The sequence below is a fragment of the Saccharopolyspora hirsuta genome, assembly GCF_008630535.1.
In the GTDB taxonomy this organism is placed as follows: Bacteria; Actinomycetota; Actinomycetes; order Mycobacteriales; family Pseudonocardiaceae; genus Saccharopolyspora; species Saccharopolyspora hirsuta.
Window position 1 is genome coordinate 1 of the sequence record NZ_VWPH01000009.1, and the last position, 115,343, is coordinate 115,343.

At 71.6% G+C, this 115,343-nt stretch carries 108 protein-coding genes and 1 pseudogene (1 of these 109 running past the window's edge); 73 read left to right on the forward strand and 36 right to left on the reverse strand.

The genetic code is table 11. The features are described 5' to 3' along the window. Positions 1-163: 163 nt before the first annotated feature. Both F1721_RS19980 and F1721_RS19985 read right to left on the reverse strand, forming a co-directional pair. A complete protein-coding gene (locus tag F1721_RS19980) occupies positions 164-1,462 on the reverse strand; it encodes a cytochrome P450 (RefSeq protein WP_150068267.1) in 1,299 nt (432 codons plus the stop codon). Positions 1,463-1,543: 81 nt separating this feature from the next. Then, positions 1,544-1,894 carry a VOC family protein gene (locus F1721_RS19985; RefSeq protein ID WP_150068268.1) on the reverse strand — a complete coding sequence of 117 codons (351 nt, stop codon included), beginning with the start codon at positions 1,892-1,894 and terminating at the stop codon, positions 1,544-1,546. Positions 1,895-2,014: 120 nt separating this feature from the next. On the opposite strand from F1721_RS19985, the gene F1721_RS19990 reads away from it, so the two are divergent. After that, positions 2,015-3,760, forward strand: a complete 1,746-nt coding sequence (locus F1721_RS19990; RefSeq protein ID WP_150068269.1) for a proline--tRNA ligase — start codon at positions 2,015-2,017, stop codon at positions 3,758-3,760. 7 nt (positions 3,761-3,767) lie between these two features. Here F1721_RS19990 and F1721_RS19995 read toward each other — a convergent pair whose 3' ends face one another. From F1721_RS19995 to F1721_RS20010, 4 genes are all read right to left on the reverse strand, one after another. Continuing rightward, the gene (locus tag F1721_RS19995) at positions 3,768-3,932 is read right to left on the reverse strand and encodes a helix-turn-helix domain-containing protein (protein WP_211840541.1); all 165 of its coding nucleotides are present in this window, start codon (positions 3,930-3,932) and stop codon (positions 3,768-3,770) included. Positions 3,933-4,032: 100 nt separating this feature from the next. Further along, positions 4,033-4,728, reverse strand: coding sequence for a haloacid dehalogenase-like hydrolase (locus F1721_RS20000; protein WP_170301543.1), 696 nt, complete (start codon positions 4,726-4,728; stop codon positions 4,033-4,035). A 23-nt stretch (positions 4,729-4,751) separates the two neighbouring features. Continuing rightward, positions 4,752-6,035 carry an MFS transporter gene (locus tag F1721_RS20005; protein WP_170301544.1) on the reverse strand — a complete coding sequence of 428 codons (1,284 nt, stop codon included), beginning with the start codon at positions 6,033-6,035 and terminating at the stop codon, positions 4,752-4,754. 137 nt (positions 6,036-6,172) lie between these two features. Then, positions 6,173-6,583 carry a YjbQ family protein gene (locus F1721_RS20010; RefSeq protein WP_150068271.1) on the reverse strand — a complete coding sequence of 137 codons (411 nt, stop codon included), beginning with the start codon at positions 6,581-6,583 and terminating at the stop codon, positions 6,173-6,175. Positions 6,584-6,678: 95 nt separating this feature from the next. Between F1721_RS20010 and F1721_RS20015 the strand changes: the two genes are divergently transcribed. Together F1721_RS20015 and F1721_RS20020 are read left to right on the forward strand one after the other, a co-directional pair. Further along, positions 6,679-7,728, forward strand: a complete 1,050-nt coding sequence (locus F1721_RS20015; protein ID WP_150068272.1) for an aminotransferase class V-fold PLP-dependent enzyme — start codon at positions 6,679-6,681, stop codon at positions 7,726-7,728. Between the two features lie 208 nt (positions 7,729-7,936). Then, on the forward strand, positions 7,937-8,689 hold the full coding sequence (locus tag F1721_RS20020) for a hypothetical protein (protein ID WP_246155191.1): 753 nt from the start codon (positions 7,937-7,939) through the stop codon (positions 8,687-8,689). A 54-nt stretch (positions 8,690-8,743) separates the two neighbouring features. Here the strand turns inward: F1721_RS20020 and F1721_RS20025 are convergent, their stop codons facing one another. Then, positions 8,744-9,190 carry a ferritin-like domain-containing protein gene (locus F1721_RS20025; RefSeq protein ID WP_150068274.1) on the reverse strand — a complete coding sequence of 149 codons (447 nt, stop codon included), beginning with the start codon at positions 9,188-9,190 and terminating at the stop codon, positions 8,744-8,746. Further along, positions 9,187-9,681, reverse strand: coding sequence for a hypothetical protein (locus F1721_RS20030; protein ID WP_150068275.1), 495 nt, complete (start codon positions 9,679-9,681; stop codon positions 9,187-9,189). Before F1721_RS20030 ends, F1721_RS20025 begins: the two co-directional genes overlap by 4 nt. A 246-nt stretch (positions 9,682-9,927) precedes the next feature. Here F1721_RS20030 and rimP point away from each other — a divergent pair, with 246 nt between their 5' ends. From rimP to F1721_RS20065, 7 genes are all read left to right on the forward strand, one after another. Beyond that, positions 9,928-10,485: a ribosome maturation factor RimP gene (gene rimP, locus F1721_RS20035; RefSeq protein WP_150068276.1), complete on the forward strand. Its 558-nt coding sequence runs from the start codon at positions 9,928-9,930 to the stop codon at positions 10,483-10,485. Further along, complete coding sequence (gene nusA, locus F1721_RS20040) at positions 10,482-11,537, forward strand: transcription termination factor NusA (protein ID WP_150068277.1); 1,056 nt, start codon at positions 10,482-10,484, stop codon at positions 11,535-11,537. The genes rimP and nusA overlap by 4 nt, the downstream gene beginning before the upstream one ends. A 146-nt stretch (positions 11,538-11,683) precedes the next feature. Beyond that, positions 11,684-11,962: a DUF448 domain-containing protein gene (locus tag F1721_RS20045; RefSeq protein WP_246155192.1), complete on the forward strand. Its 279-nt coding sequence runs from the start codon at positions 11,684-11,686 to the stop codon at positions 11,960-11,962. Positions 11,963-12,054: 92 nt separating this feature from the next. Continuing rightward, the gene (gene infB, locus F1721_RS20050; RefSeq protein WP_150068279.1) at positions 12,055-14,946 is read left to right on the forward strand and encodes a translation initiation factor IF-2; all 2,892 of its coding nucleotides are present in this window, start codon (positions 12,055-12,057) and stop codon (positions 14,944-14,946) included. Between the two features lie 58 nt (positions 14,947-15,004). Continuing rightward, entirely contained in the window at positions 15,005-15,298 is a 294-nt protein-coding gene (locus F1721_RS20055; RefSeq protein WP_150068280.1) for a DUF503 domain-containing protein, read from the forward strand. Between the two features lie 80 nt (positions 15,299-15,378). After that, positions 15,379-15,879: a 30S ribosome-binding factor RbfA gene (gene rbfA, locus F1721_RS20060; RefSeq protein WP_150068281.1), complete on the forward strand. Its 501-nt coding sequence runs from the start codon at positions 15,379-15,381 to the stop codon at positions 15,877-15,879. Between the two features lie 143 nt (positions 15,880-16,022). After that, a complete protein-coding gene (locus F1721_RS20065) occupies positions 16,023-17,000 on the forward strand; it encodes a DHH family phosphoesterase (RefSeq protein WP_150068545.1) in 978 nt (325 codons plus the stop codon). Positions 17,001-17,140: 140 nt separating this feature from the next. Here the strand turns inward: F1721_RS20065 and F1721_RS20070 are convergent, their stop codons facing one another. Continuing rightward, positions 17,141-17,668, reverse strand: coding sequence for a CGNR zinc finger domain-containing protein (locus tag F1721_RS20070; RefSeq protein ID WP_150068282.1), 528 nt, complete (start codon positions 17,666-17,668; stop codon positions 17,141-17,143). A 115-nt stretch (positions 17,669-17,783) separates the two neighbouring features. Between F1721_RS20070 and F1721_RS20075 the strand changes: the two genes are divergently transcribed. Continuing rightward, the gene (locus tag F1721_RS20075; RefSeq protein WP_150068283.1) at positions 17,784-19,112 is read left to right on the forward strand and encodes an MATE family efflux transporter; all 1,329 of its coding nucleotides are present in this window, start codon (positions 17,784-17,786) and stop codon (positions 19,110-19,112) included. Here the strand turns inward: F1721_RS20075 and def are convergent, their stop codons facing one another. Then, entirely contained in the window at positions 19,113-19,613 is a 501-nt protein-coding gene (gene def, locus F1721_RS20080) for a peptide deformylase (RefSeq protein ID WP_150068284.1), read from the reverse strand. 76 nt (positions 19,614-19,689) lie between these two features. Between def and truB the strand changes: the two genes are divergently transcribed. From truB to F1721_RS20155, 14 genes are all read left to right on the forward strand, one after another. After that, positions 19,690-20,598 (forward strand): tRNA pseudouridine(55) synthase TruB, encoded by a 909-nt coding sequence (gene truB, locus F1721_RS20085; protein WP_150068285.1) that lies wholly within the window; start codon positions 19,690-19,692, stop codon positions 20,596-20,598. A 119-nt stretch (positions 20,599-20,717) separates the two neighbouring features. Beyond that, positions 20,718-21,368, forward strand: a complete 651-nt coding sequence (locus F1721_RS20090) for a DUF4232 domain-containing protein (protein WP_150068286.1) — start codon at positions 20,718-20,720, stop codon at positions 21,366-21,368. A gap of 127 nt (positions 21,369-21,495) precedes the next feature. Continuing rightward, positions 21,496-22,482, forward strand: a complete 987-nt coding sequence (locus F1721_RS20095; protein WP_150068287.1) for a bifunctional riboflavin kinase/FAD synthetase — start codon at positions 21,496-21,498, stop codon at positions 22,480-22,482. Positions 22,483-22,649: 167 nt separating this feature from the next. Beyond that, complete coding sequence (locus F1721_RS20100; protein WP_150068288.1) at positions 22,650-23,132, forward strand: helix-turn-helix domain-containing protein; 483 nt, start codon at positions 22,650-22,652, stop codon at positions 23,130-23,132. A gap of 61 nt (positions 23,133-23,193) precedes the next feature. After that, a complete protein-coding gene (locus tag F1721_RS20105) occupies positions 23,194-23,751 on the forward strand; it encodes a 2'-5' RNA ligase family protein (RefSeq protein WP_150068289.1) in 558 nt (185 codons plus the stop codon). A 152-nt stretch (positions 23,752-23,903) separates the two neighbouring features. Beyond that, entirely contained in the window at positions 23,904-24,173 is a 270-nt protein-coding gene (gene rpsO / locus F1721_RS20110) for a 30S ribosomal protein S15 (protein ID WP_150068290.1), read from the forward strand. A gap of 243 nt (positions 24,174-24,416) precedes the next feature. After that, positions 24,417-26,663 (forward strand): polyribonucleotide nucleotidyltransferase, encoded by a 2,247-nt coding sequence (locus F1721_RS20115; RefSeq protein ID WP_150068291.1) that lies wholly within the window; start codon positions 24,417-24,419, stop codon positions 26,661-26,663. Between the two features lie 104 nt (positions 26,664-26,767). Further along, positions 26,768-28,111 carry a M16 family metallopeptidase gene (locus F1721_RS20120; protein WP_150068292.1) on the forward strand — a complete coding sequence of 448 codons (1,344 nt, stop codon included), beginning with the start codon at positions 26,768-26,770 and terminating at the stop codon, positions 28,109-28,111. Between the two features lie 167 nt (positions 28,112-28,278). Next, on the forward strand, positions 28,279-29,025 hold the full coding sequence (gene dapB, locus F1721_RS20125) for a 4-hydroxy-tetrahydrodipicolinate reductase (protein ID WP_150068293.1): 747 nt from the start codon (positions 28,279-28,281) through the stop codon (positions 29,023-29,025). A 28-nt stretch (positions 29,026-29,053) separates the two neighbouring features. Beyond that, complete coding sequence (locus tag F1721_RS20130; protein ID WP_211840553.1) at positions 29,054-29,506, forward strand: hypothetical protein; 453 nt, start codon at positions 29,054-29,056, stop codon at positions 29,504-29,506. Positions 29,507-31,182: 1,676 nt separating this feature from the next. After that, entirely contained in the window at positions 31,183-33,006 is a 1,824-nt protein-coding gene (locus F1721_RS20140; protein ID WP_246155193.1) for a selenium-binding family protein, read from the forward strand. 119 nt (positions 33,007-33,125) lie between these two features. Then, positions 33,126-34,790 carry a hypothetical protein gene (locus F1721_RS20145; protein ID WP_150068295.1) on the forward strand — a complete coding sequence of 555 codons (1,665 nt, stop codon included), beginning with the start codon at positions 33,126-33,128 and terminating at the stop codon, positions 34,788-34,790. A 49-nt stretch (positions 34,791-34,839) separates the two neighbouring features. Then, complete coding sequence (locus tag F1721_RS20150) at positions 34,840-35,031, forward strand: hypothetical protein (protein ID WP_150068296.1); 192 nt, start codon at positions 34,840-34,842, stop codon at positions 35,029-35,031. Between the two features lie 77 nt (positions 35,032-35,108). Beyond that, entirely contained in the window at positions 35,109-35,348 is a 240-nt protein-coding gene (locus tag F1721_RS20155) for a hypothetical protein (RefSeq protein WP_150068297.1), read from the forward strand. Between the two features lie 667 nt (positions 35,349-36,015). Here the strand turns inward: F1721_RS20155 and F1721_RS20160 are convergent. Next, the gene (locus F1721_RS20160; RefSeq protein ID WP_150068298.1) at positions 36,016-36,504 is read right to left on the reverse strand and encodes a VTT domain-containing protein; all 489 of its coding nucleotides are present in this window, start codon (positions 36,502-36,504) and stop codon (positions 36,016-36,018) included. An 80-nt stretch (positions 36,505-36,584) separates the two neighbouring features. Then, the gene (locus tag F1721_RS20165; RefSeq protein ID WP_150068299.1) at positions 36,585-37,148 is read right to left on the reverse strand and encodes a GNAT family N-acetyltransferase; all 564 of its coding nucleotides are present in this window, start codon (positions 37,146-37,148) and stop codon (positions 36,585-36,587) included. 205 nt (positions 37,149-37,353) lie between these two features. Here F1721_RS20165 and F1721_RS20170 point away from each other — a divergent pair, with 205 nt between their 5' ends. Together F1721_RS20170 and F1721_RS35520 are read left to right on the forward strand one after the other, a co-directional pair. Then, the gene (locus tag F1721_RS20170; RefSeq protein ID WP_150068300.1) at positions 37,354-38,571 is read left to right on the forward strand and encodes a winged helix-turn-helix domain-containing protein; all 1,218 of its coding nucleotides are present in this window, start codon (positions 37,354-37,356) and stop codon (positions 38,569-38,571) included. Between the two features lie 290 nt (positions 38,572-38,861). Next, a pseudogene (locus tag F1721_RS35520) lies at positions 38,862-39,005 on the forward strand (NADP oxidoreductase); the annotation flags it as partial. A gap of 529 nt (positions 39,006-39,534) precedes the next feature. On the opposite strand, the gene F1721_RS20180 reads toward F1721_RS35520, so the two are convergent. Both F1721_RS20180 and F1721_RS20185 read right to left on the reverse strand, forming a co-directional pair. After that, positions 39,535-40,521, reverse strand: coding sequence for a DUF4097 family beta strand repeat-containing protein (locus F1721_RS20180; protein ID WP_150068301.1), 987 nt, complete (start codon positions 40,519-40,521; stop codon positions 39,535-39,537). 15 nt (positions 40,522-40,536) lie between these two features. Then, complete coding sequence (locus tag F1721_RS20185; RefSeq protein ID WP_150068302.1) at positions 40,537-41,106, reverse strand: toxin-antitoxin system HicB family antitoxin; 570 nt, start codon at positions 41,104-41,106, stop codon at positions 40,537-40,539. A 164-nt stretch (positions 41,107-41,270) separates the two neighbouring features. Between F1721_RS20185 and thyX the strand changes: the two genes are divergently transcribed. The 6 genes from thyX to F1721_RS20215 all read left to right on the forward strand — a co-directional run bounded on the left by thyX (position 41,271) and on the right by F1721_RS20215 (position 47,692). Next, positions 41,271-42,023 (forward strand): FAD-dependent thymidylate synthase, encoded by a 753-nt coding sequence (thyX, locus tag F1721_RS20190; RefSeq protein WP_150068303.1) that lies wholly within the window; start codon positions 41,271-41,273, stop codon positions 42,021-42,023. 271 nt (positions 42,024-42,294) lie between these two features. After that, on the forward strand, positions 42,295-43,746 hold the full coding sequence (locus tag F1721_RS20195) for a serine/threonine-protein kinase (RefSeq protein WP_150068547.1): 1,452 nt from the start codon (positions 42,295-42,297) through the stop codon (positions 43,744-43,746). A 35-nt stretch (positions 43,747-43,781) separates the two neighbouring features. After that, positions 43,782-44,408 (forward strand): TIGR03085 family metal-binding protein, encoded by a 627-nt coding sequence (locus F1721_RS20200; protein ID WP_150068304.1) that lies wholly within the window; start codon positions 43,782-43,784, stop codon positions 44,406-44,408. A gap of 149 nt (positions 44,409-44,557) precedes the next feature. Continuing rightward, on the forward strand, positions 44,558-45,490 hold the full coding sequence (gene dapA / locus F1721_RS20205; RefSeq protein ID WP_150068305.1) for a 4-hydroxy-tetrahydrodipicolinate synthase: 933 nt from the start codon (positions 44,558-44,560) through the stop codon (positions 45,488-45,490). A gap of 7 nt (positions 45,491-45,497) precedes the next feature. Next, complete coding sequence (locus F1721_RS20210) at positions 45,498-47,222, forward strand: ribonuclease J (protein WP_150068306.1); 1,725 nt, start codon at positions 45,498-45,500, stop codon at positions 47,220-47,222. A 230-nt stretch (positions 47,223-47,452) separates the two neighbouring features. After that, entirely contained in the window at positions 47,453-47,692 is a 240-nt protein-coding gene (locus tag F1721_RS20215) for a hypothetical protein (RefSeq protein WP_211840542.1), read from the forward strand. 65 nt (positions 47,693-47,757) lie between these two features. Here the strand turns inward: F1721_RS20215 and F1721_RS20220 are convergent, their stop codons facing one another. From F1721_RS20220 to F1721_RS20235, 4 genes are read right to left on the reverse strand one after another with little or no spacing between them, the layout of a single operon-like run. Beyond that, positions 47,758-48,582 carry an ESX secretion-associated protein EspG gene (locus F1721_RS20220; RefSeq protein WP_150068307.1) on the reverse strand — a complete coding sequence of 275 codons (825 nt, stop codon included), beginning with the start codon at positions 48,580-48,582 and terminating at the stop codon, positions 47,758-47,760. A 2-nt stretch (positions 48,583-48,584) separates the two neighbouring features. Further along, on the reverse strand, positions 48,585-49,862 hold the full coding sequence (locus F1721_RS20225; RefSeq protein ID WP_211840543.1) for a hypothetical protein: 1,278 nt from the start codon (positions 49,860-49,862) through the stop codon (positions 48,585-48,587). Between the two features lie 20 nt (positions 49,863-49,882). Beyond that, entirely contained in the window at positions 49,883-50,476 is a 594-nt protein-coding gene (locus F1721_RS20230) for a DUF3558 domain-containing protein (protein ID WP_150068308.1), read from the reverse strand. Between the two features lie 6 nt (positions 50,477-50,482). Next, complete coding sequence (locus F1721_RS20235) at positions 50,483-50,809, reverse strand: hypothetical protein (protein WP_150068309.1); 327 nt, start codon at positions 50,807-50,809, stop codon at positions 50,483-50,485. 313 nt (positions 50,810-51,122) lie between these two features. Here F1721_RS20235 and F1721_RS20240 point away from each other — a divergent pair, with 313 nt between their 5' ends. Then, positions 51,123-52,352, forward strand: coding sequence for a hypothetical protein (locus F1721_RS20240; protein WP_150068310.1), 1,230 nt, complete (start codon positions 51,123-51,125; stop codon positions 52,350-52,352). 105 nt (positions 52,353-52,457) lie between these two features. On the opposite strand, the gene F1721_RS20245 is transcribed toward F1721_RS20240, so the two are convergent. Continuing rightward, on the reverse strand, positions 52,458-53,318 hold the full coding sequence (locus F1721_RS20245; protein ID WP_150068311.1) for a helix-turn-helix transcriptional regulator: 861 nt from the start codon (positions 53,316-53,318) through the stop codon (positions 52,458-52,460). Positions 53,319-53,404: 86 nt separating this feature from the next. Between F1721_RS20245 and F1721_RS20250 the strand changes: the two genes are divergently transcribed. Both F1721_RS20250 and F1721_RS20255 read left to right on the forward strand, forming a co-directional pair. Further along, a complete protein-coding gene (locus F1721_RS20250) occupies positions 53,405-54,163 on the forward strand; it encodes an SDR family oxidoreductase (RefSeq protein ID WP_150068312.1) in 759 nt (252 codons plus the stop codon). Positions 54,164-54,216: 53 nt separating this feature from the next. Next, entirely contained in the window at positions 54,217-54,426 is a 210-nt protein-coding gene (locus F1721_RS20255) for a tautomerase family protein (protein ID WP_150068313.1), read from the forward strand. Positions 54,427-54,486: 60 nt separating this feature from the next. Here F1721_RS20255 and F1721_RS20260 read toward each other — a convergent pair whose 3' ends face one another. Beyond that, positions 54,487-56,055 (reverse strand): alpha/beta hydrolase, encoded by a 1,569-nt coding sequence (locus F1721_RS20260; protein ID WP_150068314.1) that lies wholly within the window; start codon positions 56,053-56,055, stop codon positions 54,487-54,489. Between the two features lie 200 nt (positions 56,056-56,255). Beyond that, complete coding sequence (locus tag F1721_RS20265) at positions 56,256-57,008, reverse strand: lysophospholipid acyltransferase family protein (protein ID WP_150068550.1); 753 nt, start codon at positions 57,006-57,008, stop codon at positions 56,256-56,258. A gap of 213 nt (positions 57,009-57,221) precedes the next feature. Between F1721_RS20265 and F1721_RS20270 the strand changes: the two genes are divergently transcribed. Further along, positions 57,222-59,723, forward strand: coding sequence for a DNA translocase FtsK (locus F1721_RS20270; protein WP_211840545.1), 2,502 nt, complete (start codon positions 57,222-57,224; stop codon positions 59,721-59,723). Between the two features lie 276 nt (positions 59,724-59,999). Continuing rightward, entirely contained in the window at positions 60,000-61,211 is a 1,212-nt protein-coding gene (locus tag F1721_RS20275) for a glycoside hydrolase (protein ID WP_246155225.1), read from the forward strand. 52 nt (positions 61,212-61,263) lie between these two features. Here F1721_RS20275 and F1721_RS20280 read toward each other — a convergent pair whose 3' ends face one another. The 4 genes from F1721_RS20280 to F1721_RS20295 all read right to left on the reverse strand — a co-directional run bounded on the left by F1721_RS20280 (position 61,264) and on the right by F1721_RS20295 (position 64,337). After that, positions 61,264-62,478 (reverse strand): alpha-hydroxy acid oxidase, encoded by a 1,215-nt coding sequence (locus F1721_RS20280; protein ID WP_150068317.1) that lies wholly within the window; start codon positions 62,476-62,478, stop codon positions 61,264-61,266. A 102-nt stretch (positions 62,479-62,580) separates the two neighbouring features. After that, positions 62,581-63,150: a phospholipase gene (locus F1721_RS20285; protein WP_150068318.1), complete on the reverse strand. Its 570-nt coding sequence runs from the start codon at positions 63,148-63,150 to the stop codon at positions 62,581-62,583. A 112-nt stretch (positions 63,151-63,262) separates the two neighbouring features. Further along, a complete protein-coding gene (locus tag F1721_RS20290) occupies positions 63,263-63,793 on the reverse strand; it encodes an amino-acid N-acetyltransferase (RefSeq protein WP_150068319.1) in 531 nt (176 codons plus the stop codon). Positions 63,794-63,830: 37 nt separating this feature from the next. Continuing rightward, entirely contained in the window at positions 63,831-64,337 is a 507-nt protein-coding gene (locus F1721_RS20295; protein ID WP_150068320.1) for an amino-acid N-acetyltransferase, read from the reverse strand. 240 nt (positions 64,338-64,577) lie between these two features. Here F1721_RS20295 and rimO point away from each other — a divergent pair, with 240 nt between their 5' ends. The 7 genes from rimO (at position 64,578) to F1721_RS20330 (ending at position 71,324) form a co-directional block, all read left to right on the forward strand. Continuing rightward, positions 64,578-66,017, forward strand: a complete 1,440-nt coding sequence (rimO, locus tag F1721_RS20300) for a 30S ribosomal protein S12 methylthiotransferase RimO (protein ID WP_150068321.1) — start codon at positions 64,578-64,580, stop codon at positions 66,015-66,017. Further along, complete coding sequence (pgsA, locus tag F1721_RS20305; protein ID WP_150068322.1) at positions 66,014-66,628, forward strand: CDP-diacylglycerol--glycerol-3-phosphate 3-phosphatidyltransferase; 615 nt, start codon at positions 66,014-66,016, stop codon at positions 66,626-66,628. The genes rimO and pgsA overlap by 4 nt, the downstream gene beginning before the upstream one ends. After that, complete coding sequence (locus tag F1721_RS20310; protein ID WP_150068323.1) at positions 66,625-67,116, forward strand: CinA family protein; 492 nt, start codon at positions 66,625-66,627, stop codon at positions 67,114-67,116. Before pgsA ends, F1721_RS20310 begins: the two co-directional genes overlap by 4 nt. 183 nt (positions 67,117-67,299) lie before the next feature. Then, positions 67,300-67,767: a helix-turn-helix domain-containing protein gene (locus tag F1721_RS20315; RefSeq protein ID WP_150068324.1), complete on the forward strand. Its 468-nt coding sequence runs from the start codon at positions 67,300-67,302 to the stop codon at positions 67,765-67,767. Between the two features lie 481 nt (positions 67,768-68,248). Next, positions 68,249-69,073 carry a PspA/IM30 family protein gene (locus F1721_RS20320; RefSeq protein WP_150068325.1) on the forward strand — a complete coding sequence of 275 codons (825 nt, stop codon included), beginning with the start codon at positions 68,249-68,251 and terminating at the stop codon, positions 69,071-69,073. An 11-nt stretch (positions 69,074-69,084) separates the two neighbouring features. Then, on the forward strand, positions 69,085-69,903 hold the full coding sequence (pspM, locus tag F1721_RS20325) for a phage shock envelope stress response protein PspM (RefSeq protein ID WP_150068326.1): 819 nt from the start codon (positions 69,085-69,087) through the stop codon (positions 69,901-69,903). A gap of 143 nt (positions 69,904-70,046) precedes the next feature. Beyond that, a complete protein-coding gene (locus F1721_RS20330; protein ID WP_150068327.1) occupies positions 70,047-71,324 on the forward strand; it encodes a uracil-xanthine permease family protein in 1,278 nt (425 codons plus the stop codon). A gap of 271 nt (positions 71,325-71,595) precedes the next feature. On the opposite strand, the gene F1721_RS20335 is transcribed toward F1721_RS20330, so the two are convergent. The 3 genes from F1721_RS20335 to F1721_RS20345 all read right to left on the reverse strand — a co-directional run bounded on the left by F1721_RS20335 (position 71,596) and on the right by F1721_RS20345 (position 74,120). Continuing rightward, a complete protein-coding gene (locus F1721_RS20335) occupies positions 71,596-72,375 on the reverse strand; it encodes a DNA-formamidopyrimidine glycosylase family protein (RefSeq protein ID WP_150068328.1) in 780 nt (259 codons plus the stop codon). A gap of 7 nt (positions 72,376-72,382) precedes the next feature. Next, positions 72,383-73,018 (reverse strand): LysE family translocator, encoded by a 636-nt coding sequence (locus F1721_RS20340; RefSeq protein WP_150068329.1) that lies wholly within the window; start codon positions 73,016-73,018, stop codon positions 72,383-72,385. 271 nt (positions 73,019-73,289) lie between these two features. After that, positions 73,290-74,120, reverse strand: coding sequence for a ParA family protein (locus tag F1721_RS20345; RefSeq protein WP_150068330.1), 831 nt, complete (start codon positions 74,118-74,120; stop codon positions 73,290-73,292). Between the two features lie 192 nt (positions 74,121-74,312). Between F1721_RS20345 and F1721_RS20350 the strand changes: the two genes are divergently transcribed. Together F1721_RS20350 and F1721_RS20355 are read left to right on the forward strand one after the other, a co-directional pair. Then, positions 74,313-75,038 (forward strand): class I SAM-dependent methyltransferase, encoded by a 726-nt coding sequence (locus tag F1721_RS20350; RefSeq protein ID WP_150068331.1) that lies wholly within the window; start codon positions 74,313-74,315, stop codon positions 75,036-75,038. Positions 75,039-75,333: 295 nt separating this feature from the next. Further along, a complete protein-coding gene (locus tag F1721_RS20355) occupies positions 75,334-75,753 on the forward strand; it encodes a DUF3040 domain-containing protein (RefSeq protein WP_150068332.1) in 420 nt (139 codons plus the stop codon). Positions 75,754-76,043: 290 nt separating this feature from the next. Here the strand turns inward: F1721_RS20355 and F1721_RS20360 are convergent, their stop codons facing one another. The 3 genes from F1721_RS20360 to F1721_RS20370 are packed head-to-tail and all read right to left on the reverse strand — an operon-like array spanning position 76,044 to position 80,553. Then, positions 76,044-78,296 (reverse strand): transglutaminase TgpA family protein, encoded by a 2,253-nt coding sequence (locus tag F1721_RS20360; RefSeq protein ID WP_211840546.1) that lies wholly within the window; start codon positions 78,294-78,296, stop codon positions 76,044-76,046. Next, positions 78,293-79,540, reverse strand: a complete 1,248-nt coding sequence (locus tag F1721_RS20365) for a DUF58 domain-containing protein (protein ID WP_150068333.1) — start codon at positions 79,538-79,540, stop codon at positions 78,293-78,295. Before F1721_RS20365 ends, F1721_RS20360 begins: the two co-directional genes overlap by 4 nt. A gap of 2 nt (positions 79,541-79,542) precedes the next feature. Then, positions 79,543-80,553: an AAA family ATPase gene (locus tag F1721_RS20370; protein WP_246155226.1), complete on the reverse strand. Its 1,011-nt coding sequence runs from the start codon at positions 80,551-80,553 to the stop codon at positions 79,543-79,545. Positions 80,554-81,138: 585 nt separating this feature from the next. Here F1721_RS20370 and mraZ point away from each other — a divergent pair. The 4 genes from mraZ (at position 81,139) to F1721_RS20390 (ending at position 85,611) form a co-directional block, all read left to right on the forward strand. Next, entirely contained in the window at positions 81,139-81,570 is a 432-nt protein-coding gene (gene mraZ, locus F1721_RS20375) for a division/cell wall cluster transcriptional repressor MraZ (RefSeq protein ID WP_093344926.1), read from the forward strand. 295 nt (positions 81,571-81,865) lie between these two features. Continuing rightward, a complete protein-coding gene (rsmH, locus tag F1721_RS20380; protein WP_150068335.1) occupies positions 81,866-82,855 on the forward strand; it encodes a 16S rRNA (cytosine(1402)-N(4))-methyltransferase RsmH in 990 nt (329 codons plus the stop codon). Between the two features lie 156 nt (positions 82,856-83,011). Continuing rightward, positions 83,012-83,755 (forward strand): cell division protein FtsL, encoded by a 744-nt coding sequence (ftsL, locus tag F1721_RS20385; protein ID WP_150068336.1) that lies wholly within the window; start codon positions 83,012-83,014, stop codon positions 83,753-83,755. Next, positions 83,755-85,611, forward strand: coding sequence for a peptidoglycan D,D-transpeptidase FtsI family protein (locus F1721_RS20390; RefSeq protein WP_150068337.1), 1,857 nt, complete (start codon positions 83,755-83,757; stop codon positions 85,609-85,611). The genes ftsL and F1721_RS20390 overlap by 1 nt, the downstream gene beginning before the upstream one ends. 15 nt (positions 85,612-85,626) lie before the next feature. On the opposite strand, the gene F1721_RS20395 is transcribed toward F1721_RS20390, so the two are convergent. Then, the gene (locus tag F1721_RS20395) at positions 85,627-86,943 is read right to left on the reverse strand and encodes an MFS transporter (protein ID WP_246155195.1); all 1,317 of its coding nucleotides are present in this window, start codon (positions 86,941-86,943) and stop codon (positions 85,627-85,629) included. A gap of 206 nt (positions 86,944-87,149) precedes the next feature. Here F1721_RS20395 and F1721_RS20400 point away from each other — a divergent pair, with 206 nt between their 5' ends. After that, positions 87,150-88,862, forward strand: coding sequence for an IlvD/Edd family dehydratase (locus F1721_RS20400; protein ID WP_150068338.1), 1,713 nt, complete (start codon positions 87,150-87,152; stop codon positions 88,860-88,862). A gap of 100 nt (positions 88,863-88,962) precedes the next feature. Here the strand turns inward: F1721_RS20400 and F1721_RS20405 are convergent, their stop codons facing one another. The 3 genes from F1721_RS20405 to F1721_RS20415 all read right to left on the reverse strand — a co-directional run bounded on the left by F1721_RS20405 (position 88,963) and on the right by F1721_RS20415 (position 90,848). Further along, positions 88,963-89,457 (reverse strand): CHAP domain-containing protein, encoded by a 495-nt coding sequence (locus F1721_RS20405; protein WP_387512360.1) that lies wholly within the window; start codon positions 89,455-89,457, stop codon positions 88,963-88,965. Positions 89,458-89,603: 146 nt separating this feature from the next. Continuing rightward, positions 89,604-90,002, reverse strand: a complete 399-nt coding sequence (locus F1721_RS20410; RefSeq protein ID WP_150068340.1) for a hypothetical protein — start codon at positions 90,000-90,002, stop codon at positions 89,604-89,606. Positions 90,003-90,572: 570 nt separating this feature from the next. Beyond that, positions 90,573-90,848 carry a hypothetical protein gene (locus F1721_RS20415; RefSeq protein WP_150068341.1) on the reverse strand — a complete coding sequence of 92 codons (276 nt, stop codon included), beginning with the start codon at positions 90,846-90,848 and terminating at the stop codon, positions 90,573-90,575. 84 nt (positions 90,849-90,932) lie between these two features. Between F1721_RS20415 and F1721_RS20420 the strand changes: the two genes are divergently transcribed. From F1721_RS20420 to F1721_RS20480, 13 genes are all read left to right on the forward strand, one after another. After that, positions 90,933-92,576: a UDP-N-acetylmuramoyl-L-alanyl-D-glutamate--2,6-diaminopimelate ligase gene (locus F1721_RS20420; protein WP_150068553.1), complete on the forward strand. Its 1,644-nt coding sequence runs from the start codon at positions 90,933-90,935 to the stop codon at positions 92,574-92,576. A gap of 179 nt (positions 92,577-92,755) precedes the next feature. Beyond that, complete coding sequence (locus F1721_RS20425; protein WP_150068342.1) at positions 92,756-94,216, forward strand: UDP-N-acetylmuramoyl-tripeptide--D-alanyl-D-alanine ligase; 1,461 nt, start codon at positions 92,756-92,758, stop codon at positions 94,214-94,216. After that, positions 94,213-95,289: a phospho-N-acetylmuramoyl-pentapeptide-transferase gene (mraY, locus tag F1721_RS20430; protein WP_150068343.1), complete on the forward strand. Its 1,077-nt coding sequence runs from the start codon at positions 94,213-94,215 to the stop codon at positions 95,287-95,289. Before F1721_RS20425 ends, mraY begins: the two co-directional genes overlap by 4 nt. Positions 95,290-95,335: 46 nt before the next feature. Then, positions 95,336-96,733: a UDP-N-acetylmuramoyl-L-alanine--D-glutamate ligase gene (gene murD, locus F1721_RS20435; protein ID WP_246155196.1), complete on the forward strand. Its 1,398-nt coding sequence runs from the start codon at positions 95,336-95,338 to the stop codon at positions 96,731-96,733. 7 nt (positions 96,734-96,740) lie between these two features. Continuing rightward, entirely contained in the window at positions 96,741-98,144 is a 1,404-nt protein-coding gene (gene ftsW, locus F1721_RS20440; RefSeq protein ID WP_150068345.1) for a putative lipid II flippase FtsW, read from the forward strand. 20 nt (positions 98,145-98,164) lie between these two features. Next, positions 98,165-99,295 (forward strand): undecaprenyldiphospho-muramoylpentapeptide beta-N-acetylglucosaminyltransferase, encoded by a 1,131-nt coding sequence (gene murG, locus F1721_RS20445; protein ID WP_150068554.1) that lies wholly within the window; start codon positions 98,165-98,167, stop codon positions 99,293-99,295. Beyond that, the gene (gene murC, locus F1721_RS20450; protein WP_150068346.1) at positions 99,292-100,725 is read left to right on the forward strand and encodes a UDP-N-acetylmuramate--L-alanine ligase; all 1,434 of its coding nucleotides are present in this window, start codon (positions 99,292-99,294) and stop codon (positions 100,723-100,725) included. The genes murG and murC overlap by 4 nt, the downstream gene beginning before the upstream one ends. A gap of 35 nt (positions 100,726-100,760) precedes the next feature. Further along, the gene (locus tag F1721_RS20455) at positions 100,761-101,468 is read left to right on the forward strand and encodes a cell division protein FtsQ/DivIB (RefSeq protein ID WP_246155197.1); all 708 of its coding nucleotides are present in this window, start codon (positions 100,761-100,763) and stop codon (positions 101,466-101,468) included. Between the two features lie 128 nt (positions 101,469-101,596). Next, the gene (locus tag F1721_RS20460; protein ID WP_246155228.1) at positions 101,597-102,760 is read left to right on the forward strand and encodes a nitric oxide synthase oxygenase; all 1,164 of its coding nucleotides are present in this window, start codon (positions 101,597-101,599) and stop codon (positions 102,758-102,760) included. A gap of 132 nt (positions 102,761-102,892) precedes the next feature. Further along, entirely contained in the window at positions 102,893-104,224 is a 1,332-nt protein-coding gene (locus F1721_RS20465; RefSeq protein WP_246155198.1) for an ABC transporter substrate-binding protein, read from the forward strand. Further along, the gene (locus F1721_RS20470; protein WP_150068348.1) at positions 104,221-105,099 is read left to right on the forward strand and encodes a carbohydrate ABC transporter permease; all 879 of its coding nucleotides are present in this window, start codon (positions 104,221-104,223) and stop codon (positions 105,097-105,099) included. The genes F1721_RS20465 and F1721_RS20470 overlap by 4 nt, the downstream gene beginning before the upstream one ends. Beyond that, on the forward strand, positions 105,092-105,892 hold the full coding sequence (locus F1721_RS20475; protein ID WP_150068349.1) for a carbohydrate ABC transporter permease: 801 nt from the start codon (positions 105,092-105,094) through the stop codon (positions 105,890-105,892). The genes F1721_RS20470 and F1721_RS20475 overlap by 8 nt, the downstream gene beginning before the upstream one ends. 59 nt (positions 105,893-105,951) lie before the next feature. Beyond that, complete coding sequence (locus tag F1721_RS20480; RefSeq protein ID WP_150068350.1) at positions 105,952-106,920, forward strand: helix-turn-helix transcriptional regulator; 969 nt, start codon at positions 105,952-105,954, stop codon at positions 106,918-106,920. A 46-nt stretch (positions 106,921-106,966) separates the two neighbouring features. Here the strand turns inward: F1721_RS20480 and F1721_RS20485 are convergent, their stop codons facing one another. Beyond that, a complete protein-coding gene (locus tag F1721_RS20485; RefSeq protein WP_150068351.1) occupies positions 106,967-107,884 on the reverse strand; it encodes an SDR family oxidoreductase in 918 nt (305 codons plus the stop codon). A 489-nt stretch (positions 107,885-108,373) separates the two neighbouring features. On the opposite strand from F1721_RS20485, the gene ftsZ reads away from it, so the two are divergent. The 8 genes from ftsZ to ileS all read left to right on the forward strand — a co-directional run. Continuing rightward, the gene (gene ftsZ, locus F1721_RS20490; protein WP_150068352.1) at positions 108,374-109,840 is read left to right on the forward strand and encodes a cell division protein FtsZ; all 1,467 of its coding nucleotides are present in this window, start codon (positions 108,374-108,376) and stop codon (positions 109,838-109,840) included. Positions 109,841-109,966: 126 nt separating this feature from the next. Beyond that, positions 109,967-110,671 (forward strand): peptidoglycan editing factor PgeF, encoded by a 705-nt coding sequence (gene pgeF / locus F1721_RS20495; protein WP_246155199.1) that lies wholly within the window; start codon positions 109,967-109,969, stop codon positions 110,669-110,671. Then, positions 110,668-111,402: a YggS family pyridoxal phosphate-dependent enzyme gene (locus F1721_RS20500; RefSeq protein WP_150068354.1), complete on the forward strand. Its 735-nt coding sequence runs from the start codon at positions 110,668-110,670 to the stop codon at positions 111,400-111,402. The genes pgeF and F1721_RS20500 overlap by 4 nt, the downstream gene beginning before the upstream one ends. A gap of 74 nt (positions 111,403-111,476) precedes the next feature. Further along, positions 111,477-112,106, forward strand: a complete 630-nt coding sequence (locus F1721_RS20505) for a cell division protein SepF (RefSeq protein ID WP_150068355.1) — start codon at positions 111,477-111,479, stop codon at positions 112,104-112,106. Positions 112,107-112,125: 19 nt separating this feature from the next. After that, positions 112,126-112,410, forward strand: a complete 285-nt coding sequence (locus F1721_RS20510; RefSeq protein WP_093160639.1) for a YggT family protein — start codon at positions 112,126-112,128, stop codon at positions 112,408-112,410. Between the two features lie 47 nt (positions 112,411-112,457). Continuing rightward, positions 112,458-113,291 carry a DivIVA-like cell division protein Wag31 gene (wag31, locus tag F1721_RS20515; protein ID WP_150068356.1) on the forward strand — a complete coding sequence of 278 codons (834 nt, stop codon included), beginning with the start codon at positions 112,458-112,460 and terminating at the stop codon, positions 113,289-113,291. Positions 113,292-113,435: 144 nt separating this feature from the next. After that, on the forward strand, positions 113,436-113,861 hold the full coding sequence (locus F1721_RS20520; protein ID WP_150068357.1) for a hypothetical protein: 426 nt from the start codon (positions 113,436-113,438) through the stop codon (positions 113,859-113,861). 335 nt (positions 113,862-114,196) lie between these two features. Then, positions 114,197-115,343, forward strand: partial view of an isoleucine--tRNA ligase gene (ileS, locus tag F1721_RS20525; RefSeq protein ID WP_150068358.1) — the 5' end (the start) only. It continues 2,009 nt past the right edge of the window; the window shows 1,147 of its 3,156 coding nt (coding positions 1-1,147); it begins with the start codon at positions 114,197-114,199; the stop codon falls past the right edge of the window.

Genomic DNA, 115,343 nt, shown 5'->3' on the forward strand with positions numbered 1-115,343 from the left:
ACTATAGGTGATCACGTGGGGTCCTGGTCCTACGAAGACGATCTTGTGGTGAGACTTCTTCTACCAGGACCCCACGCCCACACCTCTTCAGCCCCTCAGCCACCCCCACCCCACTGAGATCACCTCATTGAAATCGCGGAAGAACGGAAGGTGGCCCACCCCGTCAGGTGGGGGAGAGGGTGCGGTTGGTGGCGACCGGGAGGGCTGCCAGGCCGTGGATGATTGAGGTCGGGCGGCGGGTTGCCGCGCCCGCTCGGCGGAGGTGGGGGAGGCGGGTGGCCAGGGCTCGGAAGGCGACTTCGGCCTCCAGCCGGGCCAGCGGTGCTCCCAGGCAGTAGTGGACGCCCGAGGAGAAGGCCAGGTGGTCCGCGCGGTCCGGGCGGTCGAGGTCGAAGCGGTCCGGGTCCGGGTGGGCCGCCGGGTCGCGGCCCGCCGCGGCCAGCAGGGCCAGGACCGGCGTGTCCGCGGCCAGTCGGCGACCGGCCAGCTCCAGCGGTTCGTGCGCGATGCGCATGGTCATCTGGACCGGCGGGTCCCAGCGCAGCGTTTCCTCCACCACCGCTGGCGCCAGGTCGGGTTCGGCGCGCAGCCGCGCCCACTGGTCCGGGTTCCGCAGCAGCGCCAAGGTGCCGTTGCCGATCAGGTTCACCGTCGTCTCGAACCCGGCCACCAGCAGCAGGTCGCACAGCTGCACCAGCTCCGCGCCGGTGAGCTTGTCCTCGTCGAGCGCCGCGACCAGGTCGCTGACCACGTCCTCGCCGGGGTCGGCGCGGCGCTGCTCGATGAGCCGCTCGAACATCGCGTCGAGCTCGGCGAACGACTCGCGCATCTGCCGCAGGTGGCGGGTCGAGCGGACCCCGTCCAGCGCCCCCGCCAGCACCCGGCCGTGGTGCGCCAGCCGTTCGGCGTCCAGCGGCGGCAGCCCCAGCAGCTCGCAGATCACCCGGATCGGCAGCGGTCCGGCGAAGTCCCGGACCAGGTCGAACTCGCCGCGCTCGGCCACCCGGTCCAGCAGTTCGTCGGCGATCAGCTCGATGCGCTCCCGGTAGGTCTCCAGGCGGCGGGGCCGGAAGGCCGGGGCGGCGAGCTTGCGCAGCCGCGAGTGGTCGGGCGGGTCCAGCTCCAGCAGCGAGAGCTGCAGCTCGACGGCCGCCGCGGTCGGGTCGCCGTAGGAGCCGTCGCTGGTGCGCACGCCGAACCGCCGGTCGCGCAGCACCTCGTCGCAGAGCTGGTGCGTCGTCGCGACCAGCGCGCCCAGCTTGCTGCGCACCAGCGGCCCGCGGTCGCGCAGCTCCCGGTAGATCGGGTACGGGTCGTCCCGCCACGGCGCGTGCAGCAGGCGGGCGACCGGTTCACCGCGCTTGGCGAAGAACCAGGTCAGCGCCCCCTGTGCGATCAGCCGGGCGCCGAGGCCGAGCTCGGCGAACCGGCTCTGGCCGGTGCGGGCTTGCGAAGCGGACATCGGACCCCCTCGGCGACGTGGACCTGACTTCGAGGGAACCGCAGGACGGGCGCCGCGACAATGGGCCGATCAGCTCAGCGCTCACTCGTCGGTGCCCACGCAGAACTCGTTGCCCTCCGGGTCGGCCAGCACCGTCCAGGTCAGGCCGCAGGCGGAGTGCTCGCCCAGCACGGTCGCGCCCAGCCCGACGAGCCGCCGCACCTCCGCCTGCCGGTCGGCGGTGCTCAGGTCGACGTGGGCGCGGTTCTTCCCGGAACGGGGCTCGGGCACCCGCTGCAGCCCGACCCGCACACCGCCCGCCCGGTTCGGGGCGAGCATCACGAACTCGTCGGAGTCGAAGGAGACCGCGGTGTTCAGCGCGCGCGCCCAGAATTCGGCGAGGTCGCGCGGCGAAGCGCAGTCGATGGTCACCATGACGATGTCCGGGTTCATGGCCGCACGCTAGCGGCGTGCACCGACACCGGCCGCCGACCGGTAATCCGCTGGTGGTGGCCCCGGGGCCACTCGCTACCCTGCCCGTGACGAACCAGCCCGGATGAGGAGCCAGTAGCCGTGATCACGAGGATGTCGACGTTGTTCCTGCGTACCCTGCGCGAGGATCCGGCCGACGCCGAGGTGCCGAGCCACAAGCTGCTCGTCCGCGCCGGCTACGTCCGCCGGATCGCGCCGGGCATCTACTCCTGGCTGCCGCTGGGGCTGCGGGTGCTGCGCAAGATCGAAGAGGTCGTGCGCCAGGAGATGGACGCCATCGGGGGCCAGGAGATCCACCTGCCCGCGCTGCTGCCCAAGGAGCCCTACGACGCGACCAACCGCTGGACCGAGTACGGCCCGACGATGTTCCGGCTGAAGGACCGCAAGGGCGCCGAGTACGCGCTCGGCCCCACCCACGAGGAGCTGTTCGCGCTCACGGTCAAGGGCGAGTACAGCTCCTACAAGGACTACCCGGTCGTGCTGTACCAGATCCAGACCAAGTACCGGGACGAGGAGCGGCCGCGCGCGGGCATCCTGCGCGGGCGCGAGTTCGTGATGAAGGACTCCTACTCCTTCGACCTCGACGACGAGGGCCTGACCTCGGCCTACCAGCTGCACCGCGACGCCTACACCCGGATCTTCGACCGGCTCGGGCTGAACTACGTGATCGTGTCGGCCACCTCCGGCGCGATGGGCGGCTCGGCCTCCGAGGAGTTCCTGGCCGAGTGCGAGACCGGTGAGGACACCTTCGTGCGCAGCACGGAGTCCGGCTTCGCCGCCAACGTCGAGGCCGTGGTGACCCCGGCGCCGCCCGCCGAGCCGATCGAGGGCAAGCCCGCCGCGGCGGTGCACCACACGCCGAACACGCCGACCATCGAGACCCTGGTCGACTTCCTCAACGCCAACACCGACCGCAAGTTCACCGCGGCCGACACCCTGAAGAACGTGCTGGTCAAGACCCGCCAGCCGGGGGCGGAGGAGTGGGAGCTGCTGGCCGTCGGCGTGCCCGGCGACCGCGAGGTCGACATGAAGCGGCTGGAGGCCTCGCTGGAGCCCGCCGAGGTGGCGCTGCTGGAGGAGTCCGACTTCACCGCCAACCCGTTCCTGGTCAAGGGCTACATCGGCCCGAAGGCGCTGCAGGACAACGGGGTCCGCTACCTGGTCGACCCGCGGGTGGTCACCGGCACCGCGTGGGTGACCGGCGCGGACAAGACCGACCACCACGTGCTGGACCTGGTGTGCGGCCGGGACTTCACCCCGGACGGCACCATCGAGGCCGCCGAGGTCCGCGAGGGCGACCCGTCGCCGGACGGCAAGGGCACCCTGGTCGCCGCGCGCGGCATCGAGATCGGCCACATCTTCCAGCTCGGCCGCAAGTACGCCGACGCGTTCGGGCTGGACGCGCTGGGCCAGGACGGCAAGCCGAAGCGGATCACCATGGGCTCCTACGGCGTCGGCGTGTCCCGCCTGGTCGCCGTGATCGCCGAGCAGAGCCACGACGAGCAGGGCCTGGTCTGGCCGCGCGAGGTGGCCCCGGCCGACGTGCACGTGGTCATCGCGGGCAAGGACGAGAGCATCTGGGAGCGCGGCGAGGCGATCGCCGCCGAGCTCGACGCGGCCGGGGTGCAGGTGATCCTGGACGACCGGACGGTCTCGCCGGGCGTGAAGTTCGCCGACTCCGAGCTGCTCGGCGTGCCGACGATCCTGGTAGTGGGCAAGGGCCTGACCCGGGGCGTCGTCGAGGTCCGCGACCGCCGCTCCGGCGACCGCGCGGAGGTCGAGGTGGACAACGCCGTCGCGCACGTCGTCGACGTGGTGCGCGGCTGAGCGCAGCTCACGTCGCGGAGCCCCCCGGGGACCGGTTCCCCGGGGGGCTCCGCGCTGCCAGCGGCACCGCCAGCAGTCGGCTCGGGGCGAGCCCGAACATCGCGTGGAACACCGAGCTGAAGTGCGGCGGGCTCGCGAAACCGGCGGTGATGTGCGCGGCTGCGGCGAGCATCCGCGCCCACAGTCGGTGTCGCCTTGAACAGCCGCAGCAGCCTACGCGCTCAGCGTTGCTTCTGAAGCGATCTCGCCGGGGCCGGGCGCTCCTGCTGAGCTCACGACACGGCGGTGAGCACGGCTTCGGTGTCGGCCAGGTCCGGCAGGACGGCGTGGGCACCGGCGGCGCGGAGCTCGGCTTCGGTGCTGCTGCCGGTGGCCACGCCCACCGCGACCGCGCCGAAGCGCAGCGCGCCTGCGACGTCGTGGGGCGTGTCGCCGACGACCACGACGGAGTCGGGCGCGATCGCCGTGCCGTGCCGGTCGGCGGCCTTGGTGACGGAGTCGGCGATCAGGTCGTGGCGGTGCACCGAACCGGCGCCGAACCCGCCGATCTCGAAGTCCACGTGGTGGTGCAGGTCGAAGGACTCGAGCTTGTGGAACGCCACCTCGGCGAGGTTCCCGGTCACCAGGGTCTGCACGAACCCCGGCTCCAGCGACAGCGCCTTCAGCGCTTGAGCCGCCCCGGGCAGCGCGCTGCCGCGCTCCGCCAGCTCGTCCCGGGTCTCGGCGACCGCGCTGGTCAGCGCGGCGAACATGGCCGCGATCGTGGCCTCGTCGGCGGGCACGCCGTGGTTCTCCAGGACGTCGGTGGTGATCGCCAGCTCGGTGCGCCCGGCGGTGTCGGGCATCTGCTCCAACGTCCGCCCCGTCACCGCCGCCAGCGCCTGCCGGTACCAGCGGGACCCGAAGCCCCGAGCGTCGACGAGCGTCAGATCGATGTCCCACAGCACGAGTCGCGTCACGGCGCCCATCGTGCCAGCCCGCCGACCCCGCGTCAGGACGTCAGCTCGCCGCGGGCGGTCTCGGGCACCACCGCCATCCCCACCACGGTGAGCGCCAGGCAGCCGATCAGCAGGACCACCACCGGCGTCGGCGACGCCGTGGCCCGCAGCAGCGCGGTGCCCGCCAGCGGCGCCGCCGCACCGGCCAGCACGGTCGCCGCCTGGTAGCCCAGCGACACCCCGGAGTACCGCACCGAGGTTCCGAAGAGCTCGGCGTAGAAAGCGGATTGCGCCCCGGTCAACGTCCCGTGCAGCAGCAGGCCGACGGCCACCGCCAGGAACACCAGGGCCGACTCGCGGCTGGCCACCAGCGGGAAGAACACCACCGTCCACAGTGCACAGATCAGGGCCGCGCCGATCGCCACCGGGCGGCGGCCCAACCGGTCCGACAGCGCGCCACCGGCCAGCATCGCCAGCGCCTGCACCAGCGATCCGACGGTGACCGCAGCGGTCGTGACCGCCGCGGGCAACCCGATGCTGCCCGCGTACACCAGCAGGAAGATGGTGAACACGTAGAACGCCGCGTTCTCGCCGACGCGCGCGGCGAAGGCCGCGAACACCTCGCGCGGGTACCGCCGCAACGCCTCCAGCACCGGTGCCCGCGCCTCGCGGCGCTGCTCGGCGACGGCCCGGAACAGCGGCGACTCGGCGACCCGCAACCGGACCCACAAACCGACGACGACCAGCAGGATCGACGCCAGGAACGGGATCCGCCAGCCCCAGGACGCGTACTGCCCGGCCGTCGTGCTCCCGGCCACCGCCGCGAGCGCGGCCGTGGCCAGCAGGTTGCCCAGCGGCCCGCCGGTCTGCGGCCACGCGGTCCAGAAACCGCGCCGCGCCGGGGGCCCGTGCTCGGCGACCAGCAGCACAGCGCCGCCGAACTCACCGCCGAGGGCGAAGCCCTGCACGAGCCTGAGCGCCGTCAGCAAGAGCGGCGCGGCGACGCCGATCTGGTGGTAGCCCGGCAGCAGGCCGATCAGCACCGACGCCGAACCCATCAGCACCAGGCTGATCACCAGCAGCCGCTTGCGCCCCACCCGGTCGCCGAAGTGCCCGAACACCAGTCCGCCCAGCGGTCGGGCGGCGAACCCGACGGCGTAGGTCACCAGCGCCAGCAGCACGCCGAGCAGTCCCTCGTCGTGCGGGAAGAAGACCGGGCCGAACACGGTCGCCGCGGCCGCGCCGTAGAGGAAGAAGTCGTAGAACTCGACCGTCGTCCCGACCACGCCCGCGGACACCACCCGGCCGAGCCGCCGGTTCCGCACTGTCGTCGTCACGAGCGCAAAGCGTGCGCGCGCGAACACGCACCGCGCAAGATCTGCCCCGGATTCGTCCACTTCCGGCCACGCCACCCTGCGGAAAGGCCGCCGCCCGGAGCGGTGCCAATTTCGCGCGAGATCGGCGCGGCGGAGCGTCAGCCGGGGAGGAAGCTCAGGCGGACGCGGCGGACCGGGTTGTCCACATTGGTGTCCACCAGGCACACCGACTGCCAGGTGCCCAGCGCCATCCGCCCGCCCAGCACCGGGATCGACGCGTACGGCGGGACGACGGCGGGCAGCACGTGGTCCCGGCCGTGACCGCGCGAGCCGTGGCGGTGCTGCCAGCGGTCGTCCTTGGGCAGCAGGTCGCGCAGCGCCGCGAGCAGGTCGTCGTCGCTGCCCGCGCCGGTCTCGATGATCGCCAGCCCGGCGGTCGCGTGCGGCACCCAGACGTTGAGCAGACCGTCCTCGGCCCCGGCCGAGCGCAGGAACCGCTCGCACTCGGCGCCCAGGTCGTAGACGACCTCCACGGATCCGGTGCGGACCTCGATCTCCTCGCTGTGCATGGCCCCACCGTATTACGGCCCCGCCCCGGCGCACGGCGCGACTGATCTGCTCCCGGCCGTTCCGGAACCGGCCGGTCCGGTGCGAGGATGCGGGGATGCGAGAGGCATTCGGCGCGGAGTTCGAGGTCCCGGACGGCTACCTCAACACCGCCAGCATCGGCGTCCCGCCCGCCGCGGCGGCCCGCGCGGTCGCCGAGTCGGTGCGCAGGTGGGGCAGCGGGCTGGACCGGCCCGGGGACTTCGAACCCGCCGTGGCCACCGCCCGCGCGGCCTTCGCCCGGCTGATCGGGACCGCCGCGGACCGGGTGGCGATCGGCACCACCGCGTCCCAGCTCATCGGGCTCGTCGCGGCCGGGCTCCCGGACGGCGCGCGGGTGCTGGTCGCCGAGGGCGACTTCACCAGCGTGCTCTTCCCGTTCGCCGCGCAGCGGGACCGCGGGGTGCGGGTGACCGAGGTGGAGCTGGGGGAGATCGCCGCGCACGCCGCTGACCACGACGTCGTCGCGGTCAGCGTGGTGCAGTCCAGCGACGGCCGCACCGTCGACCTGGAGGCGCTGCGGAAGGTGGCCGAGACCACCTCGACGCGGGTGCTGCTCGACGCCACCCAGGCGGTCGGCTGGTTGCCGCTGCGGCTCGACTGGGCGGACTGGGTGGTCAGCGCGGCCTACAAGTGGCTCATGTCGCCGCGCGGCGCCGCCTGGCTCGCGATCCACCCCGACGCGCCGGAGATCCGCCCCAGCAGCGCCAACTGGTACGCCGGTGAGGACCCGTGGGAGACCACCTACGGGCTGCCCCTGCGGCTGGCCGGGGACGCCCGCGCGCTCGACCTCTCGCCGACCTGGTTCTCCCACGTCGGCGCGGCCGCCGCGCTGGACTGGCTGACCGGTCTGGACATGGCCGAGGTCGCGGCGCACTGCACCGGCCTGGCCGACGAGTTCCTGGCCCGCCTGGGCCTGCCGCCCGCCGGGTCCGCGATCGTCTCGGTGCAGGCCCCCGACGCCGTGGCCAAGCTCACCGCGGCCGGGGTCTCCTGCGCGGTGCGCGCGGGCCGCGCACGCCTGGCGTTCCACCTGTACAACACCCGCGCGGACGTCGAGATGGCGGTCCGCGCGCTGGGGGGAACGTCCGGGGTGTCCGTCTCGTAATCCGCAACCGCTACCGTTGGTTTCCGTGCCCGACCGAAGAGGTGCGCCCGAGGACATGACGGGTGAACAAGCTGACACGCAGCGTGAAACCGCTCCGCTCCGCCGCGACAATTCGTGGATACAGCCGGACCGGGCACCGGTGGACCCCGGGCCGGGGCAGACCACCAGACCCGTCTTTGCCCCGCCGGCCCAGCAGGCGCCGCGCCCGGTGCACTCGCAGACGAACCCGCCGGTGCACTCGCAGACCAACCCGCCCGCGTACCAGCAGCCCTACCAGCAGGCGGGCCCGCCGCAGCCGACCAACCCGCCGGTGCGCCCGTCGGCGAACCCGGCGACCAGTCGGCAGCCCGCGCCCGGGCCGCCGCCGTCCGGCAAGCGGATCACGCCGATGGGCTGGCTCGCGCGCGGTGCCGGGCTGTTCGCCATCTCCGTGGTGTCCGGGCTGGTCTGGCTGGCGGTCAAGCCGGAGCCGCCCGAGCCGGAGGGGCCGCCGCCGCTGGCGGTGAAGTACGACTTCAAGCCGATCCGCCGCGAGGAGGGCTTCCGCGGCTGCCAGAACGTCTCGGACTACAAGGTCCAGCAGTTCTTCCAGAACGAGGAGTGCGAGCACCTCACCCGCGCCCTGTACGACACCACGCTGCCGGACGGCAGCCGGGTGCTGACCTCGATCGTCACCGTGCTGATGCCCGACGCGGACAGCGCGCGGCGGCTCGACGAGCTGCTCACGCGGGACAACACCGGCAACATCCGGGACCTGGTCGACGACGGCAGCAACGACACCAAGGACCTGCCGGACCTCGTGGACAAGGCGTACGCCTCCGGCCGCCAGGACCGCCTGGTGGTGATCGGAGACTCGGCCTACTACGACAAGGAGACGCCGAAGAACGACCTGGCCCTGCTCGACGTCTCGGAGGAGGCGCTCAAGCTCGGCTGGCCGCAGGACCAGCAGAAGCCGGGCTGAGCCGCTCTCGTGCGCGGCGATGGTCGCAAGAACGACCGCCGCCGCGCACGAACGTCACGCCTGGCCGGGGAAGGCCTGCGCGGCCGGTTGCTGCCCGACGGTCAGGCGCCAGCGCGTGGCGCGGGTCGCCGAGGTGGTCAGGCCGTCCAGCGCGGTGCCGCGCAGCCCGGGGTCCTCGGTGTTCTCCAGCACCGAGCGCCAGCCGACCTGGCAGTCCGCCTCCGCCTTGATCAGCAGGTCGATCGCGGACTTCTGGTCGGTCACCCGCGCGCCCACGTCGTACGCGGGCTGCGGCGACGGCGGGGTCTGCCCCGCGCCGCGGATCACCTTCTCCGCGACGTCGCGCAGCCTGCGGTGCTGCTCCGCGGCGTCGTCGATCGCATGGCGCACCCGGGTCTCACCGACGTACGCGGTCGCCAGGCCGTACACCCACACCGCCGCGTGCTCCGCACCGAGGGCGCTGCGCAGCGCGTTGCCCGCCTCGTCCGAGAGATCGGTCACCCCAACACCTCCAGCAGGCTCGCGCAGCTCGCCGAGATCGACCCCACCAGTCCGGCCCGGTAGCGGTCCGGCACCGCGGGCACGAGCGCCGCAGCCCGGTCCCGGGCCCCGGCCAGCGCATCGGCGAGCGCCTTCGACGCCGCGCTGGCCGACCCCGGCGCCTGCTGCGGCGGTGCCTCCGGCACCGACGGCGGGTCCTCGGGGTCGCGCGGGTTGACGCGGTCGATCTCCTGCTGCAGGGCGTCCGCGTGGGTGCTGCGCGCGGTGGCGATCTCGTTGGCCGCGTCGGCCAGCTCCGCGTGCGCCTGCGCCACCGCCCTGGCCAGCTGCGCGTCCGACTTCGCCGCGTTCGCCAGCGCCAGCAGCTCGTCGGGCTCGTCGGGCGCGGTGCTGCACGCCGTGGTCAGCGCGGCGACGACCGGGGTTGCCGCGATCAACCGCAGCACGCTGCGCCGCCCCAGCACGGACCGGGCTCGCGAGGGGGATTCCACGCCGACCTATCCTGCCAGGCGACCAGGTGGCCCGGCGTCCGGGCACTGGCCCGGCCTGATCCGCTCGGTCCCGGCACGATCCGCCGATCGTAGTGATCCCACGGCGCGCTCGGGTGCGGACGGACGCGATACCCTGGGCGACCGCGACCAGCACGTGCAGCACTGGTCGCCGACCCGCGCGCGCCGACCGGTGCCGCGCCTCCGCCAGGTCTTCACGGACCGCGATCGAAACTTGGGAGTGCCAACGTGTCCAGCCCGCCGCGTGGTGAGATCACCGCGCAGCTGGAGCCCGTCGTAGCCGAGGCCGTGGCTCGGATGGGCTTCGACCTGGAGGAACTCGGCGTGCAGCAGGCCGGCCGCCGTCGCCTGGTCAAGGTCGTCATCGACTCCGACGACGGGGTCGGGCTCGACGACATCTCCGGCGTCAGCCGGGAGGTCTCGAAGGTGCTGGACGCGCACGAGCACGTCCTGGCCGGGTCCTACACGCTCGAGGTCACCTCGCCGGGCGTGGACCGGCCGCTGATCCGTCCGCGGCACTGGCGCCGGGCCCGCTACCGCCTGGTCAAGCTCCGGCTGGCCGACGGCGAGCAGCTGGTGGCCCGCGCCGGGGAAGCCGATGATGACGGTGTCACCGTGCTGGTGGGCGGTGAACTGCGCCGGTTGGCCTACCGCGACGTGGAGCGCGCGGTGGTCGAGGTGGAATTCCAGCAGCCACCGGCGGAGGATTTGGTCAAGCTGGAGCGGGCTGCGGGCGGCGTTTCCCAGCAGGGGGACGACCGGGAAGACACGGAGGAGTCGAGGTGAACGTCGACATCGCGGCGCTGCGTGCGATCGAACGCGACAAGGACATCCCGTTCGAGACGGTCCTGGAAGCGATCGAATCGGCACTGCTCACCGCATACCGCCACACCGAGGGGCACCAGCCGCACGCCCGGGTGGAGGTGGACCGCAAGACCGGCGTCGTGCGGGTCATCGCGCACACCTTGGCCGCCGACGGCAGTGTGCAGGAGGAATGGGACGACACCCCGGAGGGCTTCGGGCGGATCGCGGCGACCACCGCGCGGCAGGTCATCCTGCAGCGGTTGCGCGACGCCGAGCACGAGCGCACCTTCGGCGAGTTCTCCACCAAGGAGGGGGAGATCCTCGGCGGTGTCATCCAGCGCGACGCGCGGGCGAACTCGCGCGGCATGGTCATCGTGCAGGTCGGCGACAGCGAGGGCGTGATCCCGGCCGCCGAGCAGGTGCCGGGGGAGAACTACGAGCACGGCACCCGGATCAAGTGCTACGTCTACGGCGTCTCGCGCAGCGCGCGCGGCCCGCAGATCTCGCTGTCCCGGACGCACCCGAACCTGGTGCGGCGGCTGTTCGCGCTGGAGGTCCCGGAGATCGCCGACGGCACCGTGGAGATCCCCGCGGTGGCCCGCGAGGCCGGGCACCGCTCCAAGATCGCGGTGCGCTCGACCGTCCCCGGCGTCAACGCGAAGGGCGCCTGCATCGGCCCGATGGGCGCGCGGGTGCGCAACGTGATGAGCGAGCTGGGCGGCGAGAAGATCGACATCATCGACTACTCGGACGACCCGGCGACCTTCGTCGGCAACGCGCTGTCGCCGGCCAAGGTGGTCTCGGTGGAGGTCGTCGACGAGCGCACCAAGACCGCGCGGGTGGTCGTGCCGGACTTCCAGCTCTCGCTGGCGATCGGCAAGGAGGGGCAGAACGCCCGGCTGGCCGCGCGGCTGACCGGGTGGCGCATCGACATCCGGAGTGACGCGGACCCCACCACGAGCGCCGCCCCAGCGCACCCGGCAGATCTGGACCCCGCGGTGGACGGTGTGCAGACCGCGGGTTCGGCCGAGTGACGTCGTCGGGTTAGAATCGATGGCAGGCTGACGCGAGGGGAGCAACAATCCGCACACGTGTGTCCGGCGAGCACGGCGAGAGCCGTGGGCCGGTGCGTACCTGCGTGGGATGTCGCACCCGCACGTCGCCAGCTGAGCTGCTGCGCGTGGTCGCCGAGGGCGACGGGGTCCCCGTCGCCGTTCCCGATCCGCGACGTCGGCGGCCGGGCCGGGGAGCCTGGTTGCACCCCGATCCGGCATGCCTGCGTCTGGCCGAGCGGCGCCGGGCGTTTCCGCGCGCACTCCGCGTGCGGGGATCTCTCGACACCTCAGCCGTGCACGAGCACGTCGGTACCGGGCAACCGCAGCACGCAGCTCACGACAGGACCGACGCGGGATCCGTCCCGCGCCAGGCAGCTGAAGGAAAGCAGGTCGACCCGTCATGAATCAGCCGTGAAGCTGAAGCCATGAACGCGCATCGGCGATAGGACGAGGTCGAGCGGGACTGCCGCCCGGCCTCACCCAGATGAGGAGAGCAGTGGCAGGCAAGGCCCGCGTACATGAGCTCGCCAAAGAGCTCGGTGTTACCAGCAAGGAAGTTCTGAACAAGCTCGCCGAGCAGGGCGAGTACGTCAAGTCTGCGTCGTCCACCGTGGAGGCCCCGGTGGCCCGCAGGCTGCGCGATGCGCTCAACAAGTCGTCCAAGAAGGGCGACGGCGGCAAGCCCGCTCCGGCCGAGCCCAAGTCGGCGCGCCCGGACTCGGCCGTGCCGAAGCCGGGCCCGAAGCCCGGCCCGCGGCCCGAGGCTCCCGCCGCGGAGCGTCCCAAGCCGGGCCCCAAGCCCGGTCCGAAGCCCGGCCCCCGGCAGCCCGAACCGCAGGCCAAGCCCGCGGAACCGGCCCCGGCCGCGAAGGCCGAGCCGAAGCAGGCGCCCAAGCCGGGTCCGAAGCCGGGCCCGAAGCCCGGTGGCGACGCGGACGGCGGAGTCGTCCCGCCGCGCCCGAAGGCGCCCAAGCCCGGCCCGCGCCAGCCGCGCGTCGGCAACAACCCGTTCGGCGTGGGCAGCGGTGCGCCGCAGCAGCGCCCGCCGCGCCCGGGGCCCGGTCCCCGGCAGGGCGGTGGCCAGGGCGGCCCCGGCCGTCAGGGCGGCGAGCGCCGGCAGGGCGGCGGCCAGGGTGCCGGTACCGCTCCGGCCGGTGGCAACGCCCCGCGCGGTGAGGGCGGTCCGCGCCCGAACCCGGGCATGATGCCCCCGCGTCCGAACCCCGGCATGATGCCGCCCCGTCCGCCCCGCGCCGGTGGCGGTCCCGGCGGTGGCCGCGGCGGCGGTCGCGGTGGCCCCGGTGGTGGCGGTCGTCCGGGCGGCGGTGGCCGTCCCGGCGGTGGTGGCGGCGGCTTCCGCGGTGGTGGCGGCGGCGGTGCGCCCGGTGGCGCTCCGGCCGGTGGTGGCTTCCGCGGTCGTCCCGGCGGCGGTGGCCGTCCGGGCGGTCCCGGTGGCCGCGGCGGTGCGGCCGGTGCGTTCGGCCGTCCCGGTGGTCCCGCGAAGCGCGGCCGCAAGTCGAAGCGGCAGAAGCGCCAGGAGTACATGGAGAACATGCAGGCGCCGTCGGTCGGCGGCGTCCGCCTCCCGCGCGGCAACGGCGAGACCGTTCGCCTGCGCCGCGGTGCTTCGCTGACCGACTTCGCCGAGAAGATCAACGCCAACCCGGCCTCGCTGGTGCAGGCGATGTTCCACCTCGGCGAGATGGTCACCGCGACCCAGTCGGTCTCCGACGAGGTGCTGGAGCTCCTCGGCCAGGAGATGAACTACAAGGTCGAGATGGTCTCGCCGGAGGACGAGGACCGGGAGCTGCTGGAGTCCTTCGACATCAGCTACGGCGACCCGGGCAGCTCCGACGAGGAGCTGGCGGCCCGTCCGCCGGTGGTGACCGTGATGGGTCACGTCGACCACGGCAAGACCCGGCTGCTGGACACCATCCGGAAGTCGAACGTGCAGGCCGGCGAGGCGGGCGGCATCACCCAGCACATCGGCGCCTACCAGGTCGTCACCGAGCTGGAGGGCGTCGAGCGCCCGATCACCTTCATCGACACCCCGGGTCACGAGGCGTTCACCGCCATGCGTGCCCGCGGTGCCAAGTCGACGGACATCGCCGTGCTGGTGGTGGCCGCGGACGACGGCGTCATGCCGCAGACGGTGGAGGCGATCAACCACGCCCAGGCGGCCGGTGTGCCGATCGTGGTCGCGGTCAACAAGATCGACGTCGAGGGTGCGAACCCGGACAAGATCCGCCAGCAGCTGACCGAGTACAACCTGGTCGCCGAGGAGTACGGCGGCGAGACCATGTTCGTCGACATCTCGGCGAAGCAGGGCACCAACATCGACAGCCTGCTCGAGGCGATCCTGCTCACCGCGGACGCCACGCTGGACCTGCGGGCCAACCCGAAGATGTCCGCGCAGGGCGTGGCCATCGAGGCGCACCTGGACCGCGGTCGCGGCCCGGTGGCCACGGTGCTGGTGCAGCGCGGCACGCTCCGCGTCGGCGACTCGGTGGTCGCCGGGGACGCCTACGGTCGCGTCCGCCGGATGATCAACGAGAACGACGAGGACGTCCCCGAGGCGCTGCCGTCGCGGCCGGTGCAGGTCATCGGCTTCACGTCGGTGCCGGGCGCGGGTGACACCTTCCTGGTGGTCGACGAGGACCGGGTGGCGCGGCAGATCGCCGACCGCCGCGGGGCTCGCATCCGGGAGGCGCAGAACGCGGCCAAGCGCAAGCGGGTCAGCCTCGAGGACCTGGACAAGGTGCTCAAGGAGACCAACCAGCTGAACCTGATCATCAAGGGCGACAACTCGGGTACCGTCGAGGCGCTCGAGGAATCCCTGATGAAGATCGAGGTCGGCGACGAGGTCGAGCTGCGGGTCATCCACCGCGGCGTCGGTGGCATCAACGAGTCCGACATCAACCTGGCCACCGCGGAGAACACCATCGTCCTGGGCTTCAACGTCCGGGCCGAGGGCAAGGCGGCCGAGGTCGCCAACCGCGAGGGCGTGGAGATCCGGTACTACTCGGTGATCTACCGGGCCATCGAGGACATCGAGCAGGCGCTCAAGGGCATGCTCAAGCCCGAGTTCGAAGAGGTCGAGCTGGGCAAGGCCGAGGTCCGCGAGGTCTTCAAGTCCTCCAAGGTCGGCACCATCGCCGGTTGCATGGTCACCGAGGGCATCATCAAGCGCAACGCCAAGGCGCGCCTGCTGCGGGACAACGTGGTGGTCGCCGAGAACCTCAGCGTCAACTCGCTGCGCCGGTTCAAGGACGACGCCACCGAGGTCCGCGAGGGCTTCGAGTGCGGTCTGACCCTGGGGTCGTACAGCGACATCAAGGTCGGCGACGTGATCGAGCCCTACGAGATGCGCGAGAAGCCGCGCGACTGAGCCGCAGCGCGCAGGGGGTCGTCGACCGGCGGCCCCCTGCGTTCGCGGTGGGGAACCCATGTACGTCGGTGTGCTCGAACTGGACCTGCTGCTCGGTGACGTCCACTCGCTGAAGCAGAAGCGCGCCGTGGTGCGGCCCGTGGTGGCCGAGCTGCGGCGGCGCTTCGAGGTCGCCGTCTCCGAGGCGGGCAACCAGGACCTGTACCGCCGCGCGCTGGTCGGCGTCGCGGCGGTGTCCGGCGATGCCGCGCACGTGCGCGAAGTGCTGGACGCCTGCGAGCGGCTGGTCGCCGCGCGCCCCGAACTGGAACTGCTCTCGGCCCGGCAGCGCATGCTCGGCCCGGAGGACTGAAGTCCGGATCCACCCCGGGGAGAACCGCGCTCGGCACCGCTGCAAGAACTGAATCGAAACTTTCCCGAAGGAGGTGCGCCGTGGCTGATGCGCCGCGCGCCCGCCGGCTCGCCAAGCGGATCGCCCAGATCGTCGCGTCCGGGCTGGAATACGAGGTGAAGGACCCGCGCCTGGCGATGGTGACCATCACCGACGCCAGGGTCACGCCCGATCTGCGGGACGCCACCGTCTACTACACGGTCTTCGGCGACGACGCGGACTACGCCTCGACCGCCGCCGCGCTGGCCAGCGCGACCGGGGTGCTGCGCTCCCGCGTCGGCCAGCAGACCGGCGTGCGGTTCACCCCCACGCTGACGTTCGTCGCGGACACCGTGCCGGACAACGCCCGGCGGATGGAGGAGCTGCTCGCCAAGGCCAAGGAGGCCGACGCGGAGGTGGCCCGGCTGGCGTCCGGCGCGGAGCACGCCGGGGACGCCGACCCGTACCGGACCAGCACCGACGATGACGAGCCCGACACCGACGGTGCGGAACCGGAGGCGTTTTCCGAGGCCGATGTGCGGCGTGGGCCACAGAGTGGTTGAGTCGCAGCGCAGCATCAGGTGCGTTGTGCACGGGTGGCCGCAGTGGCCGCCCATGCCGTGGAGGTGAACCTGTGCGCGGGCAACCCGAAGCAGAGGGGCCGGGCGACCGGTCCGCAGCCGTTGCGGACCCGGTCGCGTCCGCTGTGGTGGAGGCCGCGCGCAAGCTGGCCGATGCCACGGACGTGACGCTGTTCGCGCACGTCAACCCGGATGCGGATGCGCTTGGCAGCGCGCTCGCCCTGGGGCGTGCGCTGCGTCGGCGGGGTTGCACCGCGCGCGTGTCGTTCGGCACGCCGGACCAGCCACCTGCTTCGCTGCGCGATCTCGACGGCGACGGTCTGGTGGTTCCCGTCGACGAGGTGCCCGCCGCGCCGCCGACGTTGGTGGTGTGCGACACCGGCAGCCTGCAGCGGCTCGGGCGGTTGGCCGATCGGGTCGCCGGGACCATCGAGGCCGGTGGCGACGTCATCGTGATCGACCACCACGTGTCGAACACGCGCTACGGCACGCTGCACGTGGTGGACGAGCACGCCGAGGCGACCGTGATGATCGTCCTGCAGCTGCTCGACGAGCTGGGCGCGGAGCTGGACCTGCCGACCGCGCGGTGCCTGTACGCGGGGCTGGTCACCGACACCCGATCCTTCCGGCACGCCAGCGCGCGGACGCACCAGGTGGCGGCCCGGCTGCTGGAAGCGGGCGTGGACCCCGAGGCCACCACGCGCCCGCTGCTCGACACCCATCCCTTCGGCTGGATGGGCATGCTGGCCGGAGTGCTCGGCGCGGCCGAGCTGGAGCCGTCCGCCGCGCGCGGGCTCGGGTTCGTGCACGCCACCGTCCGGCTGGCCGACTCCGACGGTCTGCGCAGCGAGGAGCTCGACAGCGTCATCGACGTGCTGCGCACGACCAGCGAGGCGGAGGTGACGGCGGTGCTGAAGGAGATGGCACCGCAGAACTGGTCGGTGTCGCTGCGCGCGGACAGCCGCCTGGACGTGGGCCACGCGGCGGCGGTCTGCGGGGGCGGCGGCCACCGCCTGGCCTCCGGTTTCACCGCGCAGGGCGAGCCGGAGGACATCATCGACTCGATCCGCAAGGCCCTCGACGAGGCCCCGCTGCTGGACTGACCGAGACCGCGACGAAGTCGTGGTTCAGCCCCCCGCGGGCGACGGGGAAGACGGTGCGGAAGTCGTCCACGGCCCCCGGTGCGTCGGGCGTCCGGCGCACGGATGGTTGCAGTTTCAATTGAAACTGCGGTTCCGCCGGATCAGGCGCGGCGGCGGGCTCGGAAGGCCGCGACGTGCATGCGGTTCGCGCAGCGGGGGGAGCAGAAGCGCTTGGCCTGGTTGGTCGAGGTGTCCAGGAAGTAGGTTTCGCAGCCGTCGGCTTCGCAGCGGCCCCAGCGCGTGGTCCCGTGCTGGACCACGCCCTGCGCCAGGCCCCACGCCGCGGCGGCCGCGACCTCGTCGACGGCCGGGGCGTCCGGGCCCGCGACGTGCACGTGCCAGTTCGGGTTGCCGTTGCGGCCGCCGTGACCGGACAGCCGCGGGCGGGGCGGGTGCTCGGCGAGCAGCTCGTTGATCTCCGCGAGCACGGTCTCGCCGTCGTCGGCGACCAGGGCGTCCAGCGCTCGGCGCAGGCCGTCGGCGACCGCGCGCAGCACCGGGAGGTCCGGTTCGGCGAGGCGGTCCGCCCACCACGGTTCGTCGTGGAGCGCGGCGCGAACCGCGTCGAGGTCGCTCAGATCGGCGTTGGCGATCCGGAGCGCCACGGCAGCGTAATCAGCGTTGTCCATCGGCGGTCCTTACCGTAGCCTGGGGTGTCAGGGGCGAAACCCGCATTCGCAGCTTAGCGCGCTGGCCGCGACCCACGTCCCCACCGATCCGAGTAGGCACTGACCTGGAGGAAGTGTGTCCGAACCGGGGGAGCGCATCGCACCGCGGAAGGTCTTCGCGCTCGCAGTCCCAGCCCTGGGCGTGCTCGCCGCCGAACCGCTGTACGTGCTCGTCGACACCGCGGTGGTCGGGCACCTCGGGGCGGTCCCGCTGGCCGGTCTCGCGCTGGGCGGCACGCTGTTCACGCTGATCTCCAGCCAGCTGACCTTCCTGACCTACGGCACCACGGCGCGCACCGCGCGGTTGCACGGGGCTGGCCGCCGCAAGGAGGCGGTGGCCGAAGGTGTCCAGGCCACCTGGCTGGGCGTCGCCGTCGGCATCGTGCTCCTGCTGCTGGCCCAGCTGGTCGCGGCACCGGTCGCCGAGCTGCTCGCCGGGCCGGGACCGGTCGCCGACGCAGCCGCGACCTGGCTGCGCATCGCGCTGTGCGGCGCTCCGCTCGTGCTGATCACGATGGCCGGGAACGGCTGGATGCGCGGCGTGCAGGACACCGCGCGCCCGCTGCGGTACGTGCTGGTCGGCAACGGCGTGTCGGCCGTGCTGTGCCCGCTGTTCGTCTACCCGTTCGGCTGGGGCCTGGAGGGGTCGGCGATCGCCAACCTGGTCGGCCAGACCATCGCGGCCTCGCTGTTCATCCGCGCGCTCGTCGTGGAGCAGGTGCCGCTGAAGCCGAAGCCCTCGGTGATGCGCGCCCAGCTCGGCCTCGGCCGCGACCTGGTGCTGCGCACGCTGGCGTTCCAGGTGTGCTTCCTGTCGGCGACGTCCGTGGCGGCCCGGACCGGTGCTGAAGCCGCAGCGGCGCACCAGGTGGTCTGGCAGCTCTGGACGTTCCTGGCGCTGGTGCTGGACTCGCTGGCGATCGCGGCGCAGTCGCTGGTCGGCGCCGCGCTGGGCGCGGGCTCGGCGCCGCGCGCCAAGGGGATCGCCCGGCAGGTCACCTGGTACGGCCTGGTGTTCGGGATCGTGCTCGGCGTTCTGTTCGCCGCGCTCGCCGTCCCGCTGCCCGCGGTGTTCACCTCCGACGGCGCGGTGCTCGCGGAGATCCCGCACGCCTGGTGGTTCTTCGTGCTCCTGCAGCCGGTGGCCGGTGTGGTGTTCGCGCTGGACGGCGTGTTCCTCGGCGCTGGGGACGCCGCCTACCTGCGCACCGCGACGCTGCTGAGCGCCTTCATCGGCTACCTGCCGATGATCTGGCTGTCGCTGGCGTTCGGCTGGGGGCTGGCGGGCATCTGGACGGGCCTGTCGATGTTCATGGTCCTGCGCCTCGTGACGCTCCTGCTGCGCGCCCGCTCCGGCCGCTGGGCGGTCACCGGGGCCACCCGGACCGAGGCCGCCACCGCGTAGCTACGGCTGCCAGAACCAGTCCTGGTCGCGGACCTGCCGGTAGGCCTCGCGGCGGGTCCTCGGGTCGAGGCGCTGGATGTAGACGATGCCGTCGAGGTGGTCGGTCTCGTGCTGGAGGCAGCGCGCCATCAGGCCGCTGCCCGACACGGTGACCGGCTCGTTGTCCACGTCGACACCGCGCACCACCGCGTGCTGCGCGCGGCGGGTGTCGAACCCGAGCCCGGGCAGGGACAGGCACGCCTCGACGCCGTCCTGCGTCTTCTGGGACAGCTCCACCAGCTCCGGGTTGATCACGTAGCCGATCTCGCCGTCCACGTTGTAGCTGAACGCCCGCACCCCGACCCCGATCTGCGGCGCGGCCACCCCGGCGCGGCCGGGGGCGTCGACGGTGTCCAGCAGGTCCGCGACGATGGTGCGCAGCCGCTGGTCGAACTCGGTGACCGGTTCGGCGGCCATCCGCAGGATCGGGTCGCCGAATCGCCGGATCGGTCGGAACGCCACTTCACCCTCCTAGCTCGGCCCAACCCTAGCGACCCGGGCGGTGATCGTCCGGCGAGGTCGGGGATGATGGTGCGTCGTGTCCGAGCACTCCCGAAAAGCACGTCCCACCGTTCCGCCCGGCCTCCTCGTGGTCGACAAACCGGCGGGGATGACCTCGCACGACGTCGTCTCGCGGGTCCGCCGCATCATGGGCACCCGCAAGGTCGGCCACGCCGGGACCCTCGACCCGATGGCCACCGGCGTGCTGGTGCTGGGGCTGGAACGGGCCACCAAGCTGCTCGGCCACCTGGCCCTGGACACCAAGGCCTACCTGGCCACCATCCGGCTGGGCGCCACGACCACCACCGACGACGCCGAGGGCGACGTGCTGTCCGAAGTGGACGCGTCCGCAGTGGACGAATCGGCGATCCGGGCCGGGATCGCCGAGCTCACCGGGGAGATCCAGCAGGTGCCCAGCGCGGTCAGCGCGGTGAAGGTCAACGGTCGGCGGGCCTACGAGCTGGCGCGCAGCGGCGAGGAGGTCGAGCTGGCCGCCCGGCCGGTCACGGTGTCCCGCTTCGACGTGCTGGGCCTGCGCCGCACCGAGCGCACCACCGAGCTGGACGTGCTCGTCGAGTGCTCGTCCGGCACCTACGTGCGGGCGCTGGCCCGCGACCTGGGCGCGGGCCTCGGGGTCGGCGGTCACCTGGGCGAGCTCCGCCGGACCCGGGTCGGCCCGTTCGGGCTGGCCACCGCGCGCACCCTGGAGCAGCTGGAGGCCGAGCCCGGGCTGTCGATGGGCCTCGACGAGGCGGTGGCGACGGCCTTCCCGCGCCGCAACGTGGACTCCGCCGTCGCCCGCGCCCTCTCGCACGGCCAGCTGGTGCCCGCCGCCGGTGTCGAGGGCACCTACGGGATGTTCGACCCGGAGGGGCGGGCGGTCGCGCTGGTCCGCGACCGCGGCCGGACCGCCAAGCCGGTGCTGGTGATCATCCCGGCGAATTGACCGGAACCTCCCGGCTTCGCACTCGTTTTCGGTGACCCGCGCCACAGCGCTGGAACCTGGTCCGGCGCGCGCCGTCCCACGACCGAGTCCGAACGAACGACTGAGGAAGTGGGAGCAGCATGCGCAAGCGAGTGGTCGGGGCGACCGTCGTGCTGGCGGCGGGTTTGGCGCTGAGCGGATGCGCGGCGGGCTCGGGGCAGTCGCCCGCGAGCCCGGCGGAACCGCAGGTCAACGGCCAGTCGGTCGCGGCGGGTGAGCAGACCGCGACCGGCGATCAGACCGAGACCGGCGAGCGGGCCGAGGGCTCGGGCGACAACGGGCGCTCGGACGAGGACCGGCCCTGCACCGGGCGGGACCTGACCGCGCAGTACCAGTCCGGGGAGGCGAGCCCGGCGGGCGGCGAGGGAACGCTGCTGGTGACCAAGAAGGACGCGAACGACCCCTGCGTGCTGGACCGGTACCCGGACCTCCGGGTGCTCGACGGGAACGGCCAGCCGCTGTCGACGACCGTCCAGCACACCCTCGAACCGGCGCCGTCCCGCGTGCCGATGCCGGGCCCGGCCTACGACCAGGCGGTGCTGTCGCTGAAGTGGACCACCGCGGAGGGCTGCGGGTCGAGCTCGAGCCAGCTCGCGCTGAACCTCGTCGGCTCCGACGACTGGGCCGACGCTCTGCAGGTCCCTGTGAACACCGGCGAGCAGGACGTCTTCGGTTCGCTCTGCGCCGGTTCCACCGTGGACGTCTCCGCCTTCGGCGCGGGCGTCAGCTGACCGCCCGGGGTCGTGAGTGCGCAACAGTGCTCCAACGCGCTTTCGCGCTCACGGCCCCGTGCCGTGCGTCGCAGCACGGGCCATGGCTTTCCGGCGCTCGGGTGGTGGAGCAGTAGGCTTCGTGGTCGTGCAGCGATGGCGTGGTTTGGAGCAGCTTCCCGGCGGCTGGGGGCGGTGCGTGGTCACCATCGGTGTCTTCGACGGCGTGCACCGCGGGCACCAGCAACTCATCTCGCACGCGGTGCGGCAGGCGCGGCGGCGCGGCGTGCCGTGCGTGCTGATGACCTTCGACCCGCACCCCTCGGAGGTCGTGCGCCCGGGCAGCCACCCGGCGCAGCTGACCACGCTGCGGCGGCGCGCGGAACTGGCCGAGCAGCTCGGCGTGGACGTGTTCTGCGTGCTGCCCTTCACCCGCGAGGTCTCCCGCGTGCCCGCCGAGGAGTTCGTGCACGAGGTGCTGGTCGAGAAGCTGCACGCGGCCGAGATCGTGGTGGGGGAGAACTTCACCTTCGGGCACAAGGCCGCGGGCAACATCGAGCTGCTGGCCAAGCTGGGCGAGCGGTTCGGCTTCGAGGTCGAGTCCGACGCCCTGGTGTCCGGCCCGGTCGAGCGGGCCGACGACCCGTCGGGCACCTCCGTGACCTTCTCCTCGACCTACATCCGGTCGTGCATCGACGCCGGTGACGTGGTCGCCGCGGCGTCCGCGCTGGGCCGCCACCACCGGCTGGAGGGCATCGTGGTGCGCGGGGCGGGGCGCGGCGGCAAGGAGCTCGGCTTCCCCACCGCGAACCTGTCCACCCCGCCGCACGCGGCGATCCCGGCCGACGGCGTCTACGCCTGCTGGTTCACCCACCGCCACCGCGGTTCGAGCGAGCCCGGTCGCACGCTGCCCGCGGCCGTCTCGGTGGGCAGCAACCCGACGTTCTCCGGCACCGAGCGCACCGTCGAGGCCTACGTGCTCGACGTCGACGCCGACTTCTACGGCGAGCACGTGGACCTGGACTTCGTGCGGCGGTTGCGGGCGATGGAGCGCTTCGACAGCGTCGACGCGCTGATCGAGCAGATGCACCAGGACGTCGCCGAGACCAGGCGAATCCTGGCCGCGGACGGGTGAAACCCGGCATGTCCACTCCCCGAACGGAGCAACCGCGGCCGCTGAGCGGTCCAGGGCGCTCCGGGCATATTTCCGATTCACGTTCGCGTCTGGCCAGTGACCTGGCAGTATTCAGAGCCGGAGCGGCCAGTCGTGATCAGGTCGGTGCCGAGATTGGGGGAGCGAAGGTGGCGGAGAGCAGCAACGTCCAGCGGAACCTTGCCCTGCAGCGGCAGTGGTACGGCGAACCGCTGGGCGACCGGGTCCGCCGCCTGGTCGTCGCGTTCCGCATCTCGCAGGCGCAGCTCGCCGACGTGCTCGGCATCAGCGCGCCGATGCTCAGCCAGGTGATGAGCGGCCGCCGCGCCAAGATCGGCAACCCGCAGGTGCTGGCCCGGCTGGTGATGCTGGAGCGCAAGGTGCTCATCCCCGGCGTCGCCTCCGGCGAACCCGACGCGATCAAGCAGGCGCTGGAGGACGTCCGGCAGTCCCAGCCGTCGGTGGGTCGGGACAACCTGCCGGTCAAGCACGCCGCCAACGGCGAGGAGGCGGCCTGGCCGGTGCTGCGCGAGGTGGCCAAGCCGAACGAGCTGGAGGCCGCGGCGTCCATCCTCGAAGGCCGCTACCCGGGCCTGGCCGGACTGCTCCGCCGAGCCGCCAACGGCGACTGACCCCCGTGCGCGGCGATGGTCGCAAGAGCCACCACCGCCGCGCACGACGTACCTTGGGCGGATGCGCCTGTTCACCGCGTTGTGGCCGTCTGGGGAGGCGGTGCGGCACCTGTCCGCCGCCGTCGACCGGCTGGACCGGGAGCGGTTGGCCGCGGCGACGGCCGGGCTGCGGAAGTTCCGGTTCAGCGCGCCCGACCGCTGGCACCTGACGCTGTGCTTCCACGGCGACGACGCCGACCAGGACGAGGTCACCGAGCGGCTGGACCGCCGCGTCGCCCGGCTGCTGACCACCGACCCCGCACCGCCGCGCCTGCGCCTGGCCGGGAGCGGGACGTTCCGCGGCGTGCTGTGGATCGGCGTCGAACCGGCCACCGATGACGACGACCGGGCGCTGCGCGCGGCCGGGGGCGACCCGCACGGCTACCGAGCGCACCTCACCATCGCGCGCTGGGCCTCCGGCCGCGGCGACCGGGAACTGCTGCCCGGCCTGTTCACCGGCTACGCGGGCCCCTGGTGGGAGTCGCGGGAACTCACCGTGGTGCGCAGTGACCTGCGGGAAGGCGGTCCGGCGTACCGCACCGTGCACCGGGTCGGAGTGACGCGCGAGGCATCGGGCTGACCCGGTGGGAGCAGTCCGCCCTGATATCCTGACCGGTGGAGCGGCTGCAGTCCGTGGTGGCCAGCTCCGGTCGGGCGGTCGAACCGCCGGACCCGTCCCCGGCCGGGCAGGCCGGGTGCAGCTGACACGGGACATCGAAGGAGAGTCAACTCGTGGCGTTGTCCACTGCAGAGAAGAAGCAGATCCTGGCCGAGTACGGCCTCAAGGAGGGCGACACCGGTTCGCCGGAGGCCCAGGTGGCCCTGCTGACCAAGCGGATCACCGGGCTGACCGAGCACCTCAAGCAGCACAAGCACGACCACCACTCGCGTCGTGGCCTGCTGCTGATGGTCGGTCGTCGCCGCCGCCTGCTCAACTACCTGACCAAGGTGGACATCGAGCGCTACCGTTCGCTGATCAAGCGACTCGGCCTGCGCCGTTGACCAACGCCGAGGGGAGTGGCCCGCCGGGCCGCTCCCCTCGGTGCATGAACCGGCGCTGAGGCGCCGTTGCAACAGAAGAGCGCTCACGGTGGTACGCACTGGGCAGGCGTCCGCCGGTCCTCGGTAGTGGCTGCCGGGCAAGTCGTCTCAAGGACGTTCCCGGGGGCTTCGATCGATGGCCGGCCTCGTCGGACCACGACCCGGACGCACCTGCCGTGGGCCTCGTGAGGATGAGGAGTCATCTTGACCGAACCCCAGATCGACGAGGGTGTGTACGAAGCGACCGCCGTGCTGGACAACGGCGCCTTCGGCACCCGCACCGTCCGATTCGAGACCGGACGGCTGGCCAAGCAGGCCGCGGGCAGCGTCGTCGCCTACCTCGACGACGAGACCATGCTGCTGTCGGCCACCACGGCGTCCAAGCAGCCGAAGGAGCACTTCGACTTCTTCCCGCTGACCGTCGACGTCGAGGAGCGGATGTACGCCGCGGGCCGCATCCCCGGCTCGTTCTTCCGCCGCGAGGGCCGCCCGTCCACCGACGCGATCCTGACCTGCCGGTTGATCGACCGGCCGCTGCGCCCGTCGTTCGTGGACGGCCTGCGCAACGAGGTCCAGGTCGTCGTCACCGTGATGAGCCTGGCGCCGGGCGACCTCTACGACGTGCTGGCGATCAACGCCGCGTCGGCCTCCACGCAGGCCTCCGGCCTGCCGTTCTCCGGCCCGATCGGCGGCACCCGGATGGCGCTGATCGACGGCCAGTGGGTCGCGTTCCCGACCCACGAGCAGCTGGAGCGGGCCGTGTTCGACATGGTCGTCGCGGGCCGCATCGTCGGCGACGACGTGGCGATCATGATGGTCGAGGCCGAGGCCACCGAGAAGACCGTCGCGCTGGTCGGCGAGGGCGCGCAGGCCCCGACCGAGGAGGTCGTGGCCCAGGGCCTGGAGGCCGCCAAGCCGTTCATCCGGTCGCTGTGCGTCGCCCAGCAGCAGCTCGCGCAGGCCGCCGGCAAGGCCGCCCAGGAGTTCCCGGTGTTCCCGGCCTACGCCGAGGACGCCTTCACCGCGGTCGAGCAGGCCGTGTCCGCCGAGCTGGCCGAGGCGCTGAAGATCGGCGGCAAGCAGGAGCGGGAGAACCGGCTCGACGAGATCAAGGCGTCGGTGCTGGAGAAGGTCGGCACCGGCGAGGGCGAGCAGTTCGAGGGCCGCGAGAAGGAGCTCGGCGCCGCGTTCCGCTCGCTGACCAAGAAGCTGGTGCGGCAGCGGATCATCCGCGACCAGGTCCGCATCGACGGCCGCGGGCTGACCGACATCCGCAGCCTGTCCGCCGAGGTCGGCGTGATCCCGCGGGCGCACGGCTCGGCCCTGTTCGAGCGCGGCGAGACCCAGATCCTGGGCGTGTCCACGCTGAACATGCTGCGGCTGGAGCAGACCATCGACTCGTTGTCCCCGGAGACGACGAAGCGGTACATGCACCACTACAACTTCCCGCCCTACTCGACCGGTGAGACCGGCCGGGTCGGCAGCCCGAAGCGGCGCGAGATCGGCCACGGTGCGCTGGCCGAGCGCGCGCTGGTGCCGGTGCTGCCGTCGCGCGAGGAGTTCCCGTACGCGATCCGGCAGGTCTCCGAGGCGCTGGGCTCCAACGGCTCCACCTCGATGGGCTCGGTCTGCGCCTCGACGCTGTCCCTGCTCAACGCGGGTGTGCCGCTGAAGGCGCCGGTCGCCGGCATCGCCATGGGCCTGGTCTCCGACGAGGTCGACGGCAAGACCCACTACGTGGCGCTGACCGACATCCTCGGTGCCGAGGACGCCTTCGGCGACATGGACTTCAAGGTCGCCGGCACGAAGGACTTCGTGACCGCCCTCCAGCTGGACACCAAGCTGGACGGCATCCCGTCCGAGGTGCTGGCCCAGGCGCTCGGCCAGGCCCGCGACGCCCGGTTCACCATCCTCGAGGTGATGGCCGAGGCGATCGGCAAGCCCGACGAGATGAGCCCGCACGCCCCGCGCGTGACCTCCATCAGCATCCCGGTGGACAAGATCGGCGAGGTCATCGGCCCGAAGGGCAAGATGATCAACTCGATCACCGAGGAGACCGGCGCGGAGATCACCATCGAGGACGACGGCACCATCTACGTCGGCGCCGCCGACGGCCCGTCCGCGGAGGCCGCGATCGACAAGATCAACGCCATCGCCAACCCGCAGCTGCCCAAGGTCGGCGAGCGCTTCCTGGGCACCGTGGTCAAGACCGCGGCGTTCGGCGCGTTCGTCTCGCTGCTGCCGGGCAAGGACGGCCTGGTGCACATCTCCAAGCTGGGCAACGGCAAGCGCATCGGCAAGGTCGAGGACGTGGTGAACGTCGGCGACAAGCTGCGCGTGGAGATCGCCGACATCGACAGCCGCGGCAAGATCAGCCTGGTGCTGGTCAACGACGAGGACGAGAAGTCCGAGGCCGCCGCCGAGCCGGAGGCCGAGAAGTCGGAGCAGTGATCTGCGACTGACCGTCGATGCGGCCCGTCCCGGTGCGTCCGGGGCGGGCCGTATCGTCGTGGGTGCACCACCCGACCGGATCATCCGAACACTCTCGTGGGGACATGAAGCAGCAGAAGCAGATCGCCGGTGGCCACCTGCAACGCCCCGGGACCACCCGGGTGCTCGGGCGCAGCGGGGACGCCGCGGTGCGGCGGACCGTGCTACCGGGCGGATTGCGGGTGGTGACCGAGCCGGTGCCCGGCGTCCGCTCGGCCTCGGTCGGGATCTGGGTCGGCGTGGGCTCGCGCGACGAGGCCAAACAGCAGGCCGGTGCCGCGCACTACCTCGAACACCTGCTGTTCAAGGGCACCGCCAAGCGCACCGCGGTGGACATCGCGCAGGAGATCGACGGCGTCGGCGGTGAGCTCAACGCGTTCACCGCCAAGGAGCACACCTGCTACTACGCGCACGTGCTGGACCGCGACCTGCCGCTGGCCGTGGACATGCTCTGCGACGTGGTCTTCGACGCGGTGAACGCGAAGTCCGATGTGGACGTCGAGCGCAGCGTGGTGCTCGAGGAGATCGCGATGCGCGACGACGACGCCGAGGACCTGCTGCACGAGCTGTTCAACTCGGCGGTGCTCGGCGACCACCCGCTGGGCCGGTCGGTGCTGGGCACCGAGGACTCGATCACCGCCATGACGCGGGCGCGGGTGCACGGCTTCTACCGCAGCCGCTACGCGATGCCGAAGATGGTGGTCGCCGCGGCGGGCAACGTCGAGCACGGCCGGGTGCTGCGCCTGGTCCGCAAGGCCCTCGGCGACCGCCTGACCGGCGACGAACCGCCCGCGCCGCCGCGCACCGGCCGCGCCCGGCTGCCGCAGCAGAAGCGCCTGGTGCTGCAACCGGACGACACCGAGCAGGCGCACCTGCTGCTGGGCTGCCGCAGCTTCGACCGCTACGACGAGCGCCGCTTCGCGCTCGGGGTGCTCAACGCCGCGCTCGGCGGCGGCATGAGCTCGCGGCTGTTCCAGGAGGTCCGCGAGCGGCGCGGGCTGGCCTACTCGGTCTACTCCTCGACCACCGCCTACTCCGACGCGGGCACCTTCTCGGTCTACGCGGGCTGCACCCCCGACCGGCTCGGCGAGGTCGCGACGGTGATCCGGGGCGTGCTCGCCGGGGTCGCCGCGGACGGCCTGACCGAGGAGGAGGTGGAGCGGGGCCGCGGCCAGCTGCGCGGTGGCCTGGTGCTCGGCCTGGAGGACAGCGCGGCGCGGATGAGCCGGATCGGCAAGACCGAGCTGAACTACGGCCGCCACTTCACGGTGGAGCAGACCCTGGAGCGCATCGACGCGGTCACCCCCGAGGACGTGGCGGAGCTCGCGGCGGAACTCCTCCGCCGCCCCCTCACCACGGCGGTCGTCGGCCCCTACGACACCCTCGAAGACCTCCCCGACGGCGTCTGACCCGACCCCGGAGGGGTGCAGTTTCAATTGAAACTGCGGTCCGGCGTGGGGGAGATTCACAGTTTCAACTGAAACTGCGGTGTGGCCGGGCGGGGTGTCCGGTCCGGGCCGGGTGGTGCATAGACTCGGGGTGTCTTCAGGTGCCGGGGTGGAAAGGTAGTCGTCACGTGAGCATCAAGGTCGGTGTGCTGGGCGCCCGCGGGCGGATGGGTTCCGAGGCCGTGCGAGCCGTCGGCGAGGCCTCCGACACCGAGCTGGTCGCCGCGATCAACCGCGAGGACGACCTCTCCGGTCTGGTGTCGGCGGGCGCGCAGGTCGCCGTCGACCTCACCCACCCGGACGCCGTGCTGGACAACGTCAAGTTCTGCGTCGAGCACGGCATCCACGTCGTGGTGGGCACCAGCGGGCTCGGCGCCGCGGAGCTGGAGCAGATCCGGTCCTGGCTGGCCGAGCGCCCCGAGGTCGGGGTGCTGGTCGCGCCGAACTTCGCCATCGGCGCGGTGCTGTCGATGCGGTTCGCCGAGCTGGCCGCGAAGTACTTCGAATCCGTCGAGATCGTCGAGCTGCACCACCCGAAGAAGGCCGACGCCCCGTCCGGGACGGCCGCGCGCACCGCGCAGGTGATCGCCGAGGCGCGCGCCGAAGCCGGTCTCGGCGAGATGCCCGACGCCACCACCAAGGAGCTCGACGGCGCCCGCGGCGCCGACGTCGACGGGGTGCGCGTGCACTCGGTGCGGATGACCGGTCTCGTGGCGCACCAGGAGGTGCTTTTCGGCACCGAGGGAGAGACGTTCACCATCCGCCACGACTCCTACGACCGCCGCTCGTTCATGCCGGGCGTGCTGCTGTCGGTCCGCGAGATCGGCAACCGGCCCGGCCTGACCGTCGGGCTCGAAGCGCTGCTGGGGATCTGAGTTGGCCGAGTCGAAGCAGCGCCGGTTGCTGAACCCGCGGACCTCGGCGTTCGTGGTCGCGGCCGCGCTGCTCGTCTATCTGGTGATCATGGGCGAGCGCGCCATCACGATGGTCGTCAGCGGGCAACCGGTGTTCATCGCGCTGGGCTTGGCGATCTTCGTGTTCCCGGTGCTCGGCGCGGTGCTGGTGGTGGACCAGCTGCGCTTCGGCGCGAGCACCGAGCGGCTGGCCCGGCGGCTGGACGCCGAGGGCGCGCTCCCGGACGTCTCGCACCTGCCGCTGCGCCCGTCCGGCCGCGTCGAGCGGGAGGCCGCGGACGCGTGGTTCGACGAGAAGCAGGCCGAGCTCGAAGCGGAGCCGGGGGACTGGCGCCGCTGGTTCGCCCTGGCGCAGGCCTACGACCTGGCCGGCGACCGCAACCGGGGGCGCAAGGCGATGCGCCGCGCGATCGAGATGGAACGCCAGGACCAGCCGAGCTGATCAGCCGGAGACACGCCGACGGCGGGCGCGCTGGCGGCGGGTCGGCCCGCAGTAGCGCGGTGGCCGCCCGGTGGTACGTACGCGCAGCTGTGCGCTTTCGAGAGAACTCTCTGACGTCACAACCAGAACCATGGCTTTGGCTTCGCCGACGCCCCTGATCACTGTCGGGTTTCGGCATCACCGCCTGCGGTGGGTGCCGAACCGGCGCGATTTCGGGGGTGTCTTGGGGACGGGGTGTCCCCGGGGGGGCCTGGCGCTTGGTGGTGGTAGCGGGGTGGGGTTGGGGAGGAGGGGTGTCGGTTGGGTTCGGGGCTGGGTTTGGGTTCAAAGCGGTGGGTGGCTGGCTTGGGGTGATGCAATTTCAATCGAAATTGCGTCGTTCTCGACGGAGCCTGCGGTGGCGAGGTGGGCAATTTCAATCGAAATTGCAGTCGTCACCACCCCTCGGACGGCCGTGACAGTGGTCGACCGACGGAGCCAGGACCCTGATCGCACGGTTGTCGTCCCGGTGGTGACGTCAAAGCACGAGCCCCGCCGCCGTCCGGCCTAAGGCCCATCCCCAAGCCTCCTTCACGCCACGCGCTCTCCAGCATGTCGACGTCCTTCTGCGCGCCAGGCGACCGCTTCTCACCGCCGAAGCACAAGCTCCGGTGCACCCACGAACACGACGCAAGAGCCCGATTTCGCTTGAAATCGGCCTGTCTCACCACCGCAGGTTCCGTCGAGAACGCCGATTTCAGGTGAAATCGCTGTCCCGCAAGGCGGCCACTCACCGCGTTGAACCTCACGCAACCATCCCCATCCGCACTTCTCCTACCGAACCCACCTCCGATCTCCGGTGACGACCACCGCTTGCCCGACGACACCCGGCCCCGGCACCCACAGGCACGACGAAGGGCCCGAAATCGCGCGAGCGTTCGCCGCTCTCCGCGCAGCTGCGGTGCCGGGCTCCGGGCGAGCACGGTCGATGAGGGGCCAGGAGCGCGATCGCACGACCAGAAGTCCTGGTGACGACGTCAGCGACTTCTCCCGAGATCGGCTGCGATGCCCACCGCAGGTCGCGGCGACAACGATGCCCATCTCGTGAGAGTTCCGCGCCCTACCCGCCAAACTGGCCGCCCCGCAACCTCTTCCGCAGGGAACCGATCTCTTCGAGCTGGGCGACGGCTGGCCGAATCCGGTGCCGCTGCGCTCCGCGAACACCTCGGAACTGGTGTTGCCGCCGGGTTTCGCGCGCGAGAAGTGTTAAATCCACGACCGCTTTCCAGGTGAATGCCGACGAGTGCGGCGCATTCATCGCCGACCAGCAGGGGTGATCTCACCCAGTGGTTGGTCGTTGACAGCCGGTGGTGGCGTGCCGATCATTTCTGCCATGTCGAGGTTCGGCACTCTCGTCGCTCGCCTGCACGTCGATCTCGTGCAGCAGGCCAGCGCGCTCTGTCGCGTGCGCTAGTCCCCGCCACCACTTTCGAACGAGCCCGCAACCGGCCCCCGGCCGGTGATTCCCGGTTGCGCAGCTGGGAAACGCGTTCCGGCGGGACCAGGAGAGCGCTCTGCCCCCGGCGTCGAGAGCTCGGCAGCAATTCGCCCGATTCCCCGTCGTGCGGCCACTCCCGGTCGCACGGCTGTTCCGGCACGCCCGAATCCGGGCACCCCCACCGATTCTCGGAGCACAGATGAAGAGCAGATATCGAAGACTGTCCACCGGGTTGGGCGCCGCGCTGCTGGCCGTCGGCGCGGTCACGCTCCCGGTGCAGGACGCCTACGCCGACGTCGAAGTGTCCACCCAGTCGATCAAGGGTGCCGACGGCAAGGACTACACCGTCACCAACCACCTGGTGAAGAGCGCGCTGCAGAAGTCCCAGTCCGACGGCAAGCGCAAGGAATGGCTGCTGGTCTGGGCCGGGGACGAGAACATCGCCGACACCGCCGTGCCGAAGGTCCGGGACCTGCCCGGCTCGCTCACCGGCGGCATCGACGACGTCGCGGACTCGTTGCCGGGCCCGGACTTCCTCGCGGTCATCGACGCCACCCCCGGATCCCCCGGGTACGGCGAGGTGGTCAACACCATCACCGTCGGACCGCTGGTGGAGAACGAGCCGCACCACATGCAGTACGTGTGGCACAAGGGCGACACGATCTACGCCGGTGCGCTCTTCGGCGCGGCGACCTACGCCTTCGACGTCACCGCACTGCCGTCGGTGAAGCTGAAGGGCATCAGCCTGCCGTCGCAGACGCTCGGCGGCTCCGTGCCCGACGCGTACTGGGTGCTCAAGGACGGCACCGCGTACGCGACGTACATGGGCGGGCCGGTCGCACCCGGGCCGTACCGCTACGACGACGGCTCGGTGCACATCGGCAACGGATTCGCGGGCAGCCCCGGTGAAGTGGTCCGGTTCGACGAGAACGCCAAGGTGCTCTCGCAGTCCCCGGCCGCGACACCCGGCGGGGACAACGCGAAGCTGTGCGACAACCTGCCGCGGCTCGGCCAGCCGACCTGCGCCAACCCGCACGGGATCCAGGCCCGCGAAGACCTGAACACGCTGGTCACCGCGGACTACGTGGAGCCGCGCAACATCATCCTGGACCCGGTGAAGGCTCCGTCGCCGTACCTGCGGCGGCCGACCGTGCGGACCTGGGACATCTCCGACCGCAACCACCCGAAGCTCAAGGCGGTGTCCTACCTGCCGGACGGCCCGCGCGCCGACCCGGCCGACCCGCTGCACCAGGAGAGCCGCGCGGTCATGGAGACCACGGTGACCAACCTGCCCGGCCACAAGGGCGCCTTCGCCCAGACCATGCAGGGCGGTGCGGTGTTCTACACGCCGGACATCACCGCTGCCGAACCGCGGTGGCGGCAGGTGTTCGACGACGGCACCGCGGCCCCCGGCTTCGACGCGGCCAACGACCGCAACGGCGGCAGCTCCAACGGCGGCTGGATCCAGACCAGCCCGGACGACCGCTTCCTCTACCGGGCGATCCAGGGGCGTCAGCCCGGCACGTTCGGCCCCGACGACCCCGGCACCACCGGCGGCGTCTACGTGCTGGACATCTCGAAGCTGGTCGAAGCAGGCACCGACTACCAGTGCTCCATCGACACCAAGCAGGAGGCCGAGCACGGCGGTGCCGAGGCCGACTGCCCGACCCTTGCGGGGGCGACGCCGATCAACCCCGGCAAGCCGGGCGCGGGGCCGCACTGGGGCGCCTACGACAACTTCGTGCTCGACGACGACGGCTACTACCGCGAAACCCAGCAGCCGCAGCGGCTCGCGGTGTCGAACTACTTCGTGGCGCGGTCCGGTCTGGACGGCGACCACAAGGTCAACATCGTGAAGCTGGGCCGGGACGGGAAGGTCGCGGTCGACGACACCTTCCGCGACGAGGTCACCGGCGAGGTGGGCGTCAACTTCAACCGGAAGACCTGGCCGCACGGCCAGTTCGGCAACGCCAAACCGCACTCCGAGCTGTTCGTGGTCGCCGACGAGGACCTCAAGGGCTGATCGCGAACCCGCCGCGCGGCGATGCCGGTCGCGCGGCGGACCGCGTCGGTGGCGCCGTCCCGCACGCCCGGTGCCACCGGCGCACCCCCTCCCTGGAACACGAGAAAGCGGTGGAGCACATGCATTCCCACGTCGCAGCGTCCGATGTGGACATCTTGGCGCTCGTGCTGCGGGTGGTGCTGCTGACCAGCACCGCGCTGGTGGCGGGCATCGGCCTGCTGCGACCGGCGGTGACCGCCGCGCCGCGGCTGGCCTGGGGCGCCGCTGCGCTCGCCGCCGCGGCCAGCGCGGGCTCCGCCGTGGTGCTCGACATCAACATCGGCTTCGCCGTGGTGCACGCCGTGCTCGCACTGGCGGTGCCGATCGCGCTGCGCTGGCGGGCGGTGGCCACCTACCTGGGCTTCGGGTTGGCCCTGCTGCTCATTGCCGAGGCGGCCTTGGAGCACGCTTCCTTCGAGTTCTTCCTCGACACGGTTTTCGCCGCCGTCGCGGTGGTCTGGTTCGGCATCGCTGCGGGGGAGTGGCGATCCGACAGCGGCTTGCGCCCGGGACCGGTGGCGCTGACCGCTGCACTCGCGCTGGCCGGGGCGGGGACGGCGCAACTGCTGGCCTCGGGGCTCCTCGACCGGCGACTGGTGGAAACCGCGCACGGCCTGGCGCTGCTCGTCCTCGCCGTCGCAGCACTGGGAGTTCTGGTGCTGACTCTCGCGCTCCGCGACGTGCGTCGGCGCTACCGGTTCGGCGCGGTGGGGGTGCTGGTGGCCGTCGTCGCGTGGACGGCGCTGCCGGGACTCCCGCCGCCCGCCGACCTGCCCGTGCCCGGGGTGCCCCGGGCGGTGTCCGCGGCGGGCACGTCGGTGCTGGTCAGCCCGCACCGGCCGGGGCGGAACCTGGTGCACTTCCCGGAGAGCGCCGGGCTGGACGTGGTCGTGGAGACCGCTGCCGGGATCGCCCGCGCAGTACCGCGACCGGGAAGTTCTGGGACCTGGGCGGAGATCGACCTGCCCGCCGGGCGCAGCGACCTGGTCGTGCGCCGCGGTGCCGAGGAGGACTCGGTGGAGGTCGACGCCGGGCAGCTGCCGCCGCTGCCCGACGCCGCGGGCCCGGACGGAACCGAGTGCGCCAGCGCCGCACTGGGCGACTTCGCCGCCGGAGCGCCGGAAGTGCTGGACCGCTGCCCGTCCGCCGAACTGTCCGATGAGGACAGCGATGCGCTGCGGCAGCTGATCGGGTACCTCGCCGAGTTCCCGGTCCCGGCGATCGACGTGGTCGGCGACGACTCGCCCCGCGGCCGTGCCGCCGCCGAGCTGGTGACCGCGGAAGCCCGGCAGCGAGGCATCCCCGTTCGGGACGACCGGGACGGCGCGCTGGTGGTGGTGTCCGGTTGGACGCGCGCGGCCGAGGCCCTCGACGAGGCCAACCGCGGCCAGAGCTACCTCTACGGCGTGCAACTCGCCCCGTGGCTGCTGCACGGCCCGGTGGTGAACAAGGTCGCCGGGGCCTCGATCCCGCTCCGGTTCGACCCGCGCGACCAGCGCTCCCTGACCTACGGCATGACCCTCGCCGCCCGCTTCGGCGGCGAACCACCGTCGCTCGCGGGCTTCCGCCGCTGGCTCGCGGCCCGCGGCGACCACGCCACCGGCGCGGTCTCCGTCTATGCGTCCGCCCAGGTCGACGTGATGCAGATGACCAACCACCAGCACGGGAGCGCCGCAGCGGGCCAGTGGATCCCGAAGGGCACCATCGTCGCCATCTCCGGCCCGCTCGGGCTGGACGACGGCTGACCGGACACGGCCGGACCAGCGAGGACCGGCCCGACAGAAGGAGGAAACCATGTCCGCGACCATCCGCCGCCTCGCCGCGGCCTCGGCCACCGCGCTCGCCGCCTGCCTGCTCACCGGCGGCGTCGCGACCGCCGAGCCGATCTGGGTGCTCCCCGGCGTCGACCTGGGGCCGCTGCTCGAACCGACGGTGCAGTTGCCCACCCAGCTGCTGGCCCCGATCTACGACGTCCTGAACCCCTGACCAGCGCGTGCGCGTTCACCGCAGGTCGGTGGCGCGGATGCGGTAGCCGACGAGGAAACCCAGCGAGAGGAACTGCCATGACCCAGCGGAACACCTGCCGCGTGCTCACCGCCGCAGTGCTCACCGGTGCCGCGCTGCTCAGCGCCGGACCGGTCGCGCTCGCCGAAGCGCCCCGCCAGGACGGCGTGGCCGTCGTCGACGAGCCGGACACCAGCGAGCTGAACAACAAGTGGACCTTCGCGCCGCTGGGCGTGCCGGTCTTCGGGCTGATCGACTCGCTCAGCGGGGTGCCGAAGCGGCTGGGCCTGCCGCTCTGACCCGATCTCCGGACCCGGCGCACACCCGTCGCGGGCACGACCCGTCGGCTCGACCTCGGGTGTCGCCGGGCCCGGTCTTCGTAGCGTCCTCGTGCCAAAGGCCTGGGGGTCGGTGGTGGTAGCGGGATCCGTGGGCGAGGAGGGGAGTGGGATGGCTTTGGGGTGGTGCGATTTCTGAAGTTGGGCTCTTGCGTCGGATCTGTGGGCGTGCGGCCGGGTGGGTGGCCTGGCGAGCGGTGGTGATACTTCGTGGGCTTGGGGAGGAGAGGTGCCGTGGCGCGCGGGGTTCAAAGCGGTAGGTGGTCGGCTTGGGTGCGCTGCAATTTCAATGAGCCTTTTTCATCCTGCCCGTGGACCGCAGCTGCGAAGGGCGAACTGCACCGATCGGCGAGGGTCGCATGCGCCGCCAGGCGCATAACCCACCCTCGCAGCTTGCACCGCCGCGGGTTCTCAGCGTTCGCCTGGCGAGGACGGCCCAACTGCCGTGTATTGGCATACATAAAGTTGGGCACCCGCAGTCCAGGCGGGCGCTGAGGTTCCGCCACCCGCACCGCCACTCAGAACGAGGTTGGAAAAACCTCAATTGAAATTGCGTCGTTCTCGGGGCAACTTCAATCGAAATCGCAGTCGTCGCCGCATCTCGGATGGTCGTGATCGCGGTGGGTTGTCAGAGCCAGGCGATGATGGCGCCCGGGGCGATCGCCAATGCGCCGAAGCGGACGAAGCGGCCGACGAAACCCGTGATCAGGAACGTGGACAGCGGGACCTTCGCCCAGCCCGCGACCACCGCCACCGCTGCGAACGGTGGGAGGCTGGCCGTGGCGCTGACCAGCAGGACCGCTCCGGTCCACACCGGGCGTTGCTGGCAGTTCGAGCGGAACCGCTCCAGCCACTGGCGCCACCGGCCGCGGCGTTCGTTCTCGCTCTTGCGCCGGAAGAACTTCGGCAGCCGGATCGCGCCGCGCGCCGCGTAGTAGTGCAGCAGCTTCCCGCCGATCTGGCCGGTCGCGATCACCACCGCCAGCAGCCACCACGGGATCTCCGGGCCCTTGAGCACCAGGCCGATCGCGAACAGCTCGATGCTGATCAGCGGGAGCAGCGCGGATGCCACCGACACCCCGAAGGTGGTGGACAGCAATCCGATGACGGTCAGCACGTTCGCCCCCAGCGCGTTCGGACCAGCTGACGGAAGGCTAGCAACGGGAGCGCGGCCTGCTCAGGCGAACCGGCACGCGCTCATGAATTCTTGAACTGCAGTTCCAGCGGGCCGGACAGGCGCAGCTCCCGCAGCGGGCGGCCACCGGCGTCCAGCGTTCGTACCGTACCGTCCGGAGCCCACCCCGCGCTGCGGAAGAAGGCCATCGAGGCCGTGTCCGCTTCCGGCACCCACGCGATGCCCCGGGCGGCACCGGTCCCGGCGAACCGCTGCGCCATCTCGCCCAGCAGCCGACCGCCGTGCCCCCGCCGCCCCCAGCGCGGCTCCACCAGCAGCGCGCTCACCAGCACCACGGCGTCCGCGTCGGGCGGCAGCGACCCGTTCGCCGCCGCGACCTCCGGCTCCGGTGCCGGTCCGGCGGCGCAGAACCCCACGACCCAGGAACCCTCGGTGGCCACCAGAACGGTGGCCGGACCCCCGGTCAACGCCTGCTGCCACTCCTGCTCGGCCGCGGCGCTGTCCAACCCGTCCAGCACCTCGGCGGGCAACAGCTCGGTGTACGCGGTCCGCCAGGTCGTCAACTGGATGCGCGCGATCTCCGCGGCATCGGACGGCACCGCGTCCCGCACCTCGGCATCAGCCATGCGGCCAATCTAGAGGTTGCCGCGGTCGCGTTGCGTGGCGGCTCGGCTACCGGATCGCGGTGGGCGTCTGGTCTGCGGTGTCGGCTCCGGCGGGAACTCGTCGACAAGTCGGCGCGGGTCCCGCCGCGCTGCGGCGCGCACGCGCGGGCACCGAGCGAGACGACCCTGCGTTCGGTTGTCAGTGCCCGCTGGCACCATCTGGCGGGTGCAGACCATGAGCCGCGAGACCGCTCGCCGAGTTGCCCTGGCCGCCCAGGGGTTCGCCGACCCGCCACCGCGTGGTGAGGTGACCCGACGGCACCTCCAGCGCGCGTTGTCCCGGACCAAGCTGCTGCAGCTCGACTCGGTCAACGTGGCGGTCCGCGCCCACTACATGCCGCTGTTCAGCCGCCTGGGCGCCTACGCCCCCGAGCTGGTCGACACCGCGGCCTGGTCGCACCGAGCGCGACAGCCCCGACTGCTGGTCGAGTACTGGGCGCACGAGGCGTCCCTCATCCCGATCGAGGACTGGCCGCTGCTGCGCTGGCGCATGCGCGAGTACGGCGGCGCGTGGCGGCGGCGCAGCCGAGAGCTCCTCGAACGCTCGCCCGAGCTCGTCAACGACGTGCTGGCCGCGGTCAAGGACCTCGGTCCGATCGGTGCGGGCGCGTTGGAGCGCGAACTCGGCGGTGGTGAGCGCCAAGGCCGCGGTCCCTGGTGGAACCGCACCGACACCAAGCGGGTGTGCGAGCTGCTGTTCGCGATGGGGGAGCTGACCACCGGCACCCGACGCGGTTTCGAACGCCTCTACGACCTGCCCGAACGCGTGCTACCTGCGCACATCCTGGGGCACGAGCCCGAGGACGACGAGGCGATCCGGGCGCTCGTCGAGCGGTCCGCGCACGCGCTCGGCGTGGCGACCGAGCCCGATCTGCGGGACTACTACCGGCTGCCCCCTGCCCGGTCCCAGCAAGCGGTGGCCGAGCTGGTCGAGGACGGCGTGCTCGACCCCGTCACGGTGCACGGCTGGCGGCAGCCCGCGTACCGGTATTCCGGCGCGCGCATTCCGCGCAAGGTCACCGGCCGGGCGCTGTTGTGCCCGTTCGACCCGCTGATCTGGGAGCGCTCCCGCGCCGAGCGGTTGTTCGACTTCCACTACCGCATCGAGATCTACGTTCCCGAACCCAAGCGCAAGTACGGCTACTACGTCTTCCCCTTCCTGCTCAACGGTGAACTGGTGGCCCGGGTCGACCTGAAGGCGGACCGCGCGGCCGGTGCGCTGCGGGTGCCCGGCGCGTTCGCCGAACCGGGTTCCGACCTGGGCGAGGTCGTCCCGGAGCTGGCGGCCGCGCTGCGCGACATGGCGTCCTGGCTGGGCCTCGACGACGTCGTCATCGGCGACCGGGGAGACCTCGCCAAGCCGCTCCGCGCAGTCACCGGCTGAGCCGCTGCGCGCTGTCAGCCGACCTGGACTTCTTCGGCTCGGATCTGCGCCGCCACGACCTCGTCGCCATATCGGGCTGCCAACGGGCCGAGGATGTCGATCGGTTCGAGCAAGCTCTCCCCGAGCTCGGTCAGGCGGTCTTCGACCCGGTGGCCGCGCTTCCCGGTAGGTGCTCCGGGCGACCAGGCCGATGTGCTGGAGACGGCGCAGCGTCTCGGCGAGCACCTTCGTGCGGATGCCGCCGAACCGCCGCCGGTACACAGTGGACCCGCGCAGGGCACGAGCTGGTGGTGAGCGGTCGTGACCCCGCGAAGGCTCAGGCAATCGCCGAGCGGATCGGGCGCCCGTCGCGCGCAGGAACGTTCGCCGAAGCCGTCGAGTTCGGCTCGGTCGTCCCTGTCGCCGTCCCCGCCAGCGCGATCCCGGAGGTGTTGTCCGCAGCGGGCGCCGAGGCCGGATGGTCCCTGGGCAAGGTGCTGGTGGACTGCAGCAACGCCTTCGTGCCCGGCTGTTCCGTCCCCGACCTCCCGGCTGGTTCGTCCATGGCCGAGCAGATCGCCGAACGGGCGGTCGGTTCGAAGGTCGTCAAGGCCTTCAACCTCTGTCACGAGTCGGTCTGGCGTTTGTCCCCGCCGGTGTTCGACGGCCGACCGCTTCTGGTCCCGTTGTGTGGTGACGACCCGGCCGCGATCGAAACCGTGCGTTCCCTGGTCGCCGACATCGGGTGCGAACCCGCTGACGGCGGCCCGCTGGAACGTGCGGCGCTCGTGGAAGCCACCGCCGTGTTCGCGGTCGGGCTGTGGGTCGGCGGTGCCGACCTCAGGCGATGCTGCCGCCCTCCAGGCCGTCGGGATGTGACCGTTCCTGGCTCAGGTGCTGATGGGTCGGTCAGTACGAGCTGGCCCATCAGCACCCGAGCGGTGATCATCGGGTATCCGCCGCAGTCGAGCGTTCGCCATTTCGTCAGGTCGCGGACGTCAGCACGGCATCACCTGTCCCGGTCCGGCCGAAGACCTGCAACTTCGGTTGTTCGGCCGGGGCTTCTTCGGACACCACCAGGTCGCTGCTCGCGCTGCCGGTGGACGAGGTGAGGTCCACCTCCGCGGCGGTGCCGCGGTGGATCGAGACCTGCAGCTCGCCGGAGCCGGTGATCAGCTCGACCTGGCCCTCGGTGGCGTCCGCGACGGTCAGGTCGCCGCTGCCCGAGCGGGCCAGCACGTCAGCCGACACCGTGCCGAGCCAGACGTTCCCGCTGCCGGTGGCCACCGACGACGGCGCCCCCAGCGAACTGATCTCGACATCGCCGCTGCCGCTTCGGGCGTGCACGCCGCCGGTCATCGTGCCGAGGCGCAGCTGACCCGAGCCGGACCGGACGGTGGCCCGGTCCGAGGCCTGCTCGACCGACGTGGTGCCGGAACCGGACTGGATGTTGACCCGACCGGCCGGTCCGGAAACGCGGACCTCGCCGGAGCTGGTGTGCACGCCGACCTCCGATTCCAGCGGGGCGCGCACCTTGACCGCCAGCGGCACGTTCCGCAGCGGCGCGGCCGCCGGGGTCCGGATGGCGAGCCGGTTGCCGGTCAGGTCGATCCGGGTCCGGCGGACCGCTTCGGCGATCGGTTCCTGCGGTCCGCGGAACTCGCCGCCGGTGCGGATCCCGGCCTCGCCGAACTGCTCGGTGACCCAGCTCAGCAAGCCGGACAGCCCGCTGCGCCAGTCCGGTCCGGACGCCGTCGGGTCGTGCCGGACCTCGACGTGGGTGACCGCCGTGTCGGCCAGCTCGACGGTGATCGGGCCGAGACTGTTGCCGATGTCGATGCGGATCGGCCCGGAGGTGTCGAAGTCCTGGCTGCGCACCAGTTCCGCGATCTTCTCCTCGGCCGCCGACCAGCCCTCGTCGTCGACGGGGCCGCGCGGTTCGTCTGGATCGGGTATGTCGTGGTTCGTCATCAGGTGCACCGCCTCTCAGCCTTCTACCCAGCCGCGGATGCGCGATCCGGGCTCGCCGCGCCAGCGGCCGCGTGGGCCGCCACCGGGCGGACCCCACTGCCGACCGCCGCGCCCGTGCCGCGGGTGGTCCCACGGCCCGCGCGGCCGTCCGGTGTGCAGGGCGCCCTGCACCGCCTGGGCGACCCAGGTGTTCAGGGACACGCCCTGGCTCGCCGCGGCCTGCTCGGCCTGCGACTTGATCTCCTCGAGCAGCCGGAGCGTGATGCGGCTGATGTCACCGCTCTCACCGCTCGGTGGTGGGGGTGGTGGTTCTTCCTCCTGTTCGTCCACGGCCGGTGGTGGGGCCGATCCGCTGACCACCACCCGGACGTCGCGTCCGTCCAGCCGGATGTCGACGACCGGGCCGTCCAGCTGGGTCGTCACCTCCGCTGCCAGGTCGGACAGGGCGTTCATGATGGCCAGCCGGGCGGCTGGCTCGATCGCGCCGGACAGCACCGCCGCGGTCTGCCGGGTCTGGTCGTCCCCGGCGGAGGCGGCCGAGCTGAGGTCTTCGCGAAGCTGGTCGATGTAAGGGCTCAGATCCATGACGCCATGATGACATCGCCTATGACGCCATGCAATGACTCGATGGTGTCATCCGGCGTCACGGGATCTCGTCGGCTGCGCCGGATAGGCTCGGGCGGCACAGGGGAGTCGTCGCGCGGCGGGGCGTCAACCGCCGAGCGGAGCAAGGAAGGGGTCCGCCCGCAGTGACCGAGATCGTGCGGCCGAAGGTGCAGCTGATCGGCAAGACCGAGTTCTTCCCGCCGGAGGACGTGGACTGGTCGACCGACGCCGACGGCGGGCAGGCGCTGGCCGAGTTCGCCGGTCGGGCGTGCTACCAGTCCTGGCGCAAGCCGAACCCGGCCACCGCCACCAACGTCGGCTACCTGCGGCACATCCTGGAGGTCGGCCACCTGTCGGTGCTGGAGCACGGCACGGTGTCGTTCTACCTGTCCGGCCTGTCCCGCTCGCTGACCCACGAGCTGATCCGCCACCGCCACTTCTCCTACTCGCAGCTGTCGCAGCGCTACGTGCCGGAGCGCGACGCCGCGATGGTCGAGCCCGACGTCATCGCGAACGACCCGGAGCTGCACGAGAAGTTCGTCCGGGCGACCGAGGCCAGCGTGGCGGCCTACACCGAGCTGCTGGCCGCGCTGGAGGAGAAGTTCGCCGACGAGCCGAAGGCGACGCTGCGCCGCAAGCAGGCCCGGCAGGCCGCCCGCGCGGTGCTGCCGAACGCCACCGAGACCCGCATCGTGGTCACCGGCAACTACCGGGCCTGGCGGCACTTCATCGCGATGCGCGCTTCCGAGCACGCCGACGTCGAGATCCGGGCCCTGGCCGTCGAGTGCCTGCGGCAGCTGCAGAAGGCGGCGCCGAACGTGTTCAGCGACTTCGAGATCACCGCGCTGAAGGACGGCACCGAGGTCGCCTCCAGCCCCCTCGTCTCCGAGGGCTGACGTCCTCGGCTCGCGCGGCCGCACGCGCTGGCCCGGTCGAGGTGCGCACGGTTCCCCCGCGCCATTCCGCGCCGCCCGTCGTGCGGATCTCGGTTCGGCGGATCGTGGCTGCTCGGAGCGTGCGACGTCACCCGCCGAAACTCGGGCGGAGGGGAACCTGCGGCGATCCCGCGCAGTCCAAGCGGGCACTTCGGTCATCTGATTGGATGAACGACGATGTCGGGTCGTTGCGCTTCGTGATCGCGCGTGAGAACGGGTGGAGGACGTCACCGTGGTGGAGCAGGTCGGGTCGGGCGCGCCGACCAGGCTGATCGGCGGTCGGTACCAGGTGGTCCAGGAGCTCGGCCGCGGCGGCATGGGCATCGTCTGGCGGGCGTGGGACCAGGTGATCGGCCGCGAGGTCGCGATCAAGGAACTGCACCTGCCCGACGGGGTGCCACCGGCGGAGCGGCAGGTCTACGAGGAGCGTGTGCTCCGCGAGGCGCGCACCGCGGGACGGCTCAACGACCCGGCCGTGGTCACGGTGCACGACGTGCTCGCCGAGTCCGGCACCACCTACATCGTGATGGAGCTGGTGCAGGCGGTCACGCTCACCCAGCACGTCGCCCAGCGCGGCCCGCTGAGCCCGGAGCAGGCCGCCGACCTTGCCCGCCAGGTGCTGTCCGCGCTGGAGAGCGCGCACGCGGCGGGCATCGTGCACCGCGACGTCAAGCCGAGCAACATCATGGTCGCTGACGGCCGCGTGAAACTGGCCGACTTCGGCATCGCCCAGACCCTCGACGACCCGCGGCTGACCACCAGCGGCGCGATCGTCGGCTCGCCGTCGTTCATGGCGCCGGAGCGGCTGCAGGGCGCCGACGCCACCCCGGCCAGCGACCTGTGGTCGTTGGGCGCGACGCTGTTCTTCGCCGTCGAGGGCTGGATGCCCTTCGAGCGCCAGACCACGGCCGCCACGCTGAACGCGGTGCTCAACGAATCCCCGCAGCTCTCCCGCCCGCACGGCGTCATCGGATCGGTGATCACGGGTTTGCTGATCAGCGACCCGCGAGCGCGGTTCACCGCCCCGCAGATCCGGGCGCTGCTGGACAGCGCGCAGGCCACCGGCGCACCCGAGAGCACTAGGCCGGTGGGTGCGCCCACGCGCGTCGGACCGGTGGGCCAGTCGAAGCGCTCGTTGCGCCCGTGGTTGATCGCCGCCGCCGTCGCGTCGGTGGTCCTGTTCGCCGCCGGTCTGCTGGTCGGGCGGTTCGCGCTGGTCGGCAGCGGTGCCCCGGCCGCGATGCAGCCGACGCTGAGCTACGGCCGCGGTGGCGATGTCGCGGCGTTCGACCTCGGCAGCGACAACTGCGGCGACGGCCAGGTCGCGACCGGGGCGAACCTGACCACCGGAACGTCGTGCTCGGACCCGCACGACTTCGAGGTCTACGCGACCTCCTCGCCGTTCGGTTCGAGTGACTACGACCTGCCCTACCCGGGCGAGGAGGCGCTGGCCCGCTACGGCGAGGGCTACTGCGCGATCTACTTCTACTCGGACAAGGTCATCACGCCGGGCAAGCAGTCCGCGCTGCGCTTCGCCGCGCTGATCCCGTCCGCGCAGTCGTGGGACGAGCTGGCCTCGACCAAGGAGGACAGCAACAGCGACAACGACGCGGGTGACCAGGACGTGCACTGCGTCGCCTACAGCACGAACGGCGACAAGCTGCAAACACCGATCACCAAGTGATCACCCTCCGGCCCGGACGCGGCTAAGGTGGGCACATGGGTGTCGCCAGCGATGAACGCCAGCAGTTGTGCGATCTGTTCGAGCAGCTCGGTCCGGACGCGCCGACGCTGTGCGAGGGGTGGACGACCCGCGACCTCGCGGTGCACCTGGTGGTGCGCGAGCGCCGCCCGGACGCGCTGGCGGGCAAGCTGCTGAAGTCGCTGGCCGAGCGCAGCGGGCGGATCGAGGGCGAGCTGCGCGCCCTGCCGTGGCCCGAGCTCGTCGACCAGGTGCGCCAGGGGCCGCCGAAGTGGAACCCGATGGGCCTGGCGGGTGTGGACGAAGCAGTGAACGCCGCCGAGTTCTACGTGCACCACGAGGACGTCCGGCGCGCCCAGCCGGACTGGCAGCCGCGGCCGTCGGACCCGGTTCGCGAGGAAGCGCTGTGGAAGTCCCTGGGGCGGTTGGCCCGCGTGTTCTACGGGCGAAGCCCGGTGGGCGTGGTGCTGCGGCGGCCGGACGGCACCGAGATCGCGGCCAAGAGCGGCCCGCGCACGGTCCGCATCAGCGGCGAGCCCAGCGAGCTGATCCTGCACGCGTTCAGCCGACGTGCTGCGAAGGTCACGTTCGACGGCAACGAGGCCGACGTGCTCGCGGTCGAGGACCTGCGCCGCTCCTTCTGACCCCGGGAGCTGAAAACTCCGTGGCAACAGGCCTGCTCAACCGGAAGATGCACGGCCGGGAACCGGTGCCGGGCGCGGGGTTTCCGGAATGTGCGGTGACCCCGGTCCGGGCGCTCTGAGCAGGGAAGTCACCAGGTAGCGTCAGGGCCATGACCGCCTGCCCCACTGCGATTCCGGGCCGCCCGTTCGGCCGCGTCCTGACCGCGATGGTCACGCCCTTCGACGAGGACGGCAAGCTCGATCTGAAGCTCGCCCAGGAACTGGCCACCTACCTGGTGGACAGCGTCGGGAACGACGGGTTGGTCGTCAACGGCACCACCGGTGAGAGCCCCACGACCAGCGACCACGAGAAGGAGCAGCTGCTGCGCGCCGTGGTCGAGGCGGTGGGCGACCGCGCGACCGTCGTGGCCGGTGCGGGCACCAACAACACCGAGCACTCCGTCGAGCTCGCCCGCGCCGCGGAGAGGGCCGGTGCGCACGGCCTGCTGGTGGTCACGCCGTACTACTCGCGCCCGCCGCAGGAAGGCCTGTTCCAGCACTTCTGGACGGTCGCCGACGCCACCGAGCTGCCGGTGATGCTCTACGACATCCCGCCGCGCTCGGTCGTGCCGATCCAGGTCGACACGCTCAAGCGGCTCGCCGAGCACCCGCAGATCAAGGCGGTCAAGGACTCCAAGCACGACCTGCTGGCCGGCAGCGAGGTCATGGCCGCCACCGACCTCGCGTACTACTCGGGCGAGGACCCGCTGAACCTGCCGTGGCTGTCGGTCGGCGCGGTCGGCTTCGTCAGCGTGATCGGCCACGTGGTGGGTGACCGGCTGCGCTCGATGCTGGACGCCTTCGAGGCCGGTGACATCAACGGCGCTCGGGAGATCCACAACGGTCTGCTGCCGGTGTACCGGTCGATGAACTTCGTCGGCGGGGTCATCTTCTCCAAGACCGCGCTGCGGCTGTGCGGCTACGAGACGGGGCAGCCGCGGCTGCCGCTCCCGGCCGCCACCGAGGAGCAGGTGCGGTTGATCACCAGCGACCTGTGGGATGCTGGCCTGGTATTGGTCAATCCGGACGCCGCACAGAGGTGAACCAGCGTTGAGCGCAAAGGCGACAGCCACCGAGTACCACCCGGTGACGCCGATTTCTTCGGCCCCACCGCCCCCGTTGGCCGAGGGTGGGCTGCGCGTCGTTGCGCTCGGCGGCATCGGCGAGGTCGGCCGCAACATGACCGTCTTCGAGTTCGGCGGGCGGCTGCTGATCGTCGACTGCGGTGTGCTGTTCCCCGAGGACGACGCGCCGGGCGTCGACCTGATCCTGCCGGACTTCGCGGCGATCGAGAACCGGCTCGACGACATCGACGCCCTGGTGCTCACGCACGGCCACGAGGACCACATCGGCGCGGTGCCGTTCCTGCTGCGGTTGCGCCCGGACCTGCCGGTGGTGGGGTCGAAGTTCACCCTCGCGCTGCTGGCGGCGAAGTGCCGCGAGCACCGGCTGGACCCGGTGCTGGTCGAGGTCTCCGAGGGGCAGCGCAGCCAGCACGGCGCGTTCGACCTGGAGTTCTTCGCGGTCAACCACTCCATCCCGGACGCGCTGGCGGTGGCCGTCCGCACCCCGGCCGGGGTGGCGCTGCACACCGGTGACATCAAGCTGGACCAGCTGCCGCTGGACGGTCGGCTGACCGACCTGGCCGGGTTCTCCCGGCTCGGCGACGAGGGCGTGGACCTGTTCCTGGTCGACTCCACCAATGCCGAGGTGCCGGGGTTCGTCACCCCGGAGCGCGAGATCGGGCCGGTGCTGGACCGGGTGATCGGCAAGGCGACGCAGCGGGTGATCGTGGCCTGCTTCGCCAGCCACGTGCACCGCGTGCAGCAGGTCCTGGACGTCGCCGAGGCGCACGGCCGCAAGGTGTGCTTCGTCGGGCGCTCGATGGTGCGCAACATGGGCATCGCGGCGGACCTGGGCATGCTGCAGGTGCCGGACGGGCTGCTGGTCGACCTCGACGAGGCGCTGGAGATGCCCGAGCACGAGGTGGCCTTCGTCTCGACCGGTTCGCAGGGCGAGCCGCTGTCCGCGCTGTCGCGGATGGCGCGCGGCGAGCACAAGCAGATCCGCATCCGCGCCGGTGACACGGTGGTGCTGGCCAGCTCGCTGATCCCCGGCAACGAGACCGCGGTGTTCGGCGTGGTAAACGGCCTGGTGCGGCTGGGTGCGCAGGTGGTGCACCAGGGGCACGCGAAGGTGCACGTGTCCGGGCACGCCTCGGCCGGTGAGCTGCTGTACCTCTACAACGCGGTGCGGCCCAGCAACGTGATGCCGGTGCACGGCGAGTGGCGGCACCTGCGGGCGAACGCCGAGCTCGCGCGGCTGACCGGGGTGCCCGCGGATCGCGTGGTGATCGCCGAGGACGGCGTCGTGGTCGACCTGCTCGACGGGATCGCCAGCATCGCCGGGCGCGTGGAGGTCGGTCACGTCTACGTCGACGGCCTGTCCGTGGGCGACGTGGGGGAGTCGACGCTGTCCGACCGCCTGGTGCTGGGCGAGGGCGGGTTCATCGCGATCACGGTCGCCGTGGAGGCGGCGACGGGGCGGGCCGTGTCGTCGCCGACGATCTCCGGCCGCGGCTTCTCCGACGACCCGAAGGCGCTGGACGACGTGGTGCCGCTGGTGGAGATGGAGCTGGCGCGCACCGAGGCGGAGGGCATCACCGACACCCACCGGATCGCGCAGGCGGTGCGCCGGGTGGTCGGCCGGTGGGTGGCCGAGACCTACCGCCGCCGACCGATGATCGTGCCCAACGTGCTCCCGGTCGGCTCCTGAACCAATCACCCGTCCGAGGGGTGATTTCGGTTCGTTGATCCGGTTTTTCCGATTACTCCGCGTTGCGCGGATCGCCACCGGGTGGTCTGCGGATCTCGTTGGAGGGACACGGCAGGCCGTGGTGAACATCCGCTGCCAGGGTGGGTGACGCCGGTTCGGGAGGTACCCACCCCGACGTGGGACCGAAGTGGACCGGCGGAACCGCCAAATCGGAGGATTGGGGTCTTCAGGTGCGTACTTCCACTCGACTTCTCGGTGCTGCGGCTGCGACTGCTGCCCTGCTGGCGATCGGTTCCCCGGCCTTCGCCGACAGCTACGACAACGACGGCATCAACGTGCTGAACGACAACAACGTCAGCCTGGTGCCGATCCAGCTGTGCGGCAACAACGTGGGCGTCCTGGCCCTGGTGGCCCCGATCGGCTCCCCGCAGGCCAACTTCTGCGTCAACGCCCCGATCTGGGAAGGCTGACCGGAAACACCTCACGCAGCAGAAGGGCTGACCTCCCGCGGGAGGTCAGCCCTTCTGCTGCGCGCTCAGACCCTCGCGGCGGGCCTGGTCAGGATCTTGACCATCTCGTCGATGGTGCCGACCAGCTTGCGGCCGTCGGCCGGGGCGAGCGTGTACCACTCGCGGCCGTCGCGACCGGGCTTGCGCTGCGCCAGGTAGCAGCCCGACTCGGTGGCGAAGAACTGGAGGTTGAACGGCAGCGTGTGCATCCGGCGCACCTTCTGGTCGTACGCGCGGACGGTGAACAGCCCCTCCAGGGTCCGCTTCGCGGAGAACGCCTGCGCGAGCGTCTTGGCGTCGTTGCCGCGAATCCCGTTGGCGGACAACGCAGATCCGAAGCTCGACTCGCCACCGCTCATGCGCTTGGCAGCCCGGTCCAGCTGCTCGTACGGCACCGACACCGAAGCGCCCTCGCCAGCGGCGATCCGGCCGAGCAGGTTGACGGCATTCCCCGCCGGACCACCGTGCTCGTGGCGCTTGATGCGGATCTCCCGGAGCTGGCTCTGCGGTTCACCATCGGGCTGGTACGCCTGGATCGTGCTGCGGCCGTGCTCCACGAGGACGGCGTTGAAGCTCTCGCTGTCGCGGGAGTTGACCGCGAGCCCGACCGCCAGCGGCGGCCGGGCCAGCAGGTGGATGGCGTCCTCCAGGAACGGGTGCAGGCCATCGGCGTCGAGCAGGCCCTGCTGGGCCAGCTCCTGCTGCCCGCGCTCCGCCGCTGCACGGCGGTCCTCGTCAGTGGCTTCCACCGGCAACCAGCCGACCCGCAGCAGCGGGTGCAGCTGCAGGTCGAACTTGGTGCAGAGGTAGCTCGCCGCGGTGGGGGAAAGGCTGAGTTCGCGCCCCGCCACGATCACCGGCCCCCGTTGGACCAGTCACCGAAGACCGGGGGCGCGACCTTCTCCATGTCGTTGGTGAAGACGTCGTCGTCCTCGGTCAACCAGCTGGGACGCTCGTGCTCTTGGTCCTCCTCGTCCTGCTTGCCGCGGCCAGCGCCACCGGCGCCGCCCATGCCGCCAGCAGCACCGCGACCACCGGCACCGGCAGCGGTCGAACCGCTGGCGCCGGAGCCCGAGCCCATGCCGCCGCCGAGGCCACCAGCGCCCGCACGACCGCCAGCACCGAGCTGCCCGGCACCACCGGCGCCGACACCACCGCGACCCATGCCGCCAGCGCCGCCCATGCCACCGCGGGCACCGCCGGGACCGCCGTTCGGCGACGGAGCCCATCGACCGTTGTAGGGGTTCTGCCGCTCCCAAGCACCGGTCTGCGGGTTCTGCCGGTAGAGCGTCCCGTCCGGACCGCGCACAACGCCCGGCGGAAGCCCCTGCCCCGGCCCAGGCATCGGGTTGGCCCACACCGGATTGGTAGCGGCCGGAGGCGTGGACGGGGTGGGAGTCGGCGTGTACGACGGAGTCGGACTCGGCGCCGAGGCCCACGAGGACGAAGTACCCGCCGGAGCGGAGGAAATCCCACCGCCGCTCGTGTAACCGGAGGGGGTGTTGGAGTAGCCGCTGGGAGTGCTCGGGTAGGGCGTCGAACCCTGCGGCTGAGGGGGCGGCGGCTGGTCAGCAGGCTTGAACTCCGGCATCTGCGCGATGTTGGCCTCAGTCTGCGCGCTGTACCGCTCCATGGCCGAGGTGGCCTGCTGGCTGGTTTCGGTGAAAGCCTGCTGCCGCTCTTCGTAGTCGCTCATCCACCCCGTGATCGGGTTGGAGTCGAGTCCCCAGTCCTCGACCCAGCCCTTCTGCGGCGGGTCGAGAATCGCTTCTTTGCCGCTCGGCAGGGGGTCGCCCTGCGCAGGAAGGGACGAAAACGCTTCGCGCTGGTAAGTAGCTTGCTGCTCGAGTGCGGATCGAACGCCGACCGAGGTCTCGGCAGCGGCCTCGGCGTAGGGCTTGATCTCCGCGATCGAAGTGCTCGCGGCCTGCGAGGCGTCACCTTCGTGACCGGCCTCCGCAAGTCGGATGGCAGCTTCGATGTTGCTGACCATGTGCTTGAAGGATGCTGCGACCGTTTGCCACGTTTCGATTCCGTGGTCTTTCGGAGCAGGAAGGCTCGCAGCGTCCGGAGCACCGCCCATTTGGTTGCGGTACTCCTTTGCTGGGCTCACGTAGCACATGTCGACCATGATGTTTCCCCCAAAACTGGTTACTTGGCAGCAGGCAGCGTCGGGATCGATGCCTCCAGTGCCTTCTCAGAGATGGCGCATGGATCCGTGACGTCGGTCTGTGTGGTGAAGGAGTGGATCATCTCGGTGTTCGACACGGCGAGGAAGATCGAACAGGCGCCGTCCTGCGCTGGATTTCCCTGGTTCGCGCGGACGGCCGGATAGCCTGCGATGGTCAATTCCTCGTAGTCGGTGAAGGTCGACTTGTTGTCGTAGTACTCCTGGATCGAACGATCCTTGTTCACGGCGAGCTGGAGCGCGTCGTGGCCGTTCGGAGTCCTCCACATGCACGCATCCACTGCGTCAGGGGAGATCTTCGGGCCATCGTTGATCTTCCCCTCGGGCTCGAATCCAAGAGAAGTCGCGGCCTGCGCCGGAAGCAGGTCGCAGAGAGCAACGGCCGAGGCATCCTTGGGGTTGCTGATCTGAGGCCCGGCGGCCTGGGTCTGCTGCGGACTCTCGGTCGGCTGGCCATTGCTGCCAGTGCCACCAGAGCACGCAGCCAACGTGCCAGCAACCACGACGCTGGCGGCGATCCCGCAGCTACGCTTGAGAACGCCCATCTTCGCCTTCACGCTTGATCATGCCTCTCGTTGGATCCGGTTCGCGTCAGTGGCCGCAGCGTCATCGTTCCGCCGGTACTCCTCCAGCGTCGCCTTGTAGGCATCGATCTTCTCGTTGAGCTTCCCACGAAGCTCCTTCACGGCCATGGTCAAGGACCCAGCGTTGCCTGTCGCGCGCTCCTGGATCGCCTGACGTGCTTTGGTGGTGTAGCTGTCCTGTGCTGTCAGTTCGCCAGGCTTCACGTTAACTGCCTGCTGGAGCAACGAGTCAGCGTCGTCCCGGACCTCTTCCAACTTCGTGATGGCGAGCTCCAGCGCCTTCGGATCTACCCGGAACCCGGTCATGTCAACGTCCCCCTTTGCTTGACACCTCTCGTTGCTGATCCATTCTCTGTGATCACCGCGCGTGACTACAGCAGATCGGACCGGCTAACACTATGGCGCTGGTCACCCTACCGAGGTGCCCGGGGTGTCCTGGTGTTCACCCGGATGTCGCAATGCGTGATTTCGGTGGTTCGGGACCGTTTGCCCCAGTCGGTCGGTAAGGTGCTCTCGTCGGTTTCGCTCGTGACTGGGGGAAGTGTTGTCGAATCCGTATGGCACAGGGGGATTTGGTCAGTACCCGGCGGGGATGCCGGGCGTTCCGCAGCAGCCAGGGATGCCTCCGCAGCCGCCGATGGGTCCGCCGCCTAGGAAGAAGAAGCTCGGCCCGCGCATCGCGATCGCCGTGGTCGCCGGACTCGTCATCGGACTCGGCGGTGGGTTCGGGCTGCTGCAGCTCCGCAACTCGCAGCCTGCTGCCAGTGATGAGGAGGGCAAGCCCGCCACGCCGCGCTCGAATGTGCTTGTCGGGGCGTACGAGCGCAGGCCTGCGCCGACCGTCGATGGGCGTGTGATCGTGGACGCCTGTGCGCTGTTGCCGCCTGGCGAGTTGGACAAGATCGGCATTCCGGTCAGGCACCCCGCGAACGTCTTGCACGGCTATCTCGACACCGATGTCGAAGGTGGTCCCTCGGTTTCCGAAGGCTGGTCGATGTCACCGGTTTCGGGGTGCAGCTACGCGGTTCACAGCGACAAGGGCCTTCCTGGGGTTTCGGTTGAGTTCAACGCTGCGCCGTTCACCAGCGAGGACAACTTCGAGTCGGAAGTCTTCGAGCCTCGGTCCAGGGTCCGGAACGGCTTGACCGTCTTCACCGGAAAGACGCGGACTGACGGCTGGGCGGCGGAGATTCCGGTCGGTGATCGCGAGTTCATCCGCGTGGTGCTGGATGAACCGGAATCGTTGCCCGACTCGTTCGGCGGAGTGCCGACCCGGCAGCTCTTCGACCGGGTTGTGGACACCGTCGTGGACAACTACCGGTCCGGCGCGGTCGGGGTCCAGGGGTTCCGGTACGAACAGCCGTGGGGGGAGGTCAAGAGCGCGTGCGATGTCTTCACCGCCGCTGCATTCCGCGTCGCGACCGGTGAGCCGGACTCCGGCTGGGTCGAGGAAATCATCCCCGTCAGCGAGTACCAGATGCTGAACAGCCGGGTCGGCAGCTACATGTATCTGGAGCAGACCTGCCACCGGATCAGCAAGCAGCGCCTGAACTCCACCACCGAGGGTGCCGGGGAACAGGTGCGGGTCACCTACTACCGGGATGCGGCTCAGGCGGCCGCGCACGACGACCACTGCCAGATGACTGTGGACATCGGTGTGCAGGACACCGGGGCCAAGCTGGGCGACGGCCAGAGCTGCGTCACGACCTTCCAGGATCTGACGACCTTCGAATTCCGGTCGGGGAAGCTCGGGATCTCGTTGACGGCGAACAAGGGTGAGGACCCGCGCGCCTTCCGGGACCGGGCAGTCCCGGTCGCGCAGCAGATCCTCCGCGACCTCAACGGGTAGTCGGTCGCGACACGGTTCGCCGGGTTCTGTTGCGCGACTGCGGCGTGCGCACCTCGTTGCTGCCGACCGGAAAGCATGGCCTGCGGGCAGCCGTTCGCGGTGGGGTCAGTCTTCCTGGCCGGTGAGCTGTTGGGTGGTGATGACGGCGAGGAGGTCCAGTTTGCCCGCGCTGTCCGTGCCCACTGCTGGGGTGAACCAGAGCAGGCGCTGGCGGCCGTCTTCGCTGAACAGGTTGAGGCAGTTGACGTCGAGCACGCCCAGGGCGGGGTGGATGATGCGCTTTCGGTCGTTGCGGCGGAATGCCACGTCGTGCTCGGCCCAGAGCTCGGCGAACTCGGTGGAGCGGTCGAGCAGGTCCGCGATCATCGAACTCGCTTCGGTGTCCCGGGCGTCCCGTCGCGCTGCTGCGGCTCGCAGGTCAGCGGCGAACGCCCGGGACTGCGCCGGGTGGTCCTCCTCGGGGTAGATCCGTCGTGCTTCGGGGTCGGTGAACCACCGGTGGACGAAGCTCGCCTGCTGGCCGTGGAAACCCGACTGGTCGCCTAGCAGGGCGATGGCGAGCGGGTTCTGCACGAGGGTGACGTGCATGTCGGTGATGACCTGGGCGGGGGTCGAGGTCAGCCGGGTGAGCAGGTCGAGCATGCCGGGGTGGACGTGCGAGGAGAGGCCGCCCTGCACCGGGACGGGGCGATCGGCGAGGTGGTAGAGGTGATCGCGCTCGTCAGCGGTCAGCCGCAGGGCCCGTGCCAGGGCCGCGAGCATCTGCTCGGACGGTTGGGATCCGGCGCCGCGTTCCAGTTCGTTGTAGTAGTCCACCGACGCGCCCGCGAGCTGGGCCACCTCGTCCCTGCGCAGCCCGGGTACGCGGCGTCGCGGCCCGCGGACGAGCCCGACCTCCTCGGGGCGGATGCGCTCGCGCCGGGAGCGGAGGAACGCACCCAGCTCGGTGTGCTTCGAGGACTTCACGGCCACCAGTCTGCGGCAGCCGGGGCAGCTGGCACAGGGGATGCCATCCCCTGGCAAGGCCCGCGGGTGGCCCGCACCGTGGAGGCATGACTTCCACCGACACCACCAGTGCGGCGGTCGGCCGGGTCGCGGTCGTCACCGGGGGCTCGCGCGGCATCGGCCGGGCCGTGTCCCACCGGCTCGGCTCCGACGGTTGGGCCGTCGTCGTCAACTACGTCACCGACGCGGCTGCTGCGGAGGAGACAGTCGCCGCGCTCACCTCCGCTGGCGGCACGGCGATCGCGGTCCGGGCCGACGTCGCCGAGGAGAAGGCCGTCACGGCGCTCTTCGACCAGGCCGAGGCGGAATTCGGGGGCGTGGACGTCGTGGTGAACGCTGCGGGACGTCTGGCGCTCTCGCCCATCGCCGATCTCGACCTGAACGTCCTCGACCAGCTGCACCGGACCAATGTCCGCGGAGCTTTCGCGGTCGCCAAGCTGGCCGCCCGGCGCCTGCGCACAGGCGGTTCTTTCGTGGGCTTCTCCACCTCCGTGGTCGGCACCCAGTTCCCCAACTACGGGGCGTACGCCGCCAGCAAGGGAGCCGTCGAGGCGATGACCCTGATCCTGGCGCGCGAGCTGCGCGGGCGCGACATCACCGTGAACACCGTCGCCCCGGGCCCGACCGCCACCGAGCTCTTCCTCGAGGGCAAGACGGAGGAGCAGGTCGAGTCGCTGGCCAAGGCGCCGCCGCTGGAGCGCCTGGGCACCCCGGAGGACATCGCTGCTGTCGTCGCTTTCCTGACCAGCGCCGAGGGGCGCTGGGTCAACGGTCAAGTCCTGCGCGCGAACGGCGGCATGGTGTGACGCCCCGTTCCGCAGCCGCCCGCGCTCACCACCACGACAACTGGAGGACAACCGTGCCATTCGCGCACTTCAAGGTTCCTGCCGACACCATCACCGCGGCGGACAAGAAGAAGATCATCGAACGCACCACCGACCTGTACGCCGAGATCTACGGGGAGCGGGCGCGGCCGACCACGGTCGTTCTCGTCGACGAGGTCGTTGACGGTGGTTGGGGCGTTGCAGGCAACGTCCTGACCGCCGCCGTGCTCAACGGCGACAGCTGATCGTCACGCGTGACGGCCCGGCACCGCGGTGCCGGGCCGTCACGCAGCGGGAGATCCGTGTCAGTGCCAGTTGGACTGGAGGGCTTTCTGGAGGAACTCCGGTTGTTGTGGGTGCTTGGACAGGGTGTTCACGCCCTCCGGGGTTGGTTGGGGGAGGGGTTCGCACGTCGTGTCCGGGCCTTCTCCCGGTTTGCGGGGTGGGAGCTTGCCCGTGAGCAGGTAGTCCGCGATCTGGTCGTCCAGGCACGTGTTTCCGCTCAGGGAGCCCGAGTGGGTCGTGCCTCCGGGGAGGCTGATCAGGCTCGCGTTGGGGAAGCGGTCCCGGGCTTCCAGGGCTCCTGGGAACGGGGTTGCCGCGTCGAGCTCTTCGCTGATCAGGAGGGCGCTCTCGACCTCGCCGCCGTCCACCTCGACCGGCTTGCCCGGTTTCGCCGGCCAGAACCGGCAGGGGGCGTTGTACCAGGCGTTGGCCCAGGTCTCGAAGGGGGCCTTCGCGTGGGTCTCCCAGTTGTCGCGGCGCCACTGCTGCCAGCTCTGGGGCCACTTCACGTCCGTGCACTGGACCGACAGGTAGACCGCGAAGCCGTTGTCGTCACCCGGCGGGTTCGCGCTGTCGTAGACCTTCTTCAGCGTCTCCCAGTCGCCGTTGTGGACCCACCCGGCGAACGCCTTGGCGCGGCTGTCCCACGCCGCCTGGGAGTAGCCCGCGGTCAGGAACAGGTCGGTCCACTCGTCGGGGCCGATCACCCCGCCCGCCGGTTGCCGGTCCAGCTCGGCCTGCTGCTCGTAGTACAGCTTCTCCACGTCCGCGCCGGTCTTGCCCAGGTGGAACGTGTCGTCGTGGCGGGCGATCCAGTCGAAGAAGATCTTGATGTTGCGGTCGAAGGCCACGTCCTGGTTCAGGTTCGCCCGGTACCAGACGTCCTCGACGTCCACCACGCCGTCCATCACCACGCGGCGCATCCGCTCCGGGTGCAGGGTGCCGTAGACCTGGCCGAGGTAGGTGCCGTAGGAGAACCCGTAGTAGTTGATCTGCTCGGCGCCCAGCGCCTCGCGGATGCTGTCCATGTCCTCGACGACATCGGTGGTCTTGATGTGGTCGAGCAGCTTGCCGGTGTTGCCGCAGGCGCGGGCGTAGCCCTCGGACCGGTCGAGCCAGGTCTGCTCCAGCTCCGGCGTGGTGGGCACGTAGTGCGGGCGGTCGTAGGAGAAGTAGTTCGGGTCGCAGGAGATCGCGGGCTCGCTGGCGCCGACGCCGCGCGGGTCGAAGCCGATCCAGTCGTAGGCGGCCCCGGCGTTCTTGGGCACGTACGCGCCGAGGGCGGACAGCGTCAGGCCGGATCCGCCCGGTCCGCCCGGGTTGACCAGCATGACGCCCTGGTACTGGTCCTCCGGCACGGTGTGCTTGATCCGGGAGACCGCGAGCGAGATCTGCTCGCCCGCCGGATCGGCGTGGTCCAGCGGGACCCGCAGCATCCCGCACTCCGCCCCGGCCTTCTGCAGCGTCTCGTCGGTGCACGGTCCCCACTGGATCGGTGCCGGGTCGAAGTCCGGAGCCGCGTTCGCGACCGCCGGTGACAAGCCCGTCAGGAGTCCGACCGCGAGCGCCGCGGTGACGACTTTTCGCACGATTGCCCCCCGTTCGTCCGGTTGGCGCCCACCTGGCGGTGAGCAATGTGGACAGTAAACGGGATGGTCCGCGCCGGAGCTGCGCAATTGGCGAGAAATGGTCTCCCCGGGCGATGGTCGCTCGACGTCATCCGGGCGATTTCGCGCGAAATCGGCGGTCCGCGCACGTCAGCGGCGTCGGTTTCGCGCGAAATCGGCGTTCAGCGCGCGTTCGGCCGCCAGGGGCTGGGCTTGTCCGTGGCCGGTCGGGTCGGGTCGAGGTGGTGGGGCGCGCCGAGTTCTCCCGCGCGCAGCGGGGTCAGACCTTCGGTGATGGCTCGCATGATGCGGTCGCGGGCCCGGGCCGCGTCGCCGACGCGGTCGGCGGACAGGTCGCTGAGGTCCACCGGGGCTCCGAAGTGGACGCGCAGCTTCGGGCGGCGGCGCACCGCGCGCAGCCACGAGGCGAACAGGATCCACAGGTCGCGGGCGCTCTCCACGCGGACCATGCCGTAGCACATCGCCTCGTGGGCGCCCCACTGGCTGATCGGCACCACGGCCGCGCCGGAGGCCAGCGCCATGCGGGCCACGCCGGTCTTCCCGCGCTCCGGCCACATGTCCGGTTCGAGCGTGATGCGGCCCTCCGGGTACACCAGCACCGGGTGGTGATCGCTGGTGAGCGCCTCGACCACCCGGCCCATCGCCTCGCCCGCCGTGCTCTTGCCGCGGTCCGCGCGGACGTGGCGGCAGCGGCGCAGCACACCGCCCAGCACCGGGGTGTCGAACAGGCCGCCCGTGGCCAGGAAGCGCGGGGCCAACCGGCGGGTGCGGCAGGCCGCGATCAGGACCAGGGCGTCCAGGTTGCCGATGTGGTTGGCGGCCAGCAGCAGCGGCTTGCCGCGCAGGTCGTCCGGCACGTCGCCGGTGACCTCCAGCCGACCGGTGACGGCGATGACGGCGCGGTCCACCCGCATCAGCGCGCGCCACAGCAGCGGCGCGTCGCGGAACAGCGTCTCGCGGTCGGTTCGGCGTGTCGGCTCGTGCGGACCGGTCGGGAGGGCAACCATGATGGTCGAGGATCTCACGCCCGGTGCCCCGATCGGGGCAGAACGCCCGAGAAAACGTCCGAGCCGCCGACCGCCGTGGCTGTTGTGACGGGAGAGGCGGGTGCGGATACCGTGTGGGGTATGGCGAGCCGGACATCGAACGGGGGGCGTGGCTCGGCGCGCAGCAAGAGCGCCACGAAGAGTAGCGGCTCCGCGTCCCGCAGTGGCGGATCGGCCCGGGGTTCGTCCCGGGCGAAGTCGGGCACCAGCCGGAAGAGCCCGGCCAAGCCGCGCGGCTCGACGCACGCACCGCGCAGGCAGCCGGCGAAGCGGTCCGCGAAGTCCCGCGGGGGCGGGGTCGCCCGCGGCGTCGGCAGCGTGGTGCGGGCGATGGGCAAGACCCGGGAGCTCGACCCGGCGCACCGGCGCGACGGGCTCGCGCTGGTCTTCCTGGCCACCGCCGTGATCGCGGCCGCCGGTGTCTGGTGGCAGGCCGGCGGGCCGGTCGGGCACGGGTTCGACCTGGCGCTGCGCTCGGTCATCGGCTCGGCCGCGGTGGTGCTGCCGATCGTGCTGCTGGTCACCGCGGTCCTGCTGATGCGCACCGAGAGCACCGCCGAGGCCCGGCCGCGGGTGGTGATCGGGTCGATGCTGCTGATCCTCACCACGCTCGGTGTCATCCACATCGTCAAGGGTTCCCCGCTGGAGCCGGAGAAGTGGCCGGAGGCCGGTGGCGCGCTGGGATTCGTCTCGGGCGGGCCGCTGGAGTACGGTCTCACCGCCTGGGTCGCCGTTCCGGTGCTGGTGCTGGTCGGGCTGTTCGGGCTGCTGGTGCTCACCGGTACGTCGGTGCGCGACATCGGTGACTGGTTGCGCGGCGGCGACCACGAGGACGACGAGGAGACCGACGAACCGAAGAGGTCCAGGTCGAGGGCCAACCCGAAGGACGAGGACGCGGAGCCGACCGAGGTCAAGCTGCGCCGCCCGTCGCGGCGGCGCCAGGCGGCGATGGCCGACGAGGACGCGCAGCTGTCCCTCGACGACGTGCCCGAGGAGCCGAAGCCGGTCAAGCCGAAGGCCGCCGCGGTCCCGGCGAACCAGCCCGCGCCGGAGAAGCCGAAGAAGACCGAGAAGCCGCAGATCAGCCGCAGCGTCGAGGGCGACTACCAGCTGCCGCCGCTGGACGTGCTCACCGACGGCGAACCGCCGAAGAACCGCAGCCGGGCCAACGACGCGATGATCGAGGCGATCACCGCGGTGCTGGAGCAGTTCAACATCGACGCGCAGGTCACCGGCTTCACCCGCGGCCCGACCGTCACCCGCTACGAGGTCGAGCTCGGGCCGGGCGTGAAGGTCGAGAAGATCACCGCGCTGACCAAGAACATCGCCTACGCGGCGGCCACCGACAACGTGCGGCTGCTGGCGCCGATCCCCGGCAAGTCCGCGGTGGGCATCGAGGTGCCCAACAGCGACCGGGAGATGGTGCGCCTCGGCGACGTGCTGCGCTCCGCCGAGGCGGCCAAGGACAGCCACCCGCTGGTGATGGGCCTGGGCAAGGACATCGAGGGCCACATGGTCACCGCGAACCTGGCCAAGATGCCGCACCTGCTGGTGGCCGGTTCCACCGGCTCCGGCAAGTCCAGCTTCGTCAACTCCATGCTGGTGTCGCTGCTGGCGCGGGCGACGCCGCAGGAGGTCAGGATGATCCTGATCGACCCGAAGATGGTGGAGCTGACGCCGTACGAGGGCATCCCGCACCTGATCACGCCCATCATCACCCAGCCGAAGAAGGCCGCCGCCGCGCTGGCCTGGCTGGTGGAGGAGATGGAGCAGCGCTACCAGGACATGCAGGCCAACCGGGTCCGGCACATCGACGACTTCAACCGGAAGGTGAAGTCCGGCGAGATCACCGCCCCGCTGGGCAGCGAGCGGGAGTACCGGCCCTACCCGTACATCCTGGCCATCGTCGACGAGCTCGCCGACCTGATGATGACCGCGCCGCGCGACGTCGAGGACGCCATCGTGCGCATCACGCAGAAGGCGCGGGCCGCGGGCATCCACCTGGTGCTGGCCACCCAGCGGCCGTCGGTGGACGTGGTGACCGGTCTGATCAAGACCAACGTGCCGTCCCGGCTGGCCTTCGCCACCTCGTCGCTGACCGACTCGCGGGTCATCCTGGACCAGCCCGGCGCGGAGAAGCTGATCGGCATGGGCGACGCGCTGTACCTGCCGATGGGCGCGTCGCGCCCGGCGCGGGTGCAGGGCTCGTTCGTCGCCGACGACGAGATCCACCGCATCGTCTCGTTCACCAAGGACCAGGCCGAACCGGAGTACACCGACGGGGTCACCGCGGCGAAGGCGGGCGACAAGAAGGAGATCGACTCCGACATCGGCGACGACCTGGACGTGCTGCTGCAGGCCGCCGAGCTCGTGGTGACCAGCCAGTTCGGCTCCACCTCGATGCTGCAGCGCAAGCTGCGGGTCGGGTTCGCCAAGGCCGGTCGGTTGATGGACCTGCTGGAGTCGCGCGGCGTGGTCGGCCCGTCCGAGGGCTCGAAGGCGCGCGAGGTCCTGGTCAAGCCCGACGAGCTCGAGAACGCCCTGTACTCGATCCGCGGTGGGCCGTCCCCGGACGACGAGTGATCCGCGCCCGTGCGCACTTTCTGGTGCCATAGCCCCGGAAAGTGCTCACGGGCGTTCTTCGCGTTTTCACCAGCATTTCTCACTCGCGTTCCCGGTCGGTTCGCACTGCTCCGAATGCACCTGCGAATTGCGCTGAATGGAATTCCCGACCGGGTCGAATTTCAGGATCTTTGAGATATTCTCCGGCGCGCTGACGGTATTTGTCCGCCCGCGATGTCGTGAGGTTCCCGCATGCTCGTCCGGAAATTACGCGCTGTCCTGTCGGTTTCGTTGTCCGTGCTGCTGCTGGTCGGGTTCCAGGCGGTGGCCGCCGGGGACGCCGGGCCGTCCGATGTGGACCGCGGGGAGCTGTTGCGCACCGGCGGCAGCAGCTACCCCCGGCTGGTGCGGTTGCAGAACTCCGGCGAGGCCAACGGCCGGGTGCTGGTCAGCATGACCACCTACGCGGACCGGACCGGTTTCGCGGTCGTCTACGAGAGCCGGGACGACGGCGCCACGTTCCAGCCGGTCGGCGAGATCCGCGACCCGGAGGGCGCGGACGAGAAGGGGATGTGCTGCTCGACGCTGTACGAGCTGCCGGAGCAGGTCGGGGACATGCCCGCCGGGACGCTGCTGTGGGCGGGCACCGCGGGCGTCGGCGCCGACCCCGAGGAGCGGCGCAGCAGCATCCGCCTGTGGCGCAGCGACGACCACGGCCGCACCTGGAGCTTCCTGTCCACCATCGTGCAAGCGCCGCAGGGGCCGGGGGTCTGGGAGCCGGAGTTCACCGTTTCCGAGCAGGGCGACCTGGTGGTGTTCTACTCCGACGACGGCGACCCGAAGCACGACCAGAAGATGGTCCAGATGCGCTCCGCCGACGGCCGGAACTGGACGGACCTGCGGGAGACCATCAAGAACGACAAGTTCACCGTGCGGCCCGGGATGGCGGGCGTGCGGCAGCTGCCGGACGGCACCTACGTGATGGTCTACGAGGTCTGCAACTACGACCCGGTGCACATCTGCACGGTCTGGATGCGCACCTCCCAGGACGGCTGGGACTTCGGCGACCCGTACGACCTGGGCACCGAGATCGTGTCGGAGACCGGTGGCCAGCCGCTGGGCACGCCGACCATCGCCTGGGCGCCGGGGCCGAACCCGAACGGCCGGTTGCTGCTGGCCTACCAGATGCTGGCCAACGACAACGGCGGCTGGGCGCCGGGCAACGGGCGCACGCTGATGGTCAACGACAACCCCTCCGACCTGGCGCGCGGCTGGCGGGAGATCCCGTCGCCGGTGCAGATCAGCTACAACAAGGGCAGCGTGTGCCGGAACTTCAGCCCGACGCTGCTGCCGACCCGCGACGGCAGGTCGGTCATCCACGTCACCACGGACTTCGAGAAGTACATCGGCGGTCCCTGCGAGGCCTTCCACGCCACGGGCCCGATCGACGGCGCGACGACGGCCGCGCCGCCGGAGGTCCACCCGGTGGACCCGCGCCCCGGCCGCTGACCCGGGTCGTGAGCGGCGACGGCGGTAAGAACGACCACCGCCGCTCACGACTTCAGCGGCGCAGCGTCGCGTGGGTGCTGTTCAGGTCGGAGATCGCGTGGACGCCGAGCAGCTGGAGGGTGCGGACGATCTCGGAGCGCAGGATGTCCACCGCCTTCTGGACACCGCGCTGCCCACCGGCCATCAGGCCGTACAGGTAGGCGCGGCCGATCAGGCACGAGTCGGCGCCCAGGGCGATCGCCGCGACGATGTCCGCGCCGCTGGTGATGCCGGTGTCCAGCAGGATCTCCGCCCGGTCGCCGACCGCTTCGCGCACCGGCGGCAGCAGCTCCAGCATGGTCGGGGCCCGGTCCAGCTGGCGCCCGCCGTGGTTGGACAGGATCACGCCGTCCGCGCCCAGCTCCACCACGCGGCGGGCGTCGTCGGGGTTCTGGATGCCCTTGACCAGCAGCGGGCCCTGCCAGAGCTCCCGCAGCCACTCCAGGTCCGCGTAGTTCAGCGACGGGTCGAACATCGCGTTGATCAGGTCGTGCGCGGTGCCCGACCAGTGGTGGAACGAGGCGAAGGTCAGCGGCTCGGTGGTGAGCAGGTTGAACCACCACGCCGGGTGCATCGCACCGTCCACGATGGTCTTGAGCGTCAGCTCCGGCGGGATGGTCAGGCCGTTGCGGGCGTCGCGCAGCCGAGCACCGCCGACGGGCGTGTCCACCGTGAGGATCAGCGCCTCGTAGCCCGCTTCCTGCGCGCGCTGGACCAGCGAGCGGCTGGCCTCGCGGTCCTTCCACAGGTACAGCTGGAACCACTTGCGGGCGTCCGGGGCCGCGGCGGCCAGGTCCTCGACCGAGGTGGTGCCCATCGTGGACAGCGCGTAGGGGATGCCCGCGCGCTCGGCGACGCGGGCCACCGCCGGTTCGCCCTCGTGGTTCATCATCCGCGTGAAACCGGTGGGGGCGAAGGAGAACGGCAGCTCCGAGCGCTTGCCGAGGATCGAGGCCGAGGTGTCCACAGCGGACACGTCGCGCAGCACCGAGGGGCGGAACTCGACGTCGCGGAACGCCCGGCGGGCGCGGCGCAGGCTGATCTCCGCCTCGGCGGCGCCGTCGGTGTAGTCGAACACGGCGCGCGGCGTGCGCAGGCGGGCGATGGTTCGCAGGTCGGCGATGGAGTGCGCGGCGGACAGCCGGCGCTCGGTGGGGTTGAACTGCGGCGGCTTGAGCCGCAGGAGGGGACGCAGTTCGGACCAGCGCGGAAGTTGCCGCTTGACCATTCGAGCTCCCTTCGTCGGAAGGGACATTACCTCTGCGAACGAGCCCGCAGATCGGGAGCGCGAACGGGGGGGCGTGCCCGGGGCCGGGCACGCCCCCCGGCGTCAGCTGGTCGCGGACAGCTGCACGAGCTGACCGGCGGCGTTGACCGCCTGGAACCGCAGCGGCTCGCCGCTGGTGGACGGCAGCAGCTGGATCTGGGCGTGCTCGACGGCTTCGGCGGTGGAACCGCTCACGCCGCCGAACTCGCGCACCGCGAAGTAGTAGATGTTCGCGGTGCCCCGGCACGCCAGGTTGTCGCCGCAGGCGGTGTACATGTCGTCGCGGAAGTTGTCGTCGATCGCCCTGCGGTTCGGCTCGGTGAACCGCTCCTGCTTCTTGTAGTTGCGGTAGCCGAAGTCGTGCCGCTCGCAGCTGGTGCGGAACTTGAAGCCCAGCGGCTCGTCGGGGGACATGGAGCAGCCGTCGGAGGACCAGTCGAGCTGGTCGGCGTGCGGCTGCTCGGCCTTGGTCCGGGTGAAGTCGTCGAGGGAGAGCTCGAACAGGTACTCGTCGGTGGTGGCCCGCAGTTCGCCCGGGCTGAGGTCGGCGTGCGCGGTGCCGGTGGTGAGCAGCAGCGCGCCGGCGGCGACGGCGGTGGTGAACGCGCCGCGGCGAGCGGGGGATCGGTGCACGGCAGGTCTCCTCGGATCCGGTGTGATCACTCCTCGTGTTATAGCGGTTGCGAGTGGTGTTCGCGGGAAACATGAGCAACCTGCACGAGAAAGGTGGAACCGGAGCCGGTGCTCACGTCAGGTCGAGGAGCATCCGGGTGTTGCCGAGGGTGTTGGGCTTGATGTTGGCCAGGTCGAGGAACTCGGCCACGCCCGCGTCGACCGAGCGGCGCATCTCCTCGTAGACCTCGGGGCTGACCGGGGCGCCGTCCACGGTGCGGAAGCCGTGCTTGCCGAAGAACTCCGTCTCGAAGGTCAGCACGAACAGCCGGGCCAGCCCCAGCTCGCGGGCCAGCGCCACCAGCTGCTGCACCAGGCGGTGGCCGATGCCGCCGCCCTTGACCGAGGGGTCGACCGCGACGGTGCGGATCTCGGCGAGGTCCTCCCAGAGCACGTGCAGCGCGCCGCAGCCCACCACGCGGGCCGCCCGGTCGGGTTCGGTCAGCTCGGCGACCCAGAACTCCTGGACGTCCTCGTAGAGGGTGACCAGGTTCTTGGCCAGCAGCACCTCGCCTGCGTAGGTGTCGACCAGCGCTTTGATCGCCGGGACGTCGGCGATCCGCGCCCTCCGAATCGCTATCGCCGATGATGCATAGTCATTCATGCAGGTATCGTAGCGCCGCGGGCCGGGGGAGTGCGCATCACGCGCCGAGGTGCAGCAGCATCCGGGTGTTGCCGAGGGTGTTCGGCTTGACGTGGGCCAGGTCGAGGAACTGGGCCACGCCCTCGTCCGGCGAGCGCCGGATCTCCTCGTAGACCTCCGGCGGGACCGGGGTGTCGGCGATCGGCAGGAAGCCGTGCCTGCCGAAGAAGTCGGTCTCGAAGGTCAGCACGAAGATCCGGGCCAGGCCGAGCTCGGCGGCCGCCTCGATCAGCCGGGCGACGATCGCGTGCCCGACGCCGCGCCCCTTGGACATCGGGTCGACCGCGACGGTGCGGATCTCGGCGAGGTCCTCCCACAGCACGTGCAGGGCGCCGCAGCCGACGAGCTCGCCGTCCGACTCGGCGACCCAGAACTCCTGGACGTCCTCGTAGAGGGTGACGAGGTCCTTGCCCAGCACCACCTTTCCGGCGTAGTGGTCGATCAGCGCCTTGATGCCGCGGACGTCGCGCACTCGGGCCGGGCGGATCTCTACCGGAGCATTCACGTTAGGTAAGCCTAACCAAAAGCGGAGCGGATCGGGCGTCCCGCGGTCGTAATCTTGACCACCACCCGCGCGGCGCGGCCGCCCCGCCCCAGGTCAGGCGCGTGCGAGGGGGTCAACTTCGCGGGAAATCGACCGCCACCCGGGTGAACGTCGGATTCTCGCGAAATCGACACCGCCCCGGGTGGCGGCGGAGGGCCGGGTTCAGGCAGGCGCGCGAGGCCCGGACGTTAGGCTCGACGCATGTCAGCCGAGCAGAATCACCGCCGAGTCGCCATGGTCACGCTCGGTTGCGCCCGCAATGAAGTCGACTCCGAAGAGCTCGCCGGGAACCTGCACAGCCGCGGTTGGGACCTGGTCGACGCCGAGGACGCCGCCGACGTGGTGGTGGTGAACACCTGCGGCTTCGTCGAGTCGGCCAAGAAGGACTCCGTCGACACGCTGCTCGCCGCCTCCGACACCGGCGCGAAGGTCGTCGCGGTGGGGTGCATGGCCGAGCGCTACGGCGCCGAGCTGGCCGAGCACCTGCCGGAGGCCGACGCGGTGCTCGGCTTCGACCACTACGGCCAGCTCGCCGACCGCCTCGACGACGTCCTCGCGGGCAAGACCATCCAGGCGCACCAGCCGCAGGACCGGCGCAAGATGCTGCCGATCTCGCCGGTCTCCCGGCCCGCCGCGGCCGCCGACGTCGCGGTGCCCGGCCACGGCTGGGTGCCCGCCGCGCGCTCGGTGGCGCGCCGCCGCCTCGACGACTCGCCCGTCGCCGCGCTGAAGCTGGCCTCCGGCTGCGACCGGCGCTGCTCGTTCTGCGCCATCCCGTCCTTCCGCGGCTCCTTCCTGTCCCGCCAGCCCGAGGAGGTGCTGGGCGAGGCCGTGTGGCTGGCCGAGCACGGCGCCAAGGAGCTGTTCCTGGTCAGCGAGAACTCCACCTCCTACGGCAAGGACCTCGCCGACCCGCGCGCCCTGGAGCTGCTGCTGCCGCGGCTGGCCGAGGTCGAGGGCGTCGAGCGGGTCCGCGTCTCCTACCTGCAGCCCGCCGAGACCCGGCCCGGCCTGGTGCGGACCATCGCCACCACGCCCGGCGTCGCGCCCTACTTCGACCTGTCCTTCCAGCACTCCAGCGAGTCGGTGCTGCGGCGGATGCGCCGGTTCGGCTCCACCGAGTCCTTCCTGGAGCTGATCGCGCAGATCCGCGAGCTGGCGCCGGAGGCGGGCATCCGCAGCAACTTCATCGTCGGGTTCCCCGGCGAGACCGAGGAGGACTTCGCCGAGCTGCAGGACTTCCTGACCCGCGCCCGGCTGGACGCGGTCGGCGTGTTCGGCTACTCCGACGAGGACGGCACCGAGGCGGCCGGGTTCGCCGACAAGCTCGACCCGGACGCCGTCGACGAGCGCGTCGAGAAGCTGTCCGACCTGGTGGACGAGCTGAGCGCGCAGCGCGCGGAGGACCGCGTCGGCACCGAGGTGCGGGTCCTGGTCGAGCGGATCGACGACGGCGAGGTGGTCGGTCGTGCCGACCATCAGGGGCCGGAGGTGGACGGGGAGTGCATCGTCGCTGATCCTGGAGAGGTCGGCGTGGGCGAAGTGCTGCGCTGCCGGGTCGAGGCGAGCGAGGGCGTGGACCTCGTCGTGCGCCCGGTGGGCGGCGCGCCCGCGGAGGACCGGTCCGGGGAGCAACCATGACGGCCGATGGCGCGGCATCCAACCCGCAGGCGGTGCGGCCCGAGCCGGTACCCCTGGTCAACATCGCCAACGTGCTGACCGTGTCCCGGTTGGCGCTGGTGCCGGTGTTCCTGGTCGCGCTGTTCTGGGACGGCGGGCACGACGGCCTGTGGCGCTGGATCGCCACCGGGGTGTTCGTGGTCGCCTCGATCACCGACCGCATCGACGGCGACCTGGCCCGCCGCCGCGGCCTGGTCACCGACTTCGGCAAGGTCGCCGACCCGATCGCGGACAAGGCGCTCACCGGTGCCGCGCTGGTCGGCCTCAGCCTCCTCGGCGATCTCGGCTGGTGGGTCACCTGGGTGATCATCGGCCGCGAGCTGGCCATCACGCTGCTGCGCTTCTGGGTGATCCGGCACGGGGTGATCGCGGCCAGCTACGGCGGGAAGGTCAAGACGCTGCTGCAGGCCGTCGCGATCGGCCTCTACCTGATGCCCTTCGGCGACTGGGCCGAGCTGCCGCGCTGGATCGTGATGGGCGCGGCGCTGGCGGCCACCGTCGGCACCGGGCTCGACTACGTGGTCCGGGCGATCCGGCTGCGCGCGGCGGGGCGGACGAAGGCCGACGCATGATCCTGGAGCCGATCGGCCTGCCGTTCTCGCAGGTGGCGGGACTGCTCGACACGTTGCGCGCGCGGGGTGAGACGGTCGCCACCGCGGAGTCGCTGACCGCTGGCCTGGTCGCCGCCGCGCTGACCGACGTGCCCGGCGCCAGCGACGTGGTCCGCGGCGGGCTGGTCGTCTACGCGACCGATCTGAAGGCGGAGCTGGCGGGCGTGGACCGCGAGCTGCTCGCCGAGTGCGGCGCGGTGCACCCGCGGGTCGCGGAGATGCTCGCCGAGGGCGCGCGCACCAGGTGCCGGGCGGACTGGGGCATCGGGCTGACCGGGGTCGCCGGGCCGGACCCGCAGGACGGCGTGGCCCCCGGCACCGTGCACCTCGGGTTCGCCGGGCCGGGCGGCGCGGGGGTGCGCTCGGTGCGCTTGTCGGGTGATCGGCACGGCGTGCGGGCTGCGGCCGTTCGGGTGGCGCTGGAACACTTCGCGGACCTGCTGCGTTGATCCCAGGGGGATGCCGTGCGCTGGCGGAACGCGGTGTCGCCCCGGACGGGGCCGGTCGAGCGCCGGGCGTTCGCCCTCGGCGGACTTGTCCACGATCGTTCTCGTTCGGGCCGTGGGATGAGTAACGTAGGGAGCGTTCACGCGTGGTGCACGCGGTAGGCGACGAAGGAAGGGAGGCGCGCGATGACCGTATTGTTGCGGGAGGCGGTCGGTGAACGGCTGCGCCGCGCCCGGACCGCACAGTCTCGGACCTTGCGGGACGTTTCGCGCGCTGCCCGGGTGAGCCTCGGATATCTCTCCGAGGTCGAACGGGGCCGCAAGGAGGCGTCCAGCGAGCTGCTCGCCTCGATCTGCGACGCCCTCGACCTGCCGTTGCCGGAGCTGCTGGTGACCGTGGCCGGTGACCTGGACGAGACGATGGTGGTGCCCTCGGGCGTCGACCGCGCCGCGGAGATGGACGGGGACCGCCTGGTGCCCAGCCTGATCGGCACCGAGCTCACCGAGACCGAGCTGGCCCAGCAGCAGCTGGCCGGGGCCGAAGCGGGCTCGGACGCGGAGCCGCGCGCCTGCGCGGACCGCCTGCAGCCGATGCTCAGCCAGCGGATCAGCGCCCCGGTGCGCAAGCCGGGCGGCGTGGTGGTCGCCGCGTAAGGCTTGTCTGACGAACTCGTCTTGCGTGGCGGTGCCAGCAGCGGAACTTCAGCGCCCGCCTGGCTGAGGGATCCCGTTCTTGTGCATGCCCAATACACGGCGAACGGGCTGTCCTCGCCAGACGAACGCTGAGAACCCGCGGGCCAAGCGGCTGGCGCCGCTACAGGGCAAAGACCAACAACCAGGATCGAGGACAGGCTCCGGCAGCGCCCCTGGCGCACGGAGGAGCAGGAGTCAGGTCGTGGGTGCCGGAGCGGGTTGAGCCCGATTCGGCACTCACGACCGTTTTCGGCACCCGGTGCGCGGTGCCCGGTGGACGGCTGGTTCGATCTTAGGCGTGACTCCGGGCGATCCCGGAGATCTACCGTGTTTGGTGGAAGCGGACACAACTACCTGACACGATGGAACCAGCCGACACGCCCGGTGCGTTGTGTCGGCAGTGGGGCAGCCGAGCAGCAGCAGAAGAAGGCAGGCGGAGGAGATGGCCAATCCGTTCGTGAAGGCGTGGAAGTACCTGATGGCGGCGTTCTCGTCGAAGGTGGACGAGCACGCCGACCCCAAGGTGCAGATCCAGCAGGCCATCGAGGAAGCCCAGCGGCAGCATCAGGCGCTTTCCCAGCAGGCCGCCTCGGTGATCGGCAACCAGCGGCAGCTGGAGATGAAGCTCAACCGGCAGCTCGGCGAGGTCGAGAAGCTGCAGGCGTCGGCGAAGCAGGCGCTGGTGATGGCGGACCAGGCGCGGGCCAACGGTGACGAGGCCAGCGCGCAGAAGTACGAGGAGACCGCCACCCAGCTGGCCAGCCAGCTGGTCACCGCGGAGCAGGGCGTCGAGGACCTCAAGACGCTGCACGACCAGTCGCTGGGTGCCGCCGAGCAGGCCAAGCAGGCCGTCGAGCGCAACGCCCAGATCCTGCAGCAGAAGATCGCCGAGCGCACCAAGCTGCTCAGCCAGCTGGAGCAGGCGAAGATGCAGGAGCAGGTCTCGGCCTCGATGCGCCAGATGACCGAGGTCGCCGCGCCGGGCAACACGCCGTCCCTGGACGAGGTGCGGGACAAGATCGAGCGCCGCTACACCACCGCGCTGGGGCAGGCCGAGCTGGCGCAGAACAGCGTGCAGGGCCGCATGATGGAGGTCGAGCAGGCGTCCATCGACGCCGCCGGTGCCAGCCGGCTCGCGCAGCTGCGCGCCTCGATGGGCACCGGCCAGCAGCAGGTGTCCGGCGGTGGCCAGCAGCAGATCTCCGGTGGTGCGCAGACGCCCGCCGAGCCCCAGCAGCAGCAGAACCCGCAGGCCGGGCAGGCCTGAGCGAGTGCAGGGTGAGTTCGTCCCGTAAGCAGGAGCTGGCGCAGCTGGGTGAGGCCGCTCTCGAGCAGCTGCGCGGTCCTGGCATGGCCGCGGTGCGCCGGACGATCGCCAAGTGGCGGGATCCGCGGGCGCGGGCGATCCGGCAGCGCAAGCGGGCCAAGCGGGCGGCGACCGGCAGCGCGGCGACCGCTGGCGTGTTCGGAGCCGGGGCGGTGACCTCGGCGTCCGTCCCGGCGCTGTGGGAGTGGGGCGGTTCGGCTGCGTTCTTCCTGCAGGACGTGACGACGTTCGGACTCGGTGGCCTCGCCGTGCTCGGCGGGGCCACCGCGGTCGGAGCCGGGATGAAGTACCGGCGGCTCAAGCGGACACCGCTGCCCGAAGCGCCGCCGGAACCGGTCTCGCTGCCGCCGCACGGCTCGGCGGCGCGGGAACCGATGCAGCGGTTGCGCGACGCGGAGCAGAGCTTGCACGGAGCGCTGGGGCAGCTGACCTCCGCGGGCGCGGGCAGCGCCGCAGCGGAGGCGCGCGGAACGGCGGACAACGCCGCTGCGGAGCTGCGGCGGGGCGCGGAGCGGCTGATGGCCGTGGAGGCGGCGATCCCGCACGCGCCAGCGGCGGAGAAGGCCGCGCTGCGCTCGGACGTCGAGCGGCTGCGCGCGGAGCTGGACGAGGGCGTCGACGGGTACGGCTCGCTGGTGGCCGCTGCGGGGCGCGCGGTCGCGGCCAGCGGGGCGTCGGAGCAGAAGCACCTGTTGCAGGACGCGACCGACCGGTTGGCCGGGTTGGCCGACGGGTTGCGGGAGCTGTTCGGGCCAGAGGGACGCCGGTAGGCCGCTGCGACACGCCATCACCGCTGGTAGCCGTGGTTCTGCCGGTGCACGTCTTGATTGTGCGATGCGAAATAGTAATCTTCCCTCATCATCACAGGCCGTGACATGAGACCCGCCTGATCGGGTGGCTCGGGGGAGGCGACGTGGCGTTGTGGACCGTGCACGGCAACGGTCGACGCCCGGTGCGCGACGCCGTCGTGGCCTCGGAGGAGCGGTTGAGCTGGCCGCTGACCATCGGTTTCGGCGTGCAGCACCTGCTGGCCATGTTCGGCACCACCACGCTGGTCCCGCTGCTGACCGGCTTCCCGGTCGGCACCACCCTGCTGATGTCCGGGCTGGGGACCCTGCTGTTCCTGCTGCTCACCCGCAACCGGGTGCCCAGCTACCTCGGTGCTTCGGTGGCCTTCGTGGTCCCGCTGAACGCCGCGGCGAAGGAGGCCGGTGCGACCCCGGCCGCGCTGCTCGGCGGCATCGTGGTGGTCGGCATCGTGGTGTTCAGCGTCGGGGTCGCGGTCAAGGCGCTGGGCGTGCGGCTGCTGGAGTCGGCGATGCCGCCGGTGGTGACCGGCGCGATCGTCCTGATGATCGGGTTGAGCCTGGCCCCGCAGTCGGTGTCGTCCTTCGACCAGCAGCGGGTGCCCGCCGCGCTGACCCTGGGCACGGTCGTGCTGCTCATCGTGATCAGCCGCGGGATGGCGGCCCGGATCGCGGTGCTGATCGGCGTGCTGGTCGGGTGGTGCTACGCGGCGCTGGCCGGTCACCTCGTGCCGGAGCGGGTGGCGGAGCTGGCCGACGCGCCCTGGATCGGCCTGCCGCAGCTCGTCGCGCCGCAGGTGCACGTCTCGGTGATGCCGTTCGTGCTGCCGCTGGTGATCGTGCTGGTCGCCGAGCACGTGGCGCACCTCAAGGCGGTGGCTGCGGTGAGCGGCCGGGACCTCGACCCGCACGTGGGCGATGCGCTGATCAGCGGTGGGCTGGCGACCACGCTGTCGGGCTCGGCGGGCGGTTCGTCGTTGAGCAGCTACGCGGCGAACGTCGGGGTGATGGCGGCGACGCGGGTGTACTCGACGGCGGCGTGCATGGTCGCGGCGATCGCCGCGGTCGTGCTCTCGTTCTCGCCCAAGCTGGCGGCCCTGATCAACACCATCCCGATGGGCGTGCTCGGCGGTGCGACGCTGGTGCTGTTCGGGATGCTGGCCCTGGTGGGCGTGCGGATCTGGCTGGACGCGCGGACCGACTTCTCCGACCCGGTGAACCTGGTGGTGCTGGGCACCGCGGTGATCGCCGGGGTGGGCGACCTGACCCTGCACCTCGGCGATCTCCGGGTGACCGGCATCGTGTGGGGCTCGGTGGGCATCGTCCTGATCTACCCGCTGCTGCGCAGCATCGCCGACCTCCGCGACAAACCCCGCGAGACCTGACCCGGCGCAGGGCTCCGGCACACTCCGGCCGTGCGGGGGTGGTGTCAGTTTTAGGCAAAACTGACACCCCGCCCCCGCCCGGAACGTGGTCAGTTCTAGGCAAAACTGGCGCACAATCTCATCCTGGACGGCCTTGCCGGACACGGTCCCGATGCCCACTCAACCGCGCCTAAGGGGACCGTGACGCAACCCAGCCACGAGGAACCCCGAAAACGCAAGCTCACCCCCCCACTCGCCACCACCGCTGAAAATCGCGGAGAGGCGGTACAGCTCAGGGCTGGCAGCGGGGGCAGTGGTAGGTGACGCGGGCTTCGACGTCGTCGCCCCGGGTGCTGCGGTGGACCGGGCCGCCGCAGCGCAGGCACGTCCGGCGCCCGTACACCCAGTGCTCGGAACCCCGGCGCATGCTGCTGGTCGTGGACTGCTCCGGGTGCCAGGCGTTGCGCAGCAGCAGTTCCCGGCACAGGTGGATCGCGCGGGCCGCGTCGACCTCGGCCACCGGCGTCCGCGGGGATCGGCCCAGCAGGAAGCACACCTCGGTGCGGTACAGGTTGCCGACCCCGGCCATCACCCGCTGGTCCAGCAGCGCGAGACCGATCTCCCGCCCCGGATCGGCGCAGAGCCGCCGCAGCGCCTCCGCCTCGTGCTCCTCGCCCCAGCCCGGGTCGAGCAGGTCCGGGCCGAGGTGACCGATCAGCCGGGACTCCGCCGAGGTCGGCAGCCAGCGCAGGTCGTGCAGGTTGAACCCGACCGCGACGCGCTCCGCCGCGGCGAGCACCGCCCGCACCTGGTGCGCCGGGCGCCGCCATCGCGCACCGGGGGAGTAGAGGTGCCAGGAACCGTCCATCCGCAGGTGGTTGTGCAGGGTGTGGCCGTCGTCGAAGCGGATCAGCAGGTGCTTGCCGGCCGGCCGCACCTCCCGCACCCGGCGGCCGGACAGGTCCACCGTGGACAGTCGCGGGTGGCGCAGCTCGCCGCGGGTCAGGACCTGCCCGGCCAGCGCCTCGTGCAGCCGGTGGCAGGTGAGGAAGACGGTGTCGCCCTCGGGCAAGGGCAGCTCACCCCTCGACCGCCAGCTTGAGGCCCAGGCCGACCAGCACCGTCGCGGTGATCCGGTCCAGCCACGCCCGCACCCGACGCCGCTGGAACAGCGCCCGCGCGCGACCGGCGACCCACACCAGCGCGGTCGACCAGAGCAGGCCGATGGAGATGTGCGTGGCCACCAGCAGCGGCCCCCAGGCGAACGCGGCCGGACCGGCGGGCAGGAACTGCGGCAGCAGGCTGATGTAGAACACGCCGACCTTGGGGTTGAGCAGGTTCGTGGTCAGCCCGGACCGCAGCGCCGTCCAACCGGTCAGGCCGGTCGGCGCGACCGGCAGGTCCTCGGTCTGCGGAACCTGGTTGCGCGGCAACGACTTCCACAGCGCCGATCCGCCCAGCCACAGCAGGTACACCGCACCGGCCACCCGCACCACGTCGTAGGCCAGCTGGGACGCGGTGAGCAGCGCGGTCAGCCCGGCGATGCTGGCGGTGCCCCAGACCAAGCAGCCGAGGTTGATCCCGAGGAACGTCGCGACCCCGGCGCGGCGCCCGCCCAGCAGCGAGTGCCGGAGGATCAGCATGGTGTCCAACCCGGGCGTCAGCACCCCGATCAGCGCGACCAGCGCGAAAGCCGTGAACGTCGCAGTGGTCATGCTGTACTCACCCGCCTCTCCGCGATTTTCAGTGGTGGTGGCGTTTCGGGGGGATCTTGCGTTTTCGGGGTTTCTTGGGGCTGGGTTGCGTCACGGTCCCCTGAGGTGCGGTTGGGCGGGACTCGATCCTGGTCGTTCCGGTCGCAGCTGTGGTTGGCAGGGTTAGCTCCTGGTCGTTCCGTCACCCCTGTGGTTGGCGGGGCCAGGTCTTGGTGTTCCGGCTCCGCTGTGGTCCTCGTGGTTCACCGTGGTGGTTGCCGTTCGGGGCTGCTCATGCGTCTTCTTCCAGCAGTTCGTCGTCCTCGTCCGGGCGGCGTTGGCGGCCTGCGCGGAGCGTTCGGGCGAGCACCAGGTTGAAGGCGAGCGCCACTTCTCGCGCGCCCGGGGTGCCCCACTGGTGGATCGGCATGCAGGCGCCCTGGGCCTGCTGGACGGCCAGGCGGTCCGGGAGCGCCACGGGCAGCACCAGGGGGCCGAAGATGTCCCGCAGCTCGTCGATGCGGAACTGGTGCTCGTGCGAGCGGGGGCGCACCCGGTTGACGATCACCCCGAGCGGCTGCAGCTTGGGGTTGGTGGACTTGCGCTCGGCCTGCACGGCCTCGAAGGCGCGCTGCACGCCGGAGACCGCGAAGATCGTCGGCTCGGTGACCAGCAGCGCGCGGTCGGCGGCGACCAGCGCGGATCGGGTCAACCGGCCGAGCGAGGGCGGGCAGTCCAGCAGGACCAGCTGGTAGGGCAGCTCCCCGTCCGCGATCAGACCGTCCAGTTCGGACAGCGCGGTGGTCAGCCGGGACAGGTGCTCGTCGCCGCGGTGGCCGTTGTGGCTCTCGGCGTCCTCGGAACCGACCAGGACGTCGACCTCTTCACCCCAGGAACTCCCGGTCACGGCCTCCCGGAGCACCGCGGGGCTCGGATCGGCGAGCACGTCGCTGAGCCCCTTGGTGGTCTGCTCCGGCTCCAAGCACGAGGTCGCGTTGCACTGCGGATCGAGGTCGACGACCAGCGTCCGAACGCCGCGACGCATGGCGGCCGAGGCGAGACCGAGCACCACGGTCGTCTTCCCCACGCCGCCCTTGAGACTCAGCACTGCCACGGTCTGCACGCACGTAGCCTACGGAACCAGAGACCATCTCAGAACTCGTCCCTGAACTTTCAGCGTCCTCGGCCCGTTCCGCGCAGCGGTGCCACGCCGGTCCGGTCGCTCCCGGGTTCGCGGGGCTTCTCGCGGGTGGGGTGCCGAGACGATCGCCACGTGGCTGAGAGGTGCCCGCGACCGGCCATTACGCTGCTCGTCATGAGATCCGACGCCGTCCACCAGGTGCTGGAAGCCGAACTCGCCGACGTCCGGCGGCGACGCGGTGGGGAACCTCCGCGCGTGCTCGACGTCGGTGGCGGTAGCGGGGTGTGGGCGGTACCGCTGGCCTCCGCGGGCTGCGCGGTCACGGTGGTCGACCCCAGCCCGAACGCGCTGGCCACGCTCCAGCGGCGGGCGGTCGACGCCGGGGTCTCCGACCGGATCACGCCGCTGCAGGGCGACACCGACGCGCTGGCGGCGCTGAGCCCGGAGGGCGGCGCGGACCTGGTGCTCGCGCACGGCGTGCTGGAGGTCGTCGACGACGTCGACGCCGCCGTCTCCGCGCTGGCCGCGGCGACCGCCCCGGGCGGTGCGCTGTCGGTGCTGGTCGCCAACCGCTACGCGGCGGTCATCGGGCGGGCGCTGGCCGGGCGGGTCACCGACGCGCTGCAGCTGATCCAGGACGCCGACGGTCGGCTCGACGCCGCCTCGGACACCCTCCTGCGGCGCTTCGACACCGAAGGCCTCGAACGGGTGCTGACCGCCGGTGGTCTCCAGGTCGAGCTGATCCAGGGGCAGGCCGTGCTCAGCGACCTGGTGCCCGGCTCGGTGCTGGACAACAACCCGAGGGCGGCCGACGCGATGGCGGAACTGGAGCGGGTCGCGGCCGTGCGGTCCCCGCTGCGCGACATCGCCACCCGCCTGCACGCGATCGCCCGCGCCTGATCGCCGACCACCCGGTGTGACCGGAGATTCGCCCGGATCGGCGGTGCGACCGGCTCCCGACCGGGTGAGCTGGGGCAACGCGTCCCGGGCGGGGATCGGGCGCGGGACGATCACTGCCCCGAGGGGATGATGTCGGCAACCTCGCACAGCTACCTGGCAGGACCGGGTAGTACTCGCGTCGCGGGAACCGTATCCTCAGTGGTGACGCCCCCAAGCGTTCGCCGGTCCCCAACCAGGGTGAGACGATCATCCCGGTCTCCGGCGCCACTGAGACCCCTGTGCCGGAGGAGGAGTCATGCCACTCTCCGAGCACGAGCAGCGACAGCTCGAACAAATCGAGCGCGCGCTCTACGCCGAGGACCCCAAGTTCGCCTCCACCGTGCGCGGAGGACGGCTGCATCGCCCATCCCGACGTCGGCGGCTGCAGGGCATCGCCGTCTTCGTGCTGGGGTTGGCCCTGCTGGTAATCGGTGCGGTGATCCCGGCTCTGCGGCCGGCCGACATCCCCGTGTTGAGCGTGGTCGGCTTCCTCGTGATGTTCGGCGGAGCAGTGATCGTCCTGTCCGCGATGCGCGGTGGTGGGGACGACATCGAGTCGGGACCGGAGGACGGCGGTGGTGGGCGCCCCAAGCGGGGCTCGACGAACCGCAACACCGGACGGAGCTCCTTCGCCCAGCGCATGGAGGAGCGCTTCCGAAAGCGTTTCGAGCAGTAAGCAGCAGTCCCGCCTCTCCGCGATTCGCAGCGGTGATCGCGATCGAGGTTGATCTCGCGTTGAGCGGTTTCCTGCGGCTGGTTTGCGTCACGGTCCCCTGAGGTGCGGATGAGCACGTCTCGGGACCGTGACTCTTGTTCTGCGGGCGGTCTCGCCGATGACCGCGTTCCGCACCGGCTGACCGCGAAACTTCCTCCTGCAGCTCCGTTTCTGCTGGCAGGGTGACGTGAGCACTTTCCGGGGCTATAGCACCGGAAAGTGCTCACGGGACCTGAACAGCAGAAGCGGAGTCAGGCGTTGGTCGGGCCGAGTTGGAGGACCGAGCGGGGGAAGAGGCGGGAGCGGAGGTCCAGCGGGGCCGCTCGGCGGAGGCTGTCCAGGACGGTGTGCAGCGTTTCCGGCAGCGAGGACTCCGGTTCGCCGCCCGGCGGGGCGTACCACTCGCGCTCCACGGCGGTCACCAGCGCTCGCATCGCCTTCGCCCCGGACTCGTCCAGGCCGTGGTGCTCGAGGAGCCTGGTCGCGACCTGGCGGGCCGTGTCCGTCGCCGCTGGTCGGTCGCCGCGGTCCCGGAACTCGTCGAGCACCTCCTGCCAGGCCAGACCGGCCGAGCCCGCCGCTCCACCGGCCACCGCGCGCAGGCGCTGCCGCCGTCGGACCTCCCGCACCGCGCCGGGAGCGGCGAGCAGGGCGAGCGCGAGGACCAGCACGCCGATGGTGATCGGCCACGGGTTGCTCTGCTCGGTTTCGCGCGGGTCCGCGGGCGCGACACCGGCGGCGTCGTCCTCCGGGCGCTCGCCACCGGGCGTGGGCTCGGCGGTCGGGGGCGTGCTCGGCACCTCCTGGCCGGGTGGCGGCGCTGGCTGCTGGGCCGGGTGCAGCTCGCTGTCCAGGTACTGGGGCAGCGCGGTCCGGCCGTCGCTCAGCGGCGTCGGGTCGAAGGTCTGCCAGCCCCAGCCCGGGAAGTAGGCCTCCACCCAGGCGTGCGCGTCCTCCGTGGTGATCACCCGCTCGTCGCCGTCCCGGTAGCCCGCGGTGAACCCGATGGCCACCCGCGACGGGATGCCGACCGAGCGCAGCAGGGCGGCCATCGACGAGGCGTACTGCTCGCAGAACCCGCGCTTGCCGCGGAACAGGAACTCGGAGAGGGCGTCGCCGCCACCGGCCGGAGCGGTCCGCAGGTCGTAGCGGAACCCGTTGCGCGGATCGGTGAAGTACCGGTTCAGCGCCACCGCCTTGTCGAAATCGGTGGGGGCGTCCGCGGTCAGCCGCTGGGCCAGCTCGGCGACCTGCGGCGGGATCCCGGTGGTGTCCAGGTACTCCGGCGCCACCCGCAGCGGCCCCCGCGCGCCGCGCAGCTGGTCCGGCGTCGGCTTGGGCACCACCAGCTGCTGGACGTAGGCGCGGCTCTCCTGGTTGGTCTGGGTGAACACGATCCCGGAGGCCGGGTCGTAGCGCCAGTTCACCCCCATCCCGGACAGGAAGCGCGGCATGCCGAACACCGGCAGCCACGGGTCCCGGTAGCCGACGGGCTGGACCTCCACCCGCTCGGTGGCGCCGTCGCCGATGTCGGTGCCCTCCGGCAGCGGGAGCTCGCCGTTCGCCTCGACGCCCTGGGTCAGGCCCTCCAGCTCCCAGCCCCGCTCCGGGTTGAACTTGCGCAGCGTCAGCGCGCGCAGGTAGGTCGGTTCCCGCAGGCCGCGGACGCGGAACAGCTCCACCTCCCGGTCCCGGTTGAGCTGGCCGCGCAGCGAGGTGAACGGCTGCAGGCCGATCCCGTCGGTGCCGCCGAACTGCTCGGGCACCGCGCCGGGCAACCGGCCCTCGGTGCCGACCCCGGTGAACACCACGCCGGTGAGCAGCGCGATCACCCCGGCCGCCCCGGCCACCGATGCGGTCGTGGGGCCGAACAGCGCGTTCGTCACCTGCTCGCGGTCCTCGCGGCTGCGCCACCGGCGGTGCTGGCCGCCCGAGGCGAGCAGCACGGCGAAGCCCGCCCCGCCCGCGACGAAGGTCCACCAGGGCAGCATGGTGTCGGACAGCGAGGCGGGGATGGCGAACACGCACAGCAGCAGCAGTCCGCTGACCGCCGGGCTGCGCAACCCCACCACGATGAGGTCCACGACCACCGCGACCACGCCCAGCCCCAGGCAGACCAGGGCCTGCAGGGCGGGTTCGGCCGGAACCGGCGGAACCCCGGTGCGCACGATGTCGGCGGCACCGGACAGCAGCCCGCCCAGCTCGCCGATCGCGGCCGGACCGGGCAGCACCCCGAGCAGGGCCCGCTCGGTGAACTGCGCGGTGAGCATCACCAGGACCCCGGCCAGCTGGGTGACGGCGGTGGCGCCCAGCGGCCAGTGCAACCGGCGGCCCAGCACCCCGATCGCCGCGACGGCGAGGACGGTGAGCACCGCCGGGAACACCCACCGGCTGTCGGCCAGCACACCGGCGAACGCGGTCGACGCGCACAGCACCGAGAAGGCCGCGGCTGCCGTCGTCACCAGCGAGGTGTCGACGGCGGCCGTCATCCGGTGCTCGGTCACGGCAGCACCTCCGATTCCGGTGCGGTGGTCTCCCCGCACAGCTGCTGCCAGACCGCGTTGATCGAGGTGGCCGGGCCGGAAGCGACGACCGCGGTCCAGCCCGCCGCGCGCAGCCGCCGCGCGGCCAGCTGCGGGTCGTAGCTGCCGCCCTCGCCGTTCCAGGAGCGGACGTCGAGCAGCACCGCGAGGCTCCGAGTCTCCTGCGGGCGGAGCTTGGTCAGCTCGTCCACCGCCGCGGCCGTGGTCTCGCCCAGCACCGCGATCAGCTCCTGCCCGGCACCGGGGTCGCGGCTGAACACCAGGTCGCGCTGCGGCGCGGGGCGCACCGCGGCCAGCGCGTCCAGCACCGCGTCGTCGTGCCCGTCGCCGGAGGTCTCGGCCCCGGTCGCCAGCTGCGCGCAGTCCTCGGTGATCAGCTGCACCTGCTGGCCGTGCTGGTGCAGGTGCAGGCAGAAGCTGGCCACCGCGGAGACCGCCCACTCCAGGCTGCTGCGCGCGCCGCTGCCCCGGTGCGCGGCCGAGCGCCGGTCGAGCAGCACCGTCACCCCGGCGTGCCAGGGGCGTTCCTCGACGCGCACCATCAGCTCGTCGCGGCGCGCGGTGGACTTCCAGTGCACGCGGCGGATGTCGTCGCCGTGCCGGTACTGGCGCACCACCGCGTCGTCCTCGCCGTGCCCGGCGCGCAGCCGCGTCGCGCCGTCCTCGCCGGTGCCCAGCCCGGACCCGGCGGGCAGCCCGCTGAGCGCGACGACGTGGGGCACCGCGACGAGCCGGCTGCGACCGGCCAGCTCCCGCTCGAACTCGGCCAGCCCGAAGGGGTCGTCGATGTGGGTGCGCAGCGGTCCGATCTGGTGGATGCCCCGCAGCGCGGGGGACACCGGGTACTCCAGGACGGTGCCGCCGTGCTTGGGCACGGCGTCCAGCCGGAACCGGTGCCGACCGCCGAGCGCGTGGGGCGTGTCGTCCTCCAGCTGCAGCCCGCCGATCGGCAGCCGCCCGCTGGCGGTGACGTGCAGCTGGACGGTCGCCCGCCCGCCGACCGGGACCCGCGGCGGCACCACTTCGCGGCGGGCGGCGACGCCGAACCGGGTGCGGCTGGTCAGCAGCAGGGCCAGCAGCGGCAGCGCGATCACGAACGCGGCGACCCGCAGGAGGTCCCGCTCGTCGAGGACGAGCGCGCAGATCCCGGCGGCCACGCCCGCCGCCAACAGGCAGCGCCCGCGGATGGTCAGGCCGGACAGCATCCTTACCTGCGTTCGCGTTCGGTGTCGCCGCGCGGTACCGGGGTCCGGCTCAGCAGCTGGCGGACCAGGTCGGTGGTGGAGCGGCGGGCGGCGCGGGCCTCGCTGGTCAGCACCAGGCGGTGGGCCAGCACCGGGATCGCGACCGCCTGCACGTCGTCGGGGATGGCGAAGTCGCGCCCGGCCAGGGCGGCCTGCGCGCGAGCGGCCCGCACCAGCTGCAGCGTCGACCGGGGCGAGGCGCCCAGCCGAAGCTCGGACAGCTGCCGGGTGGCGGCCACCAGTTCGACCGCGTACCGGCGGATCTCGGTGGAGACGTGCACCCGGCGCACGGCCTGCAGCAGGCGCTGCACCTCGGCGCCGTCGGCGACCGGCTGCAGATCGGCCAGCGGGTCGTGCCCGGCGTGCTCGTCGACCATCGCCAGCTCGGCCTTGACGTCCGGGTAGCCGATCGACACGCGGGCGGTGAACCGGTCCCGCTGGGCCTCGGGGAGCGCGTAGGTGCCCTCCATCTCGATCGGGTTCTGGGTGGCGATGACCATGAACGGCGCGCTCAGCGGGTAGGTCTCGCCGTCGACGGTGACCTGCTTCTCCTCCATGCACTCCAGCAGCGCGGACTGCGTCTTGGGCGAGGCGCGGTTGATCTCGTCGCCGACCACGACGTTGGCGAACACCGGGCCCGGGCGGAACTCGAAGCTCTCCGTCTGCCGGTTGTACACCGACACGCCGGTGATGTCGCTGGGCAGCAGGTCGGGGGTGAACTGGATGCGGCTGACCGTGCAGTCGACGGACCGGGCCAGCGCCTTGGCCAGCGAGGTCTTGCCGACCCCGGGCACGTCCTCGACCAGCAGGTGCCCCTCGGCCAGCATGGTGACCAGCGCCACCCGCACCACCTCGGGCTTGCCCACCAGCACCTGCTCGACGTTCGCGGCGATGCGCTGGACGGTCGCGTGCAGCTGGTCGACTCCGGGGGCCTCCGGCGCGTCGCCGGCACCGGTCGTCGGGGCACCGGACAACTCGGCTCTGGGCGTCACGCCACCTCCTGCTCGTCGCGGCGCCCGGGTCCGCCCGAGCGGGTATCCGCCGCCACCCGCGGGGCACCCGCACGAGCGGAAAGCGCGCGAGTGTCGCTCAAGACGCCTCCATGTGGTCTGCGGACCACCCCGCACCCGGCGGCTGTCCGGGGCGGCGTGCACGTGCAGTGTGCCAAACCGGTGGTGCCCGGCGGGCCACCCCGCACCGATCCCGGCGCCGCCCCACTCCTCCCCACCGGGCGGGCCGCGGTCGGGCGCGCACTGAGCATAACCGCGGACCCGAAGGGGTTGATCATGGTCGGACCGGTGAAACCCCCCACTTCGCCCCCACCGGGCACTACCTGCGCAAACGGGGCTGACGCGGGTGGGCGACCCGGGGCGATTCGTGTTGACGGTGGAGTGAAGTGGGGTACTGTGGGGGAAGGTGGGGCAAACGGGGGTCCTACTGCTTTCACCGGCCACCGCTGATCACGACCGGTGGGAGGTCCTCGTCGGGGCCGCAGCGCCGCTGCGGCGGGGTCCGGGGTCGCAGGACGAGCGGCCCGGGGTCGGGGGAGGTGGACCGGGATGTTTCTCGGTACCCATCACCCGAAGCTCGACGACAAGGGGCGCTTGACGCTGCCGGCGAAGTTCCGGGAAGCACTGGCAGGGGGGCTGATGGTCACCAAGGGACAGGACCACTGCCTCTACGTCTTCCCGCGCGACGAGTTCGAGCAGATGGCGCGCAAGGTCGCCGAGGCCCCGTTCACCAACGAGGCGGTCCGCGCCTACCAGCGCTACCTGTTCGCCGGGACCGACGAGCAGGAGCCGGACGGGCAGGGCCGGATCAAGATCGCGACCGAGCTGCGGCGCTACGCCGGGCTGACCAAGGAGTGCGTGGTCATCGGCGCGATCAACAGGTTGGAGATCTGGCAGGCGGAGAGGTGGCAGAGCTACCTCGACGAGCACGAGGAGGGCTATGCGCAAGCGCGCGAGGAGGTGTTGCCGGGCGTCTTCTGACCGGTGCAGGCGTTGACGGCGGGGACCCGGGTTTCGTGAGGCCTCGGTCCGCTCGGCTTTCGCACGCCTGGTGCATCTTCCCCGGCACCAGGACGCGACGGGCGGGCGGGGACCTGACGGGATCCGGACGTCCGCAGGGGACACTGGGACACCAGAACATGTCCAGCCGGATCCCGGCACCGCCGAGCCCCTGAACGGGTCGGCAATACCGACATCGCCACGCGCGGGCCTGCGGGCCCGCGCGTGCCGGTTGACGGAGCACGACGGGAACGGCACGCGGGAGGGAGGGACCGCCGTGGCCGAACAGCGGTGTGATCAGGGCGGGTCCGCCCGCGACAAGCACGTGCCGGTGCTGTTGGAGCGGACGTTGGAACTGCTCGAGCCCGCGCTGTCCCGCGACGGCGCGGTGGTCGTCGACGCCACGCTCGGGATGGGCGGGCACTCCGAGGCGATGCTGGCCGCGCACCCGGGGCTGACGCTGGTCGGCCTGGACCGCGACCCGGACGCCCTGCGGCTGGCGGGGGAGCGGCTCGCGCCCTACGCCTCGCGGATCCACCTGGTGCACGCGGTGTACGACCGGTGGTCCGAAGTGCTGGCCGACCTCGGACTGTCCGAGGTGGACGCCGCGCTGTTCGACCTCGGGGTCTCCTCGCTGCAGCTGGACGAGGCGGGCCGCGGTTTCGCCTACGCGCAGGACGCCCCGCTGGACATGCGGATGGACCCCGGCGCGCCGCGCACCGCTGCGGACGTGCTCAACACCTACTCCGCGGACGAGCTCGCGCGGGTGCTGCGCACCTACGGCGAGGAGAAGTTCGCGGGCAAGATCGCCGCGGCGATCGTCCGCGAGCGCCAGAAGGAACCGTTCGCCAACAGCGCTCGGCTGGTGCAGCTGCTCTACGACACGGTGCCCGCGGCCAGTCGGCGCACCGGCGGTCACCCGGCCAAGCGCACCTTCCAAGCGCTGCGCATCGAGGTCAACGCCGAGCTCGACGTGCTGGAGCGCGCGCTGCCCGCGGCGCTGGACTCGCTGGCGGCGGGCGGCCGGGTCGTGGTGATGTCCTACCACTCGCTGGAGGACCGGATGGTCAAGCGCGCCCTCGCCGAGCGGGCGAAGTCGCGCACCCCGGTCGACCTGCCGGTGGAGCTGCCCGGCCACGGGCCGGAACTCCGCCTGCTCACCCGCGGCGCCGAGGTCGCGGGCGAGCAGGAGGTCGAGGTGAACCCGAGGGCTGCGTCGGTGCGGTTGCGCGCCGCGGAGCGGATCGGCGGGGGAAGGCGGGACTGACGTGAATGGCCTGTGTCGAGCCGAGTTTCGCGCGACTGCACCTCAGGGGACCGTGACGCAACCCGGCCACAAGAGACCTCGCAACGTGAGATCACTCCGGACCGCGACCACCGCTGTGAATCGCGGAGAGGCGGAGCTGGGAGAGGCGGGACTGCCATGACAGCACCTGCACGCGCCAAGAAGTCCGCTGCGCGGTCGGGTTCCGCGGAGCGCGCGCAGTCGGCCGCCAAGAAGTCCACGACCGCCAAGTCCACGACGAAGTCGGACAAGCCGCGGTCGCGGTCGGCTGCGGCCGAGCGCGCCTACGCGCGCCGCGAGGAGCGGCGGGAGCGTTCGACGCGGGAGCCGTCGGTTCGGCGACCGCGCCAGATCCGCACCGGCTCCGAGGATCGGCGGCCCACCTCGGCGAAGCCGAAGACCCGGGCCAAGCAGCTGCAGGAGCGGGTGGCGCTCGCGCGGCTGCCGCTGGTGGTCGTGGTGATGTCGGTGCTGGCCGTCGGTCTCGCCGCGACGCTGTGGCTGTCCATCGCGGCGGTCAGCGGCAGCTACCGGCTGCAGGACGGGGAGGCCGAGATCGCGAGCCTGAACGAGCGGCGGGAGCAGCTGCTGCGCGAGGTCAGCACGCTGGACTCGCCGCCGGTCATCCAGCGGCGCGCGGTGGAGGAGCTCGGCATGGTGCCGGGACCGACCCCGGCGCACCTGGTGCTGCAGCCGGACGGCACCGTGATCGTGGTCGGCGAGCCGGAGAAGGCGACCGCGCCGCCGCCCCCGGCCCCGCCGCCCGTCGAGCCGCCGCCCGCGGAACCGCCCCAGGACCAGGCACCGGCTGAGCAGCAGCCGCCCGCCGGGGAACAACCACCGGCTGAGCAGCCGCCCCAGGCAGCTGCAGGGGGACGTTGATGGTCCGCAGGTCGACCAGGATCATGCGCGGCCGCACCGCGCGCACCAACGTCGCGGGCAGCAACCGGCGGCTGCGCGTCGGGCGGCTGCTCATGGTGATCGCGCTCGTGCTCACCAGCGCGAAGCTGATCCAGGTGCAGGGCTTCGAAGCCAGCGCGCTGTCGGAGAAGGCGCTGAAGCAGCGGCTGGACCGCTCGGTCATCCCGGCCGAGCGCGGGTCCATCACGGACCGCAGCGGGAACGTGCTCGCGTTCAGCAGCGAGGCGCGGCAGCTCTACGCCAACCCGCGCCTGCTCAACAAGGAGCTCGACGAGCAGCACGCCAAGGACCCCAGCAAGCCGACCTCGGCGGAGTACAAGCAGGAGATCGCCCGCTTCATCGCCCAGGAGCTGCCGGGCGTGATCAGCGAGCAGGAGGTGCTCGACGCGCTGTTCCGCGACGTCGGGTTCACCTACTTCGGCCCCAAGATCGACCCGGGCAAGGCGCGGGAGATCACCAAGAAGTACCCGCAGATCGGCTCGGAGTACCAGGCCACTCGCGAGTACCCCGGCGGGGACCTGGCCGCGAACATCATCGGCGCGGCGAACTGGCGCAAGGACGAGGTGCCGGGCAAGCTGCGCGGCCAGATCGGGCTGGAGTCCTCGATGGACTCGGTGCTGGCGGGCAAGGACGGCCAGCAGGTCTCCGACACCGCGCTGGGCTCGGACCTGGTCATCCCCGGCACCCGGGAGCTGGAACCGGCCGTCCCGGGGTCCGATGTGGAGCTGACCATCGACTCCGACGTCCAGTTCATGCTGCAGCGCGAGCTCGCCGACTACGCCCGCGAGGCGCAGGCCAAGAACGCCAGCGCCGTGGTGCTGGACGCCAAGACCGGTGAGGTCTACGCGCTGGCCAACGACAAGACCTTCGACCCGAACGGCTCGTGGGCGGAGAACACCGGCAACCCGGCGGTGACCACCCCGTACGAGCCGGGCTCGGTGGCCAAGCTGATCACGGCCGCGGGGGCGATCGAGACCGGGATCATGAAGCCCGACACGGTCCTGCAGGTGCCCGGCAGCATCAAGGTCGCGGACCGCACGGTGGGCGACGCCTGGCCGCACGGCACGGTCCCGATGACGTTCACCGGCGTGATGGGCAAGTCCTCCAACGTCGGCACGCTGATGGCCGCGCAGCAGCTCGGCGAGCAGCGCTGGTACGACTTCGCCCGCAACTTCGGGCTGGGGCAGCGCACCGGCGTCGGCCTGCCGGGCGAGAGCGCGGGCGTCCTGCCGCCGCCCGACCAGTGGTCCGGCTCGTCGTTCGGCAACCTGCCGATCGGGCAGGGCTTCTCGATGACCGTGCTGCAGATGGCCAGCATGTACCAGACGATCGCCAACGACGGGGTCCGGGTGCCGCCGCGGATCATCTCCGCGGAGATCGGCCCGGACGGCAAGCGGGTGGAACGCCCCCGCCCGGAGGGCATCCGCGTGGTCAGCCCGGAAACCGCGCACACGGTGAAGGACATGCTGCGCTCGGTGGTCCAGAACGCCCCGCAGCCCAACCGCGGCACCGGCCCGGCCGCGGCGCTGCCGGGCTTCCAGGTCTCGGGCAAGACGGGCACGGCCCAGCAGTACGACCCGGCCTGCAAGTGCTACAGCAACTCGAAGCACTGGATCACCTTCGCGGGCATCGTCCCGGCGGACAGCCCCCGCTTCGTGATCGGCCTGATGCTGGACCGCCCGGCCTACGGAACGCAGGAGGGCAGCTCGGCGGCCCCCCTGTTCCACAACATCGCGGCCTTCCTCACCCAGCGCTACCAGCTCGACCTGTCCAAGGAAGAGGCCCCGGTCCAAGTCCTCCAACTCCCGACCCAATGACCTGGTGAGCGGCGCTCACGAGGTCTGGTGCTCTGCTGGGGTTCTGGTGCGGGAGAGGGTGAGGAAGAGGGCTGCTGCGGCGAAGCCGCAGGCCGCCAGGAGGTAGAGGCCCGCGGTGGAGGAGTCGAGGGTGTGCTCGATCCAGTTCTTCGCCACCGGGGCGACGAAACCGCCCAGGTTGCCCAGCGAGTTGATCAGGCCGATCCCGGCCGCCGCTGCCGTTCCGGTCAGGTAGGCCGCCGGGAAGGTCCAGAACACCGGTTGCACCGAGATGTAACCGGCCGCCGCCACCGACAGGCCCGCGATCGCCAGCACCGGGTCGGCGAAGTACGCCGAGGCCGCGATGCCGATCGAGCCGCCCGCCACGCAGGCCGCGGCGACGAACCGCTTCTTCGGCTGGGCGAGGCGGTCGGCGCCGGTGGACACCGCGATGTTGACCAGCAGCGCGACGGTCCACGGGATCGCCGTCACCAGGCCGACCAGCAGGCCGACCTTGCTGCCCACCGCGTCGGCCACCTGCGTCGGCAGGTAGAAGGTCATGCCGTACACGCTGCACTGGATCAGGAAGTAGATCAGGCAGAAGTACAGGACCCGCGGGTCCACCAGCGCGGTCCGCAGCCGGTGCGGGCTGTGCGACTGCTTGGCCGCGGCCTCCCGGTCCACCGCGTCCTGCAGCGCGCGGCGCTGCTCCGGTGCGAGCCAGCTGGCGTCGGCGGGTTTGTTGTCCAGGTAGAAGAACGCCCACACGCCGACCACGCAGGCGATCAGGCCCTCCACCGCGAACATCCACTGCCAGCCGAGGATTCCGGCCACCCCGTCGAGCTCCAGCAGCATCCCGGACAGCGGTCCGCCGAGCATCGAGGCGAGCGGGATGCCGAAGTAGAACACCGCGTTGCAGCGCGCCCGGTAGGCGTGCGGGACCCAGTGCGTGATGAACAGGATGACGCCGGGGAAGAAACCGGCCTCGGCCACGCCGAGCAGGAAGCGCAGCAGGTAGAACAGGAACTCGTCGTTCACCAGGGCCATCGCGGCCGAGATCAGGCCCCAGGTGACCATGATCCGGCACATCCACCAGCGGGCGCCGACCCGCATCATGATCAGGTTGCTGGGCACCTCGAACAGCGCGTACCCGATGAAGAACAGCCCGGCGCCGAGCGCGTAGGCGGCTTCGGAGATCCCGGTGTGCGCCTGGAACTCCTCCTTGGCGAACCCGATGTTGACGCGGTCCAGGAACGCGATCACGTACATGAAGAACAGGAACGGCAGCAGGCGGACCATGACCCGCCGGACCGCGGTGGTCAGCGCTTCGTCGGACTGTTGGCCGGTGTGCACCCTGCCTCCTCGTCGAGGTGGTGATTGTTCGAGATTCCGAACACCGTCCGTGATGCGGGTCACGAGCCTAGGGTTGTCGAGTGGCGCGAGTCAATCGTCCGTTCGGTATCGCAACCGCCGTTCGAGATCGCGGATGGACTGTTGCGCCGCGGTGGCCGAGCTGGTTTCGTCGCAGCGACGGGCCAGTCACTCAGCGAGGAGGGCGCATGCCGCGGCGCAGCGCGAGTTGGTTCGGAGCGCAGGGCAGGGCCGGGATGACCGCCCGGTCCTGGGTCAAGAACCAGGGCTACAGCGACGAGGTCTTCGACGGGCGACCGGTGATCGGCATCGGCACCACCTGGTCTGAGCTGGCGCCCTGCAACGCCCACCAGCAGCGGATCGCCGAGGCGGTCAAGCGCGGGGTGTGGCAGGCGGGCGGGTTCCCGCTGGAGTTCCCCAACATGGCGCTGGGCGAGACGCTGATGCGCCCGACCACGATGCTCTACCGGAACCTGCTGGCGATGCAGGCCGAGGAGACCATCCGCGCCAACCCGCTGGACGCGGTCGTGCTGCTGTCCGGCTGCGACAAGACCACGCCCGGGCTGCTGATGGCCGCGGCCAGCGTCGACCTGCCCACCGCCATGCTCACCGGCGGCCCGATGCTCAACGGCAAGTACCGCGGCACCGACATCGGTTCCGGGACCGCCGTGTGGCAGGCGGAGGCCGACCTGGTGGCGGGGCGGATCACGCAGGAGGAGTGCTACTTCATCGAGGGCTGCATGTCCCGCTCCAACGGGCACTGCATGACCATGGGCACCGCCTCCACCATGGCGTGCATCGTGGAGGCCCTGGGCATGCAGCTGCCGTACGCGGCGTCCTGGCCCGCGGTCGACGCCCGCCGCTACGCCGCCGCGCAGCAGACCGGCCAGCGCATCGTCGAGATGGTCGAGGAGGACCTCAAGCCGTCCGACGTGCTCACCCGCGACGCGTTCCGCAACGCCATCCGCGCGAACGCGGCCATCGGCGGGTCGACCAACGCCGTCGTGCACCTGATCGCGATCGCCAAGCGGGTCGGGGTGGAGCTGACCGTCGACGACTTCGACACCGACACCCGCGACGTGCCGACGCTGGTGAACCTGCAGCCCAGCGGGAAGTTCCTGATGGAGGACTTCTGCTACGCGGGCGGGCTCCCGGCGGTCCTGAAGGAGCTGGGTGATCTCGTGGAGCGGTCCGCGATCACGGTCACCGGGCGTTCGATGGGTGAGAACATCGCCGACGCGGAGGTGCACAACCGCGAGGTGATCACCCCGTTCGACGAGCCGTTCCAGGCCGTGGGCACCGGAACCGCGGTGCTGCGCGGCTCGCTGGCGCCCGACGGGGCGGTGGTCAAGCAGTCGGCGGCCTCGGAGCGGCTGCTGAAGCACCGCGGCCCGGCGATGGTGTTCGAGGACGTCGACGAGTACAACGCGGTGTGCAAGGACGACGACCTGGACGTCGACGAGAACACCGTGCTGGTCGTCCGCAACGCGGGCCCGAAGGGCTACCCCGGGATGCCGGAGGTGGCCAACGTGCCGGTGCCGAAGAAGGTCCAGGACCGCGGCTTCGACGACATCGTGCGCATCTCCGACGGCCGGATGAGCGGAACCGCCTACGGCACGGTGATCCTGCACGTCACCCCGGAAGCGGCGGCGGGCGGCCCGCTGGCCTTCGTCCGCACCGGCGACCTGATCAGCATCGACGTCCCCAACCGCCGCCTCGACCTGGAGGTGCCGGAGGAGGAGCTGGAACGCCGCCGAGCGGACTGGAAGGCCCCGGGCAACCCGCACCCGCGCGGCTACCCGCGCCTGTACCACGACCACGTCCTGCAGGCCTCGGAAGGCGCGGACCTGGACTTCCTGGTCGGCAGGTCCGGCAGCTACGTCCCCCGCGACGGCCACTGAGCGGGCTCGCGTGAGTGGTGGCGATTTCGCGCGAAATCGCCACCACTCACGCGCGGGAGACGTCGGTTTCGCGCGAAGTCGCCGTGCTTCGCGCGGGCGGTCAGCCGCGGCCGGGGACCTGGGGGTCGCTCCAGCCGAGGTAGTTGTCGTAGTAGGAGACGTCGTCGGCGTGGCCGATCGCGCCTCCGACGCTGGTGGCGTAGAAGCCGCCCTTGCCGTCGGCGATGCCGACGTGGCCGTACTGGCTGATGTTCCAGTAGACGAAGGCGCCCTCGGGCGGGGTGGAGCCGTCGGTGTGGGCCTTGCCCGCGCTGACCGCGCCGTTCCAGTGCGCGATGGCGGACGGCCAGACGCCGGTGGTGCCGTAGGCGTTCTCGGCGGCCATCTCGCAGTAGCCCTCCAGGGAGCTGTCGCCGATGCGGGCCTTGTACCACTCGATGGCACCCTGCGGGGTGCCGTCGCCGGGCGCTGCGGCGACCTGAACTGCCTGCGGGGCGGGCTCGGCGACCACGGCCGGGGTGGCGAGCGGGGCGAGGGCCAGCGCCGCACCGACACCGCAGGCACCGGCTAATCGCGCGATCCGTCGGATGTTCACGAGAACCTCCTGGAGATTGTTGATCGGCAACATCCAGGGGGCACACGCTAGCGATCACCCCTGCCGAACACCAGGAAGATGACCTGAACAGCCGATGAACCCGGACATCAGCGGATGCCGTGCTCGGCTTGGTGGCGGTCCCACACCTAGTCCAGGAGGCCGGGGAGGCCGCTGCGCAGGACCCTGCCCGAATGCTCGAACCGGATGTGGGGTGCGAAGAGCACGGCGACGCGTTCGGCGAGCTCCCGGCCGCGCCGCTCCCACTCCGCTTCGGCTTCGGGGCTGGGGAATTCCGTGTCGGGCGGGTACTCCCGGTCGAGCAGCGCTATCCACTCGCCGTGCCACTGGTCGATCTGCTCGACGAGCTCGTCCGAGATGTCGCAGTACTCGCGCAGCCCGGCGGCGGAGACCGGGAACGACGTCGGGTCGGGCCGCTCGCTGATCCAGAACGGATCCTGCTCCCAGTCGATCACCATCCGGACCTGCAGGACGGCGCTCTGCTTCCTTCGGCGGCTGAGCCTGGTGCTGACGAGGTTCTCCGGCACCGCAACGGCTTCCCGGGCATTATGCACACCCGGCAATCCGAGCAGAACAGGAACCCGGTGGCCCCATCGATGTCTCGGGACTGGTTCCTCGATTCCTTCTGCTGGAACTGGCATGAGTATTTCGAGTGAGCCTTTTTCATCCTGGCCGTGGACCGCAGCTGCGAAGGGCGACCGGCACCGATGACCAGGTCGTCGCATGCGCCGCAGGCGCATAGCCCACCCTCGCAGCTCGCACCGCCGCGGGTTCTCAGCGTTCGCCTGGCGAGGACGGCCCAACTGCCGTGTATTGGCATACATAAAGTTGGGCACCCACAGCCAGGCGGGCGCTGAGGTTCCGCCACCGGCACCGCCACCCAGAACGAGGTTGGAAAAACCTCAGTGCTTGCGCAGCTGCGCCGGAGGCGAGATCGACCAGGGCGACCTGCAGGGATCGGCCCGCGTTCCGGGCAGCTGCCAGCGTGCTCTGCGGTGGTTCGTGCCAGGTCGATTGCAAGATAGGGGGAGATTGAACTGTTGGTTGAACGATTTCGAGAATTGTTCTAGCGTTTCGGGCATCGATCTCGGTGAATATCATTCTTCGGTGTTCCGCGTATCCGTCAGATTGCCTTGCGCTCGCGCTCCAGGACGGTGTTGCAGGGCTTCCAGTGCCGTTTCCCGGGTGTCGACGGTCACGGTCACCGACCGGCTGCGCTCCGTGATGCGGATGCGGCTGATCTCCTGCCGGTTTGCCTTCTCCTGCAGGTCTTGCGCCCACGCCCGGATCGCGCGGTCGGCCTGCGCCGGGTCCGCGCCGAGGTCCTGCGACTTCCTCCCCCGGAATTCCGAGTCAGGGGAGTTCTGCTTCACGCGCGCGCGACCGGAGTTCGGATGAGCAGCGATTGCGCTGAACAGCACAACGTCGTTCGGCCGGATGCGGGGGCGACCATCGGGATGCGGGCTCGGGGGGTACCGGTAGCCTGTCGCGACGTGCCTTCCGCGGTTGCCACAGCTCCGCCGCGCCCGTCCCACGTGGAGCCGGTGGAGATCGAGAAACTCGCCGATCTCATCGGTGCGCGAGTGCTTCGCGCCCCTGGTCGCAGCGCCGACGCGGCGCCGGTGACCGGGGCGACGCTGCGCGCTCAGCACGTCCGCCCCGGGGACCTGTTCGCCGCGCTGCCCGGCACGCGCGTGCACGGTGCGGACTTCGCCCAGAACGCGCTGGACGCCGGGGCTGTGGCGGTGCTCACCGACCAGGCCGGGGTCGACCGGGCCGGGCTCGCCGAGCACCCCGCGGTTCGCGACGGCAGCGTGTCCGTGCTGGTGCACGACGATCCGCGCGGTGTGCTCGGGGCCGCTTCGGCGCTGATCTACGGCGACCCGTCGCGCAAGCTGAAGATCCTCGGCGTGACCGGTACCTCCGGCAAGACCACCACGTCCTACCTGCTGGAGTCCGCGCTGCAGGCCGCCGGGTTCTGCACCGGGCTGGTCGGCACCGTGGAGACCCGCATCGCCGGGGAGCGGCTGGACAGCGCGTTCACCACCCCCGAGGCTCCCGACCTGCAGGCGCTGCTCGCGGTCATGGTCGAGCACGGGGTCACGTTCGTGCCGATGGAGGTCTCCAGCCACGCGCTGGCCATGGGCCGGGTGTCCGGCACCCGGTTCACCGTCGGGGCGTTCACCAACCTCTCCCAGGACCACCTGGACTTCCACCGGGACATGGAGGACTACTTCCAGGCCAAGGCGCTGCTGTTCGACGGCCGGGCCGAGCACGAGGTGGTCTGCGTCGACGGCGAATGGGGCCGCCGCCTGGTCAAGGACGGCACCGTCACGGTGTCCACCGAGGGCGATGCGACCTGGTCGGCCACCGACGTGCAGGCCTTCGCCACCGGGGAGCAGACCTTCACCGCGCACGGGCCCGACGACCTCAAGCTGCACGTCCGGCTGCGGCTGCCCGGTCCGTTCAACGTGGCCAACGCGCTGCTGGCCATCGGCGCGCTGCACGCGGCCGGGGTGCCGACCTGGGCGATCGAGCGCGGGCTGGCCGAGGTCGACGTGCCCGGCCGGATGGAGCGGGTCGCGCTCGGCCAGGACTTCACCGCCGTCGTCGACTACTCGCACAAGCCCGGCGCGGTGGCCGCGGTGCTCGACGCGGCGCGCGCGCAGGTCGACGGCAAGGTGATCGTCGTGCTGGGCTGCGGCGGCGACCGGGACGTGGCGAAGCGGCCGCTGATGGGCGAGGCCGCCGCCCGCCGCTCGGAGCTGCTGATCGTCACCGACGACAACCCGCGCAGCGAGGACCCCGCCGAGATCCGGGCCGCCATGCTGGCCGGTGCCGAGGAGGTGCCCGCCGACGAGCGCGGCGAGGTCGTCGAGATCGGCGACCGGCGCGCGGCCATCGCCGCCGCCGTGGACCGCGCCGGGACCGGCGACATCGTGGTCGTCGCAGGCAAGGGCCACGAGACCGGGCAGGAGGTCGCGGGGGTGGTGCACCCGTTCTCCGACCGGGAGGAACTGGCCGCCGCGCTGCGCCATAGGCTTAGGGACCCAGAAGGGACCGATGTTCGTCGGGGGCAGGTCAACGAGGAGGCGTCATGAGCGACAATTGCCCGTTTCGCGCTCATGTAAGCCGACCGGGTGCGGGTGTCCCGCAGGGTACGGAGGCGTCGTGAGCCAGGCTCATCGTCGCCGTCGGGTGCGGTGACGCCGTGAGCGGCGCGCCGCGCTCGTGGATGCCGATCGGATGCGGGTGACCCGCAAGACGGAGTGGAGGCAAGTTGATCCGGCTCAGCCTCGCTGACATCGCGCGTGCGGTGGGCGGCGGGCTTCATCGTGCGGAAGGCTCGGAGATCGTCAGCGCGGGCGTCGAGTTCGACTCCCGCAAGATCGAGACCGGCGGGCTGTTCGTGGCCGTGCCGGGCGAACGGGTCGACGGGCACGACTTCGCCGCGCAGGCGGTGGCCGACGGCGCGGTGGGCGTGCTCGCCGCGCGCGAGGTCGACGCCCCGGCGGTCGTGGTGCCCCCGATCCCCGCCGCGGACCGCTCGGGCGCGCTGGCGCTCGCCGGGGACGCCGACGGCTCCGGCGCCGCGGTGCTGACCGGGCTGGCGAAGCTGGCCAGGTACGTGGTCGACCGGCTGCCGCAGCTCACCGTGGTCGGCGTGACCGGCTCGTCCGGCAAGACGTCCACCAAGGACTTGATCGCGCAGCTGCTGGAACCGATGGGGCCGACGGTCGCGCCGCCCGGTTCGTTCAACAACGAGCTCGGGCACCCGTGGACGGTGCTGCGCGCCGACGAGCGCACCAAGCACCTGGTGCTGGAGCTCTCCGCGCGCGGCGTCGGGCACATCGCGAACCTGTGCCAGGTCGCTCCGCCGCGCATCGGCGTGGTGCTCAACGTCGGGCACGCGCACCTCGGCGAGTTCGGCTCGCAGGAAGCGGTGGCGCAGGCCAAGGGCGAGCTGCCCGAGTCGCTGCCCGCGGACGGCGTGGCGGTGCTCAACGGCGACGACCCGCTGGTCGCGGCGATGGCCGAGCGGACTCGGGCGCGCGTGGTGCTGGTCGGGGAGCGCCCCGACGCGCACGTTCGGGCCGAGGACATCGACGTCGACGAGCAGGCGCGGCCCACGTTCAGGCTGGTCACCGCCGAGGGCTCGGCGCGGGTGACGCTGCCGCTGTTCGGCGAGCACCACGTCGGCAACGCGCTGGCCGCCGCCGCCGTCGCGCTGGAGCTCGGCGCGACCCTCGAGGAGGTCGCCGAGCGGTTGAGCTCGGTGCGGCGCGTGTCGGCGCGGCGCATGGAGGTCAGCGAGACCCCGGACGGCGTCACGGTCGTCAACGACGCCTACAACGCGAACCCGGAGTCGGTGCGCGCCGCGCTGAAGACGCTGGCCGCGATGACCCGCGGACGTCCCGCCCGGGCCTGGGCGGTGCTCGGGCACATGGGCGAGCTCGGCGAGGCCGAGACCGAGGCGCACGACGAGATCGGACGGCTGGCCGTCCGGCTGAACATCGACCGGCTGGTGGTGGTCGGCGAACAGGCCCAGGCGATGCACCAGGCGGCATCGCTGGAGGGGTCGTGGGGAGAGGAGTCGGTTCTGGTGCCGGACGTCGATGCGGCTGTCGCGCTGCTGCGCGCCGAGCTGCGTCCCGGTGACGTTGTCCTGACCAAGGCGTCGAACGCCGCCGGGCTGTGGCGGGTCGCCGACGCGCTGCTGGCGGGAGGGCGGACCGCGTGAAGCCGATCCTGGTGGCGGCCGCGGTCGCCCTCGTCGTCTCGATCCTGTTCACCCCGTACCTGATCCGGGTCTTCTCCAAGCAGGGCTTCGGCCAGGAGATCCGCGAGGAGGTGCAGAGCCAGCACGCGGCCAAGCGCGGCACCCCGACCATGGGCGGGGTGGCGATCCTGGTCGCCATGTGGTGCGGCTACCTGGCCACCCACCTGATCATGGGCGACCAGCCCACCGTGACCGGGTTGCTGGTGCTCGGCCTGACCACCGCGCTGGGCATCGTCGGCTTCCTGGACGACTTCATCAAGATCCGCAAGCAGCGCAACCTCGGGCTGAACAAGACCGCGAAGCTGGTCGGCCAGCTGGTGGCCTCGGTGCTGTTCGCGATCCTGGCCATCCGCTTCCCGAACGAGCACGGCGTGACGCCCGCGTCGACGGAGCTGTCGTTCCTGCGCGACATCTCGGTGATCTCCTTCGGCGCGATCGGGTTCGTGATCTTCGCCTACGTCGCGATCAGCGGCTGGTCCAACGCGGTCAACTTCACCGACGGCATGGACGGCCTGGCCGGCGGCACCGCGGCGATGGTGCTGGCGACCTACGTGCTGGTGGCGTTCTGGCAGCTGCGCAACGACTGCTTCGCCGTCTCCGGCCCGGCCCCGGGCTGCTACACGGTGCGCGACCCGCTGGACATCGCGGTGGTCGCGGCGGCGGCGATGGCGGCCTGCGTCGGGTTCCTGTGGTGGAACGCCGCACCGGCGAAGATCTTCATGGGCGACACCGGTTCGCTGGCGCTGGGCGGTCTGCTCGCCGGGCTGTCGATGGCCACCCGCACCGAGCTGCTGATGATCATCATCGGCGGGGTGTTCGTGGTCGAGGCGCTGTCGGTGGTGCTGCAGATCGTGGTGTTCCGGACCACCCGGCGCCGGTTGTTCCGGATGGCCCCGTTCCACCACCACTTCGAGCTGGCCGGGTGGGCCGAGACCACGGTGATCATCCGCTTCTGGGTGCTGGCCGGGATCAGCTGCATGTTCGGCGTGGGCCTGTTCTACGCGGACTGGCTCTCCGCCGCCCTGACGCGCTGATGTCGTGAACGACCACCGCCGCTCGCGGGACGATGAGGAGGACGGCGTGGCAAGCCGGTTCCAGGGATTGCAGGTGCTGGTGGCCGGGGCCGGGGTGTCCGGCCGCTCGGCGGCCGAGGCGCTGCTCGCGGCGGGCGCGGCGGTGACCGTCACGGACGGTTCGGCCGACCGGCTCGCCGCCCTGGCCTCGCTGCAGTCGCAGGGCGCGGAGCTGGTGCCCGGGCTGGCCGAGCCGCCGGTCGGCACGGACCTGGTGGTCACCAGCCCCGGCTGGCGGCCGGACGCGCCGCTGCTGGCGGCCTCGGCCACCGCGGGCGTCGAGGTGATCGGCGAGGTCGAGCTGGCCTGGCGGCTGGACCGGGAGAAGGAGTCCCCGGCGACCTGGCTCGCGGTCACCGGCACCAACGGCAAGACCACCACGGTCAGCATGCTCGAGTCGGTGCTGCGCGCCGCCGGGGTCGACGTGGTGGCCTGCGGCAACGTCGGGCTGCCGGTGGTGGACGCGGTCCGCGCCGGGCACGGCGTGCTGGCCGTGGAGCTGTCCAGCTTCCAGCTGCACTGGTCGGAGTCGCTCGCGCCGCGCGCCGCCGTCGTCCTGAACCTCGCCGCCGACCACCTGGACTGGCACGGCGACCTGGACTCCTACGGCGCGGCCAAGGCCAAGATCTACGCGGGCAACGCGGTCTCGGTCGCCAACGCCGACGACGAGTGGTCGACCCGGCTGGTCGGCGCGGCGACCGGGCGGACGGTCTCGTTCACGCTCGGGGTCCCGCAGGCCGACCAGCTCGGTGTCGAGGACGGCGAGCTGGTCGACCGGGCCTTCGGCGACCGGGTGGTGCTCGCCTCGCTGGCGGACGTGCACCCCGCGGGCCCGCACAACGTCGCCAACGCGCTGGCCGCGGCGGCGCTCGCGCGCGCCTACGGCGTGCAGCCGGACGCGGTGGCCGAGGGGCTGCGGGCGTTCCAGCCCGGCGCCCACCGGTCGGTCCCGGTGGCCGAGGCCGATGGTGTGTCCTATGTGGACGACTCGAAGGCGACCAACCCGCACGCGGCCGACGCCGCGCTGCGCGCCCACCCGAGGGTGGTGTGGATCGCCGGTGGTCTGCTCAAGGGCGCGGAGGTGGACGAGCTCGTCGCGGCCAACGCCGATCGGCTCGCCGCCGCGGTGCTGATCGGCCGGGATCGGGCGCAGTTCGCCGCCGCACTGGCCCGACACGCCCCGGATGTGCCGGTCCGCGAGGTGTCGGCGGGGGACGATGCGGGCATGCTGCAAGCTGTCCGGTTGGCCCACGAGTTCGCAAGTCCCGGTTCGGTGGTGCTGCTCGCCCCGGCCGCCGCCTCGATGGACATGTTCACCGATTACGCCCACCGGGGCCGCGCTTTCGCCGACGCGGTTCGCGAGGTCCTGACCGGCACGCCGACGGCACCCGCCCACGGCGGGTGATCCTGCCGTGCCCACCGCCACCAAGACCGGCGCCCGGAAGCGGGTCGGCCTGACCGCGCTGTCCCCGCTGACCGCGTGGCTGACCCGGCCGCTGGCCTCGTTCCACCTGCTGCTGGCCGTCTTCGGTCTGCTGACGGTCTTCGGCCTGGTGATGGTGCTCTCGGCCTCCAGCGTCGACTCGTTCAACAAGGACGGTTCGTCCTACAGCGTCTTCAGCAAGCAGGTGATGTACTGCATCGCCGGACTGGTGCTGTTCTACGCGGCGCTGCGGGTGCCGGTGAAGCTGATGCGCCGGTACAGCCTGATCCTGCTCACCATCTGCCTCGGGCTGCTGGCGCTGGTGCTCACCCCGCTCGGCACCAAGCTCAACGGCGCCCAGAGCTGGTTCGTGATCGCCGGGGTGTCCTTCCAGCCGGTGGAGTTCGCCAAGGTCTCCTTCGCGCTGTGGGGCGCGCACGTGCTGGTCACCAAGCGCGGCCTGATGAACCAGTACCGCCACCTGCTGGTGCCGGTGGTGCCCGCCGCGCTGCTGATGTTCACGCTGGTGATGCTGCAGCCCGACCTCGGTTCGACGATCACGCTGTTCCTGGTGCTGCTGGCGCTGCTGTGGTTCGCCGGGGCGCCGCTGCGGCTGTTCCTGATGGCGCTGCTGGGCGCGGCGACCGCCGGTGTGACGCTGGCCATGGTCGCCGACTACCGGATGGCGCGGATCACCGCGTTCCTGGACCCGATGGCCGACCCGACCGGCAACGGCTTCCAGGCCCGGCAGGCGCTGTTCGCGCTCGCCGACGGCGGGCTGTTCGGCCGCGGGCTGGGGCAGGGCTGGTCGAAGTGGCAGTACCTGCCCAACGTGCACAACGACTTCATCTTCGCGGTGATCGGCGAGGAGCTGGGCTTCGTCGGCTGCGCGATCGTGCTGGCGCTCTACGGCACCACCGCCTACGTGGGCATGCGCATCGCGTTCCGCAACACCGACCCGTGGATCCGGCTGGTCTCGGCGACGCTGACCACCTTCCTGGTCGGCCAGGCGGTCATCAACATCGGCTACGTGGTGGGCCTGCTGCCCACCACCGGGCTGCCGCTGCCGCTGATCTCCTCCGGCGGATCCTCGGTGGTGACCAGCATGCTGGTGTTCGGGCTGCTGGCGAACTTCGCCCGGCACGAACCCGAGGCGATCGCCGCGCTACGGTCTTTGGGACCGGGCCGGGTCGGCAAGCTGCTGAGGCTGCCCACCCCGGCGCCGTACCGGCCGCCCGCCAAGCGGCGTCCGGCACGACCCACCCCACGAAGCCGACCGGGAGCGAAGGGCTCCGGCGCGGCGGCAACACGCCGGGGAGGCGGGGACACCCGCGCGCGCGGAGCGCGCAGCGGCCCCGGATCCCGGGCGCAGACACGAGGAGGACACCGTTGAGCGGCGAGCAGACGGCCCGCATCGACCAGGGCGCGCTGGGCGACCCCAGGGGTGCTGCCGCGGCGCGGCGCCCGCTGTCGGTCGTGGTCGCCGGTGGCGGCACCGCCGGGCACGTCGAGCCCGCGATGGCGCTGGCCGACGCGGTGCGCCGGCTGCGCCCGGACGCCCGGGTGACGGCGCTGGGCACCGAGCGCGGCCTGGAGAACCGGCTGGTGCCCGCGCGCGGCTACCCGCTGGAGCTGATCCCGCCGGTGCCGATGCCCCGCAAGCCCAACGTCGACCTGCTGAAGCTGCCGCTGAAGGTGCGGGACTCGGTGAAGCAGACCCGCGCGGTGCTCGACCGGGTCGGCGCGGACGTGGTGGTCGGCTTCGGCGGTTACGTGTCGCTGCCCGCCTACCTGGCCGCCCGCGGCCGGGTGCCGATCGTGGTGCACGAGGCGAACGCGCGCGCGGGCCTGGCGAACAAGGTCGGCGCGAAGTTCGCCGAGCGCGTGCTGGCGGCGACCCCGGACAGCGGCCTGCCCGGCGCGCAGACCATCGGGATCCCGCTGCGCGAGTCCATCACCCGGCTCGACCGCTGGGCGCTGCGGGCGCAGGCCCGCCAGCACTTCGGGCTGCACCCGCACGCGCCGACGATCCTGGTGTTCGGCGGTTCGCAGGGGGCGCGCACGCTCAACACGGCGTTCTCCGGCGCGGCTGAGGCGCTGGGCCGGGCCGGGATCGGCGTGCTGCACGCGCACGGCCCGAAGAACACCATCGCGGTGCAGCAGGTCCCGGGCGCCCCGGTCTACAACGCGGTGCCCTACCTGGAGCGGATGGACCTGGCCTACGCCGCGGCGGACCTGGTGGTGTGCCGGTCCGGGGCGATGACCGTGGCCGAGGTCTCCGCGCTCGGGCTGCCCGCGGTGTTCGTGCCGCTGCCGCACGGCAACGGCGAGCAGGCGCTCAACGCGCAGCCGGTGGTGGCCCAGGGCGGGGCGCGGCTGGTGGCCGACGAGGACATGACCTCGCAGAAGGTGATCGACGAGGTCCTGCCGCTGGCGCTGGACCCGCAGCGGCTGCAGGAGATGAGCCGCGCGACCCTCGGCAGCGGGCACCGGGAGGCCGACCACGTGTTGGCGCAGATCGTGCTGGAGGTGGCGGGCCAGTGACCGCAGCACCAGACCTCGACGCCGTGCTGGCCAGGGTGCACCTGGTCGGCATCGGCGGGGCCGGGATGAGCGGCATCGCCCGCATCCTGCTGGCCCGCGGCCACCAGGTGTCGGGCTCGGACGCCCGCGACTCGCGGACCGTGCTCGCGCTGCGGGCGCAGGGCGCGCACATCGGCATCGGGCACCGGGCGGAGAACCTGGACCAGTTCGACACCGACCCGACCGCGGTCGTGGTGTCCACCGCGATCCGGCCGGACAACCCCGAGCTCGTCGCCGCCCAGGAGCGCGGCATCACCGTGCTGCGCCGCGCTGAGGCGCTGGCCGCGCTGATGGCCGGGCACCGGGTGGCCTGCGTGGCTGGCACCCACGGCAAGACCTCGACCACGTCGATGCTCACCGTGGCGCTGCAGCACTGCCGGTTCGACCCGTCGTTCGCGATCGGCGGCGACCTCAACGAGTCGGGCGCGAACGCGCACCACGGCGACGGCAGCATCTTCGTCGCCGAAGCCGACGAGAGCGACGGCTCGTTCCTGGTGTTCTCCCCGTCGGTGGCGGTGGTGACCAACGTCGAGCCCGACCACCTGGACCACCACGGCACCGCCGAGGCCTACACCAAGGTCTTCGAGGACTTCGTGCAGCGCATCGAACCCGGCGGGGTGCTGATCGCCTGCGCCGACGACGCCGGGTCGGCGGAGCTGGCCGACCGCGCGGAAGCCGCCGGGGTCCGGGTGCGCCGCTACGGCAAGTCCGCGACCGGCGCCGCCGACGCGCGGCTGGTGGACTACCGGGCCGAGCAGGGCACCGGGGTGGCGACCGTGGAGCTCGGCGGCGAGCGCATCGACGTGCGGGTGTCGGTGCCGGGCGAGCACATGGCGGGCAACGCGACCGCCGCGCTGCTGGCCGGGCTGGAGCTCGGCGCGCCGCTGGGCGGGCTGCTCGACGGGCTGGCCGCGTTCGGCGGGGTGCGGCGCCGGTTCGAGTTCCGCGGGCGGGCGCGGGGCGTCCGCGTCTACGACGACTACGCGCACCACCCGACGGAGGTCGACGCCCAGCTGCGCGCGGCCCGCCCGGTGGCCGCGGACGGTCGGCTGGTCGTGGTGTTCCAGCCGCACCTGTTCTCCCGCACGGCGGCCTTCGCGGCGGAGTTCGCGACCGCGCTGGCGCTGGCCGACGAGGTGGTCGTGCTCGACGTCTACGGCGCGCGCGAGGACCCGCAGCCCGGCGTCACCGGCAAGCTGATCGCCGACCAGGTCCCGCTGCCCGCGGACAAGGTGCACTACCAGCCGTCCTTCACCGAGGTGCCGCAGCTGGTGGCGGGTCTGGCCCGCTCCGGTGACCTGGTGCTGACCATGGGCGCCGGTGACGTGACCATGCTCGGCGCGGAGATCCTCGCGGAGATCGACCGCGGCACCGCGGAGGTCCGCGGGTGACCTCGACGCGCCGTCGCGCAGCGGACCGACCCGGGGTGCGCAGCACCCGGGGCCGCCCGGTGCGGGGCGGCGCGGCGGCGCCGCCGAAGTGGCGCCGCTGGGCGCTGCCGCTCGTGCTGGCCGCGGTGACCGTGCTGGCCCTGGTCCTCTACTTCACCCCGCTGCTGGGCGTGCGGTCGGTGGAGGTCGTGGGCAACACCTCGCTGGACCACGACGAGGTGGTGCGCGCCTCGGGCATCGAGACCGGCACCCCGATGCTGCAGGTCGACGCGGCCGAGATCCGCGACCGGCTGCAGGCGGTGCCGAAGATCGCGGCGGCGGAGGTGGTGCTGTCCTGGCCGTCGGCGGTGCAGGTGCGCGTCACCGAACGGGTCCCGGCGGCGTTCCTGGTGGCGCGCAACGGGATCGAGCTGGTGGACGCGACCGGCATGCCGTTCCAGACGGTCCCGGAACCCCCGGCGGACCTCCCGGAGCTCAAGGTCCGCGAAGCCTCCCAGACGGACCCGGCGACGAGGGCGGGCATGCTGGTCCTGACCTCGGTCCCGCAGCCGGTGCGAGCCGAGATCACCGCGGTCCTGGCGGAGAACCCGAACGACATCCGCCTGCTCCTCAAGGGGGACCGCCAGATCGAGTGGGGCTCCCAGGAGGAGGCGGAGAAGAAGGCGGCGATACTCCCGGCGCTGCTGACCCGCCCGGGCAAGGTCTTCGACGTCACCACCCCCGCCCTCCCGACGGTGTCCTGACGCCGCCGAGCCCGAGGGCGATCCTCCGGTCAAGATCATCTTTGTCACGCTAACGTGTGATCGTGTTCAGGGTCAGCGGCGAGGCTCCGGAGTCCGTCTTCTCGGTGGCAGCTCATCCGACCAGGCGGTTGCGGGTCGTGCGGCCGTCGGGCAGTCGTGTCGTGCCTCCGGTGGACCTCGCCGAGGCCGAGGAGTTCCTGCGGCTGTTCCACACCGAGAACCGGGATTCCGGTTCGTTGCAGCAGCGGTTGGACCGGGTTCGGTACGAGGTCGAGACCGTCGGGACCTATCGGCACACCCCGGAGGAGCTGGCCTTCGGGGCGCGGGTGGCGTGGCGCAACAGCGCGCGCTGCATCGGGCGGTTGTACTGGCGGAGCCTGAAGGTGCGCGACCTGCGCGACGTGCACACCGCCGCCGGTGTCGCCGGGCACTGCGTGCAGCACCTGCGGATGGCCACCAACAACGGCAAGATCCGGCCGGTGATCAGCGTGTTCCCGCCGGAGGTGCCGCAGCGGCCCGCGCCGCGGATCTGGAACGAGCAGCTGATCCGCTACGCCGGGCACCAGCGGCCGGACGGTTCCGTGCTGGGCGACCCGCGGTACGCGCGGTTCACCGAGGCGCTGACGCGCTTCGGCTGGCGGCCGCAGCGGCGCAGCGCCTTCGACGTGCTGCCGCTGGTCGTGGAGACCGCTGACGAGGGGCCGCACATGTTCGCGGTGCCGTCGGACGCGGTGCTGGAGGTGCCGCTGAGCCACCCGGACCTGCCGTGGTTCGCCGAGCTCGGGCTGCGCTGGCACGCGGTTCCGGTGATCAGCAACATGCGGTTGCGCATCGGCGGCGTCTCCTACCCGGCCGCGCCGTTCAACGGCTGGTACATGGGCACCGAGATCGGCGCCCGCAACTTCGCCGACACCGACCGCTACGACCTGATCCCGGTGGTCGCCGAGCGGTTGGGGCTGGACACCTCGCGCGAGGACACGCTGTGGCGGGACCGCGCCCTGGTCGAGCTCAACCGCGCGGTGCTGCACTCCTACCGGAAGGCCGGGGTGACCATCACCGACCACCACACGGAGTCGCACCGCTTCCTGACGCACCTGGCGAAGGAGGAGGCGGCGGGCCGCAAGTGCCCGGTGGACTGGAGCTGGATCGTGCCGCCGATGTCGGGCTCGCTGACCCCGGTGTTCCACCGGTACTACGACGAGTCCCACCAGCTGCCGAACTTCGAGCTCGACGAGGACGCCACCCGCCGAGCCCTCGAAGGCGGCCCACCCCGCTTCCGCCCGCACGGCTGAGCGCCCCGGGCGGTTTCGCCCGAAATCGGCGGGATCGCCGACGTCAGCTCGCCACGAATGGCGCATTGACCCCGGTGGGGCGGTCTCAATAGCGTCCTCAGCAATCGTTTTCCGGGACTGGGGGTGATCGGAGTGGCTCGCCCGCGCGGGAGGATCAGCCGTCGCTCGTTCCTGGGCGGGGCCGCGGCGCTGGCCGCTCCGGCGCTGGTCGGGTGCGGTCCGGCGCGCAACCCGGACGAGATCACCTTCTGGAACTTCTACGGGCCCGGCGGGCAGCAGAAGTCGCAGAGCGACTGGTTCGTGCAGCTGGCCGAGGAGTGGAACGCCACCCACGACGTCAAGGTCCGGCTGCGCTACGTGCCGACCAAGGACTACACCTCCGGCCCGACGCTGCAGACCTCGTTCAGCGCGGGTGCCGGGCCGGACGTCTTCCTGCTCAGCCCCGGCGACTTCCTGCGGTACCACAACGGCGGCGCGCTGCTCGACCTCACGCCGCACCTGGACCCAGAGGTGCGCGCGGACTTCCTGCCGCAGGTGCTGGAGACCCGCCTGGTCGGCGACCGGGTCTACGGCCTGCCGATGGAGATCGAACCGCTCGCGCTCTACTACGGCGAAGCAGCCCTCGAGCAGGCCCGGCTCGCCGAGGGCGACCTGCCGCGCACCTGGGACCAGCTGATCGCGGTCGCCGAGCGGCTGACCACCCCGGACCGGTTCGGGCTGCTGCTGGAGACCAATCCCGGCTACTACCAGAACTTCACCTTCTACCAGGCGATGTGGATGGCCGGGGGAGAGGTGTTCACCCCGGACCAGCGGCGCGCGGCGTTCAACGGCCCGGGGGCGCACGCCGCGCTGCAGTTCTGGCAGGACACCGTCACCGCAGGTGTCGCCCCGCGCCGGGTGAAGGGGGCGGGCGGCAACGACTCGATCTCCAACATCGCCGACGGCTACTGCGCCATGCAGCAGCTCGGCATCTGGGGCATCGCCGAGATCGCCGAGCAGGCCCCGGACTTCCGCTACGGCGTCATCCCCATGCCCAGCCCCTCCGGTGGCGGCTACACCACGGCCCTGGGCAGCTGGGCGATGGTGGCCAACGCCAGGAGCGCGAACCCGCAGGCCGCGGCCGAGTTCGTGGTGTGGGCGCTGGGGTCCGCCGACCCGGCGTGCATCGAGCGGATGCGCCGCTGGAACACCATCGCCAAGACCAACCTGCCGCCGCGCTACTCGGTCCAGCGCGCCGCGGAGCAGCACGGGGCCTTCGACAGCGGACCGATGCGGGTGTTCAACGAGGAGGTGATGGCCCGGGCCCGGCCGGAACCCCGCTACCCGCCGGAGATCTACCGGGCGATCTCCGACGCGGTGCAGTCCTGCCAGCTCGACGGCGGTGACCCGGTGGCGGCGGCCGAGGCCGCGGCCGCGCAGATCGACACGTTCTTGTCCACCTACGACGGAGCGCCGATCAATTGAGCGACCGACGACGATCCGACGCCGGGGCGGCCTTCGCCTTCCTGGCCCCCGACGGCATCGGCCTGCTGCTGTTCGTCCTCATCCCGACCGCGATGGCGCTGGTGGTGGGGCTGTTCGACGTCGACGGGTTCGGCAACGTCGAGTGGGCCGGGCTGGACAACTTCCGCCTGATGGCCGGGGACGGGCTGCTGTGGCGCAGCTTCGGCATCACCGCGCTGTACGCGGTGCTGTTCGTGCCGCTGGCGTTCTTCGCCGCGCTGGGGCTGGCGCTGCTGGTCAAGGACCACTTCCCCGGGGTCGGCGCGGTGCGCGCGGCGCTGTTCCTGCCGAACGCGGTGAGCCTGGTGGTGATCGGCCTGCTCTGGCAGTTCCTGCTCACCGACAAGACCGGCGTGCTGGCGAAGCTGACCGGGCTGGACGGGGTGTCCTGGCTGGGCGATCCCGGCCTGGCGCTGATCACCCTGGTGCTGATCAGCGTGTGGTTCCTGATGGGCTACCAGATGCTGATCTTCCTCGGCGGCCTGCAGGACATCCCGCGCGAGTACTACGACGCGGCTACTGCGGACGGCGGCGGGCGGTGGCAGCGGTTCCGCCACGTGACCTGGCCGATGCTGCGCCCGACCAGCTTCTTCGTGCTGGTCACCTCGACGATCAACGCGGTCACCGGGATGCAGGTGTTCGACCTGGTCTTCGTCACCACCTCCGGCGGACCGGCCAACGCCACCACCACCGTCGTGTACTACGCCTACCAGCAGGCCTTCCAGTTCGGCCGGTTCGGCTACGCCGCGGCGATCTGCGCGCTGCTGGTGGTCGCGCTCGGCGCGGTCACCGCGGCGATGTTCGCCCTGACCAGGGGAGGCCGGTTCGATGCGTAGGGTGCGCGGGCGAGCGGTCGCGGCCTACCTGCTGGCCCTCCTGGTGGTCTCCCCGCTGCTGTGGTTCTCGCTGAGCGCGTTCCGCCCGGAGTCCGAGCTCTACGACCTGGGCTGGCCGGGCGAGCTCACCCTCGCCAACGTGGTCTACGTGCTGACCGAGGTGCCGTTCCTGCGCTACCTCGCCAACAGCGCGTTCGTCGCGGTGACGGTCACCGTGATCGCCCTGTTCCTGCACTCGATGGCGGCTTACGCGCTGGCCCGGATGTCCTTCCGCGGCCGGGGGCTGGCGTTCGCCTCGGTGGTGGCCACGCTGCTGATCTCGCTGCCGGTGATCCTGGTCCCGCTGTTCATCGTGGTGCGCGGGCTGGGCATGGTGGACACCTACGCCGGGCTGATCGTGCCGGGCCTGTTCAACGCCTTCGGCATCTTCCTGCTGCGCCAGTTCTACCTGGGCGTGCCGCGCGAGCTGGAGGAGGCGGCGCACCTCGACGGCTGCGGCCACTGGCGGATCTACTGGCACGTGATCCTGCCGCTGAGCCGCCCGATGCTGGCCGCGCTGGCGGTGCTGTTCTTCCTGGCGAACTGGAACTCGTTCCTGTGGCCGCTGGCGGTGGCCCAGGACGAGTCGCTGCGCGTGGTGCAGGTCGGCATCGCCTCCCTGCAGGGCCAGTACGCCTCCAAGCAGCACTACGTGATCGCCGCAGCGGTCCTGGCGGCGCTCCCGACGGTCCTGGTCTTCCTGCTCGGCCAGCGCTGGCTGGTGGCCTCGCTGAAGACCACCGGCCTGCGCTGAGCTCGTGAGTGCGAAAACCGCCTCCAGCCGGTCTTCGCGCTCACGACTATTCTCGCGGGGTGCGGGCGTCCCGGTTGGTCTCGTTGTTGTCCCTGCTCCAGGTGCGGGGGTCGATGACCGGCCCGGAGCTGGCCCGCGAGCTGGAGGTCTCGGAGCGCACGGTGGCCCGGGACGTGCTCGCGCTGGCCGAGGCCGGGGTGCCGGTCTACGCCGAGCGGGGGCGGGCTGGCGGGTACCGGCTGCTCGGCGGCTACCGGTCGAAGCTCACCGGGCTCCACCAGGCCGAGGCCGAAGCGCTGTTCCTGTCCGGAGTTCCCGCCGCAGCGGCCGAGATGGGACTCGGGGAGGCGGTCGTGGCGGCCCGGCGCAAGGCCTCGGCGGCCCTGCCGCCGCCGTTCCGCGATGCGCCGGAGCGCGTGGGCCAGCGCTTCCACCTCGACGCGCCGCGCTGGTTCCGCGAGGCCGAAACCCCGGCGGTGCTGGCGGAGCTGAGCCGCGCGGTGTGGTCCGACCTCAAGGTCGCGGCCTCCTACGAGCGCGGTCGGCAGGAGGTGCGGCGCGAGCTCGACCCCCACGGCCTCGTGCTCAAGGCCGGTGTCTGGTACCTGGTCGCCCGCCGCGACCAGCGGTTCCTGACCTACCGGGTGGACCGCTTCCGCACCGTCGAGGTGCTCGGCGAACCGTTCGACCGGGACGCGGACTTCGACCTCGCCGCGTTCTGGGAGGAGAAGTCCGAGGAGTTCGCCCGGTCCCTGCTGCGCGAGACGATCGAGATCCGGATCAGCCCGTCCGGCCTGCGCAAACTGCGCGTGGTCGCCGATCCCGCGGGAGCGCAAGCGGCCGAAGCCGCGGCGGGCGAACCGGACGCCGACGGCTGGGTCTGCACGCGACTGCCGGTCGAATCCCTCGACGTCGCCTACGACCAGCTCCTCGGCATGGGCCCCGAGCTCGAAGTCCTCGCGCCGCCGGAGCTGCGCGCTCGCTTCGCCCGAGCCGCCCACCGGCTCACCGAGCTCTACGAGTCGTGAGCGGCGGTGGTCGTTCTTTCGACCACCGCCGCTCACGACAGCGGGATCAGCGGTAGTCGGCCGGGTCCCCCGGATTACCGGGCCACTCGACCTCCTGGATGTAGCGCCAGGCGTCCGGCTGCGAACCGTCGACGTCGGTGAAGCCGTAGACCTTCGCCAGGTAACCGCTGGACAGCGACTGCGTGTTCCAGCGCGCCACGTCCGGGTCCGCGGCCAGGGCGACCACCGCGCGACCGATGTAGGCGGGCGACTCGGCGATCCCGAAGCCCTCCGGGGCGGTGGCGGACTCCCGCCAGTTCTCCTCGGTGACGCCGAAGTGCTCGAGCATCATCTCCGACCGCAGCCACCCCGGCGTCAGCGACACCGCGGTGCCGCCGAACTCCCGCAGCTCCTCGCCCTCCGCGCGCGCCAGCCGGTGCATGGACGTCTTCGCGATGTCGAAGAACGCCCCGCAGTCGCTGCGGTAGTACTGCTCGTGCACCTCGGCGGTGCCGTCGGTGAGCTCCACGACCAGCCCGCCCGGCCGCTTGCTCAGCAGCTTCAGGGCGAAGTGCGCGGTGATCATGTGCGCCTCGATGCCGACCCGCAACCGCCGCAGCCCCTTGTCCAGGTCCTGCTCCCAGATCGGCCTGTTCCAGTCCATCAGGTTCTCGCCGCCGAGGTCGTTGACCAGGACGTCCAACCGCCCCTGCTCCGCCTCGATCCGCCGCACCAGGTCGCGGACCTGGTCGGGGTCGGTGTGGTCGACCCGCACCGGGATGCCGGTGCCGCCCGCCGCGGTCACCAGCTCGGCAGTGTCCTCAATGGTCTCCGGCCGGTCGTAGTCCGAGCGCTGCTCCCGGGTGCTGCGGCCGGTCCCGTACACCGTCGCACCGGCCGCCCCCAGCTCCACGGCGATGCCGCGCCCCGCTCCGCGGGTGGCTCCGGCGACCAGCGCGACCTTGCCGTGCAGTTGTCCTGTCATGCCTGGGATTCCTCCTGGTTCTCCGTCGGTCGAGCACCGACGGTGCCACCGAATCCGGACACCTCCGGTCGGGATTTCCGCGGCGCGTCCGGGTGTTCCGCCGCCAGCACGTCTGCCTGCCTCGACCGGGTGAGGCGGTGGCCAGGTACGGTGTCGGTGGTGATCGCGTCCGCGACGCGGCCACCGCAAGGGGAGGAACAACTGGGCTCGCTGCGAATCCGCCGGCGGACCCGCTGGGCAACGACGAGAACCGGTCGAGACGGAAAGCGACGAGGTGCGCGGCGCAACACACCTGGCACGGATCCCGGCGTGGCTGCTGGACGCAACGACATCGCCCCGCCTACCGTCCGGATCGGGCACGGGATCGGCCGCACCGGGCGAGCCCGCGCCGTGGCGACCAGGGGGACCGGAATCGGCGGCGACCGGCCAGCGACCATCCCGGCGGTCGACGCAGAGAGCACTTCAGCCACGATCAGGAAGGCGGATCCGATGACGCCCCCGCACAACTACCTCGCGGTGATCAAGGTCGTCGGCATCGGTGGCGGCGGCGTCAATGCCGTGAACCGCATGATCGAGGTCGGGCTCAAGGGCGTCGAGTTCATCGCGGTGAACACCGACGCGCAGGCCCTGCTGATGTCCGATGCCGACGTCAAGCTCGACATCGGCCGCGAGCTCACCCGCGGTCTCGGAGCAGGCGCCGCGCCGGAGGTCGGCCACAAGGCCGCCGAGGACCACAAGGAAGAGATCGAAGAGGTCCTCAAGGGCGCCGACATGGTGTTCGTGACCGCCGGTGAGGGCGGCGGCACCGGCACCGGTGGCGCGCCCGTCGTCGCGTCGATCGCGCGCAAGCTCGGCGCGCTGACCATCGGCGTGGTCACCCGGCCGTTCACCTTCGAGGGCAAGCGCCGCGCGGCGCAGGCGGAGCAGGGCATCAAGGAGCTCCGCGACTGCTGCGACACGCTGATCGTCATCCCGAACGACCGGCTGCTGCAGCTGGGCGACATCGGGGTGAGCCTGATGGACGCCTTCCGCTCCGCCGACGAGGTGCTGCTCTCCGGTGTCCAGGGCATCACCGACCTGATCACCACCCCGGGTCTGATCAACCTCGACTTCGCCGACGTCAAGAGCGTCATGTCCGGTGCGGGCAGCGCGCTGATGGGCATCGGGTCGGCCAGCGGCGAGGGCAGAGCCGTGCAGGCCGCGCAGAAGGCGATCAACTCGCCGCTGCTGGAGGCGTCCATGGAGGGCGCGCACGGCGTCCTGCTGGCCATCGCCGGTGGTTCCGACCTCGGGCTGTTCGAGATCAACGAGTCGGCATCGCTGGTGCAGGAGTCCGCGCACCCCGAGGCCAACATCATCTTCGGCACGGTCATCGACGACTCGCTGGGCGACGAGGTGCGGGTGACGGTGATCGCCGCCGGTTTCGACTCCGGCACCCCGACGCACAAGAAGCTCGAACCGACCAAGGTCGGCGGCCGCACCGAGGACACCGAACCCGCGGCGAGCACTGAGAAGCCCGCCCAGCCGCAGGTGGTGGAGTCCCGGGCCGAACCGGCGCAGCCCGCCCCGGCGCCGACCCCGCAGGCGGAGCAGCCGGTCACCACCCCGGAGCCGGCCCAGCAGCCCGCGCAGCCGACCCAGCCCGCACAGCAGCCGCAGGCCCCGCAGCAGGCGACCCAGCCCGCGCAGCCGGAGACCCCGGCGCAGCAGCAGCCGGAGCCCGAGCCGGTGCGGCAGCGGCCGGACATCGGCCAGCGGTCCGGGCTGTTCGGCGGCGACGGCTCCGCGGCCGGTCAGCCGAGCGTCTCGGTGCCCACCACCCGCAGCACGGGCGGCTACTCGACGCACAGCGGCACCTCGACGCGGCCGACCGGCGGCCTCGGCAACCGCGGTGCCGTGCCGGTCAACGACGACACCGACGACGACGTCGACATACCGCCGTTCATGCGCCGCTGAAGCCAGGACCGGGCGGACGCACCGCCTGAGGTGGCGGCGCATGGGCGAGAATCGACACCGGGAGCGGCACCGCTCCCGGTGTCGATTCATGTTTGGGGAGGCTGAGCAGCAGTGCGGATCCGGCGCGTGATCACCACGCGGGAGGGCGGGAGTTCCCGGCCGCCGTTCGATTCGTTCAACCTCGGGGGTCGCGTCGGCGACGACCCGGCCGCGCTGGCCGCGAACCAGCGCAAGCTGGCCGACGGCATCGGCCTGCCCGAGGACCGCCTGGTGTGGATGGAGCAGATCCACGGCCGCACCGCGACGATCGTCGACGGCCCGCAGCCCGAGCCGGTCGAGGCCACCGACGCGCTGGTGACCGCCGAACCCAACCTGGCGCTGGCCGCGCTCACCGCGGACTGCGTGCCGGTGCTGCTCGGCGACCCGGAGACCGGCGTGGTCTCGGCGGTGCACGCCGGACGGGTCGGGGCGCGCGTGGGAGTCGTCGTGGCGGCGCTCAAGGCGATGCAGCAGGCGGGGGCCCGGCTCGACCGCATCGAGGCGCTGCTGGGACCGGCCGCCTGCGGCGAGTGCTACGAGGTGCCCGCCGACATGCAGGCCGACGTGGAGCAGCACCTGCCCGGCAGCGCGTGCAAGACCCGCAAGGGCACGCCGGGGCTGGACCTGCGCGCCGGTCTCTGGGAGCAGCTGGCCGCCGCGGGCATCGCCAAGATCGGGGTGGACCCGCGCTGCACGATGGAGTCGCCGGAGCTGTACAGCCACCGCCGCGACAACGGCCGGACCGGCCGGTTCGCCGCGGTGATCTGGGCCGAGCCGGAGGACGCGGAGTGAGCGAGGAGCTGCGCCGGGCGGAGCTGGCGGAATCGCTGCGCGAGGTGCGCGAGCGGGTGGACCGGGCGTGCCGTGCCGCGGGGCGCGAGCCCGACGAGGTCGAGCTGCTGGCGGTGACGAAGACCTTCCCGGCCTCGGACGTGGCGCTGCTGGCCGACCTGGGGTTGACCGAGTTCGCGGAGAACCGCGAGCAGGAGGCGCGCGGCAAGGTCGCCGAGTTCGCCGAGCTCCGGCCGTCGGCGGCGGCGCGCTGGCACATGGTCGGCCAGCTGCAGCGGAACAAGGCGCGCTCGGTGGCCCGCTGGGCCGACGTGGTCGAGTCGGTGGACAGCGAGCGGCTCGTCGAGGCGCTCCAGCGGGCGACCGCGAACGCCCTCGACGCGGGTGACCGATCACACCCCCTGGACGTGTTGGTGCAGGTCAGCCTGGATGCGTCGGAGGGGCGCGGGGGTTGTCGGCCCGACGAAGTGGCCGCGCTGGCCGATATGATCACACTGAAGAGTGATCTTCGATTGCGCGGTGTGATGGCGGTCGCCCCCCTGGGTGGCGACCCGGCTGTGGCTTTTGACACACTTTCCAAGATCTCCGAGCGGTTACGGGGAGATCACCCCGAAGCTGTCGAGGTGTCGGCGGGGATGTCCGGCGACCTGGAGAGTGCCGTTGCCCACGGCTCGACCCGGGTGCGTGTCGGAACCGCGCTGCTCGGTGGGCGGCGGTTAACCTCGCCGTAGCCGCAGGACAGAGGGGGTCGAGGGTCGGCCTCCTCGTGCTCGGTGGCAGGAGTCGCAAGAGGAAGGGCATGCCGATGAGCGCTTTGCACAAGTTGAAGGCCTACTTCGGCATGGTTCCGGCCGACGAGGTCGACGACTACGACGACGAGGTCGGCTACCGCGACCGGTACGCCGACTCCGACCGCGACACCTACGACGGCCCCGCCGAGCGGGGTTCGCGGCGCCGGGTCGGCACCCGCGGCGGTTACCAGGCGGAGGCCGACGTGGAGCCGGACTTCGTCGAGGACTACCGGGAGCCGCCGGCACCGCGCCCACGTCGGCAGTGGGCGGCGGACACCCCGGTGCGCAGTGCACTGCCCAACGACCAGCCGCGCGAGAACGTCTCGCGGCTGCGGGCGGTCACCGACACCGGCACCCAGTTCAACTTGAGCAAGATCACAACGCTGCACCCGCGCAGCTACAGCGAGGCCCGCACGATCGGCGAGCAGTACCGGGACGGTACGCCGGTGATCATGAACCTGACCGAGATGGAGGAGGCCGACGCCAAGCGCCTGGTCGACTTCGCCGCTGGTCTGGCGTTCGCGCTGCGGGGCTCGATCGAGAAGGTCACCAACCGCGTGTTCTTGCTCTCACCGCCCAACGTGGACGTGGCGGCGGAGGACAAGAGGCGGCTCGCCGAGGGTGCCTTTTTCAACTACGGGTGAGTGGTGGCACAGTTGAAGCGTGAATCCGGTGCAGATCGTCCTGTTTTACGTTCTGTTCTTCTTCTGGCTCCTGCTCACGGCCCGTATCGTGATCGAACTCGTTCGAGTGTTCGCGCGCGATTGGCGGCCCGTCGGGGGGGTTGCAATCGCGTTGGAGAGCATCTACACAGTGACCGACCCACCCGTAAAGTTGGTGCGTCGGGTGATTCCGACGGTCCGGATCGGCGGCGTCGGACTGGACCTATCGATTATGGTGCTGCTGCTGGTCGTGTTCATACTGATGCGACTGGTGCAGCCCGGGTGACGGGGAACCCGGGCTACCCGCAGCCGAGGAGTGCGTGAGGTGATCTTGTGGGCCTGACCCCCGCCGACGTGCATAACGTCGCGTTCAGCAAACCTCCGATCGGTAAGCGGGGCTACAACGAGGACGAGGTGGACGCATTCCTCGACCTGGTTGAAGCCGAGCTTGCCCGGCTGGTGGAGGAGAACAACGATCTGCGCAGCCAGGTCGAGCAGCTGGAGTCCCAGCTGCAGACCGCGCAGGTCGACCTGGAGGACGCCCGCAGCCAGGCGGAGTCCGCTTCCTCGACCCAGGCCGCCCCGACGGAGGAACCGCGCCGGCTCACCCCGGTCCCGGCGCCGACCGCTGCCGAGCAGACCTCGCCCGGCGGTGACCACCACGTGCAGGCCGCCAAGGTGCTGGGCCTCGCGCAGGAGATGGCCGACCGGCTGACCGGTGAGGCCAAGGCCGAGGCCGACGGCATGCTCGCCGAGGCGCGGACGAAGTCCGAGCAGCTGCTCTCGGAAGCGCGCTCGAAGTCCGACAGCATGGTCAACGAGTCCCGGACCCGGGCCGAGACGATGCTCAACGACGCCCGCACCCGGGCCGAGACGCTGGAGCGGCAGGCCCGCGAGAAGGCCGCCAACCTGGAGCGCGACGCGCAGCGCAAGCACGCCGAGGTGATGGGCAACATCACGTCGGAGAAGAACGCCCTCGAGAAGAAGATCGAAACCCTGCGCACGTTCGAGCGCGAGTACCGCACTCGACTGCAGACCTACCTGGAGTCGCAGCTGCGCGAACTGCAGGACCGGGGTTCGGCGGCGCCCGCCGAGAGCAGCGGCAGCCGCTCGTCCGGTCAGCAGGCCAGCTACAGCTTCGGAGCGCGGGCGGCCGAGGCCGGCTGACGACTCGTGCTGGACTCGCGCTCGGCGGTGCCGGTGACGCGGGCGATCGGGATCGAGGAATCGCTGTGAGTCGGCGGCGGCGGGCGGCGCGCCCGTCGCCGCTGGCGCGCGTCCGGACCCGTACCGCGAGAGGTGTGAGGTCACGTGCTGTTGGTCGTGCTGCTGCTGGTCCTGCTGGCGGCGGGTGTGCTGATCGCCGCCGTCGTGGTCGGCGACGCCGAGCTGGCGTGGTTGTCGGTGCTGGCCAGCGCGGTCGCGGTCGGGCTGCTGGCGGCGGACCGGGTGCGGCGGCGCCGGGCGGCGGCGAAGCGCGCCGCGGCCGAGCCCCCGTTCGCCGACGTCGGCGAGGAACCGGCGGAGGAGCGGAGCAACGCGGCCGAGGCGGCGCGACCGGACGCGCAGGTGCTGGTGATCGACGAGCGCCCGCGCTACCACGTCCGCACCTGCGAGTGGATCGGCTCGCGCAAGACGATCGAGCTCACCCTGCGCGAGGCGCGGGAGCTGGGCTTCACGCCCTGCGCCCTGTGCGCGCCGAACGCCACGATCGCCGCCGAGGTTCGGCGGTCCTGACCGCGGTTTCAAGTGAAACTGCGGTTCCCGGGTCGGACGCCGGAGGCGGTGAAAACCGGTGGCGGGGGCCCGGTACGCTGGAACGACCAGGCGATGATCCGGCCATCACCGGGGAGCCTCCGGAAGAACGGGTGCCCGCAGCACCTCAGTAGAACCGGACGGGTCCAGCCCGTCACAGCTGGCAACGAGTGGTCGTCGGCGTTCGCCGGCGGCAAGCGGGGTGGTACCGCGGATCTCGTGCGGAGCACGCGCACGAGGTGTCGTCCCCGCGTGGGCACCGAGATCTCGGTGACCGTGCGGCGGCAACGACACACACCGCGAGGAGCGCATCCGCGATGTCTTATCCCAAGGTTCAGTTCGGCGACGCCGGTGAGCGCGGCGTGGCTGCCCAGCCCGCGTTCCCGGCGATCGAGCGCCAGGTGCTGGATTTCTGGGCGAGCGACGACACCTTCCGGGCCTCGGTGGAGGCCCGCGAGGCCGGGACCGACGGCGCCAACGAGTTCGTCTTCTACGACGGCCCGCCGTTCGCCAACGGCCTGCCGCACTACGGGCACCTGCTGACCGGCTACGTCAAGGACGTGGTGCCGCGCTACCAGACGATGCGCGGCCGCCGGGTGGAGCGCCGGTTCGGCTGGGACTGCCACGGCCTGCCCGCCGAGGTCGAGGCGGAGAAGCAGCTCGGCATCACGTCGAAGTCCGAGATCGAGGGCATGGGCGTGGCCGCGTTCAACGACGCCTGCCGCACCTCGGTGCTGCGCTACACCGCGGACTGGGAGGACTACGTCACCCGGCAGGCGCGGTGGGTGGACTTCGCCAACGACTACAAGACGCTCGACCTGGACTACATGGAAAGCGTCATGTGGGCGTTCAAGGCCCTGTGGGACAAGGGCCTGGTCTACGAGGGCTTCCGGGTGCTCTGGTACTGCTGGCGCTGCGAGACGCCGCTGTCCAACACCGAGACCCGCATGGACGACGTGTACCGCCAGCGGCAGGACCCTGCGGTGACGGTCGGTCTGCGGCTCAACGCCCCGGGCAAGGCCTTCGACGGCGCGCTGGCCCTGATCTGGACGACCACGCCGTGGACGCTGCCGTCCAACCTGGCCGCCGCGGTGCACCCCGAGGTGGACTACGTGCTCGTCGCGCCGGGCAACAGCTCCGAGCGCTACGTGCTCGCCGAGGCCCGGTTGAGCGCCTACGCGCGGGAGCTCGGCGAGGACGTCGCCGAGCACGTCCTGGAGCGGTTCAAGGGATCCGACCTGCTGGGCACGAAGTACCAGCCGCCGTTCGACTTCTTCGTCGGCCGCGAGAACGCCCACCAGGTGCTCGCCGCCGACTACGTCACCACCGACGACGGCACCGGGATCGTGCACATCGCACCGGCCTTCGGTGAGGAGGACAAGGTCGTCACCGACGCCGCGGACATCGAGCCGGTGGTGCCGGTCGACGCGCACGGCAAGTTCACCGCCGAGGTGCCGCCGTACG

Bases quoted from the DNA above. Each gene is read 5' to 3' on its own strand.
- F1721_RS19980 (WP_150068267.1), bottom strand. From the start codon at position 1,462: ATGTCCGCTTCGCAAGCCCGCACCGGCCAGAGCCGGTTCGCCGAGCTC.
- F1721_RS19985 (WP_150068268.1), bottom strand. From the start codon at position 1,894: ATGAACCCGGACATCGTCATGGTGACCATCGACTGCGCTTCGCCGCGC.
- F1721_RS19995 (WP_211840541.1), bottom strand. From the start codon at position 3,932: ATGCTCGCCGCAGCCGCGCACATCACCGCCGGTTTCGCGAGCCCGCCG.
- F1721_RS20000 (WP_170301543.1), bottom strand. From the start codon at position 4,728: ATGGGCGCCGTGACGCGACTCGTGCTGTGGGACATCGATCTGACGCTC.
- F1721_RS20010 (WP_150068271.1), bottom strand. From the start codon at position 6,583: ATGCACAGCGAGGAGATCGAGGTCCGCACCGGATCCGTGGAGGTCGTC.
- F1721_RS20015 (WP_150068272.1), top strand. From the start codon at position 6,679: ATGCGAGAGGCATTCGGCGCGGAGTTCGAGGTCCCGGACGGCTACCTC.
- F1721_RS20055 (WP_150068280.1), top strand. From the start codon at position 15,005: ATGTACGTCGGTGTGCTCGAACTGGACCTGCTGCTCGGTGACGTCCAC.
- F1721_RS20070 (WP_150068282.1), bottom strand. From the start codon at position 17,668: ATGGACAACGCTGATTACGCTGCCGTGGCGCTCCGGATCGCCAACGCC.
- F1721_RS20090 (WP_150068286.1), top strand. From the start codon at position 20,718: ATGCGCAAGCGAGTGGTCGGGGCGACCGTCGTGCTGGCGGCGGGTTTG.
- F1721_RS20105 (WP_150068289.1), top strand. From the start codon at position 23,194: ATGCGCCTGTTCACCGCGTTGTGGCCGTCTGGGGAGGCGGTGCGGCAC.
- F1721_RS20120 (WP_150068292.1), top strand. From the start codon at position 26,768: ATGAAGCAGCAGAAGCAGATCGCCGGTGGCCACCTGCAACGCCCCGGG.
- F1721_RS20140 (WP_246155193.1), top strand. From the start codon at position 31,183: ATGAAGAGCAGATATCGAAGACTGTCCACCGGGTTGGGCGCCGCGCTG.
- F1721_RS20145 (WP_150068295.1), top strand. From the start codon at position 33,126: ATGCATTCCCACGTCGCAGCGTCCGATGTGGACATCTTGGCGCTCGTG.
- F1721_RS20150 (WP_150068296.1), top strand. From the start codon at position 34,840: ATGTCCGCGACCATCCGCCGCCTCGCCGCGGCCTCGGCCACCGCGCTC.
- F1721_RS20155 (WP_150068297.1), top strand. From the start codon at position 35,109: ATGACCCAGCGGAACACCTGCCGCGTGCTCACCGCCGCAGTGCTCACC.
- F1721_RS20165 (WP_150068299.1), bottom strand. From the start codon at position 37,148: ATGGCTGATGCCGAGGTGCGGGACGCGGTGCCGTCCGATGCCGCGGAG.
- F1721_RS20180 (WP_150068301.1), bottom strand. From the start codon at position 40,521: ATGACGAACCACGACATACCCGATCCAGACGAACCGCGCGGCCCCGTC.
- F1721_RS20185 (WP_150068302.1), bottom strand. From the start codon at position 41,106: ATGGATCTGAGCCCTTACATCGACCAGCTTCGCGAAGACCTCAGCTCG.
- F1721_RS20200 (WP_150068304.1), top strand. From the start codon at position 43,782: ATGGGTGTCGCCAGCGATGAACGCCAGCAGTTGTGCGATCTGTTCGAG.
- dapA (WP_150068305.1), top strand. From the start codon at position 44,558: ATGACCGCCTGCCCCACTGCGATTCCGGGCCGCCCGTTCGGCCGCGTC.
- F1721_RS20225 (WP_211840543.1), bottom strand. From the start codon at position 49,862: ATGGTCGACATGTGCTACGTGAGCCCAGCAAAGGAGTACCGCAACCAA.
- F1721_RS20235 (WP_150068309.1), bottom strand. From the start codon at position 50,809: ATGACCGGGTTCCGGGTAGATCCGAAGGCGCTGGAGCTCGCCATCACG.
- F1721_RS20240 (WP_150068310.1), top strand. From the start codon at position 51,123: ATGCCTCCGCAGCCGCCGATGGGTCCGCCGCCTAGGAAGAAGAAGCTC.
- F1721_RS20250 (WP_150068312.1), top strand. From the start codon at position 53,405: ATGACTTCCACCGACACCACCAGTGCGGCGGTCGGCCGGGTCGCGGTC.
- F1721_RS20265 (WP_150068550.1), bottom strand. From the start codon at position 57,008: ATGCGGGTGGACCGCGCCGTCATCGCCGTCACCGGTCGGCTGGAGGTC.
- F1721_RS20270 (WP_211840545.1), top strand. From the start codon at position 57,222: ATGGCGAGCCGGACATCGAACGGGGGGCGTGGCTCGGCGCGCAGCAAG.
- F1721_RS20280 (WP_150068317.1), bottom strand. From the start codon at position 62,478: ATGGTCAAGCGGCAACTTCCGCGCTGGTCCGAACTGCGTCCCCTCCTG.
- F1721_RS20290 (WP_150068319.1), bottom strand. From the start codon at position 63,793: ATGAATGACTATGCATCATCGGCGATAGCGATTCGGAGGGCGCGGATC.
- rimO (WP_150068321.1), top strand. From the start codon at position 64,578: ATGTCAGCCGAGCAGAATCACCGCCGAGTCGCCATGGTCACGCTCGGT.
- pgsA (WP_150068322.1), top strand. From the start codon at position 66,014: ATGACGGCCGATGGCGCGGCATCCAACCCGCAGGCGGTGCGGCCCGAG.
- F1721_RS20310 (WP_150068323.1), top strand. From the start codon at position 66,625: ATGATCCTGGAGCCGATCGGCCTGCCGTTCTCGCAGGTGGCGGGACTG.
- F1721_RS20315 (WP_150068324.1), top strand. From the start codon at position 67,300: ATGACCGTATTGTTGCGGGAGGCGGTCGGTGAACGGCTGCGCCGCGCC.
- F1721_RS20320 (WP_150068325.1), top strand. From the start codon at position 68,249: ATGGCCAATCCGTTCGTGAAGGCGTGGAAGTACCTGATGGCGGCGTTC.
- F1721_RS20340 (WP_150068329.1), bottom strand. From the start codon at position 73,018: ATGACCACTGCGACGTTCACGGCTTTCGCGCTGGTCGCGCTGATCGGG.
- F1721_RS20350 (WP_150068331.1), top strand. From the start codon at position 74,313: ATGAGATCCGACGCCGTCCACCAGGTGCTGGAAGCCGAACTCGCCGAC.
- F1721_RS20355 (WP_150068332.1), top strand. From the start codon at position 75,334: ATGCCACTCTCCGAGCACGAGCAGCGACAGCTCGAACAAATCGAGCGC.
- F1721_RS20365 (WP_150068333.1), bottom strand. From the start codon at position 79,540: ATGCTGTCCGGCCTGACCATCCGCGGGCGCTGCCTGTTGGCGGCGGGC.
- mraZ (WP_093344926.1), top strand. From the start codon at position 81,139: ATGTTTCTCGGTACCCATCACCCGAAGCTCGACGACAAGGGGCGCTTG.
- ftsL (WP_150068336.1), top strand. From the start codon at position 83,012: ATGACAGCACCTGCACGCGCCAAGAAGTCCGCTGCGCGGTCGGGTTCC.
- F1721_RS20390 (WP_150068337.1), top strand. From the start codon at position 83,755: ATGGTCCGCAGGTCGACCAGGATCATGCGCGGCCGCACCGCGCGCACC.
- F1721_RS20400 (WP_150068338.1), top strand. From the start codon at position 87,150: ATGCCGCGGCGCAGCGCGAGTTGGTTCGGAGCGCAGGGCAGGGCCGGG.
- F1721_RS20420 (WP_150068553.1), top strand. From the start codon at position 90,933: ATGCGGGCTCGGGGGGTACCGGTAGCCTGTCGCGACGTGCCTTCCGCG.
- F1721_RS20475 (WP_150068349.1), top strand. From the start codon at position 105,092: ATGCGTAGGGTGCGCGGGCGAGCGGTCGCGGCCTACCTGCTGGCCCTC.
- F1721_RS20485 (WP_150068351.1), bottom strand. From the start codon at position 107,884: ATGACAGGACAACTGCACGGCAAGGTCGCGCTGGTCGCCGGAGCCACC.
- ftsZ (WP_150068352.1), top strand. From the start codon at position 108,374: ATGACGCCCCCGCACAACTACCTCGCGGTGATCAAGGTCGTCGGCATC.
- F1721_RS20505 (WP_150068355.1), top strand. From the start codon at position 111,477: ATGAGCGCTTTGCACAAGTTGAAGGCCTACTTCGGCATGGTTCCGGCC.